Annotated in this window: 92 protein-coding genes and 2 pseudogenes (2 of these 94 only partly in view); 47 read left to right on the top strand and 47 right to left on the bottom strand. The window is 71.4% G+C overall.

Going from position 1 to position 115,343, the window contains the following annotated elements:
• A protein-coding gene (locus tag M2283_RS32295) for an NPCBM/NEW2 domain-containing protein (RefSeq protein ID WP_280879990.1) crosses the window boundary here: on the bottom strand, positions 1–1,422 show its 5' portion. 615 nt of this gene lie to the left of the window's left edge; only the first 1,422 of its 2,037 coding nucleotides appear in the window; its start codon is at positions 1,420–1,422; its stop codon lies off the left edge, out of view.
• A gap of 529 nt (positions 1,423–1,951) precedes the next feature.
• Between M2283_RS32295 and M2283_RS32290 the strand changes: the two genes are divergently transcribed.
• Positions 1,952–2,164, top strand: a complete 213-nt coding sequence (locus M2283_RS32290) for a hypothetical protein (RefSeq protein ID WP_280879989.1) — start codon at positions 1,952–1,954, stop codon at positions 2,162–2,164.
• 150 nt (positions 2,165–2,314) lie between these two features.
• A complete protein-coding gene (locus M2283_RS32285) occupies positions 2,315–3,355 on the top strand; it encodes an NUDIX hydrolase (protein WP_280879988.1) in 1,041 nt (346 codons plus the stop codon).
• Positions 3,356–3,430: 75 nt separating this feature from the next.
• Here the strand turns inward: M2283_RS32285 and M2283_RS32280 are convergent, their stop codons facing one another.
• Positions 3,431–4,786, bottom strand: a complete 1,356-nt coding sequence (locus M2283_RS32280; protein WP_280879987.1) for a dipeptidase — start codon at positions 4,784–4,786, stop codon at positions 3,431–3,433.
• A 134-nt stretch (positions 4,787–4,920) separates the two neighbouring features.
• Here M2283_RS32280 and M2283_RS32275 point away from each other — a divergent pair, with 134 nt between their 5' ends.
• The gene (locus tag M2283_RS32275) at positions 4,921–6,243 is read left to right on the top strand and encodes a geranylgeranyl reductase family protein (RefSeq protein WP_280879986.1); all 1,323 of its coding nucleotides are present in this window, start codon (positions 4,921–4,923) and stop codon (positions 6,241–6,243) included.
• Positions 6,244–6,300: 57 nt separating this feature from the next.
• On the opposite strand, the gene M2283_RS32270 is transcribed toward M2283_RS32275, so the two are convergent.
• On the bottom strand, positions 6,301–6,774 hold the full coding sequence (locus tag M2283_RS32270; RefSeq protein ID WP_280879985.1) for a nitroreductase/quinone reductase family protein: 474 nt from the start codon (positions 6,772–6,774) through the stop codon (positions 6,301–6,303).
• Between the two features lie 168 nt (positions 6,775–6,942).
• Between M2283_RS32270 and M2283_RS32265 the strand changes: the two genes are divergently transcribed.
• From M2283_RS32265 to M2283_RS32255, 3 genes are all read left to right on the top strand, one after another.
• Positions 6,943–7,629, top strand: coding sequence for a TetR/AcrR family transcriptional regulator (locus M2283_RS32265; RefSeq protein WP_280879984.1), 687 nt, complete (start codon positions 6,943–6,945; stop codon positions 7,627–7,629).
• 157 nt (positions 7,630–7,786) lie between these two features.
• Positions 7,787–9,022 (top strand): sensor histidine kinase, encoded by a 1,236-nt coding sequence (locus M2283_RS32260; protein ID WP_280879983.1) that lies wholly within the window; start codon positions 7,787–7,789, stop codon positions 9,020–9,022.
• The gene (locus M2283_RS32255) at positions 9,019–9,684 is read left to right on the top strand and encodes a response regulator transcription factor (protein ID WP_280879982.1); all 666 of its coding nucleotides are present in this window, start codon (positions 9,019–9,021) and stop codon (positions 9,682–9,684) included. The genes M2283_RS32260 and M2283_RS32255 overlap by 4 nt, the downstream gene beginning before the upstream one ends.
• Here M2283_RS32255 and M2283_RS32250 read toward each other — a convergent pair.
• Both M2283_RS32250 and M2283_RS32245 read right to left on the bottom strand, forming a co-directional pair.
• Positions 9,645–9,968 (bottom strand): DUF6332 family protein, encoded by a 324-nt coding sequence (locus tag M2283_RS32250; protein ID WP_280880063.1) that lies wholly within the window; start codon positions 9,966–9,968, stop codon positions 9,645–9,647. The two genes, M2283_RS32255 and M2283_RS32250, sit on opposite strands and share 40 nt — an antisense overlap.
• A 33-nt stretch (positions 9,969–10,001) precedes the next feature.
• Positions 10,002–11,477, bottom strand: a complete 1,476-nt coding sequence (locus tag M2283_RS32245) for an MFS transporter (protein WP_280879980.1) — start codon at positions 11,475–11,477, stop codon at positions 10,002–10,004.
• A gap of 86 nt (positions 11,478–11,563) precedes the next feature.
• Between M2283_RS32245 and M2283_RS32240 the strand changes: the two genes are divergently transcribed.
• Positions 11,564–11,941 (top strand): MarR family winged helix-turn-helix transcriptional regulator, encoded by a 378-nt coding sequence (locus tag M2283_RS32240; RefSeq protein WP_280879979.1) that lies wholly within the window; start codon positions 11,564–11,566, stop codon positions 11,939–11,941.
• 3 nt (positions 11,942–11,944) lie between these two features.
• Here the strand turns inward: M2283_RS32240 and M2283_RS32235 are convergent, their stop codons facing one another.
• The 4 genes from M2283_RS32235 to M2283_RS32220 form a co-directional block, all read right to left on the bottom strand.
• Positions 11,945–12,685, bottom strand: coding sequence for a maleylpyruvate isomerase family mycothiol-dependent enzyme (locus tag M2283_RS32235; RefSeq protein ID WP_280879978.1), 741 nt, complete (start codon positions 12,683–12,685; stop codon positions 11,945–11,947).
• A 136-nt stretch (positions 12,686–12,821) separates the two neighbouring features.
• Positions 12,822–13,991, bottom strand: a complete 1,170-nt coding sequence (locus M2283_RS32230) for an MFS transporter (RefSeq protein ID WP_280879977.1) — start codon at positions 13,989–13,991, stop codon at positions 12,822–12,824.
• A gap of 202 nt (positions 13,992–14,193) precedes the next feature.
• A complete protein-coding gene (locus M2283_RS32225; RefSeq protein ID WP_280879976.1) occupies positions 14,194–14,577 on the bottom strand; it encodes a YybH family protein in 384 nt (127 codons plus the stop codon).
• Between the two features lie 341 nt (positions 14,578–14,918).
• Positions 14,919–16,061, bottom strand: a complete 1,143-nt coding sequence (locus M2283_RS32220) for a peptidoglycan DD-metalloendopeptidase family protein (RefSeq protein ID WP_432423159.1) — start codon at positions 16,059–16,061, stop codon at positions 14,919–14,921.
• A gap of 162 nt (positions 16,062–16,223) precedes the next feature.
• Here M2283_RS32220 and M2283_RS32215 point away from each other — a divergent pair, with 162 nt between their 5' ends.
• Positions 16,224–16,850, top strand: a complete 627-nt coding sequence (locus M2283_RS32215) for a DUF2461 family protein (RefSeq protein ID WP_280879975.1) — start codon at positions 16,224–16,226, stop codon at positions 16,848–16,850.
• Positions 16,851–16,902: 52 nt separating this feature from the next.
• Here the strand turns inward: M2283_RS32215 and M2283_RS32210 are convergent, their stop codons facing one another.
• Positions 16,903–17,706, bottom strand: coding sequence for a DUF427 domain-containing protein (locus M2283_RS32210; protein WP_280879974.1), 804 nt, complete (start codon positions 17,704–17,706; stop codon positions 16,903–16,905).
• A 47-nt stretch (positions 17,707–17,753) separates the two neighbouring features.
• On the opposite strand from M2283_RS32210, the gene M2283_RS32205 reads away from it, so the two are divergent.
• From M2283_RS32205 to M2283_RS32190, 4 genes are all read left to right on the top strand, one after another.
• On the top strand, positions 17,754–18,728 hold the full coding sequence (locus M2283_RS32205; protein ID WP_280879973.1) for a nitronate monooxygenase: 975 nt from the start codon (positions 17,754–17,756) through the stop codon (positions 18,726–18,728).
• Between the two features lie 154 nt (positions 18,729–18,882).
• Positions 18,883–21,363, top strand: a complete 2,481-nt coding sequence (locus M2283_RS32200) for a serine/threonine-protein kinase (RefSeq protein ID WP_280879972.1) — start codon at positions 18,883–18,885, stop codon at positions 21,361–21,363.
• A 5-nt stretch (positions 21,364–21,368) separates the two neighbouring features.
• Entirely contained in the window at positions 21,369–22,493 is a 1,125-nt protein-coding gene (locus M2283_RS32195) for a hypothetical protein (RefSeq protein ID WP_280879971.1), read from the top strand.
• Positions 22,490–23,791 carry an extracellular solute-binding protein gene (locus M2283_RS32190; protein ID WP_280879970.1) on the top strand — a complete coding sequence of 434 codons (1,302 nt, stop codon included), beginning with the start codon at positions 22,490–22,492 and terminating at the stop codon, positions 23,789–23,791. Before M2283_RS32195 ends, M2283_RS32190 begins: the two co-directional genes overlap by 4 nt.
• A gap of 165 nt (positions 23,792–23,956) precedes the next feature.
• Here the strand turns inward: M2283_RS32190 and dmpG are convergent, their stop codons facing one another.
• Genes dmpG through M2283_RS32175 form a run of 3 tightly spaced genes read right to left on the bottom strand, consistent with a single transcriptional unit; the run spans position 23,957 to position 26,870 of the window.
• Positions 23,957–24,970, bottom strand: a complete 1,014-nt coding sequence (gene dmpG, locus M2283_RS32185; protein ID WP_280879969.1) for a 4-hydroxy-2-oxovalerate aldolase — start codon at positions 24,968–24,970, stop codon at positions 23,957–23,959.
• The gene (locus M2283_RS32180; protein ID WP_280879968.1) at positions 24,967–25,965 is read right to left on the bottom strand and encodes an acetaldehyde dehydrogenase (acetylating); all 999 of its coding nucleotides are present in this window, start codon (positions 25,963–25,965) and stop codon (positions 24,967–24,969) included. The genes dmpG and M2283_RS32180 overlap by 4 nt, the downstream gene beginning before the upstream one ends.
• The gene (locus M2283_RS32175) at positions 25,962–26,870 is read right to left on the bottom strand and encodes a 2-keto-4-pentenoate hydratase (protein ID WP_280879967.1); all 909 of its coding nucleotides are present in this window, start codon (positions 26,868–26,870) and stop codon (positions 25,962–25,964) included. Before M2283_RS32175 ends, M2283_RS32180 begins: the two co-directional genes overlap by 4 nt.
• A gap of 107 nt (positions 26,871–26,977) precedes the next feature.
• On the opposite strand from M2283_RS32175, the gene M2283_RS32170 reads away from it, so the two are divergent.
• Both M2283_RS32170 and M2283_RS32165 read left to right on the top strand, forming a co-directional pair.
• Positions 26,978–27,703, top strand: a complete 726-nt coding sequence (locus tag M2283_RS32170) for an IclR family transcriptional regulator (protein WP_280880061.1) — start codon at positions 26,978–26,980, stop codon at positions 27,701–27,703.
• 84 nt (positions 27,704–27,787) lie between these two features.
• The gene (locus tag M2283_RS32165; protein WP_280879966.1) at positions 27,788–28,579 is read left to right on the top strand and encodes a PIG-L deacetylase family protein; all 792 of its coding nucleotides are present in this window, start codon (positions 27,788–27,790) and stop codon (positions 28,577–28,579) included.
• Between the two features lie 10 nt (positions 28,580–28,589).
• Here the strand turns inward: M2283_RS32165 and M2283_RS32160 are convergent, their stop codons facing one another.
• On the bottom strand, positions 28,590–29,003 hold the full coding sequence (locus tag M2283_RS32160) for a VOC family protein (RefSeq protein ID WP_280879965.1): 414 nt from the start codon (positions 29,001–29,003) through the stop codon (positions 28,590–28,592).
• Between the two features lie 254 nt (positions 29,004–29,257).
• Between M2283_RS32160 and M2283_RS32155 the strand changes: the two genes are divergently transcribed.
• Positions 29,258–30,421: a S1 family peptidase gene (locus M2283_RS32155; protein ID WP_280879964.1), complete on the top strand. Its 1,164-nt coding sequence runs from the start codon at positions 29,258–29,260 to the stop codon at positions 30,419–30,421.
• A 68-nt stretch (positions 30,422–30,489) separates the two neighbouring features.
• On the opposite strand, the gene M2283_RS32150 is transcribed toward M2283_RS32155, so the two are convergent.
• Both M2283_RS32150 and M2283_RS32145 read right to left on the bottom strand, forming a co-directional pair.
• Positions 30,490–31,128, bottom strand: coding sequence for a hypothetical protein (locus M2283_RS32150; protein WP_280879963.1), 639 nt, complete (start codon positions 31,126–31,128; stop codon positions 30,490–30,492).
• Between the two features lie 21 nt (positions 31,129–31,149).
• Positions 31,150–31,911 (bottom strand): YqjF family protein, encoded by a 762-nt coding sequence (locus M2283_RS32145; RefSeq protein ID WP_280879962.1) that lies wholly within the window; start codon positions 31,909–31,911, stop codon positions 31,150–31,152.
• Positions 31,912–31,999: 88 nt separating this feature from the next.
• Here M2283_RS32145 and M2283_RS32140 point away from each other — a divergent pair, with 88 nt between their 5' ends.
• Both M2283_RS32140 and M2283_RS32135 read left to right on the top strand, forming a co-directional pair.
• Positions 32,000–32,635, top strand: a complete 636-nt coding sequence (locus M2283_RS32140; RefSeq protein WP_280879961.1) for a DUF6629 family protein — start codon at positions 32,000–32,002, stop codon at positions 32,633–32,635.
• 74 nt (positions 32,636–32,709) lie between these two features.
• Positions 32,710–33,573 (top strand): LLM class flavin-dependent oxidoreductase, encoded by an 864-nt coding sequence (locus M2283_RS32135; RefSeq protein WP_432423158.1) that lies wholly within the window; start codon positions 32,710–32,712, stop codon positions 33,571–33,573.
• Between the two features lie 69 nt (positions 33,574–33,642).
• Here M2283_RS32135 and M2283_RS32130 read toward each other — a convergent pair whose 3' ends face one another.
• Positions 33,643–34,725 carry a LacI family DNA-binding transcriptional regulator gene (locus M2283_RS32130; RefSeq protein WP_280879960.1) on the bottom strand — a complete coding sequence of 361 codons (1,083 nt, stop codon included), beginning with the start codon at positions 34,723–34,725 and terminating at the stop codon, positions 33,643–33,645.
• A 222-nt stretch (positions 34,726–34,947) separates the two neighbouring features.
• Between M2283_RS32130 and M2283_RS32125 the strand changes: the two genes are divergently transcribed.
• Entirely contained in the window at positions 34,948–36,006 is a 1,059-nt protein-coding gene (locus M2283_RS32125) for a glycoside hydrolase family 5 protein (protein ID WP_280879959.1), read from the top strand.
• 61 nt (positions 36,007–36,067) lie between these two features.
• Here M2283_RS32125 and M2283_RS32120 read toward each other — a convergent pair whose 3' ends face one another.
• On the bottom strand, positions 36,068–36,736 hold the full coding sequence (locus tag M2283_RS32120) for a response regulator transcription factor (protein ID WP_280879958.1): 669 nt from the start codon (positions 36,734–36,736) through the stop codon (positions 36,068–36,070).
• Between the two features lie 175 nt (positions 36,737–36,911).
• On the opposite strand from M2283_RS32120, the gene M2283_RS32115 reads away from it, so the two are divergent.
• Positions 36,912–37,412: a hypothetical protein gene (locus M2283_RS32115; RefSeq protein WP_280879957.1), complete on the top strand. Its 501-nt coding sequence runs from the start codon at positions 36,912–36,914 to the stop codon at positions 37,410–37,412.
• Positions 37,413–37,430: 18 nt separating this feature from the next.
• Here the strand turns inward: M2283_RS32115 and M2283_RS32110 are convergent, their stop codons facing one another.
• The 7 genes from M2283_RS32110 to M2283_RS32080 form a co-directional block, all read right to left on the bottom strand.
• On the bottom strand, positions 37,431–38,603 hold the full coding sequence (locus M2283_RS32110; protein ID WP_280879956.1) for an acyl-CoA dehydrogenase family protein: 1,173 nt from the start codon (positions 38,601–38,603) through the stop codon (positions 37,431–37,433).
• 106 nt (positions 38,604–38,709) lie between these two features.
• The gene (locus M2283_RS32105) at positions 38,710–39,744 is read right to left on the bottom strand and encodes an ABC transporter ATP-binding protein (protein WP_280879955.1); all 1,035 of its coding nucleotides are present in this window, start codon (positions 39,742–39,744) and stop codon (positions 38,710–38,712) included.
• On the bottom strand, positions 39,741–40,784 hold the full coding sequence (locus tag M2283_RS32100; RefSeq protein WP_280879954.1) for an ABC transporter ATP-binding protein: 1,044 nt from the start codon (positions 40,782–40,784) through the stop codon (positions 39,741–39,743). The genes M2283_RS32105 and M2283_RS32100 overlap by 4 nt, the downstream gene beginning before the upstream one ends.
• Entirely contained in the window at positions 40,777–41,754 is a 978-nt protein-coding gene (locus M2283_RS32095; protein ID WP_280879953.1) for an ABC transporter permease, read from the bottom strand. The genes M2283_RS32100 and M2283_RS32095 overlap by 8 nt, the downstream gene beginning before the upstream one ends.
• Positions 41,751–42,773 carry an ABC transporter permease gene (locus tag M2283_RS32090; RefSeq protein ID WP_280879952.1) on the bottom strand — a complete coding sequence of 341 codons (1,023 nt, stop codon included), beginning with the start codon at positions 42,771–42,773 and terminating at the stop codon, positions 41,751–41,753. Before M2283_RS32090 ends, M2283_RS32095 begins: the two co-directional genes overlap by 4 nt.
• Positions 42,770–44,494 carry an ABC transporter substrate-binding protein gene (locus M2283_RS32085; protein ID WP_280879951.1) on the bottom strand — a complete coding sequence of 575 codons (1,725 nt, stop codon included), beginning with the start codon at positions 44,492–44,494 and terminating at the stop codon, positions 42,770–42,772. Before M2283_RS32085 ends, M2283_RS32090 begins: the two co-directional genes overlap by 4 nt.
• 23 nt (positions 44,495–44,517) lie before the next feature.
• Positions 44,518–45,414, bottom strand: coding sequence for a proline iminopeptidase-family hydrolase (locus M2283_RS32080; protein WP_280879950.1), 897 nt, complete (start codon positions 45,412–45,414; stop codon positions 44,518–44,520).
• Between the two features lie 315 nt (positions 45,415–45,729).
• On the opposite strand from M2283_RS32080, the gene M2283_RS32075 reads away from it, so the two are divergent.
• On the top strand, positions 45,730–46,446 hold the full coding sequence (locus M2283_RS32075; RefSeq protein WP_280879949.1) for a FadR/GntR family transcriptional regulator: 717 nt from the start codon (positions 45,730–45,732) through the stop codon (positions 46,444–46,446).
• A 16-nt stretch (positions 46,447–46,462) separates the two neighbouring features.
• Here the strand turns inward: M2283_RS32075 and M2283_RS32070 are convergent, their stop codons facing one another.
• Both M2283_RS32070 and M2283_RS32065 read right to left on the bottom strand, forming a co-directional pair.
• Positions 46,463–47,356, bottom strand: a complete 894-nt coding sequence (locus M2283_RS32070; RefSeq protein ID WP_280879948.1) for a hypothetical protein — start codon at positions 47,354–47,356, stop codon at positions 46,463–46,465.
• A gap of 23 nt (positions 47,357–47,379) precedes the next feature.
• Positions 47,380–48,573, bottom strand: coding sequence for a CdaR family transcriptional regulator (locus M2283_RS32065; RefSeq protein ID WP_280879947.1), 1,194 nt, complete (start codon positions 48,571–48,573; stop codon positions 47,380–47,382).
• A 225-nt stretch (positions 48,574–48,798) separates the two neighbouring features.
• Between M2283_RS32065 and M2283_RS32060 the strand changes: the two genes are divergently transcribed.
• Genes M2283_RS32060 through M2283_RS32045 form a run of 4 tightly spaced genes read left to right on the top strand, consistent with a single transcriptional unit; the run spans position 48,799 to position 52,570 of the window.
• Positions 48,799–49,728, top strand: coding sequence for a substrate-binding periplasmic protein (locus M2283_RS32060; RefSeq protein ID WP_280879946.1), 930 nt, complete (start codon positions 48,799–48,801; stop codon positions 49,726–49,728).
• Positions 49,729–49,737: 9 nt separating this feature from the next.
• Positions 49,738–50,493: an amino acid ABC transporter permease gene (locus M2283_RS32055; RefSeq protein WP_280879945.1), complete on the top strand. Its 756-nt coding sequence runs from the start codon at positions 49,738–49,740 to the stop codon at positions 50,491–50,493.
• Positions 50,490–51,284 (top strand): amino acid ABC transporter ATP-binding protein, encoded by a 795-nt coding sequence (locus tag M2283_RS32050; protein ID WP_280879944.1) that lies wholly within the window; start codon positions 50,490–50,492, stop codon positions 51,282–51,284. Before M2283_RS32055 ends, M2283_RS32050 begins: the two co-directional genes overlap by 4 nt.
• Positions 51,281–52,570, top strand: a complete 1,290-nt coding sequence (locus M2283_RS32045) for an NAD(P)/FAD-dependent oxidoreductase (protein WP_280879943.1) — start codon at positions 51,281–51,283, stop codon at positions 52,568–52,570. The genes M2283_RS32050 and M2283_RS32045 overlap by 4 nt, the downstream gene beginning before the upstream one ends.
• A 53-nt stretch (positions 52,571–52,623) precedes the next feature.
• Here the strand turns inward: M2283_RS32045 and M2283_RS32040 are convergent, their stop codons facing one another.
• The 7 genes from M2283_RS32040 to M2283_RS32010 all read right to left on the bottom strand — a co-directional run bounded on the left by M2283_RS32040 (position 52,624) and on the right by M2283_RS32010 (position 59,125).
• On the bottom strand, positions 52,624–53,607 hold the full coding sequence (locus M2283_RS32040; protein ID WP_280879942.1) for a TIGR01777 family oxidoreductase: 984 nt from the start codon (positions 53,605–53,607) through the stop codon (positions 52,624–52,626).
• Between the two features lie 86 nt (positions 53,608–53,693).
• The gene (locus M2283_RS32035) at positions 53,694–54,773 is read right to left on the bottom strand and encodes a glycerophosphodiester phosphodiesterase family protein (RefSeq protein WP_280879941.1); all 1,080 of its coding nucleotides are present in this window, start codon (positions 54,771–54,773) and stop codon (positions 53,694–53,696) included.
• 113 nt (positions 54,774–54,886) lie between these two features.
• On the bottom strand, positions 54,887–55,870 hold the full coding sequence (locus tag M2283_RS32030; protein ID WP_280879940.1) for an ABC transporter substrate-binding protein: 984 nt from the start codon (positions 55,868–55,870) through the stop codon (positions 54,887–54,889).
• A gap of 8 nt (positions 55,871–55,878) precedes the next feature.
• The gene (locus M2283_RS32025) at positions 55,879–56,646 is read right to left on the bottom strand and encodes an ABC transporter ATP-binding protein (protein WP_280879939.1); all 768 of its coding nucleotides are present in this window, start codon (positions 56,644–56,646) and stop codon (positions 55,879–55,881) included.
• A 2-nt stretch (positions 56,647–56,648) separates the two neighbouring features.
• Positions 56,649–56,843, bottom strand: coding sequence for a hypothetical protein (locus M2283_RS51700; RefSeq protein WP_348538940.1), 195 nt, complete (start codon positions 56,841–56,843; stop codon positions 56,649–56,651).
• Between the two features lie 2 nt (positions 56,844–56,845).
• The gene (locus tag M2283_RS32015) at positions 56,846–57,907 is read right to left on the bottom strand and encodes a FecCD family ABC transporter permease (protein ID WP_280880060.1); all 1,062 of its coding nucleotides are present in this window, start codon (positions 57,905–57,907) and stop codon (positions 56,846–56,848) included.
• A gap of 255 nt (positions 57,908–58,162) precedes the next feature.
• Positions 58,163–59,125 (bottom strand): cytochrome c oxidase assembly protein, encoded by a 963-nt coding sequence (locus tag M2283_RS32010; protein WP_280879938.1) that lies wholly within the window; start codon positions 59,123–59,125, stop codon positions 58,163–58,165.
• Between the two features lie 416 nt (positions 59,126–59,541).
• Here M2283_RS32010 and M2283_RS32005 point away from each other — a divergent pair, with 416 nt between their 5' ends.
• Both M2283_RS32005 and M2283_RS32000 read left to right on the top strand, forming a co-directional pair.
• Positions 59,542–60,684, top strand: coding sequence for a GNAT family N-acetyltransferase (locus M2283_RS32005; RefSeq protein ID WP_280880059.1), 1,143 nt, complete (start codon positions 59,542–59,544; stop codon positions 60,682–60,684).
• Between the two features lie 249 nt (positions 60,685–60,933).
• Positions 60,934–61,917 carry an alpha/beta fold hydrolase gene (locus tag M2283_RS32000; protein WP_280879937.1) on the top strand — a complete coding sequence of 328 codons (984 nt, stop codon included), beginning with the start codon at positions 60,934–60,936 and terminating at the stop codon, positions 61,915–61,917.
• Positions 61,918–61,945: 28 nt separating this feature from the next.
• Here the strand turns inward: M2283_RS32000 and M2283_RS31995 are convergent, their stop codons facing one another.
• A complete protein-coding gene (locus M2283_RS31995) occupies positions 61,946–62,725 on the bottom strand; it encodes an SDR family NAD(P)-dependent oxidoreductase (RefSeq protein ID WP_280879936.1) in 780 nt (259 codons plus the stop codon).
• Positions 62,726–62,851: 126 nt separating this feature from the next.
• On the opposite strand from M2283_RS31995, the gene M2283_RS31990 reads away from it, so the two are divergent.
• Entirely contained in the window at positions 62,852–63,667 is an 816-nt protein-coding gene (locus M2283_RS31990; RefSeq protein WP_280879935.1) for an alpha/beta hydrolase, read from the top strand.
• Positions 63,668–63,758: 91 nt separating this feature from the next.
• Here M2283_RS31990 and M2283_RS31985 read toward each other — a convergent pair whose 3' ends face one another.
• Genes M2283_RS31985 through M2283_RS31975 form a run of 3 tightly spaced genes read right to left on the bottom strand, consistent with a single transcriptional unit; the run spans position 63,759 to position 67,525 of the window.
• Positions 63,759–64,814, bottom strand: a complete 1,056-nt coding sequence (locus tag M2283_RS31985; RefSeq protein ID WP_280879934.1) for a FecCD family ABC transporter permease — start codon at positions 64,812–64,814, stop codon at positions 63,759–63,761.
• Between the two features lie 34 nt (positions 64,815–64,848).
• The gene (locus M2283_RS31980; protein WP_280879933.1) at positions 64,849–65,901 is read right to left on the bottom strand and encodes a FecCD family ABC transporter permease; all 1,053 of its coding nucleotides are present in this window, start codon (positions 65,899–65,901) and stop codon (positions 64,849–64,851) included.
• Positions 65,891–67,525: a (2,3-dihydroxybenzoyl)adenylate synthase gene (locus M2283_RS31975; RefSeq protein WP_280879932.1), complete on the bottom strand. Its 1,635-nt coding sequence runs from the start codon at positions 67,523–67,525 to the stop codon at positions 65,891–65,893. The genes M2283_RS31980 and M2283_RS31975 overlap by 11 nt, the downstream gene beginning before the upstream one ends.
• A 161-nt stretch (positions 67,526–67,686) precedes the next feature.
• Here M2283_RS31975 and M2283_RS31970 point away from each other — a divergent pair, with 161 nt between their 5' ends.
• Genes M2283_RS31970 through M2283_RS31930 form a run of 9 tightly spaced genes read left to right on the top strand, consistent with a single transcriptional unit; the run spans position 67,687 to position 91,040 of the window.
• Positions 67,687–69,033 (top strand): salicylate synthase, encoded by a 1,347-nt coding sequence (locus M2283_RS31970; protein WP_280879931.1) that lies wholly within the window; start codon positions 67,687–67,689, stop codon positions 69,031–69,033.
• Between the two features lie 8 nt (positions 69,034–69,041).
• A complete protein-coding gene (gene entS, locus M2283_RS31965) occupies positions 69,042–70,328 on the top strand; it encodes an enterobactin transporter EntS (RefSeq protein ID WP_280879930.1) in 1,287 nt (428 codons plus the stop codon).
• Between the two features lie 14 nt (positions 70,329–70,342).
• Positions 70,343–71,179 (top strand): alpha/beta fold hydrolase, encoded by an 837-nt coding sequence (locus M2283_RS31960; protein WP_280879929.1) that lies wholly within the window; start codon positions 70,343–70,345, stop codon positions 71,177–71,179.
• 32 nt (positions 71,180–71,211) lie between these two features.
• Positions 71,212–71,646 carry an aspartate 1-decarboxylase gene (panD, locus tag M2283_RS31955; RefSeq protein ID WP_280879928.1) on the top strand — a complete coding sequence of 145 codons (435 nt, stop codon included), beginning with the start codon at positions 71,212–71,214 and terminating at the stop codon, positions 71,644–71,646.
• A 3-nt stretch (positions 71,647–71,649) separates the two neighbouring features.
• Positions 71,650–71,868, top strand: coding sequence for an MbtH family protein (locus M2283_RS31950; protein WP_280879927.1), 219 nt, complete (start codon positions 71,650–71,652; stop codon positions 71,866–71,868).
• Positions 71,868–75,059, top strand: a complete 3,192-nt coding sequence (locus M2283_RS31945) for an amino acid adenylation domain-containing protein (RefSeq protein ID WP_280879926.1) — start codon at positions 71,868–71,870, stop codon at positions 75,057–75,059. Before M2283_RS31950 ends, M2283_RS31945 begins: the two co-directional genes overlap by 1 nt.
• The gene (locus M2283_RS31940) at positions 75,056–79,630 is read left to right on the top strand and encodes a non-ribosomal peptide synthetase (protein ID WP_280879925.1); all 4,575 of its coding nucleotides are present in this window, start codon (positions 75,056–75,058) and stop codon (positions 79,628–79,630) included. The genes M2283_RS31945 and M2283_RS31940 overlap by 4 nt, the downstream gene beginning before the upstream one ends.
• On the top strand, positions 79,627–87,519 hold the full coding sequence (locus tag M2283_RS31935) for a non-ribosomal peptide synthetase (protein WP_280879924.1): 7,893 nt from the start codon (positions 79,627–79,629) through the stop codon (positions 87,517–87,519). Before M2283_RS31940 ends, M2283_RS31935 begins: the two co-directional genes overlap by 4 nt.
• 56 nt (positions 87,520–87,575) lie before the next feature.
• Positions 87,576–91,040, top strand: a complete 3,465-nt coding sequence (locus tag M2283_RS31930) for an amino acid adenylation domain-containing protein (protein ID WP_280879923.1) — start codon at positions 87,576–87,578, stop codon at positions 91,038–91,040.
• A 112-nt stretch (positions 91,041–91,152) separates the two neighbouring features.
• Here M2283_RS31930 and M2283_RS31925 read toward each other — a convergent pair whose 3' ends face one another.
• On the bottom strand, positions 91,153–92,172 hold the full coding sequence (locus tag M2283_RS31925; protein WP_280879922.1) for an ABC transporter substrate-binding protein: 1,020 nt from the start codon (positions 92,170–92,172) through the stop codon (positions 91,153–91,155).
• Positions 92,173–92,367: 195 nt separating this feature from the next.
• Complete coding sequence (locus tag M2283_RS31920) at positions 92,368–93,321, bottom strand: methionyl-tRNA formyltransferase (RefSeq protein ID WP_280879921.1); 954 nt, start codon at positions 93,319–93,321, stop codon at positions 92,368–92,370.
• 53 nt (positions 93,322–93,374) lie between these two features.
• Between M2283_RS31920 and M2283_RS31915 the strand changes: the two genes are divergently transcribed.
• A complete protein-coding gene (locus tag M2283_RS31915; protein ID WP_432423157.1) occupies positions 93,375–94,730 on the top strand; it encodes a lysine N(6)-hydroxylase/L-ornithine N(5)-oxygenase family protein in 1,356 nt (451 codons plus the stop codon).
• Between the two features lie 62 nt (positions 94,731–94,792).
• Here the strand turns inward: M2283_RS31915 and M2283_RS31910 are convergent, their stop codons facing one another.
• Positions 94,793–96,655 (bottom strand): isochorismatase family protein, encoded by a 1,863-nt coding sequence (locus tag M2283_RS31910; protein ID WP_280879919.1) that lies wholly within the window; start codon positions 96,653–96,655, stop codon positions 94,793–94,795.
• A gap of 260 nt (positions 96,656–96,915) precedes the next feature.
• Complete coding sequence (locus M2283_RS31905) at positions 96,916–98,433, bottom strand: amidohydrolase (protein ID WP_280879918.1); 1,518 nt, start codon at positions 98,431–98,433, stop codon at positions 96,916–96,918.
• Positions 98,434–98,645: 212 nt separating this feature from the next.
• On the opposite strand from M2283_RS31905, the gene M2283_RS31900 reads away from it, so the two are divergent.
• On the top strand, positions 98,646–100,307 hold the full coding sequence (locus M2283_RS31900) for a carboxylesterase/lipase family protein (protein ID WP_280879917.1): 1,662 nt from the start codon (positions 98,646–98,648) through the stop codon (positions 100,305–100,307).
• A gap of 37 nt (positions 100,308–100,344) precedes the next feature.
• Here M2283_RS31900 and M2283_RS31895 read toward each other — a convergent pair whose 3' ends face one another.
• On the bottom strand, positions 100,345–102,183 hold the full coding sequence (locus M2283_RS31895; RefSeq protein ID WP_280879916.1) for a glycoside hydrolase family 15 protein: 1,839 nt from the start codon (positions 102,181–102,183) through the stop codon (positions 100,345–100,347).
• Between the two features lie 100 nt (positions 102,184–102,283).
• On the bottom strand, positions 102,284–103,063 hold the full coding sequence (locus tag M2283_RS31890; RefSeq protein WP_280879915.1) for a DeoR/GlpR family DNA-binding transcription regulator: 780 nt from the start codon (positions 103,061–103,063) through the stop codon (positions 102,284–102,286).
• A gap of 159 nt (positions 103,064–103,222) precedes the next feature.
• Here M2283_RS31890 and M2283_RS31885 point away from each other — a divergent pair, with 159 nt between their 5' ends.
• From M2283_RS31885 to M2283_RS31870, 4 genes are all read left to right on the top strand, one after another.
• Positions 103,223–104,104 (top strand): SIS domain-containing protein, encoded by an 882-nt coding sequence (locus M2283_RS31885; protein ID WP_280879914.1) that lies wholly within the window; start codon positions 103,223–103,225, stop codon positions 104,102–104,104.
• 34 nt (positions 104,105–104,138) lie between these two features.
• Positions 104,139–104,999: a class II fructose-bisphosphate aldolase gene (locus M2283_RS31880; protein ID WP_280879913.1), complete on the top strand. Its 861-nt coding sequence runs from the start codon at positions 104,139–104,141 to the stop codon at positions 104,997–104,999.
• Between the two features lie 89 nt (positions 105,000–105,088).
• A complete protein-coding gene (locus M2283_RS31875; RefSeq protein ID WP_280879912.1) occupies positions 105,089–105,433 on the top strand; it encodes an LLM class flavin-dependent oxidoreductase in 345 nt (114 codons plus the stop codon).
• Positions 105,434–105,560: 127 nt separating this feature from the next.
• A complete protein-coding gene (locus M2283_RS31870) occupies positions 105,561–106,673 on the top strand; it encodes a helix-turn-helix domain-containing protein (protein WP_280879911.1) in 1,113 nt (370 codons plus the stop codon).
• Between the two features lie 61 nt (positions 106,674–106,734).
• Here the strand turns inward: M2283_RS31870 and M2283_RS31865 are convergent, their stop codons facing one another.
• Genes M2283_RS31865 through M2283_RS31855 form a run of 3 tightly spaced genes read right to left on the bottom strand, consistent with a single transcriptional unit; the run spans position 106,735 to position 109,664 of the window.
• Positions 106,735–107,484 (bottom strand): D-Ala-D-Ala carboxypeptidase family metallohydrolase, encoded by a 750-nt coding sequence (locus tag M2283_RS31865; RefSeq protein ID WP_432423156.1) that lies wholly within the window; start codon positions 107,482–107,484, stop codon positions 106,735–106,737.
• A 36-nt stretch (positions 107,485–107,520) separates the two neighbouring features.
• Entirely contained in the window at positions 107,521–107,937 is a 417-nt protein-coding gene (locus M2283_RS31860) for a hypothetical protein (RefSeq protein ID WP_280879909.1), read from the bottom strand.
• Positions 107,938–107,969: 32 nt separating this feature from the next.
• Entirely contained in the window at positions 107,970–109,664 is a 1,695-nt protein-coding gene (locus M2283_RS31855) for a GH25 family lysozyme (RefSeq protein WP_280879908.1), read from the bottom strand.
• A gap of 255 nt (positions 109,665–109,919) precedes the next feature.
• Between M2283_RS31855 and M2283_RS31850 the strand changes: the two are divergent.
• The 5 genes and pseudogenes from M2283_RS31850 to M2283_RS31830 form a co-directional block, all read left to right on the top strand.
• Positions 109,920–111,114, top strand: a pseudogene (locus M2283_RS31850) (AAA family ATPase).
• A 36-nt stretch (positions 111,115–111,150) separates the two neighbouring features.
• Positions 111,151–111,468, top strand: a pseudogene (locus M2283_RS31845) (CoA transferase); the annotation flags it as partial.
• 58 nt (positions 111,469–111,526) lie between these two features.
• Entirely contained in the window at positions 111,527–112,864 is a 1,338-nt protein-coding gene (locus M2283_RS31840) for a CaiB/BaiF CoA transferase family protein (RefSeq protein WP_280879907.1), read from the top strand.
• Complete coding sequence (locus tag M2283_RS31835; RefSeq protein WP_280879906.1) at positions 112,861–114,381, top strand: AMP-binding protein; 1,521 nt, start codon at positions 112,861–112,863, stop codon at positions 114,379–114,381. Before M2283_RS31840 ends, M2283_RS31835 begins: the two co-directional genes overlap by 4 nt.
• A 267-nt stretch (positions 114,382–114,648) precedes the next feature.
• Positions 114,649–115,343, top strand: partial view of an RNA-guided endonuclease InsQ/TnpB family protein gene (locus tag M2283_RS31830; RefSeq protein WP_280879905.1) — the 5' portion only. The gene runs 499 nt beyond the window's last position; only the first 695 of its 1,194 coding nucleotides appear in the window; its start codon is at positions 114,649–114,651; its stop codon lies off the right edge, out of view.

Genomic DNA, 115,343 nt, shown 5'->3' with positions numbered 1-115,343 from the left:
GGTCGACGACGTCGCCTTGATCTTCCAACCCGCGGGTCCGGACAGTGTCACCGAGACGTGCTCGGCCGCCGTGCGCCCGAGGTCGGTGACCGTGGAGGTCAGCGGGAACTTCTTGCCCGCCTCGATCAACGGGCTGCCGCCCAGGCCGAGTTCGACGGCCGGCGGGTTGGTGGCCCACTTGCGGTCCGCGGAGATCCGCAGCAGGACCGTGCCGTGTGCCGGGACGGTCGCCGCGATCGTGCCCGCGGTGTTGAAGCTCTTGTGCTGCCACAGGTCGCGCTGCGTGTAGGCGTGGGCGCGGGGCAGGCCGACGGCGGCGGCGGTCGTGGCGATGCGCTGGGCGCTGCCCGACTCGTTGAAGAGCGCCACCGTGCGGCTGCCGTCCTTCATCTGCTTGCTGACGACCCAGCGTCCGCCCTCGGAGGAGACGACCGTGCCCTGCTTGCCCAGCGGGTCCTGGTCGACCGCGACGACCTCCTTGTTGTCGAGGATGTCGAAGGTCGCCTGGGACGCCTTGCGCAGGTCCGAGCCGATGAGCAGCGGGGCCGCCATGATCGACCACATCGAGAAGTGCGAGCGGTACTCGGTGTCGGTCATGCCGCCGTTGCCGACCTCCAGCATGTCCGGGTCGTTCCAGTGCCCGGGACCGGCGTACTGCGCGAGCGGCAGGTTCTGCTTGAGGATCGACACCATCGAGCCCCAGTTGTCGCTGATGTCACCGGTCGTGCGCCACAGTTGGCCCACGTCCGCCGCCCACTCCCAGGGCTTGTTCTCGCCCCATTCGCAGAGGCTGTAGACGATGGGCCGCCCGGTCGCCTTCAGCGCGTCGCGCATGGTCGTGTAGCGCAACTTGGCGTCCACGCCCTGGTTGTTGCAGTTGTCGTACTTGAGGTAGTCCACGCCCCAGTCGGCGAACTGCTGGGCGTCGCTGTACTCATGGCCCAACGCACCCGGGAATCCCGCGTCGTTGCACGTCTTCGTGCCCGCGCTGGTGTAGATCCCGAGCTTGAGGCCCTTGGAGTGCACATAGTCGGCGACGGCCTTGATCCCGTGGGGGAAGCGCACCGGATCCGGTACGAGTTTGCCGTCCGCGTCCCTGCTGGGCAGGGCCCAGCAGTCGTCCAGGTTGACGTACTGGTAGCCGGCGTCCTTGAGACCCTTCGCGACGAAGAGGTCCGCGATTCCCTCCACCATGGCCTCGTTGAACTCCGGGCGGCAGTTCGTGGAGTTCCAGTTGTTGAAGCCCATCGGCGGGGTGAGGGCGAGGCCGTCGGCCGGGGCCGGTGCGGCGGGCTCGGTACGGGGCCGGTCGGCGGGTGCCGCCGCCATGGCCGGGGCGGCGAGCCCGGCGGCGCACAGCAGTCCCGCGGTGACAGCTCCGACGACTCTTCGGCGGGTTGTGCGGGTGTAGAGGTGACGCATCGTTGCATTCCTCCGAACGCGCGAAAGATGGGATGACGTCATGTTCGCGTCATCCATGCGCGTTTACGGTAGGACGTGTCTGACTGTGTTGGAAGAGGTGTGGAAGCAGTGGTTTGGTATCCCGTCAGACCCTTGACATCGGTGCCAGGCAGGGGCGGGATCCGTACCGCGCGTTCGGTTGTGTTGGTTGGCGTCCCGTGGAGGGCGTGCGGGGCGTGGTCATCGTTGCGACGAAGTATCCCTACCGAGGGTTCGGTGGGAGATCGGATGACTGAGCGCGTACGGGACCCGGAGGCCGCAGCCCGTGGTGACGGTGCCCGGCGCATCGCCGACGAGACCGAAGGTGGCCGCCAGCGTGCCCGAACCGCGGCGTTGTCGCGGAGCATGTTCGAGTCGACGTGGATGTGTCCGTCGCCCGCGTCCATCCGCCCGCCCCCCGGTCGGCTCGGTCGCCGGTACCAGGATGCCCGCTCGGGGACCGCCGGAACGGGTGCGTGACCCCTGCCCGGTCCACGCAGTTGAACCGGGCATGAAGAAGCGCAGCATGCTCGCCATCGCCTCCCTCGCCACCGGGTTCGTCGTCGCCGCGATCAGCCCGACACACGGGGGCGACCACCAGGTACTGGGCGATCAACAGACACTGGGTGGCCTGAGCGTCGACGACACCCTCGGCACGGTCGCCGGAACGATCAGCAAGGACAGCTTCGCCGACGCCGACAAGGCCCTGGGGGAGAACGGCTGACGTCACGCACGGTCCCCACAGGGCGCCGGTGTCCCCGCTGTGGCGGTGGGCATCGGCGCCCCTCTTCATGCGCTCTCAACTGGGGCTGGTTTTCGTGGCAGGGTGAAACGGGCAAGCCTCAGGGGGCCAATAGAAGAGGGGGAACTGTCCGTGATCGTCTGGATCAACGGGGCGTTCGGTGCCGGGAAGACCGCCACCGCACGGGAACTGATCGACCTGATCCCGAACAGCACGCTCTTCGACCCCGAGGTCATCGGCGGGGCACTGACACACCTGCTGCCGCCCAAGCACCTCGCCGAGGTCGGCGACTTCCAGGACCTGCCGATTTGGCGACGCCTCGTGATCGACACGGCGGCCGCGATGCTCGCCGAACTCGGCGGCACCCTCGTGGTCCCGATGACCCTCCTGCGCCAGGAGTACCGCGACGAGATCTTCGGTGGTCTGGCCGCGCGCCGCATCGCCGTTCGGCATGTCCTCCTGGCTCCGGCGGAAACGATCCTGCGGGAGCGAATAGCCGGGCGGGAGGTCCCACCGGACCTCCCCGACGGAGAGCTGCGACAACGGCAGTGGGCCTACGACCACATCGAGCCGTACCGCGCCGCCCTCGCCTCCTGGCTCACCGCCGACGCCCACCCCGTCGACTCCGGCGCCCTCACCCCGTACCAGACCGCCGTCCGGATCGCGGAGGCCTGCGGGCGTGGTGAGGTGCCGGTCTGCGACATCGTGCAGACGCCCGAGCCCACCGCCGAGACGCTCGCCGCCGGCGTCCTGCTCTTCGACGAACAGGACCGGGTGCTGCTCGTCGACCCCACCTACAAGGCCGGTTGGGAGTTCCCCGGCGGTGTCGTCGAACCCGGCGAGGCTCCTGCCCGCGCCGGCATGCGCGAGGTCACCGAGGAGACCGGCATCCGCCTCGCCGACGTACCGCATCTCCTCGTCGTCGACTGGGAGGCCCCCGCACCGCCCGGCTTCGGCGGACTGCGCCTGCTCTACGACGGCGGGCGCCTGGACTCCACCGAGGCGGCGCGGCTGTTGCTGCCCGGCCCCGAACTGCGCGACTGGCGCTTCGTCACCGAGGAGGAGGCCGCAGAACTGCTCCCGCCGGTCCGCTACGAGCGGCTGCGCTGGGCGCTGCGGGCCCGGGAGCGGGGCGCCGCGATGTACCTGGAGCGCGGTGTGCCCACGCCGTGACGCCGTCCACGGGGACGACCGCAGAAGGGCCCCCGTCCGAGTAGGACGAGGGCCCGCCGCTCTGCGTAGCTGGGATCAACTCGCCGCGTAGTTCCGCAGGAACAGCGCCTCCGTCACCGACAGACGCTCCAACTCCTCAGGCGACACGCTCTCGTTCACCGCGTGGATCTGGGCCTCCGGCTCGCTCAGGCCGATCAGGAGGATCTCCGCGCGCGGGTAGAGCGAGGCCAGGGTGTTGCACAGCGGGATGGAGCCGCCCTGGCCGGCGTACTGCATCTCCTGGCCCGGGTAGGCGACCGCCATCGCCTCGGCCATCGCCGCGTACGCCGGACTGGTCGTGTCGGCGCTGAACGCCTGGCCCTGGCCGGTCTGTTCGGTGCGCACCCGGGCGCCCCACGGCGTGTGCGCCTCCAGGTGGGCCTGCAGCAGCTTGGTCGCCTCGGCCGCGTCCACGCCCGGCGGCACCCGCAGGCTGACCAGCGCACGCGCACTCGCCTGCACGGACGGCGTGGCACCGACGACCGGCGGACAGTCGATGCCGAGGACGGTCACGGCGGGGCGCGCCCAGATGCGGTCGGCGACCGTGCCCGAACCGATCAGCTGTACGCCGTCCAGCACCTTCGCGTCCTGCCGGAACTGCTCCTCCTCGTACTGAAGACCCTCCCAACCGCTCTCGGGGGCAAGCCCGTCGACGGTCGTCGAGCCGTCTTCGGCGCGCAGCGAGTCCAGTACGCGGATCAGGGCGCCCAGCGCGTCGGGGGCGGCGCCGCCGAACTGGCCCGAGTGGAGGTTGCCTTCGAGGGTGTCGATCTGCACGCGTAGCAGGGTCATGCCGCGCAGGGTGGAGGTGACCGTGGGCAGACCGACGCGGAAGTTGCCGGCGTCGCCGATGACGATGGTGTCGGCCGCGAGCAGGTCCGGGTGCTCCTCGGCGTACCGCTCCAGACCGCCGGTGCCCTGCTCCTCCGAGCCCTCGGCGATGAACTTGACGTGGACCGGGACCCCGCCGGCGGCCTTCAGGGCACGCAGCGCGAGCAGGTGCATGATGACCCCGCCCTTGCAGTCGGCCGCGCCGCGCCCGTACCAGCGCCCGTCGCGCTCGGTCAGCTCGAAGGGCGGGGTGGTCCAGGCGGCCTCGTCGAGCGGGGGCTGCACGTCGTAGTGGGCGTAGAGCAGGACCGTCTTCGCGCCCTCGGGGCCGGGCAGACAGCCGTACACCGACTGCGTGCCGTCGGGGGTGTCGAGCAGGGCCACGTCCTGGAAACCCTCGGCGCGCAGGGCGTCGGCGACCCAGTTCGCGGCGCCCTCGCTCTCGCTCCTGGGGAACTGGTCGAAGTCGGCCACCGATTTGAACGCCACCAGTTCGGCGAGTTCCGCCTGGGCCCTCGGCATCAGCGAGGCGACGGTCTCGGCGACCGGATTCGACGACATGGGCACGCTCCTTGTGGGTGCGACGTTGTGCAAGTGAAGTGCTGTGATCCTCCCACAGCGGTCCGCGGCGACGCCCGCCGTAGGATGCGGGAGACAGGTGCGGCAGGCGGCGTGATCGGGAGTAACGGACCATCGTGAGCAGCGAGAACTCTTCGGCGGACGACGGACAGCGGGTGTGGGACGTCGTCGTGGTGGGTGCGGGACCCGCGGGGGCCTCCGCCGCGTACGCGGCCGCGGTGGCGGGGCGGAGCGTGCTGTTGCTGGAGAAGGCTGAGCTGCCCCGGTACAAAACGTGCGGCGGGGGCATCATCGGACCATCCCGCGACTGCCTGCCGCCCGGCTTCGAACTGCCGCTGCGGGACCGCGTGCACGCGGTGACGTTCTCCAACAACGGGCGCTTCACACGCACCCGCCGCTCCAAGCAGATGATGTTCGGGCTGATCAACCGGCCCGAGTTCGACCACCAACTGGTCGAGCACGCGCAGAAGGCGGGCGCCGAACTGCGCACGGGCGCCACCGTCCAACGCGTCGAGCAGCACGGTTCGTCCGTGCCGGACCGGCGCACGGTCGCCGTGGTGCTGCAGGGCGGCGAGACGCTGCTCGCCCGGGCCGTGGTCGGGGCGGACGGCAGCGCCAGCCGCATAGGAGCGCACGTCGGCGTGAAGCTCGACCAGGTGGACCTCGGCCTGGAGGCGGAGATCCCGGTGCCGGAGACCGTCGCCGAGGACTGGAAGGGACGGGTGCTCATCGACTGGGGCCCGATGCCCGGCAGTTACGGCTGGGTGTTCCCCAAGGGCGACACCCTGACGGTGGGCGTGATCTCGGCCCGCGGCGAAGGCGCCGCGACCAAGCGGTACTTGGAGGACTTCATCGCCCGGCTCGGCCTCGCAGGGTTCGAACCGAGCATCTCCTCAGGGCACTTGACGCGTTGCCGGGCCGACGACTCGCCGCTCTCACGCGGGCGGGTGCTGGTGTGCGGGGACGCGGCCGGGCTGCTGGAGCCGTGGACGCGCGAGGGCATCTCGTTCGCGCTGCGCTCAGGGCGCCTCGCGGGGGAGTGGGCCGTGCGGATCGGCGAAGCGCACGACGCGGTGGACGCGCGGCGCCAGGCGCTGAACTACGCGTTCGCGATCAAGGCCGGTCTCGGGGTCGAGATGAGCGTCGGCAAGCGGATGCTGGCCATCTTCGAGCGCCGTCCCGGCCTGTTCCACGCGGCACTCACCGGCTTCCGGCCGGCGTGGAACGCGTTCAGGGAGATCACCCAGGGCTCGACCTCCCTCGCCGAACTCATGCGCTCCCACCCGATGGCCCAGCGCGCCCTGACCGCGCTCGACCGGCGTCCTGTGGAGGCCGGCGCGGTCGACGCGGGCGGAGAGGCGAGTGCGGGTGCGGCGGGAGAGGCCGGTGCGGTCGAAGAGCCGGGAGCGGTCGGCAAGGGAGGCGAGGGCAGCTCCTGACCGTGCGGCGACGTCATCTGCCGACCGTGATGCTGACCGCGCTGCCGAAGAGCGCGGTCACTTCGCGACCGTGATGCGGAAGACGGGGTGGTCCGGTGCGGCCGCGATGATCTCCTCGTCGGTGGACTTCGCGGTGACGCCCTGGAAGTACTGGTTGACCTCCCAGCCCCACTTCTCCAGGTAGGTCCGCAGGATCGGGAGCTTCTCGGTGTCGGGAAGCTCCTGCGCGGTGAACGTGCGGATCTTGCGCCCGACGCGCAGCTCGCCGCCGCCGGCGACCCGCATGTTCCGCACCCACTGCGAGTGGCCGCGGGCCGAGACGATGTACTGCGTGCCCTCGTAGGTGTGCGGGTTGACCGGGATGCGCTGCATCCGGCCGCTCTTGCGACCGCGCACCGACATCTCGGCGGAGCCCATGAGGCTGACTCCGTGCCGGGCCATCCAGCCCAGGACGCTGTTGATGCGGACGGTCAGCGGGCTGCCCTTGAGGTAGTACGGCGCTGACGAGGACGAGGACGAGGACTCGGACATGATGCTCTCCAACCGATGAGAGAGCGTCGCTCACTTTTGTGAGCACTGCTCTCGCTTGCGTTGTCAGTCTGCCTGAGATCGGCGATCCAAAGCAAGAGCAGTGCTCTCTTTTTAGTGCACCGCTCTTGCTTGTGTGCACTGCTCTGTTTTCGTGGCACACTCGCTCGCATGAGCACCGCACACGGGGCCCGTGCCCGGGCCAGGATCGAAGTCACCGCGGCCATCAAGGACGAGGCCCGCAAACAGCTCGCCGCCGAGGGCGCCGCCAAGCTCTCGCTGCGCGCCGTGGCCCGCGAACTCGGCATGGTCTCGTCCGCGCTCTACCGCTACTTCCCCAGCCGCGACGACCTGCTCACCGCCCTCATCATCGACGCGTACGACTCCGTCGGCGAGGCGGCCGAGGCGGCGCGTGACACCGCCGACGCGGCAGGCCCCGTACAGCGCTGGATCGCTGTCTGCGAAGCCGTGCGCGAGTGGGCGTTCGCGCATCCGCACGAGTACGCGCTGATCTACGGTTCGCCGGTCCCCGGATACATCGCCCCCGACACCACGGTCCCGCCGGCCTCCCGGGTCGGCCTGGTCCTGATCGGCATCGTTCGCGACGCCCTCCGGGGCCCCGGCCTGACCATGCCGCCGCTGCCCGCGGAACTGCGCCCCGAGGCCGAGCGGATGGCCGCCGACATCGCCCCCGACCTCCCGCCGGCCGTGGCGACGGCCCTTGTCGCGGCCTGGGCGCAGATGTTCGGGCTGATCGGGTTCGAGCTGTTCGGCCAGTTCCACCGGGTGGTCGAGGACCGGGGGACGTTTTTCCGGCACGGGGCGGGCCGACTGGCCGCGGGAGTGGGCCTGCGGTGAAGGGGGCGGGCCTACGGTGACCGCGCCCTCCGGGGGCCGTCGCTCCCTCCTTGGCCGAAGGTGCCCCGCCACCCGCTGACGTACTTCCCCGGGAGTACGCGTGATCACCACGCCCGGCGGACGCCCGTCGGGCCTGGTGACGTCTAGCGTTGCGGTCATGGAAGAGCAGCGTGTGAGCGGGGGCGGTCCGCCCCAGTGGTGGCGGCACGGGCCGCCGTGGCTGAACCGCTGGAACGAGGAGGAGCGCGGCGCCCGCTGGCCGTGGCGCTCCACCGTGCTGCTCACCGTCTTCGTGCTCATCGGCTCGAACTACGCGGCCCACCAGCAGGTGCACGAGCGGGCCGAGCTCAACGCCTTCGCGCGCGTGCTGCTGATCGTCGGGTCGGGACTGCTGCTGTGGCGTCAGCGGCATCCCGTGGTCGTCGTCTTCGGCACGTCCGCCGCCGCCATGGTCTATCTGGGCGCCGGATTCCCGTACGGGCCGGTCTTCCTCACCGTCGCCCTGGCCTGCTTCAGTGCCGTCGTCGCCGGGTACCGACGGGCCGCCTGGGGCGCGGTCGGGATGCTGTGGGCGGGGCACGTGCTCATGTCCCACTGGCTCTACCGCTGGCTGCCACCGTCCGGAGACTCGGCGGTGGCCTGGGGGCAGGAGATCGTGGTCGCCACCTGGGTGGTGGCGATCGTGGCGGTCGCCGAGCTGGCCCGGACCCGGCGTGAGCAGTGGGCCCGCGATCGCGCCGAGCGGGCGCAGGCGGCGAAGCGCCGGGCCGACGAGGAGCGGCTGAAGATGGCCCGCGAACTGCACGACGTCCTCGCGCACAGCATCTCCGTCATCAACGTCCAGGCGGGCGTCGGCCTGGCCCTGCTCGACAGCGATCCCGAGCAGGCGCGCACGGCGCTCACCACCATCAAGGCGGCGAGCAAGGAGGCGCTCGGCGAGGTCCGCCAGGTGCTCGACACACTCCGCACGCCCGGGGACGTGCCGCGCGCCCCGGCGCCCGGTCTGGACCGGCTGCCCGAGCTGGTCGAGCAGGCCGGCAGCGCGGGTCTGACGGTGGACGTCGAGGGCGAGCCACCCCGGCTCGCGCCGGGCACGGACCTGGCCGCCTTCCGCATCGTCCAGGAGGCGCTCACCAACGTCGTACGCCACTCGGGCTCGCGTCACGCGCGCGTGCGTCTCGCCCACGACAAGCGGGAGCTACGGCTGCGGATCGACGACGACGGGCCCGCGACCGGCGCCGACGCGGGCGGCAGCGGCAACGGACTGGCCGGAATGCGGGAGCGGGCCGCCGCTCTGGGTGGCACGATCGAGGCGGGCCCGCGCCCCGACGGAGGCTTCCGGGTGCTCGCCGTACTGCCGTTGAAGGTGAAGGCCAAGGAGGACGACCGGTGATCCGCGTACTGCTCGCCGACGACCAGTCACTCGTGCGGGCCGGCTTCCGGGCGTTGCTCGACGCACAGCCGGACATCGAGGTGGCGGGGGAGGCCTCCGACGGCGAGGAGGCGGTACGGAAGGTGCGTGAACTGCGCCCCGACGTCGTCCTGATGGACATCCGTATGCCGCTGCTCGACGGACTGGCGGCGACCCGCCGTATCACCGACGACGCTGCTCTCGAAGGCGTCAAGGTCGTCATGCTGACCACCTTCGAGCTCGACGAGTACGTCTTCGAGGCGATCCGCGCGGGCGCCTCCGGCTTCCTGGTGAAGGACACCGAGCCGGAGGAACTCCTGCGCGCGGTACGGGCGGTGGTCGAGGGCGACGCGCTCCTCTCGCCCGGTGTCACGCGCCGTCTGATCGCCGAGTTCGCGGCCCGTTCCAAGGAACCCGCCGTCGCGGACGTGCTCGCTGAACTCACCGAGCGGGAGCGGGAGGTGATGGCCCTGGTCGGGATCGGCCTCTCCAACGACGAGATCGCCCGCCGCCTGGTCGTCAGCCCGCTCACCGCGAAGACCCACGTCAGCCGCACGATGGTCAAGCTGGGCGCCCGGGACCGGGCCCAACTGGTCGTTCTGGCCTACGAGTCGGGGTTGGTGCGCCCGGGCTGGCTGGGCTGAGCCGCCTGCCGGAGGCGGACGAGCACGGTGATCACCCGCACGAAGAACAGCACCGGCACGAGCACCAGCCCCGCGCGCACCAGCACGGTCTCGACGACACGCGGCAGATCGAAGAGCAGCGCCGGACCGGCTACCGCCCCGAAGACGACCGCCGCCGCGAACACCGCGCTGGACAGGGCGTAGCCGATCTCGACGGTCACCGCGTCCCGATCGGCCTGACCGCGCCGTCCCCCGTATTCGGACGTAGGAGTGAGTCTCTCAGCCGTGTGCCCGGCGGGACACAGATCCCGCCGGGCACACACTGCGGAGGCGTCCCCCTAGTCGCGGACCGAAACCCGCTCCGCCTCCTGGGATGTGGACTTGGCGACCACCACGGACTGCTGCCGGCGCCGGGTGCGCAGACCCGGGAGGCTGATCAGCAGGCCCGCCGCGGCGATGCCGGTGACCACGATCAGCCCCGGCCGGTAGCTGTCCAGGACGGCCTGCGGGCCGGCGTTCTCGTCGGCGCCCGCCGTGACCACGGCCGTCACGACGGCCAGGAAGATCGCGCCGCCCACCTGCACCGAGGTGTTGAGCAGCCCGGAGACCATGCCCTGCTCGTGGTCGTCGACGCCGTTGGTGGCCTGGATGTTGAGCGAGGGGAAGATCAGCGCGAAGGCCCCGCCGATCAGCACCATCGACGGCAGGATCAGCGTCGCGTACGTCGGGTCGAGGCTGACACGCAGGAACAGCGCGTATCCGGTGATCATCAATACGAAGCCCGCGACGATCAGCCGCTGAGTGCCGAACCGGTCGACGATCGCGCCCATCTTCGTCGCGGACAGCGCGACGATCGCGCCCGCGGGCAGGAAGGCGAGCGCGGTGTGCAGCGCCGACCAGCCGAGCAGGGACTGCATGTACAGCGTGACCAGGAACTGGAAGCCGACGTACGAGCCGAAGAGCGTCATCGCGCCGAGCTGGGCGCGGAGTTGGGTGCCGGAGCGCAGTACGCCGAGCCGGATCAGCGGACCGGCCGAGCGCCGCTCGATCCGTACGAAGACGGTGAGCATGACGGCGACCGCGAGGAAGGACAGCAGTGTGCGGGCCGAGGCCCAGCCGGACTCCGGTGCCTGGACGACCGTGTAGACGAGCAGCAGCATCGACGCGGTGCCGAGGACGGCGCCGGGGATGTCGTAGCCGTTGTGGTCCTTCTCGCGCTCGCTGCGCGGGAGGAGCTTCAGGCCGGCGAACAGGGCGATCAGGGCGATGGGCGCGGGCAGCAGCATGGTCAGCCGCCAACTGGCCTCGGTGAGCAGGCCGGACAGCACCAGGCCCATCGAGAAGCCGGTGGCCGCGCAGGTGGTGTAGATGGACAGGGCCCGGTTGCGCAGCGGGCCCTCGGGGAAGGTCGTGGTGATGATCGACAGGCCTGCGGGGGCTGTGAAGGCCGCGCTCAGGCCCTTGATGAAGCGGCTGGCGATCAGCAGCGGGCCCGAGTCGACGAGGCCGCCGAGCAGGGAGGCGAGGGCGAAGACGCCGAGGGCGACCAGGAAGACCTGGCGCCGGCCGAGCAGGTCGGCGGTGCGACCGCCGAGCAGGAGCAGACCGCCGTAGCCCAGGATGTAGCCGCTGACGATCCATTGCAGCGTCGAGGTGGACAGGTCGAGGTCGGAACCGATGGACGGCAGGGCCACGCCGACCATGGACACGTCCAGCGCGTCCAGGAACATCGCGGCGCAGAGCACCAGCAGGGTGCCCCAGAGCCGGGGCGTCCAGCGTCCGGCGGACGCGGGGATGGTGAGCGGTGAGGTCATGACCGGAGACACTACATGCACATGCATGGAATGCAAGGGCATTTAATGTACGTGCAACAAACGTGATTCTCTGCTACGGTGCCCGCATGGCGGCCAAGAATGCCGAGCAGGGGCTCGTGGACCAGTGGCGGGACATCCTCGCGCTGCACGCGCGCACCCAGTGCGAACTGGACCGCGTGCTGCACCAACACGGCCTGTGCGCCAGCGACTTCGAGGTGCTGGACGTACTGGCCGGCGATGCCTGCGCCTACCGCGTGCAGGAGATCTCCGAGCGCGTCCATCTGAGCCAGAGCGCCCTGTCGCGGCTGATCGCCCGGCTGGAGAAGGACGAGCTCGTCGAGCGCACCATGTGCCCGGAGGACCGGCGGGGCGTGCGCGTGGGACTCACGGACAAGGGACGCTCACTGCACGGCGAGGTGCTGCCGGTGCAGCGCGCGGTACTGACGCGGATGCTCACCGCCTGAAGGTCAGCTCCAAGTGACGGCCGACTTCTCGCGCCACAGCGAGGCGAGGGCCGCGTCCCCGGTCACGCTCGGGAACGGGCGCCGGTTCCACAACGCCAGATACAACTGCACGGCGGGCCCGGCCAGTTCACAGTCGGCGTCGCCGGTCGCGTCCCGGACGGTCACGGGCGGTTCTTGAGACAGCCGTACGGTCCACACCGCGCCGTCGGCATCCGTCGCGCGCACCCGAAGCACCCGTGGCTCCTCGCTGCGGACCTGGCTCTTGGACCGGGCATGGAAGCCGCGCAGCAACTCGTCGATGCCGTCGGCCGCGAAGCCCGTGGAGATCTCGGTGGGCGTGCCGCCCCGCGCCGACTCGGCGTCGATCCGGTGCACGGTGGTCTCGTGCGCCTGCCGCCGGGCCCAGAAGGCGAGCGGCGACGGCGCCGGCATGAACTGCCAGCACTGGACGTCGGGCGCCGCGGCCGCCAGGGTCTCGACGAGATACCCGTGGCCCTCGCGGAACCAGTCCAGCAGCTCGGCGCCGTCCAGCTCGGGCAGCCCGCCGTCGGGGTGGTAGGCCGTGTGCCCCTCGGCCACGAACGCCGCCGCCCACCGGTGCACCATGCCCGTGTGCCGCACGAGATCCCGAACCTGCCACTCCGGACAGGTCGGCACCTTGGCATCGGTCCCCGCCTGCTCGGCGGCCGCGGCCAGCAGTCGACCCTCCCGGTCCAACTGCGCGACGAAGGCTGTGGTGTCCATGGCGGTGAGTGTGCCGTATCGGGTGTGGTCGAGGGGAGGTGCGGCGGTCCGTACGAGCTTCCACGGCGCCGTCGTCACGGGTCGGCCAGGTGAACGTGGGTCGGGGGGCGGACGGAGGCGCGGGAAGTGATGTTGGTCAGCGCTCTGCCGCACCTCGGGTGGCGAAGCCGATCAGAGCCGCCGTAGCCGCCAGTACCGCAACACTCGTGAGGGCGGCCGGGAGGGAGAACCAGTCGGCCATGAAGCCGATGGCGGGTGGGCCGAGGAGCATGCCGCCGTAGCCGAAGGTGGAGGCGATGGCGACGCCGTCGGGGCCTGCGAGCGTGCCGGCGCGTTCGATGGCGACGGGGAAGAGGTTGGCGAGGCCGAGCCCGGTGATCACGAAGCCGAGGACGGCCGCCCACAGGGAGGGAGCGAGCGCGCCGAGCAGCATGCCGAGGGCGGCGATCGTGCCGCCGGACACGAGAGTGCGGGTCCGGCCCAGGCGTTCGAGCAGCCGGGTGCCGGTGAGTCGGCCGGCGGTCATGGCGAGCGCGAAGCAGGAGTAGCCGAGCGCGGCGGCGCCGGCTGTGGCGTCGAGGTCCTGTTCCAGGTGCAGGGCGCTCCAGTCGGCCAGGGCTCCTTCGCCGAAGGCCGTGCACAGGGCGATGAGGCCGAAGGTGATCACGAGACCGCGGGTGCGCCTGTCGAGGCGGCGGGGTGCGGCCTCCTCCTTCGGTGAGTCCTCGGGGAGTGCCGGTGGCTGGAGGCGCAGCAGGCTGCGGCCGACCACGGCGGTGACGATGAGGCCGATCACGGTGAGGCCGAACAGGTGCTGGGTGGGGGTCAGGGCGCCGGCGACGAGTCCGCCGAGTCCGGCGCCGACCATGCCGCCGAGGCTGAACGCGGCGTGGAAACTGGGCATGATGGGCCGGCGCATGGCCCTGACCAGATCGACGGCCGCGCTGTTGAACGCGACATTTATCCCTCCGTAGGCGGCGCCGAAGATCAGCAGTACGGCGCCGAGGGTGAGCGCGGAGTGGGTGAGTGGGGGGAGTGAGACGCTCAGGGCGAGCAGTACGGCGCAGACGACGGTGACTTGGTGGTTTCCGTAGCGGCGGCAGAGGCGGCCGGTGATCATCATGGTGATGACGGCGCCGGCGGAGACACCGAGGAGGGCGAGGCCGAGGGTGCTGGCCGAGGCGCCGGTCTGTTCCTTGATGGCGGGGATGCGGACGACCCAGCCGGCGAAGATGAAGCCGTCGAGGGCGAAGAACGCGGTGAGGGTGATCCGGAGTCGGGTGAGGTCGCTGCTCTGGCCCGGCACGGCGTTGTGCGATCGGGATTTGTTTATTAGCGGCACAAAATCAGGCTAGGTGGGTCCTGGTGCAGGGGCAAGGGGGGCTGACGGGTGTAGGTGGTATGTCGCCGGGCCGGGAATGCTCGTGACGTGTGCCGTCACGGTTGGGAGGCAAGTGTGATCATGGCGGTGATGGCCGGCGGGGAGAGACGGCCGGCTGTCCGCAGGATCAGGAGCTCAGATGCTCATGCAGCATCCTCCAGCGGTCGTCCCGCCGCACGATGACATTGGTGCCTCTCCCTCGGCCGGAGCGCGGTTCACCGTCGACGACGCCGGTCCAGGCGAACCGATAACGGCACACCGCGACGTCCGCGGTGAGTACGGGCCACTCCAGATCCCGGACCTCGTACACCTCGTCGAGGATCTTCGCGAACGTCTTCTCGATCGCGGACCGGATCTCCTCGATGCCCTGATGCGAGCCGTCCGAGAACCAGTACGTGGCGTCCTCGGCGATGAACGGCACGACCCGTTCGATGTCATGACTGTTGTTGGCCCGCTCGTACTCGCCCATGAGCGACGCGAGTTGGGATTCCAGGGATACCTGATTCGTCACGACGGTCATCATGTCGATGACCTCGCACGACTGTCACCATCGTCATCCCCTCGTCGCCTGGTGGTCAGTGCAACTCGGCCCATGCGGCTACGAGGTCCGGGACGTAGACAGTTGCTTGAACCTCTGTGCACGCGCGTGACATGCGTGCGCGCAAGGTATCCAGGTCCGCCTCCTGGGGGGCAGGAACTACGGGCCGGTGCCGATCAACTGCCGGACTGAGGCCCGCCGTTCAGACGGAGAGGTGCGGCTCTCCTTCGTAGCTTCGTAGCTTCGTGGCTTCGAGGTTTCGTAGCTTCGAGACTTCGAGGGCCCGGCCTGCCGGCCCAGCGCCCCTGACAGCGTCAGTGAGCCGGGCTCAGCCAAGGGACCGGGTCCATGTACTGCCCGTCCAGGAGCACCTCGAAGTGCAGGTGCGGCCCGGTGGACAGGCCGGTGGAGCCGACGAGACCGACCGGGGAACCTGCCGTCACCGACTGGCCCACGGTGACCTGGAGGGCGGACAGATGGCTGTACGTCGTCTCCAGCCGTTTGCCCTCGATCGTGCCGTGGTCGATCACCACGCGGAGACCGTACGCCGTGGTCATGCCCGCGAACTCGACCCGGCCGTCCCGCGCGGCCGACACCTGGGCGCCCTTGGGTGCGCCGAAGTCCACCCCGGTGTGGAGCTTGGTGACGCCGGTGAGCGGGTGCTTGCGCGAGCCGAAGGGGGAGGTGACCGTGAGGGTGGTGACCGGTGGGGACAGGATGGTGGAGGCGTTCTGGCCGCCGGTGTCCTCGGGAGTCCGCCGTACGAGTGCGTCGTACTGCGGACGCCGTCCCTTGACCCCGTCGACGAACGTGCGTGCGCTGCCGGAGACACGGCCCGCCTTCGCCACCGTGTCCGTCCCGACCGCGTACGCGGCGAGGGTCAGGTCCGTGAGGTCGCCGTTGACGGTTCCCTCGGTCCTGAGGGCCGTCACCTTCTTGGCGAGCGAACAGTCCTGCCGGCCGAGGGCCATGATCGCATCCACCGGATCGTGCGGTGAGGAGCGGCCGTTGGCGTCCGCGTCCCGGCCCCAGGTCCGCCACTGGGCGTCCGTGAAGCGGGCGATTCCCTGTTGCGAAAGGCTCGCGGAGTCGTCGCTCCATCCCGAGACCTGATCGATCTGCGCGGCGAGCACGGCTGGCGTGACGACCGTGCAGTCGGCGGTCGCCTTGCGCAGCCAAGGGACGTACGAGGCATCGACGTTGCTGATGTCCGTCGGTGCCGGATCCGAGCCCTGGGACAGCACGGGGGAGAGGCCGTCGGTGAGGGCCAGGTAGCCGGACACCCCGATGAGAGCCACCAGCGCGGGTGCCACGATCAGGAGGAAGGGGCCGGGACCGCGACGGCGCGGACGCTCTCCGTTCGGCGGCTGCGGGGTCCTCAACACCGGCTCGGCATCTGCCCGTTCGGCCGTCTCCACCTCGTGGACGGGTGCCGTGCCCTCCGTCTGCTCGGTCACGTGCCGGGCCTGCTGTACGAGGACATGGCGGACGGCCGGGGTCTCGGCAGGGTGTTCGAGCTCACGCTCGGACGCTAGCGGCTCGCCGGCGGGACGTCACCGGTCGCGAAGGCAGGGACAGAGGGCAGTGGAGTTGCCCCAATGGGCAAGTAGGGTTCGCGCATGGCCGGACGGTTCACAGGGTGGCCCGAGGGGGCCTTCGACGTTTTGCTCCAACTGGAGGGCGAGCCCTCGCAGTCGGTGCGGGAGAAGTGTCGGAAAGAGCGCGAGCAACTGGTGCGGCAGCCGATGATCGCGCTGCTGAACGACCTCGCGGACAGGGACGCCGCATACGACGACTTCTCCGTCTGGCACTACCGGACGAACTCCTGGTGGTGGCAGCACCAAGGGGCCGTGATCCGCCTTGCGCGCAACATCGAGATAGGGCTTCGCTTCGACCTCGACGGACTGCGGATCCAGGGGGCTTGGTGGTACCCCGTTCCCGAACAGATCCGCAAGTTCCGGCAGGCGGTGGCCGTCGACGGCAGTGGCCGTGAACTCACCGCCATCGTCGAGGAGTTGAGGAATCGGGAGTACGAAGTCACCGGTGACCTCATGAAACGGGTCCCCCGTGACTACCCGGCCGACCATCAGCGTGCCGAACTGCTGCGCCATCGCTCGTTGATCGCGGTGCGACCGCTGGGGTGCGACGGCTGGTTGCACACCCTCGAGGCGGTGGATGTGGTGCTGGACGCCGTCGGGGACCTGAGCGAGATGATGTCCTGGCTCGTTCGGCACGTGAAGGTCTGAACCGAGCCTCCCGGTATCCGGTCCCCGGTCTCCCGTCCTTCCAATCTCAGTTCTACGGCAGGTGCTTGCTGAAGTGGGTCACGGGACGCTCCAGGCGTTCGCCGTCCACCGTGATGTCGAGCACCTCGTTGTAGAAGGCGAGCAGTCCCTGGATCGCGCCCACCGCGGGCAGCGGAGCGGCGTAACTCCACACCAGGTTGGGCGGGACGTCGTCCCCTTCTCCGGCCCAGGACCAGTACGCTGCCGTGCCCTTGTAGGGGCAGCCGGTGTGGTGGTCGGTGGGGGTGAGGAGGTCGAGGCGGACGTCCTCGCGGGGGATGTAGTAGCGGGTCGGCAGACCGGTCTCGAAGAGGAGCACCGGGTGGTGCGTGTCGGCGACGACCCTGCCGTCGATCTCGACCTGGACGTGCCGGCTGCTGGCGATCGCGTCCACCCGCTTGTGCGGGTCGCGAGGGTGGATGAAGATCTCCTCTTCCTCCTCGTACCAGTGGTCAAGGCCCTTTCCGGTACGCCGGAACCACTCGAAGGCGATGTGGTCGGCGAGGTCGGCCGCGGGGAACGTCCAGGCGGCGTTCTCCAGCAACTCGCCGTCGACTTCGAGGTCGTAGAAGATCTGCGAGCCGGTGTGGGTGCCGGTCGGCGGGTTCTTCGCGGGGCGGAGCAGGTCCTCGCGCACCTCCGCGCGCGGGAAGGCGTAGAGCGGCACCGGGACCCCGGGCTCCCAGACGAGGACGGGGTGGTGGCTGTCGACGACCGTCACCTTGTCCTTTCGGCCGCGTACCCAGCGTTCACTGGGTTCCCAGAGGAGGCCTTCCGGGGTGTCGTGGAGAGACTCGGCGGTGGTGAGTGCGGTCATGTCCGTTCTCCTTCTCCCTCGGTTCTCTCCGGTCGATGATGACAGGCATGACACTGGCGACCGCGTTCACGAAACTGTTCGGTGTACGGCATCCGATCGCCTCGGCGCCCATGGGCGGGTCGGCCGGCGGGGCGTTGGCCGCCGCCGTCTCGCGCGGCGGCGGGCTGGGGCTGGTCGGCGCAGGGGGCGGCGAACGGGAGTGGCTGGCGCGGGAGTTGCCGGTCGTGGCCGGGGGCGGGCATCCGTGGGGAGTCGGGTTCCTGAACTGGGCGGCCGACGTCGGCGCGGTGGAACAGGCACTGGAGTACGGCCCCGAAGCCGTGGCACTCTCCTTCGGGGACCCGAGCCCCTTCGTCGAGACCATCCGGGCCGCCGGCGCGGCGCTGATCGTGCAGGTCACAGACCTGGAGGAGGCTCGTCGGGCGCTCGATCTGGGGGCCGACGTCATCGTGGCGCAGGGCACGGAAAGCGGTGGGCACGGGGCCCGGCACGGGCGGGCGACGCTGCCGTTCGTGCCGGTGGTGGTGGATCTGGCGGCGCCCGTGCCGGTGCTGGCGGCCGGTGGGATCGCCGACGGCCGTGGCATGGCCGCCGCCCTGGTGCTGGGGGCGGCCGGAGCGCTCATCGGCACCAGGTTCCAGGCCACGGCCGAGGCCCTGGTCGAGCCCGCGAGCGCCGAGGCCATCGTCAAGGGACGCGGGGAGGACACGGAACGCAACCGGGTCCTCGACATCGCCAGGTCATCACCCTGGCCGCACCAGTACACGGCTCGCACCCTCGGCCACCCCTACCTCGACCGCTGGCGGGGCCGGGAAGCCGAACTCGCCGCCGACCCCCGGGCCCGCGACGCCTACCAGGCCGACGTCGCCCGAGGCGACCTGCCGTCCCTGCCGGTGTGGGCCGGCGAGGCCGTCGACCTCGTCAACGACCTGCCACCCGCGGCCGAACTCGTCGCCACGCTCGCCGCCCAGGCCGAGGAGGCTCTTGCCCGAGCGGGAAGGCCTTCAACGGGAGGTGCCTGAAAGGGAGTTCTCGGCCGGGAACGCGCTGGGGCCCGGTGAACCCGGCGACGCCATGATGCGGACACCGTGAATCGGACGTCACGATTGAGACGCCATGATTCACGCGCGGACTGCAAGGAGTCATTCCCGCACCCCGGCCCTATTCTGGGGAGGCATGGAGGGGGCTACGGGCAGGGACGGGTTCGGTGAAGTGCCGGAGTCCGATGGGTCGTTCGGGCCGCTCGTGGTCGCCGGGCAGCCGATGTTCCTGCGGGCCGCACATGTCGAGCTGCCCGAGGAGAACCCGGATCCGACCCTACTGCCCTCGATCACGCTGCTGGAGCGCGCGGTGTCCCGCGGGGTCGATGCGGACGAACTGCCTGTTTCTCCCGGCCAGTTGCTCGCGGGCCAGTATCGACTGATCCGCCCGCTCGGCTACGGCGGGATGGGCGAGGTCTACCTCGCGCTCGACACCAAGGTCGACGACCGCGAGGTCGCCATCAAGATCCTGCACCCCGAACAGGCGGCCTTCGCGGCGGGTGCGCTGGCCCGGGAGCGGCGGGCCCTGGTCGACCTCAGCCATGACGACATCATCCGAGTCTTCAACTACGGGCATCACCCCGAGGTCGGCGACTTCCTCGTCCTCCAGTACGTGGACGGGCTCACGCTGGAGGAGGTGCGGGCGCGGGCACGGCTGAACCCGGACGAGTTCGGCGGGCGCCGCTTCAACGAGTTCGTACTGGCATACGGCGTACGGATCCTGTCCGCGCTCGGACATCTGCACGCCGCCCGGCCCGGCCGGGTCTACGGCGACCTCAAGCCGGGCAACGTCATGCACGACGGCACCGCGACGAAGATCATCGACGTGGGGAGCGTACGGGCGGCGGGGGCGCCGGGGCTGACGACGTACGGGTTCCGCGCCCCGACGGTCGGCCCGGACGGCGGATCCACCGGCCAGGACGACCTGTTCAGCCTGGGCGAGACACTGCGGCGTCTGGCCGGCCTCGGCACGTCACCCCAGGACCTGGCCGTCCTCGGCGACCTGGCCTCGCTGGCTGCCGGTACGGCTGGGGCGGCCGAGGGACTGTCCGGTTCTGCCGCGGTCCTGCCTGTGGGGGAGGTGCAGGGACCGGACCTGGTCTCCACGTCCAAGGCGGCACCGGGCGCCGGCGCGGGTCCCGCCGCCGATGGGACGCCGGGCGCCTGCGACCCGCCCACCGAGAAGTCGCCCCCCGGCACAGGAGATCCCATGGCCTCGGGCACGGCTGTCGCCACCGCCCCGAGCCCCACCACCCCCCGAGGCCTCGGCCTCGTCTCGCTCGCCCGGGTGTTGCACCGCGCGACCCGGGCCGAGCGGGCCGAGCGGTTTGCCGACGCCCGTGAGATGGGTGAGCAACTGCGCGGTGTCTTCCGGGAGTTGCGGTCGCTCAGGACCGGGACGGAGACCTTCGAGCCGTCCCCGCTGTTCCTCCAGTCGCCGTACGCACTCGACGGCGCCCTCGGCTCCGCGCCACCTCTCGCCCGCTGGGCCACGTCCCGGGCGCCGTCGCCCGACGCGCCGCCGACGCCCGCGCAGGCGGCCCAGCGGCTGCCCGTCCCGCGGCCCGACCGCAACGACGACCACCACGCGGAGCTGAGCAGGCTCGGCGAGGCCGACCCGGAGGCGCTGCTGCAGCACACCGGGGTCTGGAGCGACTCCACGGAGGTCCATCTCCTGCGCTGTCGGCTGCGGTTGCGGACGGCGTCGGACGGGCCGGAGGCCGCCGAGCGGGAGTTGCGTGCCGCCGAGGCGTCGGTCGGGCCCGAACGGGCACCGTACGACTGGAGGTTGGACTGGCATCGGGGGCTCGTCGCGCTCGCCCGGGATCAAGTCGCCGTCGCCAGGCGGGACTTCGACCGGGTGTACGCGGCGATTCCCGGCGAGTACGCGCCCAAGCTGGCGCTCGGCTACTGCGCCGAGCACCTGGGGCGATGGCCCGAGGCGTTCACGTTCTACGAGGCCGTGCGGCTGCGTAATCCGTCCCTGGGCGGCGCCGCCTTCGGTGCCGCACGTGCCCGTCTCGCCCTCGGCGGCGAACGTGCGGGGGAGGAGGCCGTACGCGTACTGGACGCCGTCCCGAGGCACTCCCGGCACCGGACCGCGGCCCGTACGGCGGCCGTGCGGATCGCGGTCGAGCACGTACGGACGGTCGAGCGCGCCGACGACGTACCGGCGTTGTTGCGCGAGACTCTGGAGCGCCTCGCCCTGCTGTTCCACGCCCACGGGCTGACCGACGAGGAGGCCCGGGTGCGGATGACCACCGAGGTGTGGGAGACCGTGCGGGACACGCTCGCGCGGGGTGCCCTCGACGCGGCAGGGCTCGCCGCGCTCTCGGCCGGCGCCGACCCACGGCTCGGCCTCCCCGCCGACGGGCCCGGCCTGCGCAAGGACCTCTCCAGGCGCTACGCCACCCTCGCCCACCAGGCCGCCCGCTCCGCCACCCCCGAGGACGCGGCCGTCGCCGAGACCTTGCTGGACCGTGCCTACGAAGTCCGCCCGCTCGCCTTCCGACACCACAGGGACAGCCCATGGCTCGGGAAGAGAGTCGCCGACCGGCTCCGGACCCTCACCTCCGTGGCGTCGCGCGGAGCGCCACCCGACTCGCGCGGGCCGTAGCCGCGGTGGTCGGCGAGCTTGCCCGCCGCGCCTACCGTTACGCCTGGCCGGCGGCCACCGGCCGCCGCAACCGCCCGTATCTGCACGACCGGCTGGTGGCCCTGCCGCTGCTCGCCGTGGTGGTCTTCGGGGCGTTCGGATGGGCGTACGCGGGCGTGCGCGACGATTCCGCCGACATACGGGAGCGGCTGGTGCCCGCGCTGGTCGACCTCGCGGACGCCAGGAACTCGCTGCTGGTCGCGCAGGGCGAGGCCGAACGGAGTCTGGCCGAGGGGCGGGCGGCGGAGCTCGGCGGGCTGAGCGAGCGATACCGGACGCGGGTGGCGCGGGCGACGCAGAGCCTCAACCAGGTCACCCGCAGCGGGGCGTTGACCGTCGCCGAGGAGCAGGAACTGCGGGTGGTCTCCGCGCTGGTCGTGGACTACACCGGCTGGGTCGGTCGGGCGCAGGGCGACGCGGCCGACCCGGTGCTGCGCGCCGCCGAGTTGACCTACGCGCGCAGCATGCTCTGCTCGGCGCCCGTCGCGGCGGACGCCGACGACGCCTATCCGCCGTGCCCGGCCGCGACCGGCTCCAGTGCCACCTCGATCGTCGACCGGGTGTCGGGCCTGGAACGCCAGTTGCGAGAACGGCTCGCGCACCGGGCCGCCTGGGGCGCGGGCGTGCTCGCCGCCGCGGTCGTCGCGGGACTCGCCTTCCTCCTGCTCGCCGCCGGACTGTGGCGGACGGTGTCCTTCCTGCGCCGCCGCTTCCGGATCCGGCTCAGTGTCCCGCTGGTGGCCGCCGCCGTGCCACTGCTCGTTGTACCGCTCCTGACGGCGGACGCGCTGCTCGCCCAGCACGCGCAGGACGCGGCCGTCCCCCTGGCCGACGCGCTCGCCGAGCGGACCTCGCCGCGGATCGAGGTGATCGCGGAAGAGCGGCCCTTCGGAGGCCCGGACCCGCGTGCCATCGAGGTCCTGCGGGCCCGGATCGACGACGGCCTGGCCGACGGGCGCCTCGCCTTCCTGGACGGGGCCGCCCCCTTCGTGTTCCCGGCCGGCCTGGCCGCCGCGGCCCTGATCGTCGGCGCCCTGCACGGCTACCGCCGCGAGTACCTCGTCGTCACCCGCCCGGGAGCCGTCTCGTGAACCGGTCCATGCGCCGCTTCCTCCTCCGCCCGCTGCGTGTCCTTCTCGCGGGCTGTCTGCTCGCCCTCGTCCCCGGCTGCACGTCGAACCCCCGTGACCCGCTGGTCGTGCTCGGCCCGTGGACCGGCAAGGAGGGCGAGGCCTTCGAGGCCGCCCTCGCCGAACTGGACGACGGGACCGGGCGAAGGTACACCTACGAGGGCACCCGCTCGCTGCGTGAGACGCTCGTCTCGCAGTTGGAGGCCGGTGATCCGCCGGACGTGGCGATCCTCAACAGCATCGGCGAACTCACCGAGTACGCACGCCGCGACAAGCTGGTGCCCCTCGCCGAGGAGAGCGCCGAACGTGCCTACGCGCCGTGGTCGCCGACCCTGCTCGTGGACAGCAGGCGCCGTACGTACTGGGTGCCGTTGAAGGTCGACCTGAAGAGCCTGGTGTGGAGCAAGGAGGGCGCATCGAGCGCGGACCCGAAGTGGTGCGTGGGGATGGCCTCGCAGGCCACCTCCGGCTGGCCCGGCACCGACTGGGTCGAGGACATCCTGCTGCACCAGGCGGGCCCCGACGTCTACACCCGGTGGGCCACCGGTCGGCTCGACTGGCGCGCTCCGGCCGTCGAGCGGGCCTGGACGACCTGGGCGCGACTGCTCGGCAAGCGCTCCCCGGCCTCCGTCGAGCATTCCCTGACCACGTCGTTCGAGGGCGCGACCGGCCCCGGCGGACAGCCGCGCGGTCTGCTCGGCTCACCCGGCTTCGACTGCACGCACGAGCACCAGAGCGCCTTCATCCGGTACGTGTACGCAGGCAAGGACGTCCGCGTGGAGCCGTCGGCCCGCTATCTGGACGGGCGGCCCGAGGAGCGGGACACGTTCGAGGTCTCGGGTGACATGGCCGCCGTGTTCAGCGACGACCCGGCGGCCCAGGTACTGGTCGAACGGCTCTCCAGTCCGGCCGGCCGGGAGATCTGGCGGGCGGAGGCGGACCCGGCGGTCCGGCCGCTGTTCCCGGACCCGGCCGGGCTGCCGCCGACCACGTTCACGGACCCGAACGAGCAGGAGATCCACTCCCTGCTGACCTCCGGCGCCCGCACCCTGTGCTTCGACGCCTCCGACGTGATGGCACCCGGACTGCGCGACGCCTTCCACCGGGCCGTGCTGGAGTTTTTCCGGGACCCTTCCCGGCGTCATCTCGCCTCGCTGCTGGGCCAGTTGGAGACAGTACGGGGCGAGGCGAACGGAGAGTCGGGCGGCGACCGCACGTTCCGCCCGCCGGAAGACATCTGCGCGAGCCCTGGGGGATGAGGGCGAAGGGGGATGCGTCAGGCCACCCCCCTTGCGAGTGGACAATTTGATCCGAGGGAGCCCGGACGTCGAACACCGGGCGTTGGGTCCGCCGGTCGTCGACGCCGTCAACGCCCTTCACCGGACGGCCCGTTCGGACTTGGCGACAGAGGCGCCCTGAAGCCCTCAGCCCTCACTCCGCCCCGCCAGATCCAGCGCGATGTCCGTGATCATGTCCTCCTGGCCGCCGACCATTGCGCGTCGGCCGACCTCGACCAGGACCGAGCGGGTGTCGAGGCCGTACCGTGCGGCGGCCGTCTCGGCGTGGCGCAGGAAGCTGGAGTACACGCCGGCGTAGCCGAGGGTGAGGGTCTCGCGGTCCACGCGTACGTCGCGGTCCTGCAGCGGTCGTACGACGTAGTCGGCCGCGTCCATCAACGGGAACAGGTCGCAGCCGTGGTCCCAGCCCATGAGGTCTGCCACCGCTACGAAGGCCTCCAGGGGGCAGTTGCCCGCTCCGGCGCCCTGGCCTGCGAGGGACGCGTCGACGCGGGTGGCGCCCTCCTCGACGGCGACGACCGTGTTGGCCACGCCGAGGGCGAGGTTGTGGTGGGCGTGGATGCCGGTCTCGGTGGCCGGGTCCAACACGTCGCGGTAGGCGCGGAATCGGTCGCGTACGCCGTCCATGGTGAGGCGCCCGCCGGAGTCGGTGACGTAGACGCAGTGGGCGCCGTAGGACTCCATCAGCTTGGCCTGGCGGGCCAGTTCGGCCGGTTCCGCCATGTGGGACATCATCAGGAAACCTGCGACGTCCATGCCCAACTCCCGCGCGGCGGAGATGTGTTGGGCCGAGATGTCGGCCTCGGTGCAGTGGGTGGCGATCCGTACGGAGCGGATGCCCAGCGAGTGGGCCTGCTTGAGGTCGTGCACGGTGCCGATGCCCGGGAGGAGAAGGGTGGTCGGCACGGCCTGGTGCATGGCGCCGACCACCGCCTCGATCCACTCCCAGTCGGTGTGCGCCCCCACGCCGTAGGTGACGCTGGACCCGGACAGGCCGTCGCCGTGGGCGATCTCGATCGCGCCGACGCCGGCCGCGTCCAGGGCGGCGGCGATGGTGCGCGCCTGCTCGACGGTGTAGCGGTGGCGGACGGCGTGCATGCCGTCCCGCAGGGTCACGTCCTGCACGTACAGCCTGGTCACTTGGCCGCCTCCGGGGTGCGGTGCGTCGCCATGCGCTCCGCGGTACGCAGCGCCGCGGACGTCATGATGTCGAGATTGCCGGCGTACGACGGCAGGTAGTGGGCGGCCCCCTCGACCTCCAGGAAGACCGAGACCCGGGCCGCGGGGCCGCGGGTGGCGGCGGGCAGCAGTCCGCGCAGCGGATCGTCGTCGGCTACGTGGTCGAACTGCACCTTCTGCTTGAGTCGGTAACCCGGCACGTACGCCTGCACCCGGCCCACCATCTCCTCCACTGAGGCGGTCACTGCCGCGTCGTCGCAGTCGCCGACCAGGCAGTAGACGGTGTCCCGCATGATCAGCGGCGGTTCCGCGGGGTTGAGCACGATGATCGCCTTGCCGCGGGCCGCGCCGCCCACCTTCTCGATGGCCGAGGCGGTCGTATCGGTGAACTCGTCGATGTTGGCGCGGGTTCCGGGGCCTGCCGAGCGGGACGAGATGGAGGCCACGATCTCGCCGTAGTGGACCGGGGTGACCGCGCGCACGGCGGCGACGATCGGGATCGTGGCCTGGCCGCCGCAGGTGACCATGTTGACGTTCGTGGAGTCCAGGTGCTCGTCCAGGTTGACGGACGGCACGACGTACGGGCCGATCGCGGCCGGCGTCAGGTCCACCACCCGGCGTCCCAGGGCCCGCAGCACCCGGTCGTTGTGGTGGTGGGCGCCCGCCGAGGTGGCGTCGAAGACGATCCCGATGTCTTCGAACTCGTCCAGCCGCACCAAGCCGTCGACGCCCTCGTGCGTGGTGGCGACACCGAAGCGCCGGGCCCGGGCCAGGCCGTCGGAGTCCGGGTCGATGCCGACCATGGCGCCCATCTCCAGGACGTCCGAGATGCGCCGGACCTTGATCATGAGGTCGGTGCCGATGTTGCCGGAGCCGATGACGGCGACCTTGGTGCGGGCCTTTGCGCCGGCCTGCGTGCGGCCCTGTGCGGGGGCCTGGGGGAGGGCGTCGGTCATCGCCGGTCCCCTTCTGAAGAGGCGCCGGTTTCCGAACCAGTATCCGGGCGGACTTCCGAACCGACGTCCGATCCGGCATCCGTGGACGCTTCCGCCGCCGCGAACGCGACCCGCACCGACCCCAGCCCGGAGATATGGGCCTCGAAGGCGTCACCCGGGTTGACGGCCACCATCGGACCGAGCGCGCCGGTGAGCACGACGTCGCCGGCCCGCAGTGGGTCGCCCGCCGCCGCGAGGGTCGACGCGAGCCAGACGGCCGCGTTGAGGGGGCCACCGAGGCAGTCGGCGCCGGTGCCCGTGGAGACCTGCTCGCCGGCGCGAGACAGCGTCATTCGCACCCCGCGCGTGTCGAGCGCGGTCAGCGGCACCGGACTGGTGCCGAGGACGAAGAGGCCGGAGGAGGCGTTGTCGGCGACCGTGTCGACGAGGGTGATGTCCCAGCCGTCGATCCGGCTGTCCACGATCTCCAGCGCGGGCAGCGCGAAGTCGACGGCCCGCAGCACGTCGGCCACCGTGATCCGGGTGTCCGGCAGATCGGCGCCCAGCACGAGCGCGACCTCCGCCTCCACCTTCGGCTGGAGCAGCCGACCGGCGGGTACGGTGCCCCCGTCGGGGACGGCCATGTCGGTCAGCAGCGCGCCGAAGTCCGGCTGGTCCACGCCGAGTTGGCGCTGGACGGCGGGGGAGGTGAGGCCGATCTTGCGGCCGACGACGCGGCTGCCGCGCTGTTCCAGGGTCCGCGCCACGTTGAGACGCTGCACGTCGTAGGCGGCCGCGATGTCTCCGTCGGGCAGCAGGGACCGGACCGCAGGACAGGGCACTCCGGTGCGGGCGGCCTCGGCCAGAGTGTCGGCGGCCTTGACCACCGCGGCGGTCGGCCGGTCGGCGCTGGGGGGTGTCGGCATGCGACCACTCCAAGGGACGTACGAAGGTGTGATGAAGTCCGGTATAGACGTGATCGGGACACAGCGGCAATTATTGTTCCGTGCTACGGAACACGGACCAGGGCAACATGCTGGACAAAGCGGCGGTCATCCTGGACTGCTACCGCCCCGACGGCGGCTCGTACCGTCTGACGGAACTCGCGGAGCTCACCGGCTTCAGCAAGACCACCACGCACCGGCTGGCCGCGGACCTGGTGCGGCTCGGATTCCTTGAGCGGGCCGGGGCGGTCTACCGGCTCGGCGGCAAGCTCTTCGAACTCGGCACGCTCGTGCCCCGCCGCCACGGCCTGCGCGAGACGGCACTGCCCTTCGTGCAGGACCTCTACGAGGCCACGCACGAGACCGTCCACCTCGGTGTCCGCGACGACCACGACGTGATCTACCTGGAGCGCGTCCACGGCCACGACCCGCTGCCCCTCCCGTCCCGGGTCGGCGGCAGGCTCCCCCTGACCTGCACGGGTGTGGGCAAGGCGCTGCTCGCCTTCTCGGGCCCGGAGCTAACCGAGCGGATCCTCGCCGAGCCGCTCCCACGCCTGACCGCGCACTCCGTGACCGACCCGATGCGGCTGCGCACCGCCGTCGAACAGGCACAGGTCGCGGGCCTCGCCTACGAGGAGCAGGAGGCCGCGCTGGGCGTGTGCTGCATCGCCGCCCCGGTCTTCGACGGCGGCGGCATCGCCGTGGCCGCACTCTCGGTCGCCGTGCCACGAGCCCGCTTCAGCCCCGCCCAGCTCGCCCCGGCCGTACGCACCGCCGCGCTCGGACTGTCCAGGGCGCTGCGCCAGGCGCGCTGAGCCGGAATCACGCCCCTAGGGGCAGCGCCAATCGGATATACGCGCCTCTATCGGTACAGCTGCCGGGACCGTCATCATTCGGACATGACGACTCTCGACGACGCGAGCGCATTCGGCGCCGGATCCGCCCTCCCGGTGCTGCCGGAGGACTGGGAACGATGTCTGGCCGTGGCGGCACATCCGGACGACATCGAGTACGGGACGGCGTCCGCCGTGGCCCGGTGGACGGCCCAGGGGAAACGGGTCACGTATCTGCTCGCCACGCGCGGCGAGGCGGGCATCGACGGACTGCACCCGGACCAGGCCGCCCCGCTGCGGGAAGCCGAGGAGCGGGCCGGGGCGCGTGAGGTCGGCGTGGACACGGTGGAGTTCCTCGACCACACCGACGGGATCGTCGAGTACGGCCCCGCGCTGCGCCGTGACATCGTGCGCGCGATCCGCCGGCACCGCCCGGAGGTGGTCGTGTCCGGGGCGTTCAGCGTCCGCATGATCGGCGGAATGACCAACCAGGCCGACCATCGCGTGGTCGGACTCGCCGCGCTGGACGCGGCACGGGACGCCGGCAACCGCTGGATCTTCCCGGAGCTCGCCGAGGAGGGTTTGGAACCCTGGAGCGGAGTCCGCGCGGTGTGCTTCGCCGGCGCCGAGCGGCCCAGTCACGGCGTGGACATCACCGGCGAGCCGCTGGAGCGGGGGATCGCTTCGCTGGCCGCGCACGCCGAGTACACCAAGGGGCTCGGGGCGCAGGGCTTCGAACCCCGGCCCTTCCTGACCTGGGCGGCCGGGATGGCGGGCCCGGCGCTCGGTGTCGAGGCGGCGGTCCTCTTCGACGTACACCAACTCGCCTTCGAGGGGCCGCCGCCCTGGCTGCGGTGACGCTCGGCCGTCAGTCCTGTGCCTGGCCGATGTTGACCATCCACGGGATGCCGAACCGGTCGGTACACATGCCGAACACGTCACCCCACATCTGCTTGTCCAGCGGCACGACCACCGTGCCGTCGGCCGACAGCTTCTCCCAGTAGCCGCGCAGGTCGGCGTCGTCGTCGCCGCTGAGGCTCACCGAGAAGTTGCCGCCGGGGGTGTACTGCATCTCGGGCGGGGTGTCCGCGCCCATGAGGGTGAAGCCGCCGGGCGTCTCCAGCATGCCGTGCATGATCTTGTCGGCGTGAGAGGCGTCCGGCAGGCCGGCCTCCCCGAAGGTGTTCAGCGCCAGCTCGCCGCCGAACACCTCCTGATAGAACTCCAGCGCCTGACGGGCATCGCCGTCGAAGCTGATGTAGGGGTTGAGTCGTGACGTCATGAGTGCCTCCCGATGAGGGGCAGAGGTCAGATGTCCGCACAGTAACGCGGGGTACTGACAACGGCCCGCCGGCCGGGCCCCGAGCCGCGCGGTGCGCCGATCGAGGTGGCTTTCCCTCTCGGTCGAAACTGTCCTCGTGATTGGCATGGACCTGACCGAATATCGCCGCTAAACTCTGCCGCGCACGATTGAGAGCGCTCTCACGCACCCGCTGTTCCACCCCCACCTTGTTGGAACGACGAAGGGCAACTCCCTTGAGACGCAAGCGACTCATGCACGCCGGCCTGGCCGCCCTGCTGATGCTCGGCACCTGGACCGCCGCAGGCACCCTCCCCGCGGTGGCGAACGACGCCGCCGCTTCCCCCACCGACCACCAACCCGCCTCGGCCGGACTGCTGTCGGCCATGCAGCGGGACTTCGGCCTGACCAAGTCCCAGGCCGTGGCCCGCCTGAAGGCCGAGAAGACCGCCACGGACATCGACCCGAAGGCGCGCAAGGCCGCCGGAGCGGCGTACGGCGGCTCCTGGTTCGACGCCACGAGCAACCGGCTCACCGTGGCCGTCACCTCGAACGCCTCCGCCGCCACCCGCCAGGCCGTCCGTGCCACCGGCGCCACGATCCGCACCGTCCGGCACAGCGCTCGAGAACTCGACGCGACCAAGGCACGCATCGACCGGCTGAACGCCCCTGCCGGCGTGAGCAGTTGGCACGTGGATCCGACAGCCGGCACGGTCGTCGTCGAGGTGGTCAAGAGCGACCGTGCTGACAACGATGTCCGGACCTTCCTGTCCCAGGCCCGCCAAACGGGTCCGGTCACCGTCGAGACGGTCGCCTCGGCGCCCGGCACCTTCGCGGCCGGCACGGTCGGCGGCGACCCGTACTACACGGGCAACGTCCGCTGCTCCATAGGGTTCTCGGTGTACGGCGGCTTCGTCACCGCCGGGCACTGCGGTCAGCCCTCCGCCGCCGTCTACGGCTGGGACCGCTCCTACGTCGGCAATTTCCAGGGCTCCTCGTTCCCGGACAACGACTACGCCTGGGTCAACGTGGGCAGCGGCTGGTGGACGGTCCCGGTCGTGCTCGGTTGGGGCACCGTCTCCGACCAGTTGGTGCGTGGCTCGGCGGTGGCGCCCGTCGGCTCCTCCATCTGCCGCTCGGGTTCGACCACCCACTGGCACTGCGGCAACGTGCTGGCCCTGAACGAGACCGTCAACTACAGCCAGGGCGCGGTGCATCAGCTCACCAAGACCAGCGTCTGCGCCGAACCGGGCGACTCCGGTGGGTCGTTCATCAGCGGCGACCAGGCACAGGGCGTCACCTCCGGCGGCTGGGGCAACTGCAGCAGCGGCGGCGAGACCTGGTTCCAGCCCATCAACGAGATCCTCAACCGCTACGGCCTGACCCTGCACACGGCCTGACCGCATCCCTGATCCCGGGGTCTTCGCCGACCGGTGACGGCGAAGGCCCCGGTGCCGTCCGGCCCGAATCAGTTCTGGAACAAGGAAGTGATCAGCCCGTAGACGAGGGGCACGCCGTATGTCAGCGCCCCGACGACCACGATCGCGCCCAGACAGCGCACGGGCCATCGGCCGCCCACCACTTCGGGGAGGCGACCCAGTGGGCCGGGCACGGGCACTCCCTCCCGTATCAAGATCACAAAGGTGAGCGGGGTCACCGTCGTCAGCGTCGCCCAACCCACCACGGGCCGGAACCCGACCTCTTCGAGGCCCATCACCGGCTCGTCACGTACCGAGATCGTGGTGCCGACCCGGTAGTTGCCCAGGATGACCGCGTCGGGGTCCGCCAACTGGCCACCGGGTGACCGGAGTTCACCGCCGCACTCCGTGGACGCCTTCGGAACATGGGTGGCCCGGCACGACTCCACGTGCAGGCGGCCGGGTGTCCCGATCAGTCCGACTGCTCCGGCGAGCATCCACCCCGCGAACACGCCGAGGTACAGGAGGCCGAGGAGGGCTGCCACGGCTGCCATGGCGCGGGTGACCGCTTTCAGCCGTGGCCACGAGTCGGCTGCCGTGCCTTCTTGCGCCGCTTTCCGCTGTGCCGCCCTCGACGCCCACATCTGCTGGTTCTTCTTGGACCTGCGCCTGGCCGCCTTCGACGTCATCGCGTCTCCCTCCGCGTCGCTTCAGGGTGTCGGGATGCCTGCCGGGCGGGCCGGGCGGCCCAGGCGTACCGGGACGCCGGGGGAGTACAGGACGCTGACCGGGGGGTCGACGGGGGCGGGCAGTCCGGCCGCGGTGACGAGGTTCTCTTCGCAGGTGAGGAGTTCGGCGCGGTACAGCGGCCAGCGCGGGTGGTCGTTCGGGAGGAAGGCCAGGGGGTCGGCGCCGCCGAAGAAGGCGTTGTGCATGCCCCAGCGGGCGGTGAGGAAGTGCTCCAACTCCGTTGGTTCCCCGATGCGTTCGCCGGTCCGCACGGTGATGCGGCTGTGCGCGCCGCGTGGGCCGGGCCAGCGGCGGGAGCTGCGGTAGGCGACGGTGTCGCCGTCCGCGCGGACGGTCATCCGCGACCACAGGTACGGCAGCCGGAAGCCGAGGCGGCCCATCACCACCGGGATCAGCCGCGAGGCGTCCATCGAGCGGAACACGACACCGCGCCGCCCGTGCGCGTCCACCGAGTAGAGCCGCACATTGGTCTCCGGGAAGGTCCCGAGGTACGGCACCCCGGGCAGCCGCAGCCAGCCGACCCGGTCCATCCGGAAGGCGACGAGCCCTACGAAGGTCAGCCCGTCGTGTGTGTCCGGAACGGTGCCGGGTGGCAACAGCGGTGCCACGACGTCCGGTTGGACGGCCCAGTGGATGAACGTGAGGTCGAGCCACTGCTGGGTGAGGAGCGGGGCGCCTATGACGGTGGGCGCGTCCGGGGTGACGGGGGCGGGGTTCGGCACGAGGGTCAGGATGGCAGAGGGAGGAGTTGGGTCATAGCGTGGTGGGTGCCCCAGAGGAGGCCGTGACGGTCGAGGTGATGGTGACGCGATGTGCTGGAGTGCGACGGCCGATCTCTGGGCGGGTACCGCCATCGCCTCCGTCGGCGCGGTCTGCGTGGCACGGACCCGTCGTCGCAGGGACGTACCCCTCGCCGCGCTGCCCCTGCTGCTCGGCGCCCACCAGCTGGTCGAGGCCCAGGTCTGGCGCAACGGCGGCGGCACCGGCCCGGCCACCGTCGCCTGGGCCGTCATCGCCCTGCCGCTGCTGGCGGTGTGGGTACCCGTCGCCGTCCTGTGCGCCGCGCCCTCGCACGCCAGACCCCGGCTGATGGTTCCGCTGGCCTCCGGCGTCCTGACCGCTGCCGTGCTGGCCTACAGCCTGGCCACCCGTACCGTGCGCGCCGACATCCGCGGCCACACCGTCGGCTACGTCGTCGGGCTGGAGAACGGGCGCCTGCTCATCGCGAGCTACCTGATCGCCACCGTCGGCGCGCTGCTGCTGGCCGGGGACCGGTGGCTGGTGGGGCTAGGGGTGCTGGTCACCGTGGGTGCGGTGATCTGCTCGGCGCTGTGGCGGACGGAGTTCGTCTCGACCTGGTGCGCGCTCGCGGCGGCGTGCTCCGTGGTGCTGCTCGGCTGGGCGGGCCGTCGCCCGGCCTATCACCCGGCCGGTGTCGGAATCTGACCCACGAGCGGTCGCCGGACCGTCACCTGTGCGCATGATGGGGGCGAAACGAGTTCCTATGACCGGAGGAACAGATGGACATCGGGATCGGCCTTCCGAACACGGTTCCCGGCACCGAACCACAGAATCTGCTCGACTGGGCCCGACAGGCCGAGGGGGCGGGATTCAGCACACTGGGCACCATCGGCAGGCTGGTGTACCAGGGCTACGAGGAACTGATCGCCCTCTCCGCGGCCGCCGCGGTCACCAGCCGGATCCGCCTGACGACGAGCGTGCTGCTCGCGCCGCTGTACGCGAACGCCGCGCTGCTGGCGAAGCAGGCGGCCTCACTCGAACGCATCTCGGGCGGACGCTTCGTCCTGGGCGCGGGGCTCGGCGGGCGTGACGACGACTTCGCGGCCAGCGGCCTGTCCACCAAGGGCAGGGGGCGCCGCTTCGAGGAGCAGATCGAGGAGATGAAGCACATCTGGGCCGGCGAGAAGCGCGGATTCGCCGGCGGGATCGGGCCGACGCCCGTACGCGACGGCGGTCCGGAGCTGATCCTCGGCGGCTCGACCGACATCAGTTTCCGACGGGTGGCCAGGCTGGCCGACGGCTGGATCATGGGCGGCGGCTCGCCCGACATGTTCGCGGAGGCCGCGGCCGGTGTGGACGCCGCCTGGCAGGAGGCCGGACGCCCGGGCAAGCCCCGCAAGCTGTCCCTGGCCTACTTCGGGCTCGGCCCGAACGCCCGCGCCCAGGCGGACGGCTACCTCCTGGACTACTACGGCATCATGGGCGACGTGGCCGCCCAGATCGCCGCGAGCGCCGCGGTGACCCCCGACATGGTCAAGTCGTACGCCGCCGCGTTCGAGGCCAGTGGCTGCGACGAGCTCATCTTCGTCCCCACCGGTTCGGGTCTTGAGCAGATCGAGCTGCTCGCGGCGGCGATCGCCTGACGCTTAGGGGCTGTCGTCTGGATCAGCTCGGCGTCGCGGGCGCTCGGCTCGGCCAGGACACACCGAGCCTCACAGCCGACCTGATCCAAACGACAGCCCCTGGTCCGGCGGAGCCGCCGTGCTCCGCCGGACCAGCAGTCGGGCCGGCACCAGATCCGTGCCGGGGCGGGAGCCGCCGCCGGTGCGGATCTGCTGGAGCGCCTTGCGCACACACCGACGGCCCACCTCGGCGAAGTCCTGGTGGACGGTGGTCAGCGGCGGCACGAAGTACGCGGCGTCCGGGATGTCGTCGAACCCGACCACACTGACGTCGTCCGGCACGGACCGCCCCCGCTCGTGGAAGGCACGCAGCAGACCCAGCGCCATCTGGTCGTTGGACGTGAACACCGCCGTGCAGTCGGCCTGTTCGGCCAGCGCGAGACCGGCCGCGTACCCCGACTCGGCCGACCAGTCACCGTGCAGCGGCGGCGGCACCGGACACCCCGCCTCCTCAAGAGCGGCCCGCCACGCCTCGGTCCGGCGCTGCGCCGAGAAGGACGTCTCCGGCCCGGTCAGATGCCATACGGTGCGGTGGCCCAGGTCGAGCAGGTGGCGTACGGCCGTGCGGGCGCCCTCGCTCTGGTCGGTGTCGACCACGCTGTAGCGGTCGCCGGCGTCCGAGTCCACGACCACGACGTGCACCCCGGGCGGGAGTTGGAAGGACCCGGTACCGGTGTCGAGGAGATGGATCTCCATGATGACGATCACGGCGTCGACGGCCAGCTCGCCCATCCGCGTGAAGGCCCCGAGCACGTTGTCCTGCGTCGGGACGTCGATCGGGATCAGTGTGATCGCGTACCCCTCGGCCGCCGCGTGCGTCGCGATCGCCTCCACGGTACGGCTGTTGCCCGTCGAGGAGAGGCTGAACAGGATCACGCCGATGGTGTTGAACTGGCCGTAACGCAGCGCGCGCGCCGCGCTGTTGGGCCGGTAGCCCAGCTCCCGCATCGCGGCGAGCACCTGCTCCCGGGTCGAACCGACCACCCCGGGCTGGCCGTTGGAGACCCGTGAGACCGTCTGGGACGACACACCCGCGAGCCGGGCCACGTCCGCCATGGACACGCGCTGCTTGCGCCGCCCGCCGGGCACGCCCGAACCACCCCGCTCCACCACGGGTGCCTCCTTCGACCGGTACCGAACCTGCCCGCGTGCACCGGATGTTACGTGTGGGAAACCTTGACGGTCGCCAAGGCGGATGTCACGATTCCGGCGCCGCCGAGGTTACGTAAACATCGCTGCGGCGATCCCGAGTCCGCCATCCGTCCCCCCACTCCCGCCGTCTCTTGCCGCACAACATGTTTACGTAAACATCCGGTCCTCCTGAAAGGCACGTCGATGCGCAAGACCCCTGCCGCGAGCCGCCTCACCCCTCGGCTGCGCGCCGCCTTCGTGGCGCTGGCGATCACCGCGATCAGTGGGGCCACCCTCACGGGCACCCCCGCCTCCGCCACCGCGCCGAGCACCGGTACCACCCAGTTCAAGGGCGTCAACTGGGCTGATCCGCGCGACAACTTCGCCGACGACCTCCTCCAGCTGTCCGGCCTGTCGACCACCGACGGCTACGCGAAGACGTACGCCAAGACGAGCCGGATCATCGCGGCCTTCCGTACGAACCTCGGCGCCAACACCGTGCGGCTGCCGATCAACCCGTACACCGTCAACGGCGCCTACTGGAAGTCGTATCGCGGGGTCGTCGACGCGGCCTCGGCCCAGGGCTTCAAGGTGATCGTGTCCTACTGGGAGGGCACGGGCGCCCAGAAGGACGGTTACATCGACGACGAGACCACCTACTGGCCCATGTGGAACACCGTGGTCAAGGCCTACAAGCACAACCCGCTGGTCTACTTCGAGCCGATGAACGAGCCGCACGGCTACACCGACACCGAATGGGCCGACATCGCCGCCAAGTGGCTGGCGACCTACCCCTCGGTGCCCCGCAACCGCGTCTTCGTCAGCGGCGCCGGCTACAACGACCACGTCACCTCGGTCTGCGCCGACCCGCGCCTGAAGGGGACGTATCTGTCGCTGCACCACTACGGCTTCTGGAAGAGCTACGCCACCTACGACGAGTGGGTGGCCGACCTCAAGGAGCGCATCGGTGACTGCGCGGGGCGTACCGTAGCCGACGAGTTCGGGGCGCCGATGACCACGGGCCTCGACTACAACAAGGCGACTCCGGACGACAACTTCGTCAACTTCATCCAGGCCGTCACGGACACCTTCCGTGAGCTGAAGATGGGTTCGGTCTACTGGCCGGGTCTGCGCACCGACGACACCTACTCCATCCAGACCCTGACCGGCCCGGTCGCCCGCCCGTGGCTGGCCACCACCAACCAGTCGGGTGCCGACCGCCTCGCCTGGGCCTGGGGTCGGGGAAAGCCGGTCAAGCCCTGACACCTCGGTTCACACGGCCGGCCGTGGCGCGCACGTCCGCGGTCGGCCGTCCGGTGTTGCGTCAGGCCGCCGGGCGGACCAGCCCCGACTCGTAGGCGAAGACCACCGCCTGCACGCGGGCCCGGGCGCCGATCTTGGCGAGGATGTGGCTGACGTGGGACTTGACGGTGGTCGGGGCGATGGAGAGGCGTTCGGCGATCTCGGCGTTGGACCAGCCGGAGGCGACGCCCGAGAGGATGACGCGCTCGCGCCCGGTGAGCGTGTCGAGGCCCACCTCGCGGATGGTGCGGGCGGGTTGCCCCTCACGGACGGCGTCGATGAGGGCGCGGGTCAGATCGGGTGTGATCACGGCATCTCCGGCGGCCACCACACGGACGGCCGCGATCAGCTCCTCGACCGTGGCGTCGGGCCGCAGGAATCCGCCGGCACCGGCGCGCAGGGCGGCGTAGGGGTAGGCCTCGCCGTCGGCGGGCGTCAGGACCAGCACGCGCGGTTGGCGCTCGCCGACCCGGCCGGACCGGGTGATACGGCGGATGGCGTCGACGCCGATCGTATGGGAGAAGCGGTCGTCCACCAGGACCACGTCGGGATGGAGCGCGGCACTCTCGCGGACCGCCTCTTCCGCGCTCGTCGCCTCGCCGACGACGGTCAGATCGGGCTCGGCGGCCAGCAGCATGCGCAGGCCGAGTCGCTGCAGTGAGGGTGCGTTGACGATGAGAACGGAGGTCATGGCGTGGCCCTTCGTGAACGAAACGGTATCGTTCCCTTAGGGCTTCAGCGTATCCCCGCAACTATCGAAACGCTAGCGTTTTTCTCCTGTGGTTTTGATCACCGTGCGCCATGGCTGAACGTCCACCGGGACACACCCGTACCTCCTGTCGAACCAACACGGAGCAGGAGGCGCTTTGTTCCAGCATCGAGCGCGAGTAGACGTCGACCGCGTCCCGTCCACGGCCCGCCTGCCACGGGCGGCCGCCCTCGTCGGCGGCCTGGCCCTGCTGCCCCTGGCCGTGGCGTGCAGCGGCGGCGAGGACGACCGCGCCGAGAGCGGGACCGCCAAGGTCTCGGTGACCGCCGCCCCCGAGGCCGGGGTCGTGGCGCCGGCCAAGGTCGAGGTGATCGCGGGGCTGATCGGCTGCAAGCCCAAGATCCGCGTCGACGCGGACGAACTGCGGCAGGGCGTGTGCCACACCAAGAAGGCCGACCAGGTCATCACCACGTTCCCCGAGGAGAAGTACAAGCTCGCCTGGCTCGACGCGGCCAGCGGGTACGGCGGTCAGCACCTCGTCGGCTCGCGATGGGTGGTCAGCGCGCAGCCGGCCAAGCTGAAGGAGTTCCGCACCAAACTGGGCGGAGAGATCCAGCAGTTGCGCGGCATCGGCCCGGCCGCCCCGAGCGCCTCCTGACGCCGACGGCTGCGTGACTCAGAGGAACGGCGTGCCCGGGTCGAGCCCCGACAGGACACGACCGTAGAGCTCCAGGTTGGTGGCCGGATTGACGAAGGAGTGCAGGTTCAGGGCGTACACATCGCGCACGGCCCGCTGCACCGGCACCTCCCGGTGCAGCGAGGACGCCCCGGAGGCCGACGCGATCAGATCGACGGCCTCCTTGCACAGCCGCGCCACATAGCCGCTCTGCGCCCGGATCTTCGCGCGCTCCGCCACGGTGAAGGGCTCCCCGGCCTCGATCCGCGCCACCAACTCGCTCGTCAGCAGTTCGGCGCAGGAGATCTTCATCGCCGCCTCGGCCGCCTGCAGATGCGTGACGGCCGCCTCGTACTGCCGCTCGTGGAAGGTGTACGTGATGCCCCGCCGGTGGATCCGCTCGGCGAAGTCCGTCAGCGCCGCCCGCGCCAGGCCGAGCGAGTTGGGCGCCGTCCACGCGGCGAACAGCAGCAGCACCGGCATCCGGTAGAACGGGTCGTCCGCGTTGGCCTTGGACGGGAACTCGCCGCCCAGTAGGGGGCCGACGCGCAGGATCCGGTGCGGGGGCACGAAGACGTCACGGGCGACGACACTGTTGCTGCCACTGCCGGCCAGCCCGGTCACGTACCAGTCGTCGAGGATCTCCAGTTCGGACATGGGTACGGCGGTCCACAGCACCTCGGGCGGTCCCTCGCCGGACTCGACGCGGGCGGTCAGGAGATGCCAGTCGGCGTCCCGGCAGCCGGTCGCGAAGGCCGAGGTGCCGTTCACGACATGACCGCCGTCCGTCGCGACCGCCGTGGCGTCCGGGATGAGGGTGCCGCCCACCCGTATGTCGGGGCTGGTGAAGATCTCGTCCTGGGCCTCGTCCGGGAAGAGCGCGGCGATGAAGGAGCAGCCGGCCTGGATCAGCGCCATGAACGCCGTCGAACCGCACGCGCCGGCGATCTCGGCGATCACGTCGACCTGAGTGCGTAGCCGGGACTGGTAACCGCCGTACCGCCGGGGGACGTTCATCCGGTAGACCCCGGCCTCCGTGAGCGCCGTGACGACCTCGCCGGTCACCCTCCGGTTCTGCTCGGTGCGCGGCGCCTGTTCGGCCATGAGCGGCCGCAAGGCCCGTACGCGGTCGACGAGTTCCGTATCGGAGTGCGGTGCCGGCGAAAGTGCCATGGACGACCTCCGGGCATGACGGGGCAGCGGGGAACCAACACCGTGGCCCGCATCGGCTATGAGGTCAATGCCTGGGTGAGCAAGGGGAGTTGAGAGGTGTCCGCTGTCAGTCGACGAGGGGGAAGTGGCAGGCGGTGTGGCGGCCCGAGGCGGTGACGGTGAGCCGGGGGCGTTCCTCGGCGCAGCGTTCACGGGCGTAGGGGCAGCGGGTGCGGAAGGGGCAACCCGACGGCTTGTCCACGGGGTTGGGCACCTCGCCGGTCAGCACGATGCGTTCCCGATGCGAGGCGGAGTCGGGTGTGCCGTCGTCGATGTCCGGGACCGCCGACAGCAGGGCCTGGGTGTAGGGGTGGGCGGGGGACTCGTACAGGGCCTCCGTCTCGGCGAGTTCGACGATCTCGCCCAGGTACATGACGGCGATCCGGTCCGAGACGTGCCGGACCACGCCGAGGTCGTGGGCGATGAAGACGTAGGTGAGCGCGAACTCCTCCTGGAGATCGGCGAAGAGGTTGAGCACCTGCGCTTGGATGGACACGTCCAGGGCGGACACCGGTTCGTCGGCGACGATCAGCTTGGGGGAGGTGGCGAGCGCCCGGGCGATGCCGATGCGCTGGCGCTGGCCGCCGGAGAACTCGTGCGGGTAGCGGTCCAGATGCGCCGCCGCCAGTCCTACGACGTCGAAGAGCTCGGCGACCCGTCGGCGCACCGCGCCCGCGTCGCCGTAGCGGTGCACCAGCAGGGGTTCGGCCACGATGTCACCGGCGCGGCGGCGGGGGTTGAGCGAGGCCTGCGGGTCCTGGAAGACCAGCTGCATGCCCGGGCGGACCGGCCGCAGCCGGCGGGCGGAGAGCGTGGTGATGTCCTGCCCGTCGAACTCGACCCGCCCGCCGGTGAGTTCGGTCAGCCGGACCAGGCACCGCCCCAGGGTGGACTTGCCGCAGCCCGACTCGCCGACGATGCCGAGGGTCTCCCCGCCGCGCACCTCCAGCGACACCCCGTCCACGGCGCGCAGCACCTTGCGGGAGCGGCCGAGGGCGTCGCGGCGCAGCGGGTAGTGCTTGGTGACGTCGGTGGCGCGCAGCAGCACATCGCCGAGCGGCGCGGCGCCGCGGGCCGGGGTCGTCATGTCCTGCGCCGTCATGACGCCACCTCCTGGGCCGTACCCGTGCCGCTCGCTTCCGTCCGTGCCGTCACACGCAGGGCCGCCCGATCGTCGGGCGGGAGCCAACAGGCGTCCCGGTGCTCGAAATCGGCGCTGCCCGCGACCAGCGCCGGCAGTTCCTCGCACCGCTCGTGCCGCAGCCGGCAGCGCGGCGCGAAAGCGCACCCCGCCGGCAGGCTGCCCGGCGACACGGGCATGCCCGCGATCGTCGGCAGGCGGCGCAGTCGGGCACCGCCCACCCGGGGCACCGAGTCGAGCAGGCCCCACGTGTACGGGTGCCGTGGGCCGTGGAAGACCGCCCGGCGCGGACCCTCCTCGGCGACCCGGCCGCCGTACATGACCAGGACCCGGTCGGTGATCTCCGAGACCACGCCCATGTCGTGCGTGATCAGCACCACGGCCGAGCCGCGCGCGTTCAACTCCCGCATCAGATCCAAGATCTGGGCCTGCACGGTCACGTCGAGAGCGGTGGTCGGTTCGTCGGCGATCAGCAGGGCCGGGTCGCAGGACAGGGCCATCGCGATGACCGCGCGCTGGCGCATGCCGCCGGAGAACTCGTGCGGATAGGCGTCGGCGCGGGAGGCCGCGTCCGGGATGCCGACGTCCGAGAGCAGCCGTACCGCACGGGCCCGGGCCTCCTTGCGGGACACCTGCTCGTGCGCGCGGATCTGCTCGGCGATCTGCCAGCCGACGGTGTAGACGGGGGTGAGCGCGGTCATCGGGTCCTGGAAGACCATGGCGATCTCCCGGCCCCGTATCGCCCGCATCTCCCGGTCGGGGAGCGTCAGCAAGTCGCGTCCCCGGAAGTGGACTTGGCCCGACACCGTCACGTTCGGGTTGGTCAGCAGGCGCAGCACGGCCAGCATCGACACGCTCTTGCCCGAGCCCGACTCGCCCACCACGCCCAGGACTTCGCCGGGGGCCACCGCGAAGGAGACGCCGTCGACGACCGTGACCGGTCCGGTGCGGGTGCGGAACGACACGCGCAGGTCCCGTACGTCCAGCAGAGGTTCAGGCATGGCGGGCCCTCGGATCGAGTCGCGCGTACAGGATGTCGACGAGTGCGTTGGCGAGGACCACGAAGAACGCCGCATACAGGACCGTCCCCATGATCACGGGCAGGTCAAGGTTCTGCAGGGCGTCGTAGGTGAGCTTGCCGATGCCCGGCAGGCCGAAGACGACCTCGGTGAGCAGCGCGGCGCCGCCCACCAACGCGCCGAAGTCCAGGCCGAACAGCGACACGACGGGGATCAACGAGCAGCGCAGGGCGTGCCGGAGGAGGATCCGGCGCTCGGAGAGGCCCTTGGCGCGGGCGGTGCGGACGTAGTCCTCGCTGAGCGCGCTGATCACCTCGCCGCGCAGCAGCCGGGCGTAGATCCCGGCGTACAGCAGGGCCAGGGTCAGCCAGGGGAAGAGCAGGTGCAGCGCCCACTGGCCGGGGTCCTTGGCCAGGCCGACGTAGCCGGGCGGCGGCACCCAGGAGAACACCGAGTCGTGCAGCTGCTTCTGCGTGATGAGGTTGACGACCTCGCCCAGCCAGTAGGCCGGCAGCGAGACACCGACGACGCCGACCAGCATGATCAGCGGGTCTGCCGCCTTGCCGCGCAGGGTCGCGGCGGCCGTGCCCATGAGGAGGCCGGCCGTCATCCAGATCAGCGCGGCGCCGATGACGAGGGACAGGGTGACGGGCGTCGCCTGCACGATCTGCGGGATGACACGGGAGCCGCGGTTGACGAACGACTCCAGATCGCGGTCGATCAACAGGTGCCGCATCATCAGCAGATAGCGGACGGGCAGCGGGCGGTCCAGGCCGAAGGAGTGCCGGACCTGGGCCAGTGTCGCGGGGTCGGCGTTGCGGCCGGCGATGCGCGCCGCCGGGTCGACTCCCGGGGTGGCGAAGAAGATCAGGAAGACCAGCACACTGATCGCGAACATCACGAGCAGGGCCGAGCCGAAGCGCTTGACGGCGAACTGGAGCACGAGCCTCACACCCCTCCGCGCAGCCGGGCGCCCGGGTCGAGGGCGTCGCGGACGCCGTCGCCCAGGACGTTGAGCGCGGCCGTGGTCAGCGCGATCAGCAGGCCGGGGGCGATGGTCACGGTGGGCCGCGTGTAGAGCAGGCCCAGGCCGTCCTCGATGATCGTGCCCCAACTGGCGTCGGGCGGCTGGACGCCGACGGACAGGAAGGAAAGGGCCGACTCGGTGAGCATGGCCAGGGCCGTCATCAGCGGCACGAAGACGAGCGCCGTCGGGAGCACGTTCGGCAGCACCTCGCGGCGCAGGATGCGCGGGACGGGCGCGCCGGAGCCGATCGCCGCCTGGATGAACTCCTTGTTGCGCAGCACCAGCACCTGACCGCGCAACGGCCGCGCGATGTACGGCACATAGATCGCCGCGATGATCGCGACCGGCAGCCACAGGCTCCCCGCGTCCACGGTCAACGGGCCCAGCCGCAGCCCGTTGGTGAGGAGCACGACCGACAGGCAGATCGCCAGCAGATAGACCGGGAAGGCCCAGATGACGTCCAGCACACGGGAGATGACCGCGTCCACCGCGCCGCCCGCGTACCCGGCGACCACCCCGACCACCGTCCCCAGCGCGCAGCTGATCAGGGCGGCCGTGAAGCCGATGAAGAGACTGGTACGGCCGCCGTACAGCAGGCGTGCCATGACGTCCCGGCCCTGGTTGTCGGCGCCGAGGAAGTAGTGGGCGGGGTCCCAGGTCGGGCCGATGGGTGTGACGCCGAGGCCGAGGCCGGTGCTGCTCGGGGTGAGCACCGGCACGGTCTTGCCGTCCACGACCGTGGTGCCGGAGACATGGGACTGGAACGGGTCGGTGTGGGCGATGTGGGCCGCGTACAGCGGAGCGCACAGACTCGCCACCACGACGACCAGGAGGACGACGGCCGCGGCGAGCGCCGCCCTGTTGCGCAGCAGATCACCGGCGGCCGTCCGCCAGGGGCCCGGCGAGCGCCGGGCCTCCCGCGACCGGGGCAGGGTGTCGGTCACTTGACCCACAGCTGTCCGACCAGCATGTAGAACTGCTTGCTGAACTGGTAGTTGCCGACCCGCTTCGACGTGAAGTCGATCAGCTTCGGGTTGATCAGCGGGACCACCGGGGACTCGGCCATGACGTCCTGATCGATGGCGCTCCACTGCTTGTTCGCGCTCGCCTCGTCGGTCTGCGCGCTCTTCAGCGCGGTCTGCATCTTCGTGTCGATGCCCTTGTCGCAGAACCCGGAGATGTTGATGCTGGAGTCGCTGCCGGGGTGGTAAGAGGCGCAGGACAGCAGCACGTTGAGGAAGTCCGAGGCCGCCGGATAGTCCTGGTACCAGGAGGTCAGCGCCAACTGCACCTTGTTCTTGGTGTTCTGGATGTACGTGAACTGGATGTTCGCCGACAGCGGCTTGAGCGTCGCCTTGTAGCCGAGCTGGGTCAGCAGGCTCTGCAGGTACTGCCCGATCGACTTGTTGACGTCGTCGTCCTGGACGACGATCCCGACCTCCTGCCCCGCCGTACCGGACTTCTTCACCAGCTCCTTGGCCTTGGCGAGGTCCGCGGCCGACCAGGTCTTGCCGCCGCCCTTGGTGTAGTCGCAGGAGTCGACGTGCCCCGGGAAGCCCGGCGGCAGGATCGTGCACGCGGGCGAGGCGAGGTTGGTGCCGCCGTACAGCCGCACCACGGCGGCCCGGTCGACGGCGTAGTTGATCGCCTGACGCGCCAACTTGTTGTTGAACGGTGCCATGTTGACGTTCAGCGTCGCGTACCAGAACGCGGTCAGCGGGTTCACGTGCGCCTGCGAGGCGTACTTGGTGCCGATCTCGTTGAGGCGGTCGGCGGGCGGCGGGTCGAACATCCAGTCCGCCTGGCCGTTCTGGACGGCTGTGACCTCGGACTCGACGGTCTGTCCGAAGGTGTAGTCGATCTCGTCCGGGTAGCCCTCCGGCTCCGCCTGACGCGACCACTCCTTGAAGTGCGGGTTGCGCACCAGCTTCAGCGCGCGGTTCGGGTCGTACGAGGCGGCCATGTACGCGCCGGTCGTCGGCAGCGGCTTGGTGCCGGCGTCCTTCGTCGGCGAGTCCTTCGGCAGGATGCTCGCGTGCGGGACGGCCAGCTTGTACGGGAACTCCGGGTCCGCTGCGGTGAGGTTGACGGTGACGGTGTCGGTCTTCGCGTCGCCGATCACGCCCTTGGGCAGGGTGCAGGAGGCCGGCTTCTTCAGACAGGCGTCGGCGCCGACGATGCCGTTGTAGAAGGTGCCCGCGGTGGGGCTGGAGACCTTGAAGATGCGCTCGAAGGACGCGACCACGTCGTCGGTGGTCAGTGCCTTGCCGTTGGAGAAGGTGATGCCCTTGCGGAGCGTGAAGGTGTACGTCCTGCCGGAGTTGGTCACCTTCGGCATGGCCGTCGCCAGGTCCGGGACGACGGTGAAGGACTCCTGCCCGCCGACCTTCTTGAACGAGAGCAGACCGTCGTACATCGACTGGTACAGCTGCCAGTACTGGAGCGTGTAGTTGACCTGCGGGTCGAGGCTGCCCGCGGCGGCGTGCGCGACCAGTTTCAGGGTGCCGCCCTTGTGCTGCGGCTGGAAGGCGGCGGAGCCGGTGCCGGAGGAGGACGTGGTCGGGCCGGCGGACGAGTCGTCGCCGGAGGACGAACAGGCGGCGACGGTCAGGGTGAGGGCGACGGTGGCGGCGGCGAGCGCGCCTCGTCTCGTGCTGCGGGACATCGCAATGAACTCCCGTCGGGAAGTCAGTCGTTGGAGTCGAGGAAGGCGCCCACGACGCGGAGGTACAGCTCCTCCTCCTCGACGTGCGGCATGTGGCTCGAGTGCTCGAACATGTGCCAGCGCACGTCGGGGATGCGGTCGGCGAAGGGGTGGAGGGTCTCCGGGGTCGCCTCGTCGTAGCGCCCGGACACCAGCAGGGTCGGCGCCTCGATCAGGTGCAGGCGGTCGATGACGGACCAGTCCTTGAGCGTGCCGACGACATGGAACTCGTTGGGCCCGTTCATCGTGTGGTAGACGGTCGGATCGGCGGAGATGTTCTCCCAAGTGGCCTGGACCTCGGGCGGGTTGGGACTCAGGCGGCACACGTGACGTTCGTTGAAGACCTGCTCGGCGGCGAGGTAGTCGGGGTGGTCGGTGGTCCCGGCCGCCTCGTGGGCGAGCAGGGTGTGCTGGACCTCGGGCGGCAGTTCGGCGCGCAGTTCGGCCGCCGCCGCGAGCCACAGCTCCATGGACGCGGGGGAGTTGGCGATGACCAGACCGCGCAGCCCGGGTGGACGGCGTACCGCGTGCTCGGCGGCGAGCATGCCGCCCCAGGACTGGCCGAGGACGTGGTAGGCGTCGGCGATGCCCAACGCCTTGAGCAGGGTGTCCAGTTCGTCGAGGAAGAGCTGGACGGTCCAGAAGTCGGCACCCTTGTCGGGCAGGTGGGTGGAGCGTCCGATGCCGAGCTGGTCGTAGTGCACCACCTGGCGGCCCTGCCCGGCGATGCCCGCGATGCTCAGCGTGTAGTCGTGACCGGCGCCGGGTCCGCCGTGCAGGACCACCAGGGGTGTCCTGTCCGGTTCGCCCGTGATCCGGTACCAGGTGGACCAGCCGTTGAAGTCGACGGTTCCGGTGTGGTTCGGTTCGGGGATCGCCACCGAGATGCCTCCCAGACCGGCCTGGACCGGCCGGGGTCTGACTGAAACGAGATGGATGTGACGGACGGGTGTGACGGATGGGTGAGATAGTCATTGGGTAAAAGGTCAGCGCACAAGACCTTTTAGCGCGGCCGGGACAAGAAGTAACGGCGTGTTTACGTGGCATCCGCCCGTTAACAGAAGCGGCGAACAAGGGGGAGTCAGCTGACATCCGCACCGCAGGCATCCGAACCTCAGCCGTCCGAACCGCAGGACGAGTACGCCCGGGTCCTCGACCGCGTCCTCCTCGGCGGCGCCACCTCGCCGCTGCGCCCGGTGCGCGTGACGTCGGCGGTCGACGAGGTCTCCGACCGGCTGCTCACCGCGATCGCCGTCGGCGACTTCCTGCCGGGCGAACGCCTGCCCGTGGAGCGGGAACTCACCGGCCTGCTGCACGTCAGCCGGCCCACCGTGCGCGAGGCCGTCGCCCGCCTCCAGGCACTCGGCGTCATCGAGATCCGCCGGGGCCGCAACGGCGGCGCGTACGTCCGCGACAGCTGGACCGCGTCCTCCGCCGCCGCGGTCCGCCGTACGCTGCTACCTCGCTGGGAGGAGTTCGAGCAGCTCTTCGACCTGCGCGGACTGGTCGAGGGCATGGTCGCCGCGACGGCCGCCCGGCGCCGCACGACCGAGGACCTGGCACCCATGCGCGAGGCCCTCGCCGCCCACCTGTCCGCGACCACGCCCCGCGAGGAACAGGCCGCCGACAGCGCGTTCCACCAGAGCATCTGCGCCGCCACCCACAACCCGCAGATCGCCTTGCTCAGCCGCGACCTGCTCACCCGGATCAGCCTCGGCTTCCCGATCGAGCCGTGGGGCAAGGGCGAGCGGACCCACTTCCACCGGGCCGGCGCGGACCACACGTCCCTGTACGAGGCCATCGCGGCGGGCGAGCCCGAGCGCGCGCAGGACATCGCCCGCGAGCACTTCATGATCAGCGCCGAGATGATCCGCGACGTACTGGCCCGGGTCCGGGCGGCGGAGCCGTCCTGACCCTGCTCGACAGGACCTACCCGAACGTCACCTCGGCCGTGGCGTGCCGCTCCTCCCGGTGGGTGGCCACGCGCAGCTCGGCACCCTCGCCGGCCGGGGTGCCGCAGGCCGCCAGGTGCTCGCCCCCGAACACCGGCTTGTGGAGCCGGTACGACAGCGCGCGCACCCGCCGGTCCGGCGCCCGGCGGCGGGGGAGTTCGAGCATGAGCAGGGCGAGCAGCGGGCCGTGGACGAGGAGGCCGGGGTAGCCCTCCTCGTCGCGGCAGTACGGGGCGTCGTAGTGGATGCGGTGCGCGTTCGCGGTGAGAGCGCTGAACCGGAAGAGCAGCGCCGGGTCCGGGTGTACGGGCAGTTGCCAGGGGGCGTCGGTGTCGGGGAGGGCCAACTCGTCGAGGACACCCGGGTGTTGGCCCGCGCTACGGCCCGACCGGTACACGCTGTCCTGCTCCTCGACCAGACAGACCCGCCCGCGCTGGCGGAACTCACGGCGCTCGGTGACGAACAGCAGCTCCCCGGTGCGGCCCTGCTTGGCGGTCAGCGCCCCCAGGCTGCTCACGCGCTCGGCCGGTTCGCCCAGGCGCAGCGGCTCGCGGATCTCGCAGCGACCGCCGGCCCACATGCGCTGCCGCTGCGGGATCGGCGGCAGGAAGTGGCCGTCGCGCGGGTGGCCGTCGGGGCCCAACTTGCCCTGCGTCGGCCAGTTCAGGAAGTACAGCCAGTGCCACAGCGGAGGCAGCGGGTCGCCGTTCTTTGCCACGGTGCCGGGCAGGTCCAGGACCGCCGACAGGGCGGCCACCGGACCGAGTGGCAGCGGGTCCTCGTCCGTGACGGGACCCGGGGTCCACGACTCCACGTACGAGCTGAGCGGGGCGGCACCGGACGTCTTCGCCGACTGCTCCTCGGGTTCCATGGTCCTCCAGTCCTCGCAGCCGCTCACCGGTCCCCCTCGCCCCCGCCCGCCAGTTGGTCCGCGAGGCACGCGAGGTACAGCGCCATCGTGGTGCGGTGCTCGCGCAGGGGGCGACCGGTGATCTGCTCGATCTTGTTCATCCGGTAGATCACCGTGTTGCGGTGGATGTGCAGGGCGGCAGAGGCCCGTACGAGATGGAAGCCGCTCTCGCACCAGGCGGTCACCGTGTCGCGCAGCGCCGGCCAGTCCGGCTGGGCGCGCAGCTCGGCCGTGGTGAGTTCTACCAGCCGGCTGCGGGCGGGCTGGCCCACGGCCGCCAGGAGCTGGTGCACCCGCAGATCGGTGATCAGGTGGACGGCGGAACCGCCTGCCAGCCGGGCACCGAGCCGCAGCGCGTCGCAGGCGTCCTGGTAGGAGTCGTGCAGTCCGCCGACCGAGGAGGCCGCCTCGCCGATGCCGGCGCGGGCGCTGAGCCCGTCCTGCGCGGCGATCACGTCGGTGACCCGTCGGCACGCGGCGAGCAGGGCGTCCGTCGGCTGCTGGGCGGGCAGCCGGCTCAGTACGCCGATCCAGCCGGGAGCCGTGGAGGCGACGACGTCCTGCGGGTCGGCGAAGACCTCGCGGACGGTGCGCAGCAGTTCCGAGCGGACCTGCGCCATGTCGTGCGTGGGCGCGCTGCGGCGCCCGGCGGCCGGGTCGGGCACGGTCACCTCGATGGCCACCGCGGCCCGCGGCAGCCGTAGGTCGAAGCCGAGTTCGGCGGCCCGGAACATCAGGAACTCGCCCTCCACGACCTGCGGATCGTAGGAGGCGATGTCGGTGAGCAGCTTCTCCGAGGCCCGCTCGGCGAGCAGCCGGGAGCGGAGCATCACCGACTCGCGCAGCAGGATCTCCGTCTGCCGTTTCACCAGCAGTCCGAAGCGGCGCACCTGGCCGGGCGTACCGGTGATCCCGACCGTGCCCACCGCCCGCCCGCCGGTGACCAGCGGCAGGGTGACGCCCGGCCGCACCCCGCGCAGCAGCCCGGCCTGCGAGGCGCTGTGGGTGGCGGGTTCCTGGGTGCGGACGACGTCCACGGACGCCTCGTGGAAGGTGCCGACGCGGCTGCTGTCGCCGCTGCCGATGACCATGCCCTCCGCATCCGTGATCAGCACGTTGAACCCGATGACGGCCGAGGTGTCCGCGGCGATCTCCTGGGCGAGCGACGGACTCAACAAGGGCGTCTCCTCCCGCCGGGAGTCGGCGCGCGATTGGACGCACCGTACAGGGGAGGGGGTCATTTCGGCCACAACTCTGTACGGAGTGACCGGTGACGTGATCCGGCGCGGTCTCTAGCGTATGGCCCCAATCGAGGTCCCCGCCGAGGGCACAGCGCGGTGAACGGCGGGTCCCATTCAGTACCCGGAAGCGCCCGTGAGCGCCCGGACGGAAGGCCCAAGCCGATGACACGTGCACGCCCCCTCGCGTCCGCATTGCTGGCAGTACTCCTGCTGTCCACCGTCTCCGCCTGCGGTTCCGGCGACGACGCCCCCAAGAACGTGTCCGCGAAGGTCGCCGCCCTGGGCACGCTCACGCCCGGCGTCATCAAGGTGGCCGTCCAGCCGTACGCCCCCTACACCAGCGTCCAGGGCGACAAGATCGTCGGTCTGGACGGCGACATCCTCACCTACGTCGCCAAGAAGCTGGGCCTGCGGATCAAGCCCCAGGTCACCGACTTCGCCGGCATGCTGGCCGGCGTCCAGTCCCGTCGCGTCGACCTCACCGTCGGCGGCGTCGCCTGGTCCGCCGACCGGCAGAAGCAGGGCCTGTTCACCGACCCGCCCTACTACTCGCCGCCCGCGATGGCGGTGCGCGGCGGAAAGACGTACAAGACGGTCGACGACCTCAAGGGCCTGAGCCTCGGCACGGTCGAGGGCTACGTCTGGGTCAAGTCCATCCAGGCCGTGCCCGGCGCGAAGCTGCACGCCTACCCCGACGCCAACGGCGTCTTCGACGACCTCGGCGCCGGCCGCGTCGACGTCGGCTTCCTCGACCCGCTGATCATCATCGCGGCCCAGAAGGAGCGCCCCGACCTGAAGATCAAGACGGAGTACCTGACCCCGCCGACCGCCGGCGAGGTCAGGGCGCAGCCCGCGTACCAGTACTTCCAGCCGTACCAGACCGGCTTCTACCTCCCCAAGAAGGCCACCAGGCTGGAGAAGGCGATCTCCGCGCAGATCGACGCCATGTACACCAACGGCGAGTTGGCGAAGCTCGTCGAGAAGTACGGCGGCGACCCCGAGCAGTTCCTGGAGCCGGCCGCCGATGTCGCCGCCGCGCGGCGCGGAGTGGACCGGCCCGCCACCTGGACGCCGCCGTCCATCGCCAAGTGAGGGGATGACATGTCCGGTCTCTTCCAAGTCCCCTGGTCCGACTACCGTTCCGACCTGCTCGACGCGCTCGGCCGTACCGTCTCCTACACGGTGGTCAGCTTCGTCGGCGCGGTCCTGCTCGGCCTGGCGGTGGCCCTGCTCCGGCTGAACCGGGCCTGGCCCGCGCGCGCCGTCGCCGCCGTCTACACCGAGGTGTTCAAGAACATCCCGCTCCTCGCCATCATCTTCCTGACGTACTTCGGCCTGGCCTCGGCGGGCATCCGGCTCGACGTGTTCACCGCCGGCTGCCTCAGCCTGGTCGTCTTCTACGCCGCCTACCTCTCGGAGATCTTCCGCTCCGCGATCAGCGGCGTCCACACCGGTCAGACGGAGGCCGGCGAGGCGCTGGGCCTGGGCAAAGTGGGCATCTTCGTGCACGTCGTACTGCCGCAGGCGGTCCGGCAGGCGCTGCCCGGCACCAACACGATGCTGGTCGACCTGCTGAAGTCCACCTCCCTGCTGGTCACCGTCTCGGCCGCCGAGCTGATGTCGGAGGGGCGGCTGATCACCTCGGCGACCTTCCGCGCGCTGGAGGTGTATCTCGTCATCTCCGCCCTCTACTTCGCCCTGTGCTACCCGCTCTCCCAGCTCCTCCTGCTGCTGGAGCGCAAAGTGCGGGCGGGCATCCCGCTGTCCCCCCGGCGCCGTCGCCGGGTGCGCGCCGCCCGTGCCCTGCTCGCCGCCGACCTCGACACCCGCACCGACCGCGAGGAGGCGGTCGTATGACCGAGCCCGTCACCACGGAGAAGACCGTCCCGCCGGCCACCACCGAGGCGGTGGTACGCATCGAGGGGCTGCGCAAGTCCTTCGACGGCCGGCTCGTCCTCGACGACGTGGACCTGGAGGTCGACCGCGGCCGCATCGTCAGCGTCATCGGGCAGAGCGGCGGCGGCAAGACGACCCTGATGCGCTGCGTCAATCTGCTGGAGCAGCCCGACCGGGGCACGGTCGAGGTGGCCGGCGAGGTGGTGCACCGTGAGGGCCGCACCGTCTGCCGCGACCTGCCGCGGCTGCGCCGTACCGTCGGCATGGTCTTCCAGAGGTTCAACCTCTTCCCGCATCTGACGGCCGTGGAGAACATCGTCCTGGCCCAGCGCAAGGCGGGCGTCGCCGAACCGGAGGCGCTGGAGCGGGCCGTCGCCCTGCTGCGCCGGGTCGGGGTGGCCCACCGCGGCCTCGCCCTGCCCGACCAGCTCTCCGGCGGTGAGCAGCAACGGGTCGCCATCGCAAGGGCGTTGGCACTCAGGCCAGAGGTGCTGCTCTTCGACGAACCCACCTCGTCCCTGGACCCGGAGGCCACCCGCGAAGTGCTCGGCGTGATGCGGGAACTGGCCGCCGAGGGCATGACGATGCTCCTGGTCACCCATGAACTCCCCTTCGCCCGCGAGGTGTCGGACCACGTCGTGTTCGTCGACGGTGGCCGGATCGTCGAGGAGGGCCGCCCGCAGGACGTCCTCGACCACCCCGCGCAGGCCCGCACCCGGGAGTTCCTCACGGCATACGGATCCGTGTCATGAGGGGCGCGAACGGACTGACCGGCGACGATCCCGTCGTGGTCGTCGGCGGCGGCGTCGTGGGACTGTGCACCGCCTACTACCTGGCCCGGGCGGGTCTGCCGGTCGAGGTCGTCGAGCGGCGCGGCCTGGCCTCCGGGGCCTCGCGGGGCAACGCGGGCTGGGTCTGCCTCAGCCACTCGACGCCCGTCCCCGCCCCCGGAGTGGTGCGCTACGCGCTCCGCTCCCTGGGCCGGCCGGACTCGCCCCTGTATCTACGGCCCCTGCCCGATCCGGCGTTCGTGCGCTGGCTGTGGCGGTTCTGGCGCAGCAGCACACCGGCCGCCTTCCGGCGCGGCTACGCGGCGATCGCCGAACTGAACCGCGACACCTTCGACCTCTTCGACGAGCTGCGCGCGGCCGGCGTCGACACGACCCTGACCCGACCCGGCATGGTGCACGCCTTCCTGTCGGCGACCGAGGCCCGCCATCACCTCGCCGTCCAACGGGAGATGGCGGACGGCCGCTACCCCATGCCGGACGACGTCGTCACGGGCGACGAGGCCCGGCTGCTCGACGACGCGCTCTCGGCGCAGGTACGCGCGGCGTACCTCGTCGAGGGGGAGGGTGTAGTGGATCCGGAGGCCTTCGGCCGCGGGCTCGGCGAAGCGCTCGCCGCCTCGGGGGTGAAGGTCCACGAGAACACCGAGGTCGACGGATTCCGCACGGCCGCTGGACGCGTCACGGCCCTGCGCACCGGCCATGGCGAGATCGCCTGTTCCGCCGTCGTCATCGCGGCGGGCATGCGCTCCGCGGGACTGCTGGGCTCGTTGGGGCGTCCGCTGCCGCTCCAGGCCGGCAAGGGCTACAGCTTCTCGGTCGACCTCGACCCGGCACCCCGGCACACGCTCTACTTCGGCGAACGCCGGGCCGTCGCCTCGCCGATCGCCGGCACCACCCGGATCGCCGGCACGATGGAGTTGAGCGGCAACAACAACCGCCTCGACTGGCGCCGGATCGTGGCCGTCGCGCTCGCCAGCCGGCACTATCTGGGCCGCTGGTTCGACGACCCGGACGACCTGGTCGGCCAGATCCGGGACCCCTGGGTCGGCGGTCGGCCCTTTCTGCCCGACGGACTCCCGGTCGTCGACCGAGTCCCCGGCTACGACAACGCGTTCGCCGCGACTGGACACGGCATGCTCGGCGTCACACTGGGCCCGGTCACCGGCCACCGCCTCAGCGAGTACGTCCGCACCGGACGCCGTCCGGACGACCTCGCGCCGTTCCGATTCGATCGGCGGGGGCAGTGAGGGGTCCTGGTCGGGTTCACCGAGTTGAGGCGCGGCCGTCCCCGGCCGTCGACTCAGTTGAGGAACCGGGCCGTCGAGCGGACGTGGTGCGCGCCCCGGTACCCCCGTACCCGCCGCACGAGATCCTCGGCGGCCGTCGGCCATTCCGGCTGGTCGAAGTCGAAGCCTGCTTCGAGCAGGCGGCCGGGGACGACGCGGCGGCTCTTGAGGAGGAGTTCGGTGTCCGAGCGGAGCGCGAAGGCGCCGAGTTCGGCCATCGTCTTCGTCGCGGGCAGGCCCATCGGGGTACCCCAGGCGGCGCGCAGGTCACGCATGAACTCCCGTTGCGGCAGCGGGTTCGGGGCGGCGAGGTTCACCGGGCCGCTCAAGTCGTCCCGCTCGACGAGGAATTCGACCGCGCGGACGAAGTCGTGGCCGTGGATCCAGGAGACGTACTGCGCGCCGCCCGCGACCGGGCCGCCGAGGCCGAGCCGCACAAGGCGCAGCAGGACGTCGAGGACACCGCCCCGGTCGGGGCTCATCACCATGGCGGAGCGCAGGGCCACCTTGCGGGTGTGCGGGGTGTCGGCACGCTCCAGCTCGCGCTCCCAGTTGCGGGCGATCTCGATGCTGTAGGCCCAGTAGTCGGGGACGTCCGGCTCGGCTCCGCCGATGACGCCGGTCGTCTCGTCGTTGGGTGCGTCGAAGCGGTGGGAGTAGATGGTGGCGGTGCTCATCTGGAGCCAGACGCGGGGCGGCCGGGCGGCGGACGCGATCGCCTCGCCGACGGCTCGGGCGGACCGGACCCGTGAGTCCATCATCGCCTGCATGTTGGCCGGCGTGTAGCGGCAACTGACGCTGCGCCCGGCCAGGTTGATCAGCACGTCGCTGCCGTCGATGGCCTCGGCCCAGGGGCCCTGGTTCACCCCGTCCCACGGGATGTCGCCAGGGCGCCCGGGCCGTCGGCTCAGCACCACGACCTCATGGCCGGCCGCGGCCAGCTCGCGGCGCAGCAGCGTCCCCACCTGCCCGGTGCCACCGGGAATCACGATCTTCATCCAGCTCGCCCCCTCTGTTCTCGGAGCGAGCATACGCCGGTGTTGAACGTGTTCAAAACGATGGGACCGGGACTGCCGCAAGGTTGTCAGTGCCGGGGCTGGTAGGCCTTGGGCAGGCGCAGGCCGCGGTCGGCCATGATCTGCCGGACGCGGTCGGGGTAGTCGGTGATGATGCCGTCGATGCCCATGTCCATGAGTGCCTCGATGGTGGCCGGGTCGTCGCAGGTCCAGGGGATGACCTTCAGGCCCCGGGCGTGGGCCTCGGAGATCATCGTGGGGTCGGGGTAGAAGCGGAAGTCCGGGTCGCCGATCCTGCCGCTCTGCGGGAAGCCGTAGTTCGGGGAGAGCGCCTTGAGGCCCGGGACGGTGGCCGCCGCCTTGACGAAGTCGCCGTCGTAGTCGTCGGCGTCGATGCCGCCCAGCCAGGGAGAGGCGCCGGGCTGCCCGACCTGGAGGAAGTCATAGTTGGTGAGCGCGACCAGGGGCCACCTCGGCGCCAGCCTGTGCATCACCTTCAGCGCGCCCCAGTCGAAGGACTGGATGGTGACCTGGTTCTCGATGCCGGAGTGGTGGATCTCCTCGTAGACGCGGCGCACGAACAGCTCGCGCGGCGCGGTCTGTTCGGGCGAGCCCGCCTCGACCTTCGTCTCGATGTTCAGCTTGACCTGTTTGGCGTGGTAGCTCTTGACCAGGTTCAGGACGTCCTTCAGCTCGACCATCCGGAAGCCCTTGACCACCTCCTGCTGCGGGAATCCCGGCAGTTGCCGGTAGCCGCAGTCCAGGGTCTTGATCTGAGCCAGCGTCAGATCCTTGATGTACTTCCCGACATACGGGTACATCGGGTCGCCGGGTGTGACCGGTGCCGTGTCCTTGCACTTCACCCCGGTGATCTGCCGGTCGTGGTTGACGACGACCTTGCGGTCCTTGGTGATCTGGGTGTCCAGCTCCAGGGTGGACACCCCGAGCCGCATGGCCTTGCCGAACCCCTGCAGCGACTCCTCGGTCGTCAGACCCAGGCCGCCGCGGTGGGCCTGCAGATCGAACAGGGCTCTGTGGGAGGGCGGTTGGGGCGTGTGCGTGGTCGCCGCCGCGTGAGCGGCCGTCGGGAGAGCGAGCACCGGCGCCAGGGCCAGGGTCAGGCCGGCGAGGGCATGTCGTGCGGACATCGAAACCTCACTCGTGTCGGTTCGGGCGAGCAGGAGACGCTAGTAGGGTTACGGGCGTACGCAACAGCCTGGACATGATCCCGCCGTGAATCCTGACGGAACGCGGACCGGTCTCAGCCGCGCAGGTACGCGCCGAGCCGTGCGATCGCCGACGGGTTGCGGGGGCTCTCCACCAGGTCGACGTAGTCGAGGACGAAGATCCGCCGGTGCTTGACGGCGGAGACGTTGCGCAGTGGGGCGTAGGACAGGAGGAACTTCCGTTTCTGTTCGGCGCTGACGTCCCCGTAGTCGCAGATGACGATGACGTCCGGGTCCCGCTCGACGACGCTCTCCCAGCCGACGGTGGTCCAGGAGTCGGGCAGGTCGTGCATGACGTTCTCGCCGCCGGCCGCGCTGATGATCTGGTCCGGGGCGGCGTAGCGGCCGGACGTGAAGGGCTGGTCCTGGCCGCTGTCGTAGAGGAAGACCTTGGGGTGCCTGGCCGGCGCCTTCGTCTTGACCTCGGCGATCTGCTTCTTGAACCCCGCGATGAGGGCGGCGGCCCGCTTCTGCACCCCGAAGAGCTTGCCGAGGTTGGTGAGGTCCTCGTACAGAGCGTCCAGCGGCGGCATGATGCCGCGCGAGGTCTCCGTACGGCCGTTGTGGCACGACTCGGTGAGGGTGTACGTGGGGATGCCGAGCTTCTTGAGGGCGTCCGGGGTGAAGCCGCTGTCCTCGCGGAAACCGTAGTTCCAGCCCGCGAAGACGAGGTCGGCGTGGGCGTCGAGGACGTTCTCCTTGGTGAGTTGGTCCTTGGAGAGCCACTTGACCTTCTGGTAGCCGTCCTTCCAGGGGACGTCGGTGAGGTCGCCCTTGTCGTCGGGCATGGCGAACCCGGCCATGCGGTCCTCCAGACCGAGCGCGAACATCAGCTCGGTGATCCCGACGTCGTTGGTGACCACACGCTCGGGGACCTTGTCGTAGGTCACCTTGCGGCCGCAGTTGGTGAGCGTGACGGCGGTGGACTTCGACTCCGCGTCGGCCTGCGGCTCGACGGTGGCGCCGCAGCCGGTGGCGGTCGCGGCGAGACAGAGGGCGGCGATGAGCAGCTTGCGCATGGGGATCCTTAGGAGGCGGGCGGGAGGAGGTCGAACAGCAGCTGGACCGCGCCCGTCTCCGGGTGTCGTACGGGATGCGCGCGCACCCCGAACACCTCGGCGAGCAGGGCCGGTCGGAGAACCTCGTACGGCGGTCCCGAGGCGACGATCCGGCCGTCGGCCACGACGTACAGCCGATCGCAGTGCGCGGCGGCCAGGTTGAGGTCGTGCAGGGCGGCCAGCGCGGTCAGGCCACTGCGACGGACCAGGGCGAGCACGTCCAACTGGTGGGCGATGTCGAGGTGGTTGGTGGGTTCGTCGAGGACGAGCACCCGAGATTGCTGCGCCAACGCGCGGGCGATCAGGACGCGCTGCTTCTCGCCGCCGGACAGGGCCAGGAAGCCGCGATCGGCGAGATGGGTGACGCCCGTGTGCTCCATGGCCTCGGCGCACACGGCACGATCCCGCGCGGCCGTCCGGTCCCGGTGCGGCAGCCGCCCCATGGCGACCACCTCGGCCACCGTGAAGTCGAACTCCGCCGCCGACTCCTGCGGCAGCGCCGCCAACACCCTTGCGGCGGCCCGGGGTTGCATCCCGTGCACGTCCTCCCCGTCGAGGTGTATCGCCCCGCGGTCCGGCCGCAACGCCCGGTACACGCACCGCAACAGGGTCGACTTCCCGCTGCCGTTGGGACCGACGAGCCCGACGAACGCCCCGCTGTCCACGGCGAGTTCGATGTCGTCCACGAGCCGCGCACCGGCCACCTCGGCCGTCACGCCGGTGATGTCGAGCCGCATGCTCACCGGCCTCCGAACGCGTAGCCGCCGCGTCGCACAAGCAGCGGGAAGGCGGGCGTCCAGGCCGCGGGAGCGATGTCTCCGAGGGGCAATTCGGCCAGCGCGAGCGGGAGTTGAGACAGTTCGGCGGGTGCGAGCGAGAGTCGGGACTGTGCGTCCGCCCGCTCGGCCGTCACGCCGTCGATGTCGAGCCGCATGCTCACCGACCCCCGAACGCGTAGCCGCCGCGTCGCATCAGCAGCAGAAAGGCCGGCACCCCGACCACGGCCGTGATCACTCCGACGGGCAACTCGGCGGGCGCCAGCAGGAGTCGGGACAGTACATCCGCCCAGACCAGGAGTACGGCTCCGACCAGCGGGGCCACCGCCAGCACCCGTCGGTGGTCGGCGCCGACGAGCATCCGTACGACATGCGGGACCATCAGCCCGACGAAGCCGATCGCTCCGCTGACCGCGACCACCGTCCCGGTCACGGCGGCGGTGACGAGGAACAGCTCCCGGCGCAGCCGACCCGGCCGGACCCCGAGCGCTGCGGAGGTCTCGTCGCCCATGGCGAGCGCGTTCAGCGCCTCGGCCCGCCACCGCAGCCACGCCCACCCGGCCGCCACGGTCACCGCGGCGAGCGGCACCTGAACCCAGGTCGCGCCGCCCAGGCTGCCCAGCAGCCACATCATCGCCGACCGGGCCGCCTCGCCCCGGGCCGCGCCGAACACCATCACGGTGGTCACGGCCTCGAAGCCGTACGCCAGCGCCGTCCCGGTCAGGACCAGGCGCAACGGTGTGAGCCCGTGCGGCGACCGGGCCACGGCGTACACCAGCACCATCGCCGCGAGTGCCGAGGCGAACGCCGACGCCGACAGCGCCCAGACCCCGAGCCCGGCGAACGCCCCGAGCAGGATGACCGCGTTGGCGCCGACCGCCGCGCCCGAGGAGATGCCGAGCACGAAGGGATCGGCGAGCGCGTTGCGGACCATGGCCTGCACGGCCACGCCGACGGCCGCGAGCCCCGCCCCGACCACCGCGCCGAGCACGACCCGTGGCAGCCGGATCTCCCAGACGATGGTGTACGCGGCGACGTCGTCCGCGTGCACGGTGCCACCGGTCAGCCCGGCCCAGAGGAAGCGGAACACCGCCGTCCAGCCGATCCCAGCGGCCCCGAGCCTGACCCCGCACACGAGCGAGACGAGGAGGAGCAGCGCCAGGCCCAGAAGGAGGGGTGGCACGGGTATGCGGGTGGGAGTGGGGGTGGGACTTCGGCGCACGGCGGGGTGGTCCTTCACCTGGGGCCACCTGCTGGACATCAAGCAGGAGACGCCCGTACGACCGTGCCGGCCGCGCGGTCCCCTCTCGCAGTCCACGGCGAGCGTTCGACGGGTCGCGCCACCCACAGGCGATCGGGCTCACGCGACAGGTCGTTCTCAGGTGCCGCGCACACCGTTGCGGGTCAGCGCCGGACTCTCACCGGACTTCCCCCGCGGGAGGCTCCGGGAGCGTAGCAAACGCCCCAAAGCGGTCCGTCACCCAGGTCCTTGCTGCCGCAGGCGCCGGGCGACCTCGCTGTCCTCGGTCTCCCACCACGGACGGACCAGATCGGGACCCGCCGGCTGCGGGACCGGCACGAGGTCGGTCTCCAGACGGCGGTCCAGCACGACGTTGCGAGCCCGTTCCGTGCGGGCCCACTGCACGAGGATCGCCAGCAGGAAGGGGAGCGCCACAAGTTCGGCGATGCTGATCATGGCGCCGCCGCCGAGCTGCTGGTCGTGGTGGACGTCCGGCGCCCAGGACGGGGCATGGTGCAGGTACCAGGCGCCGGCGATCAGCGTGCCGTGGGTCATCACGACGACGCCCGGCACGGCGTCCACGATCCCGTCGAGGAAGACCAGCGCGGCCCGGACCGGGTGGGTGCACCAGGCGGGCAGCGCCTCCTCGCCGGTCAGTACCGGCACCACGAACAGACAGCCGGCGAGCAGCAGGTGCAGATACATGAGGTCGTGCAGCGGGCCGTACCGCAGCGCGGTCGCGAAGTACGGCGTGAAGTACACCGTCAGCTCGGTCGCCAACACCAGTGCCGTGCTGACCAGCGGGAAGGTGAGCAGTCGTACGACCCGTCCGGTCATCGCCCGCCGCAGCCGGCCGGCCGGACCCTCCGGCAGCGCCCGCAGCGCCAGTCCCAGCGGGTCGCCCAGGGCCAGTCCGAGCGGCGCGACCAGGTCGAGCAGGACGTTCTGGACGGCGGCCGGCCAGAACAGCACCCGGTCGTAGACGGCGAGGCCGGACATCGTCGCCGCCGTCAGCGTCCCGAGGCCCAGCAGCGCGAAGGCCGCCGTCCGGGCCACGGGCCAGTGCTCGCCCCGGCGCGCGAGCCGCAGCACGCCCGCCGCGTACAGGCCGCCCAGCAGGACGACGAGCAGCAGCGCGGGCACGTCCAGTCGCCAGGAGGAGAGCAGCCGTCCCGCGGTGAGCTCCGGCAGACTCCCCATCACCAGGTCTCTCCTCTTCCACGGCTTCTCTTGCGCGGTTTCTCTTCCGCGGCGCGTCAGATCTCCCGTCCGTGACGCGCCGGACCCGCGCAGACGTTACGCCGCGCTCGCGACCGTACCGATCACAGGTCGGGCGTATCGGGCGACTTCATACCAGGCTCACACCAACTTCCTACGAAGGGCGCCGACTTCCTGTGAAAATCGCCCGGTTCCGGAATTGATCGTGTCGTCCCACTCGCAGTCACCCGCTGTGAGAGGCAGTCTTGACAACGTGCGTACTGTTTCGCGACGTTTGAGCCCTGCCGGGGACCGGGGATCTCGGTCGTCGGCCACGGGGTGAGGGCGGCGCGTACACGGCTGGGGGGCGGGTACACGGCGTGGGCCAGCGGGTAACGGAGAAGCGGCGGGGCGCGGAGATGCGTCACGGGGGGAGCGGATCTGACGTGGACGTGACGATCCAGAGACTCGACGAGTTGAGCGCGTCGCTGCGCGGGGCGTGGCACGAGGCGATGGATGCATCACCTGAGTACTCCAATCCCTTTCTGGCACCGGAGTTCGCGCTCGGGGTCGCCAGACATCGGGGTGCGGTGAGATTGGCCGTTCTGCGGCAGGAGGGGAAGCCGGTCGGCTTCTTCCCGTACGAGAAGGACGCTTTCGGCATCGGCCGGGCCATTGGGCTCGGCCTTTCGGACTGCCAGGCCCTGGTGCACCGGCCCGGGGTCACCTGGGACGCACAGGAGTTGCTGCGGGCCTGTGGGCTGTCCATCTTCGAGTTCGACCATCTCGTCGAGGAGCAGAAGCCCTTCGGCAGCTATGTCACCGGCCGGTTCGCCTCGCCGGTGGTGGATCTGAAGCCCGATGAGAGCGGCTACCCGCAGTGGCTGCGCGGCGCGTATCCAGGGCTGGCCAAGACGACGCTCAAGAAGGAACGTCGCATCGGGCGTGACGTGGGCGAAGTGCGGTTCGTCTTCGACGAGCGCGACCCGGCGATGCTGCGCACGCTCATGCGCTGGAAGTCCGCCCAGTACCGCAGGACCGGACGGATGGACCGGTTCGCGCGGCCGTGGATCGTCGACCTGGTGGACGACCTGTTCCAGGTCCGCGAGGAGCACTTCACCGGTGTGCTGTCGGTGCTGTACGCGGGTGACCGGCCGGTGGCCGCGCACTTCGGACCGAGATCGCGCACGGTGCTGGCGGCCTGGTTCACCGCCTACGACCCCGACCTGCACTACTACTCGCCGGGACTGATGATGCACCTGCGCACGGCCGAGGCGGCGGCCCGGGCCGGGGTGACGATGATGGACCTGGGGCGCGGCGACAAGGAGTACAAGGACTGGCTCAAGACCCGCGAGCTGAGCGTCGGCGAGGGCTTCGCCAGCCGCCCGCACCCGGTGGCGGCGGCCTACCGCGTCTGGCGCAGACCGGTGCGCGGTCTGCGGAACACGGTCAACGCCCATCCCGGTCTCCGCGAACCCGCCGACCGCCTCCTCAAAACGGTCGGCGGCCTGCGCACCTCACGCCGGTCGGCACCCGGCGGAGGAGCGGACCGCACCCCCTGACGGCAGCCGGCACGGCCGGGCGGGCACTCCTGGCCCAGCCCGGCGTCCGTGCCGGCACGCGAGCGGCTCCCTGACGCTGGTCGGCACGGGAGGGCGAGTGCCCCTCGGCGCCTGCCCCGGAGTTTGCCGAATCGGCAACAGACGTCGCCCGTGCCGTGCCGTCCGTCGCATGCTCGTCCTCGAAGCCGCAGACCGCAGGGCTGTCCGGTCCACCCGACCGGACAGTCCCGCGCTCACCCGGGAGGACCCATGCCGCAGCCGACCCCCGCCGACCGCACGCACCGCCTGGTGCCCTCGCCCGCCGGCCGCACCCACCTCGTCGAACAGGGTGACGGCCCGCTGGTCCTGCTCGTCCACGGCTTCCCGGAGTCCTGGTACTCCTGGCGTCACCAACTGCCCGCCTTGGCCGCGGCGGGCTACCGCGCCGCGGCCCTCGACGTCCGCGGCTACGGCCGCTCCTCCAAGCCCGCCGCGGAGTCCGCGTACCGGATGCTCGACCTCGTCGAGGACAACGTCGCGGTGGTGGAAGCCCTCGGTGAGCGGTCCGCCGTGATCGTCGGGCACGACTGGGGCGCGACCATCGCCGCCACCTCCGCGCTGGTACGCCCCGACGTCTTCCGAGCGGTCGGACTGCTGAGCGTCCCCTACACCCCGCCCGGCGGCCCCAAGCCCAGTGAGGTCTTCGCGGGGATGGGCGGCGAGCAGGAGTTCTACGTCTCCTACTTCCAGGAGCCGGGCCGCGCCGAGGCGGAGATCGAGCCCGATGTACGCGGTTGGCTCGCCGGCTTCTACGCCGCCCTGTCGGCCGACACCATGCCCGAACCCGGCGCCCCCGACCCGCACTTCGTCACCCGCGGCGGCACGCTCCGCGACCGTTTCCCGCGAGGGCGCCTGCCGGCTTGGCTCAGCGAGGACGAACTCGACGTCTACGCAGGTGAGTTCGAGCGCAGCGGGCTCACCGGCGCCCTGAACCGCTATCGCAACATGGACCGCGACTGGGCGGACCTGGCCGGCCACCAGGGTGCCCCGATCCGCCAACCCTCCCTGTTCCTGGGCGGTTCGCTCGACGCCTCCACCACCTGGCTGGCCGACGCGATCGAGGCGTACCCGACCACGCTCCCCGGCCTGACCGCCTCCCACCTCCTGGAGGGCAGCGGTCACTTCATTCAGCAGGAGCGGCCCGAGGAGACCAACCGGATCCTGACGGAGTGGCTGGGCGGGCTCGACGCCTGACGTGCAGGGGTGGGTAGGGAGTAGTGGGTTACCAGGTAGGGATGAGGCCGCCGTCGATCCTGATGTCGGCGCCGACGACGTTCCCGGACCGGGGGCCCGCCAGATACAGCACCGCTTCCGCGACCTCGGCGGGCTGGGTGAACCGACCGCTCACCATCGACCGCGCGGCGCCCTCCGCGACCGAGGCCCGGTCGGCGCCGGTCGCCCGGCCGACCGTGGCGGCCACCCCGCTGTCGGACAGCCACAGATCGGTGGCGACCGGCCCGGGACTCACCGTGTTGACCCGGATGCCCCGTCCGCCGACCTCCTTCGACAGGCCCTTGGAGAAGGCGGCGACGGCGGCTTTCGCGACGCTGTAGTCGAGGACCAGGGGGTCGGGCAGGGAGGAGTTGACCGAGGCGACGGTCACGATGCTGCCCTCGCCCCGCGCGAGCATCGCCGGAAGCGCGGCCCGGGTCGTTCGTACGGTCGTCAGGAGGTTGAGCGTGAGGGTGGACATCCAGTCCTCGTCGGAGATGGACAGGAACCCGTCGGGGCGTACCGGGGCGGCGCCGACGTTGTTGACCAGGATGTCGATGCGGTCGCCGGCACGCTCCACCAGCAAGGCGGGACCGTCCGGCGTGCCGAGGTCGACCTCGACCACCTCCACCGCACCCGACTTGGCCAGTTCGGCCAGCTCGTCGGAGGTGTGCCGGGCGCCGGCGACCACCCGCGCTCCCTCGGCGGCCAGCGCCCGTACCACGGCGAGGCCGATGCCCCGGCTGGCTCCGGTGACGACAGCGGTACGACCGTCCAGTTCCTGGACCATGGCCTGCTCCTCGTGGACCTCGGTGAACTTCTGTCAGCGTTCAGGGTGACTCGGGCCATTTCGCCGTCGACGGGAGGAGCATGACAGTCACTCGCACGCACCCCGTGCCGGCGGAAGGACCCCATCATGACTGGCTCTCCCGTTCCCGTGGTCTTCATCCACGGACTCTGGCTGCACGCCTCCTCCTGGGCACCCTGGCAGGAGCTGTTCGAGAGCAAGGGCTACACCACGGTCGCACCCGGCTGGCCCGGCGTCGCGGAGACCGTCGAACTCGCCCGGGCCGAACCCGAGTCCATAGCCGACCACGGCATCGACGACGTCGTCGAGCACTACGCGGCCCTCATCGCCGACCTGCCCCGGCCGCCGATCCTGGTCGGCCACTCCTTCGGCGGCATGATCGCCGAGAAGCTGCTCGGGCAGAACCGCGCGGCGGCCGCGATCGCCATCGACGCGGCCCAGATCAAGGGCGTACTCCCGTTGCCGCTGTCCGCGTTGCGCTCGACCTTCCCGGTGTTCGCCAACCCGGCCAACCGGCACCGCGCGGTGTCGTTGACCGCCGAGCAGTTCCGGTTCGCGTTCGGCAACGCGGTCGAGGCCGGGGAGTCCGCGGCGCTGTACGAGCGCTGGACCATCCCGGCCCCGGGCAAGCCCCTGTTCGAGGCCGCCGCGGCCAACTTCTCCCCGAACTCCCCGGCGAAGGTCGACACCGGCAACGAGTCCCGCGGCCCCCTGCTGCTGATCATGGGCGGTAAGGACCACACGGTCCCCGAGGCCGTCACCAAGTCGACGATGAAGCAGTACCGGCATTCGACGGCCGTGACCGAGATCCTGGAGTTCCCCGACCGCGGCCACTCCCTCACGGTCGACAGCGGCTGGCGCGCGGTCGCGGACACGTGCCTGGAGTGGCTGGGCAAGCAGAAGTTGGGCGCGCTGGACTCCTGAGCGTGGCGGACAGGCCGAGGACTGCGCACGATTAGGGAGGCCGCGCGTGCTCAGGGTGTCTCCTGCACCCTGAGCACGAACGTGCCCAGCCTCAGATCCGCCCCGCCCGCCGCTGTCGTCGCAGCAACAGCCCCAGATACAGCCCGCCGACCACCGCCGTCACCACGCCCACCGGCAACTGGGCCGTCTCGTGGATGCGTTGGGAGGCGAAGTCGGCGGTGACCACGAGGAAGGCGCCGGTGCAGGTGGCGCCCAGGAGGTTGGGGCCGGGGGCGTGGGTGAGGCGGCGGGCCAGTTGGGGTGCGATGAGGGCGACGAAGGGGACCGGCCCCGCGGCGGCCGTCGCCACCGCGCAGGCCGCCGTGGCCAGGACCAGGACCACCAGGCGGGTGTGCTGGACGGGCACGCCGAGACCGCCCGCCACGTCGTCGCCCATCTCCAGGATCCGCAGCCTGCTCGCCGTCAGGGCGACCAGCGGCAGCAGCACGAGGAGGCCGATCGCGGCCGGGCGCACATCCTGCCAACCGCGGCCGTTCAGGCTGCCGTTGAGCCACACCATCGCCTGCGCGGCCTGGGTGAAGCGGGCCTTGGCCAGCAGATAGGCGTTGACGCCCTGGAGCAGCGCGCTGACCCCGATGCCGACCAGCACCAGCCGGTAGCCGTGGATGCCCTGCCGCCAGGCGAGCAGATACACCAGCAGCGCGGTCGCCAGACCGCCGGCCACCGCGCCCACCGCGACCTGCCCGCCGGTGCCGCCGATGACCAGCACGACCAACAGGCCGCCGGTGGCGGAGCCGTAGGTGAAGCCGACGATGTCGGGGCTGCCCAGCGGATTGCGGGTCAGGCTCTGGAACAGCGCCCCGCTCAGCCCGAGCGCCGCGCCGACCAGGATGCCGGTCAGCAGGCGGGGCAGGCGGAGTTCGTTGACGACGAAGTCGGTCCGGCGGCTGCCGTTGCCCAGGAGCGTGCGGATCACGTCGGCCGGGGAGATGGCGAACTCCCCGGTCCCCAGGGCGAGTACGCCCACCGCGAAGGTTGCGGCCAGCACCAGCACGCACACCGTGACCGTGCGGACGTCCACGCGCAGCGACAGCCCGCGCGAGCGACTGCGGACGACGTGTGTGCGGTGGGGGAGGGCCGTGGTCATGAGCGCACCACCCTCCGGTGGGGGAGAGTCGCGGTCATGACGACACCACCCTGCGATGCCGGACCAGCGCGATGAACACCGGCGCGCCGATCACCGCGGTGATCACACCCGCGTCGAGTTCGTCGGGGCGTACGACGACCCGGCCCAGGACGTCCGCGTAGAGCAGGAGCGCCGGGGCCAGCAGCATGGACAGCGGCAGCGTCCAGCGTTGGTCGGTGCCGGCGATCATCCGGGCCATGTGCGGGACGGCGAGGCCGACGAAGACCAGGGGTCCGACGGCCGAGGTGGCGGCCCCGCACAGCAGGGTGACCGCCAACAGGCCTAGGAACCGGGTCCGGTTGAGGTGGGCGCCGAGGGCGCGGGCCGCGTCGTCGCCGAGGGCGAGCGCGTTGAGCGGGCGGACCAAGGAGAGGGCGAGGACCAGGCCCAGCGCCACGAACGGCGTGATGGTCGTCAGCGTCTGGTTGTCGGCGCGGGCGAGTGAACCGACGCTCCAGAACCGGAGTTGGTCCAGGGCCTGGGCGTCGAGCATCATCACGGTCTGGCTCAGGCCGGTGAACACGGCGGCGATCACCGCGCCGCCCAGCGCGAGCCGTTCCGGTGTCGCGCCGCCGCGTCCGCCGGAGGCCAGCGAGTACGCCAGCAGACCGGCGATCACCGCCCCCGCCATGCCGAACCACACCGAGGCCCACAGGCTGGTCAGCCCCAACACCGTGATGGAGAAGACCACTCCGGTGGCCGCGCCCGCGTTGATGCCGAGCAGTCCGGGGTCGGCCAGCGGGTTGCGGGTCAGCGCCTGGATGAGCGCGCCCGCGACGCCCAGTGCGGCTCCGGCGGCGATCCCGGCGAGGGTGCGGGGTACTCGTACGTCCCAGATCACGGAACTCGCGATCGACCCGTCGTCGTGGAGCAGGGCGTGGAAGACCGTGGCCGGCGCGAGTGAGCGCGAGCCGATCGCCAGGCTGAGCACGACCGCCACGAACAGCAGCACCAACGCGCCGACGACAGCGAGCAGTCGGGTCCGGGCCCGACGGCGCGGGGGTTGGTCCGCCTGCTCAAGTGCGGGCGTGGCGACCTTAGTTGCCACCGCCACCCTCCGCACTCAACCGTTCGGCGATCCGGCGGCCGAGCGCCTTCTTGTCGATCTTACCGACCGAGGTACGCGGGAAGACGTCGACCACCTCCACCCGGTCGGGCAGCTTGTACGCGGCGACTCCGCGGTCGGCCAGGAAGGCGGCGAGTTCGCGCTGGGCCGGGGCGGTGGCCTCACCGCGCGGGACCAGGTAGGCGCAGGTGCGTTCGCCCATCGTCGCGTCGGGCATGCCGACCACCGCCGCGTCGTGCACGGCGGGGTGGGCCAGGATGTGGTTCTCCAGCTCCTCGGCGGAGATCTTGTCGCCGCCCCGGTTGATCTGGTCCTTGGCCCGCCCCTCGACGACCAGGTGCCCGCTGGGCAGGACCCGGACCAGGTCGCCGGTGCGGTAGTAGCCGTCGTCGGTGAAGGTGCGGGCGTTGTGCTCGGGCGCCCGGTAGTAGCCGCGCAGGGTGTAGGGGCCGCGGGTGAGCAACTCGCCGGTCTCGCCGGGGAGTACGTCGTGTCCGTCCTCGTCGACGACCCTGATCTCGTCGTCCGGGGAGAGCGGGCGGCCCTGGGTGCCGATGACGAGGTCCGAAGGGTCGTCCAGGCGCGTGTAGTTGAGCAGCCCCTCGGCCATGCCGAAGACCTGCTGCAGGGTGCAGCCCAGGGCGGGTTCGACGTGGGCGGCGGGCTCGGCGCCCAGCTTGGAGCCGCCGACCTGGAGCAGGCTCAGCGAGGACAGGTCGGCCTCCTCCCACTCCACCGCGTCCAGCCACAGCAGGGCGATCGGCGGAACGACGGCGGTCGCGGTCACCTTCTCGCGCTCGATCAGCGCGAACGCGTCGTCCGGGCTGGGCGTGGGGGAGAGGACCACCGTGCCGCCGGCCATCAGCGTGCCGAGCAGGCCCGGGCAGGCCAGCGCGAAGTTGTGCGCGGTCGGCAGGACCACCAGATAGACGGTCGACTCGTCGAAGCCGCAGACCTCCGCGCTCGCCCGGACGTTGTACGCGTAGTCGTCGTGGGTGCGCGGGATGAGCTTCGGCTTGCCGGTGGTGCCGCCGGACAGCAGCAGCACGGCCACGTCACTTGGGTCGGACACGGGCAGCGGCACCGGGTCGCTGTCGAGGTCGTCGAACGCGGTGAACTCCGCTGGATCGCCGGCCACGATGACGTGCTCAAGCGACGGCACCGCCTTGCGCACGGCACGGGCCAGCGCGCGGTGGTCGAAGCCGTCGAGCACGTCGGGGATCGCGTACGCCGTGGCGCCCGCCGTCTCGGCGACGTGCACGATCTCGCTCTCCCGGTGCGCGGGCAGCGTCAGCACCGGCACCGCGCCGGCCCGCAGCAGCGCGAAGAACAGCACCACGAACGCGTCGGTGTTGGGGAGTTGGACGACCACACGGTCGCCGGGACCGATGCCGAGCCGCCGCAGTCCCGCGGCCGTACGGTCGGCGCGCCGGTCGAGATCGGCGTAGGACCACCGCTGACCGTCGGCGTCCACGAGCGCGATCCGCCCGGGCGCGCGCTCGGCCCGGTCCCGCAGCAGCCGGTCCAGTGGCCGGCCCTGCCAGTGACCGGCGTCCCGGTACCTCCGTGCGAACGGTTCCGGCCAGGTCACCCACCCGTCGAGCATGCTCAACTCCCGCCCACTGCCGAGGTCCCACTGTTTAGGAAAGGCTTGCCTAATAAGCGATCACGGTCAAGCCTGAGGCACCTCTGGACGGACGATCGATCCGGGAGCTAGGGTCTTGGCGTAATTAGGTTAGGTTAACCTAAGTCCAGGGAGGTAGCTCGTTGCTGCGTTATCGGAGCGCGGAGACGGAACTGCCGGGTGACCCCCTCCTGTTGACCGCGGCACTGGCGGAGTCGGGCTTGTTCGACCAGTACGTGGTCTACGAACGGGAGGGTGACTTCTGCTTCGCCGGCGGTGTGCTCGGTGAGGTAGCGGTCGCTCGCTCCGGAATCCGCCGCAGATGGCTCGCCGATGAGACCAAGGCCCCACTGGGACCGCACCCACTCCGCCAAGTCAGGGAGAAACTGGCGGAGATGGACATCCAGGACTGGAACGCGTACGGCTGGATGGCCTTCGAGTTCTCCCACCTGCACACCGACCGCCCCGAGCGGGCCGGTGACACCGATCTGCTCCAACTGGTCGTCCCGCACAGCGAAGTGAGGTTCCGTCAGGGCGGCGTGCTGGTGCGCAGCGCGGACCAGGAGACCCTGGACGCCCTGCTGACCCTGCTCGCCGAGCCCGTCGACCGGCCCGCCGTCGAGGCCCGCCCGATCGACGTGGCGGACAGCGCGGGCGGCTACCCGCAGATCGTGGCCCGCGCCATCGAGGAGATCCGCACGTCGAGAGACCTGCAGAAGGTCATCCTCTCCCGCTCGGTCCCCGTGCCCTTCCCGGTCGACTTCGTCGCCACCTATGTGCACGGCCGGTCGCACAACACCCCGGCCCGCTCCTTCCTGGTGAACCTGGGCGGCCGGCGCGTCGCCGGCTTCAGCCCCGAGACCGTCGCCGAGGTGAGCGCGGACGGCGAGGTCGTCACCCAGCCCCTCGCCGGCACCCGGGCCCGCGGGCTCGGCGGAGCGGAGGACGAGCGGCTGCGCGCCGAACTCCTCGCCGATCCGAAGGAGATCTCCGAGCACGTCCTGTCCGTGAAACTCGCGGAGGAGGAGATGGCCACCGTCTGCCGGCCGGGCACCGTCTCGGTGCGCGACCTGCTCAGCGTGCGCCAGCGCGGCAGCGTCCAGCACCTGGGCTCCAGCGTGCACGGACTGCTCGCCGACGACGCCACCGCCTGGGACGTCCTGCGCGCCGTCTTCCCGGCGGTCACCGCCTCGGGCATCCCCAAACTCCCCGCCTACGACTGCATCAGCCGACTGGAGAGCGGCCCCCGCGGCATCTACAGCGGCGCGGTCCTCGCGGCGAGCAGCGACGGGGCGCTGGACGCGGCCCTGGTGCTGCGCAGCCTCTTCGAGGAGGACGGCCGCACCTGGCTGCGGGCCGGCGCCGGCATCCTCGCCGGGTCCACGCCGGAACGGGAGTTGGAGGAGACCTGCGAGAAACTGCGCAGCGTCGCCCCCTACGTCGTCCCCGCCCAGCCGGCGCCGCTCGCCGTTCCGTCACTCCAGGGTTAGGGGCTCGCGTGCGCCTCGGAGAAATGGTCGTCGACGTAGCACCGCTGCGGTCGAGCAGGGACTTCCGGCTGGTGTTCGCCACCCAGGCGATCTCCATGGTGGGCACCCAGCTCACCTCGGTGGCGGCGAGCCTCCAGATCTACGAGCTGACCGGATCCACGGTCCAGGTCGGCCTGATGAGTCTGGTGCTGGGCATGTCCCTGCTGGTCGGCCTGCTCGCGGGCGGTCTGCTCGCCGACCGGGCCGACCGGCGCCGGGTCGTGCTCGTCACCCGGGCCGTGACCGCGGTCGTGGTCACCGGACTCGCGGTGAACGCGGCTCTGCCCGACCCGCACGTGTGGTTCGTCTTCGTGGCGGCCGTCCTGGCCGGCGGCAGCGCCGGCCTCGGCGGCCCCGCGATGATGGCCGCCACACCGAGTCTGGTGCCCAAGAGTCAACTGGCCGCGGCGGGCGCCCTGACCACCCTGACCGCCCAACTGGGCGGCATGGCGGGCCCCTCGCTCGCCGGCCTGATCGCGGCGGGACCGGGCCTGGCCTGGTGCTTCGCGATCGACGCGGCCGTCTACGTCGTAGGACTCGCGCTCCTCGCGCCGCTGCCCGCGATGCCGCCCGAGGGCTCGGGCGAGGCACAGCATCCGCTGAAGGCCATGGCGGAGGGCCTGCACTTCCTGCGCGGAAACCAAGTCGTCGCCGGACTGCTGCTCATCGACGTCTGCGCCATGGTCTTCGCCATGCCGTACGCCCTCTTCCCCGAACTCGGCACCGAGCACTTCGGCGGCGGCCCGTCCACCGTCGGACTGCTCTACACCGCTCCCGCCGTCGGCTCGTTCTGCGGCGCGCTGACCAGTGGCTGGACCGGCCGGATCCATCACACCGGGCGGGCGCTGATCGGCGCGGTCGCGGTGTGGGGCCTGGCGATCACCTGCTTCGGCCTGAGCCCCAACCTGTGGCTCGCGCTGGCCTTCCTGGCCCTGGCGGGCCTCGGTGACACCGCCTCGGAGATCCTGCGCCGGGCGCTGCTCCAGCACTACACGCCGGACCGGCTCCAGGGCCGGGTCGGCAGCCTCTGGCTCGCCCAGGCCACCGCCGGACCCTCCGTGGGCAACCTGGAAGCCGGCCTGGTCGCCCGGGCGTTGGGCTCGTCGGCCGGTGCCGCGGTGGTCGGGGGAGTGGTGTGTCTCGCCGGGGTGGCCACGGTCGCGCTGGCCGTGCCGGGCCTGCGCAAAGCCAGCCTGCAGGGACCGGCCGCCACCGAACCCGCGCCGTCCCCCGAGGTCTCCCCGGCGGCCGACTGACTCAGGAGGGACCCGTGCCGAGCGCGCAGGTCAACGGAATCCGACTCCACTACGACGATGAGGGCCACGGCGACCCCGTGGTCCTGGTGATGGGCCAGGGCGCCCGCGGCCGGTCCTGGCACCTCCATCAGGTGCCCGACCTGGTGGCGGCCGGCCACCGGGTCGTCACCTTCGACAACCGGGGCATCCCGCCGACCGACGAGTGCCCCGAGGGGTTCACGATCGACGACCTGGTGGCCGACACCGCCGGGCTCGTCGAGCACCTCGGCCTCGGCCCGTGCCGCTTCGTCGGCGTCTCCATGGGGGCGTACGTCGTCCAGGAGTTGCTCCTCGCCCGGCCCGAACTGGCCGTCCAGGGCGTCCTGATGGCCACCCGTGGCCGTACGGACGTCCTGCGTGCCGCCATGCGGGAGGCCGAACGCGCCCTGTACGACGGCGAGTCGGAGCTGCCGCCCGTCTACTCGGCCTGGGTGCGGGCCCTGCAGAACCTGTCCCCGGCGACCCTCGACGACGACCGGCGGATCCAGGACTGGCTGGAGCTGTTCGAGTTCTCGCCGCCGGCCTCGGGCCCCGGCGCCCGGGCCCAACTCGACCTGACCGTCCCGCCCGGGCGGCTCGACGCCTACCGCGGAATCACCACGCCCTGCCTGGTCCTCGGCTTCGCCGACGACCTCGTCCTGCCCCCGCACCTCGCCCGCGAGGTCGCCGACGCCATCCCGTCCGCCACCTACCGGGAGATCAAGGACTGCGGCCACTACGGCTACCTGGAGCGCCCGGACGAAGTGAACCGGCTGCTTCTGGAGTTCTTCCGCAGTCGTTCTTCCCCGCCCGCCGATCTTAAATTAGGTTAGCCTCACCTAAGTATCTACTCCAGGGGGCACCGGTGCAGCGCACCCTTCTCAATGGAAAGATCCATCGAGCCACCGTGACGCAGGCCGATCTGCACTACGTGGGATCCCTGACGATCGATCAGGACCTCATGGAAGCCGCCGACATCGTCGAGGGCGAAGTGGTCCAGGTGGTCGACATCGACAACGGCGCCCGGCTCACCACCTACGCCATCACCGGGGAACGCGGCAGCGGCGTCATCGGGATCAACGGGGCCGCCGCCCACCTCGTCCACCCCGGTCACCTCGTGATCATCATGTCCTTCGCCGCGCTCGACGAGCTCGAACGGGCCACCCACGAACCCCGGGTGGTCCACGTCGACAAGGCCAACCGCATCGTCAAACTCGGGGCCGACCCGGCCGAGCCGGTGCCCGGCGCGCCGGACCAGTTCTCCGGCGCCTTCCCCGCCCCGCACCAGGAGAGGAACTGAGCCATGGCCAACCCGTTCGACGACGAGAACGGCGTCTTCCACGTGCTGGTCAACGACGAGGGCCAGTACTCCCTCTGGCCGGACTTCGTGCCCGTCCCGGCCGGCTGGACCGCCGTCCACGGCCCCGACACCAGGGCCACCTGCCTGGAACACATCGAACAGCACTGGACGGACATGCGCCCGCGCAGCCTGGCCGAGGCCATGAGCCGGACCGAGGCCTGATGGCGGCCCGCCCGGGCGTGGAGGACGTACTCCCCCTGTCGCCGATGCAGGAGGGAATGGTCTTCCACGCGCTCTACGACGATCACGCCCAGGACGTCTACACCGGGCAGCTCACCATCCGCCTCGACGGCCCCCTGGACCCCGACCGGATGCGCACCGCCGCCGAGGCGCTGGTCGCCCGGCACGCCAACCTGCGCGCCGCGTTCCGCACCCAGCGCTCCGGCCGCCCGGTGCAGGTGGTCAGGAGCGAGGTACGCGTCCCCTGGGCCATGACCGACGTGTCCGCCCTGCCGGGCCCGGAGCGGGACGCGGCCTTCGACCGGCTCCTGGCGGCGGACCTCGACGAACGCTTCGACCTGGCCCGCCCGCCCCTGCTGCGGTTCCGGCTCGTCGTGTTCGGCGAGCGCGACCACCGACTGGTCGTCTCCTCCCACCACTTGCTCTGGGACGGCTGGTCCGCACCCGTCCTGGTGCGGGAGTTGTTCCAGCTGTACACCTCGGCCGGCGACCCCACCGTGCTGCCCCGCGGCCGGCCCTACCGCGACTACCTGGCCTGGCTCGCCCGCCAGGACCCCGAGGCCGCACGCACGGCATGGGCCGCCGCCCTGGCGGGACTCGACGAACCGTCACTCATCGCACCCGAGGCTCAGGGTGAACCGGCCGGGCTGCCCGAGCGGTACGTCCTGGAACTCCCCGAGCGGGACACCACGGCCCTGACCACCGCCGCCCGCGCCCACGGACTGACCGTCAGCAGCGTGCTCCAAGGTCTGTGGGCCGTTCTGCTCGCGCGCCTGACCGGCCGCACGGACGTGGTCCTGGGTGCCACCGTCTCGGGCCGCGACGCCGACGTGCCCGGCATCGAGTCGATGGTCGGCCTCTTCATCAACACCCTGCCCGTACGCGTCCGGTTGCGCCCCGCGGAGCCGCTCGCCGACCTGCTCCGACGGGTCCAGACCGAGCAGTCCGCCCTGCTGGACCACCGGCACCTCGGCCTCGCCGACATCCAGCGCGCCGCCGGACACACCGTGCTCTTCGACACCCTGCTGGTCTTCGAGAGCTATCCGATCGACGACGACGGCATCGCCCGCGCCCTCGACGGACTGCGCATGACGGACGTCTCCGTCCGCGACGCCACCCACTACCCACTGGCCCTCACCGCGCTGCCAGGACCGGGTCTCACCCTGACGTTCAGCCACCAGCCGAGCGCCCTGGACCACGCCGCGATCGTGCGCGTCGCCGAGCAACTCCTCCAACTGCTCGACGACTTCACCCACCACCCCGAGCGACCTGTCGCCCAGCTCTCCCTGCCGGACCAGGACGAGCAGCCCGCCGCGGACACCGCCCGCCCCCTGACCCACCCCGCGGTCCGCGCCCTCTTCGAGGAACAGGCCGCCCGCACCCCCGACGCACCGGCCGTACTGCACGGCGACACGACCCTCACCTACGCCGAACTCAACGCCCGCGCCGACCGGTTGGCCGCAGCGGTGACCGCTCGCGGAGCCGGCCCCGAGTCCGTGGTCGCCGTCGCGCTGTACCGAGGCCCCGACCTGGTCACCGCACTCCTCGCGGTCCTCAAGGCCGGCGCCGCCTGCATGCCCGTGGACCCGGGCTACCCGGCGGACCGCATCGCCCTGATGCTCGGCGACGCCACGCCCAGGCTGGTCATCTGCGAGCCGAGAACGGCTCAAGAGCTCGGCATCGCCCAGGACTTGGTGTGCACCCCGGACGCGTCGACCGGCGTACGAGGACCGCGTCCGCCGCTGTCGCCCGAGAACCCCGCGTACGTCATCTTCACCTCCGGTTCCTCCGGCCGCCCCAAGGGCGTACTCGGTACCCAGCGCGCGCTCGCCAACCGGCTCGCCTGGGGACGGGAGTTGCAGGAGGACGGCACCCCGGGAGTACGGCTCGCCAAGAGCCCGATCAGCTTCATCGACGGACTGACCGAGCTGCTCGGCGCGTTGGTCATCGGGGACGCCGTGGCGCTCGTCGACGACGACGCGACCGGCGACCCGGCCGCCCTCGCGGCGGTCACGGACCGGAGCCGCGCCACCGTGCTCACCGCCGTCCCCAGTCTCTACTCCACGCTGGTCGAATCCGCCCCGCCGGACAGCTTCGCCTCCGTCCGCACCTGGATCGCCAGCGGCGAACCGCTCTCCGCCGAACTCGCCGAGACCGTCACCCGACGCTGGCCGCAGGCCGGCCTGGTGAACCTGTACGGCTGCTCCGAAGCGGCCGGCGACAGCCTGATGCACGCCTACGACGGCGGCGACGGACCGGTCCCGCTCGGGCAGCCCATCGCCAACACCCGCGCCCACGTCCTCGATCCGTTCCTGCGGCCGGTCCCGGTCGGCGGCACCGGCGAGCTGTACCTCGCCGGAGACGGACTGGCCCGCGGCTACCTGAACCAACCCGGCCGCACCGCCGAGCGCTTCGTCGCCGACCCCTTCGGCCCGCCCGGCAGCCGCCTCTACCGCACCGGCGACCTGGCCCGCCAACGCGCCGACGGCACCGTCGAGTTCCTCGGCCGCGCCGACGACCAGGTCAAGATCAGAGGCTTCCGGGTGGAGCCCGGCGAGATCGAGGCGGCCGCCCGCGCACTTCCGGGAGTGGGCCGGGCCGCGGTCGTGGCGAGGGAGGACGGGCCGGGGGCGCGGCGGTTGGTGGCGTACGTCGTACCGGCGTCCGCCGCTGATCCCGACACCGCTCCCGATGCCCTGGCCCTGCGCCGGGCACTGGCCGAGCGGCTGCCCGCCCACCTCGTACCGTCCGCCGTCGTCCTCCTCGACGCCCTGCCGCTCACCCCCAGCGGCAAACTGGACCGCCGCGCCCTGCCCGCCCCCGACTTCACCGAGGCGAGCACCTTCGAACCGCCGCGCACCGAACCGGAGAAGGTGCTGTGCGGACTCTTCGCCGAGGTGCTCGGCCTCGAACGGGTCGGCGTCCACGACGACTTCTTCGAACTCGGCGGAGACAGCATCGTCTCGGTCCGGCTGGCCGACCGGGCCCGCCGGGCGGGACTCGGACTCTCACCCCGGGACGTGTTCACCCGGCGCACCCCCGCCGGTCTCGCCGAGGCCGTGGGGGACGAATCCGGGTCCCCGCAGGAGGAGTTCACCGCGACCGCCGCACCGCTCGTGTCGCTCAGCTCGACGCAGCTCGACAACGTCAAGGCCAGGTGGAGGAGTCGATGAGCAAGGAGCCCGGGGACGACGGTTCCCTGGTCGAGGACGTCCTGCCGCTGTCCCCGCTCCAGCAGGGACTGCTGTTCCACGCCCTGTTCGACGAGGGCGCCCAGGACGTCTACACCATGCAGACCCTGGTGGAGATCGAGGGACCGCTCCGCCCCGAACTGCTGCGCACCGCCGCCGAGGAGCTCTACGCCCGGCACGCCAACCTGCGCAGCGCCTTCCTCCACGAAGATCTCGACGAACCGGTCCAGGTCGTCCTCAAGCAGGTCGCCGTCGACTGGAAGGAGGCCGGTGCGAGCGGGGAGTCCGAGGTGGCCCTCCTGGCCACCGCCGACGCCACCGCCCGCTTCGACCTCACGGATCCGCCGCTCCTGCGCCTCACCCTGGTCGACCGAGGCGACGACCGCCGACTGCTGATCCTCACCAACCACCACCTCCTGCTGGACGGTTGGTCGATCCCGTTGCTCGTCCGCGAACTTCTCCAGCTCTACGCGGCCCAGCTCGCCCCCGGCCGCGCCGCGCCCTTGCCCGCCGTCCGCCCGTACCGCGACTTCCTTGCCTGGCTGGCCTCCAGGGACCGCGACGCGTCGACGCGCGCCTGGCGGGAGGCCCTCGCCGGGGCCACACCGACGCTGCTCTCATCCGCCACCGCGGGCCTGGTACCGGTCACGCCCGAACTGCACACCCTGCGCCTGTCCGAGGAACTCACCGGCCAGGTCGAGGAGTTGGCGAGGCGCAGGGGCGTCACGGTCAACACCGTGGTGCAGGGGCTGTGGGCCCTGCTGCTGGCCCGGCTGACCGGCCGGGGCGACGTGGTGTTCGGCGCGACCGTCGCCGGGCGACCTGCCGAACTGGCCGGTGCCGAGTCCATGATCGGCCTCTTCATCAACACCGTGCCCGTCCGGGTCGCCGTGCCGCCGGGTGAGGCGGCGGGCGCGTTCCTGCGCCGACTCCAGGACGAGCAGGCCCGGTTGATGGGCCATCAGCACCTGGGCCTCACCGAGATCCAGCGCCTCGCCGGCGCGGGCGACCTCTTCGACACGCTGCTGGTCTTCGAGAACTACCCCATCGACCAGGAGGCGGTGGCCGAGGCCGAGGCGCAGTCCGGCCTGCGGATCGTCGACGTCAAGGGCGCCGGCGCCACGCACTATCCGCTGACCCTGGCCGTGCTCGCCGAGCAACAGCTCGGCGTCGTCTTCGAGTTCCGCCCCGACTGCTACGAGCGCCCGGCGGTCGAGGAACTGGCCGCCCGCTTCGAGCGGCTCCTCCGTACGACCGTCTCGGCGCCCGACACCCCGCTGGCCGCGCTGGACGTCCTCGCGCCCGAGGAGCGGGCCGGGCTGTTGGCGGCGGGCATCGGAGAGCGGCTGCCCGCGCCGTACGCCACCCTGCCGGAGGCGTTGGAGGCGCAGGCCGCCCGTACGCCCGACGCGGTCGCAGTGGTCGGGGCCGGGGAGCGGCTGACCTTCGCCGAGCTGAACTCCCGGGCCAACCGACTCGCCCGGGTTCTGGTCGAGTCGGGGGCGGGGCCGGAGCGGTTCGTCGCATTGGCGCTGCCCCCGACCCCGGACACACTCACTGCCCTCCTCGCGGTGCAGAAGGCCGGTGCGGCCTATCTGCCGCTGGATCCGGCGTGGCCCGGAGAGCGGATCGCCGGGATGCTCGCCGACTCCCGTCCGGTCGCGCTGCTGGCCACCGAGGACACCGTGCCCGACCTGGACGCCCTCGTCGGCGTGCCGCTGCTCCTGCTCGACGACCTCGGTGTCCGGCGGCGCCTCGGCGCCACGGACGACACCGATCTCACCGACGCCGAACGGTCGGCGCCGGTGCACCCCGAACACCCCGCCTACGTCATCTACACCTCCGGCTCCACCGGGCGCCCCAAGGCCGTCGTGATCCCGCAGCGAGCCATCGCCAACCTCTTCGCCGCCCACAACGCGGCCCTGCACACCCCGGCCCGCGCGGCGGTCGGCGGCCGGCCGCTCCGGGTGGGACACGCCTGGCCGACCGCCTTCGACGCGTCCTGGCAGCCGATGCTGTGGATGTTCGCCGGACACGAACTGCACCTCGTACCCGAGGACGTCCGCCGCGACCCCGACGCGCTGCGCGCCTTCCTCGCCGAACACGGCATCGAGTTCATCGAGCTGTCGCCGTCCCTGCTCGCCGAGGTGGTCGCCCAAGGCGGCGACTGGCAGGCCGAGTTGAAGGTGCTCGGCGTCGGCGGCGAGGCCGTACCACCGGACTTGTGGCGCACCCTGCGCGCCACCGAGGGACTGGCCGCCCACAATCTCTACGGCCCCACCGAATGCACCGTCGACTCGGCGAACTGCGACCTCGCGCTCAGCGACCGGCCCGCGATCGGCCGCCCGGTGGCCGGCGGCACCCTGTACGTCCTCGACGGACACCTCAACCCCGTGCCCACCGGAGTCGACGGCGAGCTGTACATCGCCGGCGAGGGCCTGGCCCGCGGCTACCTCGGCCGCCCCGGCGCCACCGCGAGCCGCTTCGTCGCCGACCCGTTCACCGACCGACCGGGCGCCCGCATGTACCGAACCGGCGACATCGCCCGCTGGACCGAGGACGGTCTGGTGGAGTGCCTGGGCCGGATCGACGACCAGGTGAAGATCAGGGGCTACCGGATCGAGCCCGGCGAGATCGAGGTGGTGCTGCTGGGCCACGAGCTGGTGGAGCGGGCCGCGGTCGTCGTCCGGGAGGACACGCCTGGAGTGCGGCGACTGGTGGCGTACGTGGTGCTCACGGACGCGTCGGATACGCCGGTTCTCCCGGAGGCGTCCGATGGTTCCGGCGTTTCGGCCGCCGAAGACACGGCCGAGCTGTTGCGCCGGGACGTGGCCGCCGTACTCCCCGACTACATGGTCCCGTCCGCCTTCGTCACGGTCGACGGCTTCCCGCTCACCCTCAACGGCAAGCTGGACACCGCCGCGCTCCCGGCTCCGACCCGGTCCGCCGGACCCGCGGCGCAGCCGCCGCGCAACCCGGTCGAGGAACGGCTCGCCGCGCTCTTCGCCGACGTGCTCGGGCTGGACACGGTCGGCGTGCACGACAGCTTCTTCGTCCTGGGCGGCGACAGCATCGTGTCGATGCGCCTGGTCTCCCAGGCACGCGCCGCCGGGCTGGGGATCTCTCCGAGGGACGTCTTCGAGCAGCCCACGGTCGCGGGACTCGCCGAGCGTGCCGGTACTGGTGCCGGCCTCCGGCGCCGCACGGCCGACCCGGACGCCGGGACCGGCGAGATCCCGCTCACCCCGATGCTGACGTGGCTCATCGGGCAGGGCGGCCCGTTCCGAGCGCTCAGCCAGGCCCGGTTCCTCCGGACGCCGGCCGGCATGGACCTCGACGGGCTGCACCGCACCGTCCAGACCGTCCTGGACCGGCACGACCTCCTGCGGGCGTCCTTCGCCCAGGCCGACGACGGGACCTGGAGCCTCCGCGCCGCGCCCGCCGGCACGGCCCGCGCCGCCGACTGCGTGCGGCGGATCGACGCCGAGCGCCTCGACCACACGGCTGTCGGGACGCTGGTCCCCGAGGCGTTCGACGAACTGGTCGCCGAACTCGACCCGGCGGCCGGGGCAGTGGCCCGGTTCCTGTGGTTCGACCCCGGAGAGGGCCGCGAGGGACGGCTGTTGGTCGTGCTGCACCACCTGGTCACCGATGCCGCCTCGTGGGGCGTGCTCGTGGCCGAACTCGCCGGCGCGTGGGACGGATCACCGCTCGCGCCACCCGGTACGTCCTTCAAGGAGTGGGCCGAAGCTCTGCGGACGGAGGCACAGTCACCCCGGCGCACGGCCGAACTCCCGCTGTGGCAAGGCATGTTGGACCGACCCGAGCCGTCCCTCGGCTCTGCCGCGCTGGACCCGTCCCTGGACACCAGGGCAACGATCCAGCGGCTGTGGACCACTCTCGGCCCCGGCCTCACCGGCCCGCTGACCGCCGCCCCCGTCCAGGAAGCGCTGCTGACCGCGCTGACGCTCGCGGTCCCGGACTGGCGGCGCGCGCTCGGCCGCCCGGCACCGGACGGGGACACCTCGCTCCTGATCGCCCTGGAGGGCCACGGCCGCGAGGAGCAACTCCTGCCCGACGCCGACCTGTCCGGCACCCTCGGCTGGTTCACCAGCGTCTTCCCCGTCCGACTCGACCCGGGTGATGGACCCGGCCCGGACCAGGTCCGGCGCATCGGCGATCAGCTGGTCGCGCTCCCCGACAAGGGGATCGGATACGGGCTGCTGCACTACCTCAACCCCGACACCGCCGCCTCACTGGCCGAACTCCCGCAGCCCCAGATCGAGTTCAACTACCTGGGCCGGATGACCATGGGCGAGCGCCGGGACAGCGCCGTGTTCACCAGCGCCCCCGAGACCGGCGCCATGGGCAGCGGCGCCGACCCGGGCATGGCGGCCCCGTACCCGCTGGTCGTCGACGCGGTGATCGCCGACGAGGAACTGAGCGTCTGCTGGCAGTGGCCGGAGCGGCTCTTCGCCGAGGCGGAGATCCAGCGGCTGGCCGACGCCTGGGCGACCGCACTCGAACTGCTCCTGAAAGGCGGAGAGCTGTGACGGAGACACCCACAGCCGCCCCCGGCGACCTCGCGGCGCGCAAGCGTGAACTGCTGCGCCGCAGGCTGGAGAACGCCGGTCTGGCCGATGCCCCCGCCCGCTCGGAACGGATCCCGCGCCGCCCCGCCGACGCCGGGAACCTCCCGCTGTCGTACGCCCAGTCCCGGATGTGGCTGCTCCAACAGCTCGACCCGGCCAGCCCCGCCTACAACGTGTGCCTGGCCATCCGGCTGCGCGGCCCGCTCGACGCGAGCGCGCTGCGGACCGCCCTGCAGGGTCTGGTCGACCGGCACGAGGTGCTGCGCACCCGTTACCCGGCGCTGGACGACGGAACGCCGGAGCAGGTGGTCGACGCGCGCCCGGAGGTGGCGTTCGAGACCGCGAACCTGTGGGGGCTGCCCGAGGAGGAGCAGGATCGCAGGGCCGGGGTGCTCGCCCGGGCCGCCTCGGCGACGCCGTTCGACCTCGCCGCCGACCACCCCCTGCGTGCCCTGCTCGTCCGCCGTGCGGAACAGGACCACACCCTCGTTCTGACGGTTCATCACATCGCCTGGGACGGGGGCACGTTCAATGCCCTCTCCCGTGACCTGGGCGCGCTGTACCGGGCGACGGCGACCGGCGAGGCCGCCGACCTCGAACCCCTGCCCGTCCAGTACGCCGACTTCGCGCACTGGCAGCGCGACACCTGGACCGACGAGCGGCTGGCCGAGCACCTCGACCACTGGCGCACGGCACTCGTCCCGCCGCCCGGCCCGCTCGCCCTGCCCACCGACGCCGCCCGCACCGCGCAGCCCACCGCGCACGGCGACCGCCGCTTCCACACCTTCGCGCCCGACGTGACCGAACGGCTCACCGCCTTCGCCCGCAACGCCGGCGCGACCCCCTTCATGGTGCTCCTCGCCGGCCTCGCCGCCCTGCTGCACCGCACCACCGGCGCCACCGACATCCCGGTCGGCTCGGCCGTGATGAGCCGCGACCTCCCCGGCCTGGAAAAGCTGATCGGCAACTTCGGCAACACCCTGGCCCTGCGCGCCGACCTCGACGGCGACCCGGGCTTCGCCGAACTCGTCGAGCGGGTACGCCAGTTGTGCACCGACGGGTACGCCCACCAGGACATGCCGTTCGACCTGCTGGTGGAGCGGCTGCGCCCGGAACGGCACCCGGGCCGCGCCGTCTACTTCGACGTCATGCTCCTCTTCCTGACCCAGGGACTCGAAGGGCCGCGCCTGCCCGGAGTGACGGCCGAGTGGGAGACCGTGCACAACGACACCACCCAGTTCGACCTCTCCCTGGAGGCGTTCCACACCGCCGGCCGCCTGCGCGTCGAGGCCACCTACCGCAGCTCGCTCTTCACCCCGGAGACGGTCGACCGCCTGCTGCGGCAACTGGAGACCCTCCTGGCCGCCGCCCTCAATGAGCCCGAACTCGCCCTCTCCCGGCTGCCTTTGATGACCGAGGCCGAGGAAGCCCAGGTGCTGGCGGACTGGAACGCGACCGAGCATCCCGTCCCCGCCACCACGCTCACGGCCCTCCTCGACCGGCAGGCGCACGCCACCCCGGACGACCTGGCACTGGTCGCAGACGCCGTCGAACTCGACCACGCCGAACTGCACGCTCGCGCCAACCGCCTCGCCCGCCTCCTGATCGCCCAAGGCGTGGGCCCCGAGCGGCTGGTCGGCGTCGCCCTGGACCGCGGCCCGGACCTGGTCGTCGCGCTCCTCGCCGTGCTCAAGGCGGGCGGCGCCTACGTCCCCTTGGACACCGGATACCCCGCCGAGCGACTGGCGTTCATGATCCAGGACGCCATGCCCGCACTTGTGGTCACCTCCGGCGACGCCCTGCCCGCGCACGCGGCACCGACCCTGCGGCTCGACGATCCCGAGGTGCGAGGCCGGCTCGCCGCCTTGGCCCCCGCCCAACTCACCGACGAGGAACGGCTGGAGCCCCTGCGCCCGGCCCACCCCGCCTACGTCATCTACACCTCCGGTTCCACCGGGCGTCCCAAGGGTGCGGTCATCTCGCACGCCGCGATCGTCAACCGGCTGCTGTGGATGCAGGACACGTACGGACTGCGCCCCGAGGACCGGGTGTTGCAGAAGACCCCGGCCAGTTTCGACGTGTCGGTGTGGGAGTTCTTCTGGCCGATGATCACCGGCGCGGCCCTGGTGCTCGCGCGACCCGGCGGCCACCGCGATCCGGCCTACCTGGCCGAGCTGATCCGCGAACAGCGGGTCACCACCGCCCACTTCGTCCCCTCCATGCTGCGCGTCTTCCTCGACGACCCGGCGGCGGAGCGGACGCGCGGCGTGCTGCGCCGGGTGGTCTGCAGCGGCGAAGCCCTCCCGACCGAACTCGCCGACCGCTTCGGCCAACTCCTCGACGGCACCGAACTGCACAACCTCTACGGCCCGACCGAGGCCGCCGTGGACGTCACCGCCTGGCCGTGCGCCGAGGGAACCGGGTCCGCGGCCGGCTCCGTACCGATCGGCCGGCCGGTGTGGAACACCCGCACCCTGGTCCTGGACGCCAGCCTGCGCCCGGTCCCGCCCGGCATCCCCGGCGAGCTGTATCTCGGCGGCGCCCAACTGGCCCGCGGCTACCTCGACCGCCCCGGCCTGACCGCCGGCCGCTTCGTCGCCGACCCCTACGGCCCGCCCGGCGCCCGCCTCTACCGCACCGGCGACCTCGTGCGCTGGTCCTCGCAGGGAGCGCTGGAGTTCCTCGGCCGGGGCGACGACCAGGTCAAGATCCGGGGCTTCCGGGTTGAGCCCGGCGAGATGGAAGCCGCCACCGCCGCACTGCCCGGCGTGTCCCAGGCCGCGGTGACGGTCCGTCAGGACAAGCCCGGGGAGCCGCGATTGGTCGCGTACGTCGTCCCGCGACCGGGCACCCGGCTGGACCCCCTCCAGGTCAGGCAGGATCTCAAGGCGACGCTCCCAGATCAGTCGCTGCCCGCCGCTGTCGTCGTCCTGGACGAGCTGCCGTTGACCCCCAACGGGAAACTCGACCGCGCCGCCCTGCCCGCCCCCGACCTCGCGGCCCTCACCACCGCCACCGCGCCCCGCACCGAGGCGGAGGAGCGACTCTGCGCGCTCCTCGCCGAGTTGCTCGGGCTGCCGGCGGTCGGCGTGCACGACGACTTCTTCGCCCTCGGCGGCCACTCCGTCCTGGCCACCCGACTGATCGCCCGGATCCGGGCCGACCTCGGTGCCGTCGTCCCGCTGCGCGCCGTCTTCGACACCCCGACGGCCGCCGAACTCGCCCCCCTCCTCGGCACCCCGGCCGAGCGCCGCCCCGCGCTGCGCCCCACCCGACGCCCCGACCCGGTCCCCCTGTCCTCCGCCCAGGCCAGGCTCTGGTTCCTGTACCGGCTCGAGGGCCCGAGCCCGACCTACAACATCCACACCGCCATCCACCTGTCCGGTTCGCTCGACCACACCGCGCTCCGGGCCGCGCTGAACGACGTCGTGGCCCGCCACGAGTCCCTGCGCACGGTCTTCCCCGACGACGACGGCACGCCGAGGCAGGTCGTGCTGCCGCCGCAGAACGCGACGGTCCCCTTCACCGTGCAACCCGCCGGCGAGGCGGAACTCGACTCTCTCCTGCGCGAGGCGGCCGCCCACTCCTTCGCGCTGGACGTCGAACTCCCCATCCGTGCAACGCTGTACGCCCTCGCACCCGACGAGCACGTCCTGCTGCTGCTCGTCCACCACATCGCCACCGACGGCTGGTCGGCGGACCCGTTGCTGCGGGACTTGGAGACCGCCTACTCAGCCCGACTGGCTGACACAGAGATCGCACCCAACTGGCCGCCCCTCCCGGTGCAGTACGCCGACTACACGCTCTGGCAGCGGTCGCTCGACGACCAGGACACACAACTGGCCTACTGGCAGCAGGCGTTGGAGGGACTCCCGGAGGAACTCCAGCTGCCCGTCGACCGGCCACGCCCCGTCGTCCCCGGCTATCAGGCAGGCGCCGTCGACTTCACGCTCGACGCCGACGTGCACACGGGCCTGCGGGACCTGGCGGCCGAGACCGGCGGGACCGTCTTCATGGCCCTCCAGTCCGCCCTCGCGGTCCTGCTCGGCCGGCTCGGCGCGGGTGACGACATCCCGCTCGGCACCCCGGTCGCCGGACGCGGTGACGCCGCCCTCGACGACCTCGTGGGCCTCTTCGTCAACACGCTGGTGCTGCGCACCGACCTCTCCGGCGACCCGACGTTCCGCGCGCTTCTCGCCAGGGTGCGCGAGGCCGACGTGGACGCCTACGCCCACCAGGACCTGCCGTTCGAGCAGTTGGTGGACGCACTCGCCCCGACCCGCTCGATGGGCCGCCACCCGCTCTTCCAGGTGATGCTCGCCCATCAGCAAGCCGCCGACGAGGCACGGGACTTCGCCGGTCTGACGCTGCGCGAGCGGCGGGTCGACTTCTACACCGCGAAAACCGACCTCGCCTTCCACCTGTTCGAGCGCGCGGAGGCCGGCGGGATCAGTGGGGCGCTGGTCTTCAGTCGCGATCTCTACGATCCCGACTCGGCGGGGGCGTTGGTGGAACGGTTCGTGCGGCTGGTCGGTGAGTTGGCCCGGCAGCCGGACCGCCCGGTGGGCGAGGCCGACGTACTGACCCCGGACGAGCGGTCGTTGCTGCTGGGGGAGTGGAACGACACCGCGCACCCCATGCCCGCCACCACCCTGACCGCACTGTTCGAGGAGCAGGCGGCGGCGACGCCCCACCTCATGGCCGTGGAGTACGGCACCGAGGACGGACCGTCGCTCACCTACGCAGACCTCAGCGCACGCGCCAACGCCCTTGCCGCGACGCTGGTTTCGCTCGGCGTGGGCCCCGAACATCGGGTCGGTATCCATCTCGAACGCTCGGTGGAGATGGTGGTCGCACTGGTCGCCGTCCTCAAGGCGGGCGGTGCCTTCGTGCCGCTGGAGCCGTCCTGGCCGGCCCGCCGGATCGAGGAGGTGTCCCGCAACGCCGGGCTGACCGCGGTACTGGGGCGCGTCGGCGACACGGCAACTCCCGGTGGCCCGCCTCTGGTCGAGGTCGACCTCAGCGGCTCGGTGCCGGACGCGGCCGCTCCCGACGTCGTCGTCGACCCCGAGGGGCTCGCCTACGTCATCTACACCTCCGGCTCCACCGGCGTACCGAAGGGGGCGATGATCCGTCACCGGGCCATCGCACACCGGCTGTTGTGGCAGCGCGCGCTGCTCGGCTTCGGCACCGACGACGCCGCACTCTTCAAGGCGCCGCTCGGCTTCGACATCTCCATCAACGAGATCTTCCTGCCGCTGGTGCACGGCGGACGCGTGGTGATCGCCGAGCCCGACGGTGAACGGGACGTCGACTATCTGCTGGAGACCGTCGAACGGCACCGGGTGACCTTCACCTACCTGGTCTCCTCGATGCTCGATCTCCTCCTGGAACAGGACGGGTTCGCCCGGCGGGCCTCGTCGCTGAAGCACGTGTGGTGCGGCGGAGAGGTGCTCACGCCCGATCTGTTCGCCCGTTTCCGGGCCGCGAGTTCGGCGATCATGTACCACGGTTACGGACCGGCCGAGGCCACCATCGGCGTCAGTCACGTTGTCTACCGCACGGGTGCGATGCGCAGCGCCGTCTCCATCGGCCGGCCCAACGGCAACACCCGGCTGTACGTGCTCGACGACCGGCTCCGGCCCACCCCGGTCGGTGTCCCCGGCGAGCTGTACGCCGGCGGTGTCTACCTCGGCCGCGGTTATGTCAACGACCCCCGCCGCACCGCCGACCACTGGGTGGCCGACCCCTTCGGCTCGCCCGGCGAACGGCTCTACCGCACCGGTGACCTGGTGCGCTGGCAGCGTGACGGGACCCTGGAGTTCCTCGGCCGGGCCGACAACCAGGTAAAGATCCGCGGTATGCGGGTGGAGTTGGAGGAGATCGAGGCCGTACTGGAGCAGCACCCGGCGGTGCGGCGGGCTGTGGTGGTGATCCGGGAGGACGCGCCGGGCGTCAAGCAACTCGCCGGTTACTGCCTGGCAGTTGGCGACGTGGGTGCCGAAGTGCGCGGCTGGCTGCTGGAGCGGCTGCCCGAGCACATGGTCCCGCGCACGCTCACCGTCCTGGAGGCCTTCCCGCTGCTGCCGTCCGGCAAGGTGAACCGCACCGGTCTGCCCGCCCCCGAGACCACGGCGACCACTGCTACGCGGGCACCCGCGAACGAGCGCGAAGAGCGGCTCACCGAGCTGTTCGCAAGCGTCCTCGGACTTGCGAGCGTCGACGTGGACGACAACTTCTTCGAGCTGGGCGGCGACAGCATCGTCTCCATCCGCCTGGTCACCCTCGCCCGCAAGGCGGGCCTCGCTCTCAGCCCCCGGCAGGTCTTCCAGTCGCCGACGCCGGCCGGCTTGGCCGTGGCGGCAGGAAACGCGCCGCGCCCCGAGTCCGGCCTCGCCGACGAGCCGGTGGGCGAGCTGGACCTCACCCCGGTCATGCACTGGACGGCCGGCCCCGACGGCTCCTACGGCGGCCTCGCCCAGGCGGTCCTGCTGACCACCCCGCCCGACCTCACCGACGAGGCGCTGACCGCCGTACTCCAGGCCGTCGTAGATCGCCACGGCATGCTGCGGGCCCAACTGACGGACGCGCGGCGGCTGGTGGTGCCGCCCGAGGGGACGGTACGGGCCGGAGACCTGCTCACCCGTGCGACCGGCGAAGACCTCGACGCACAGCTCGCCGCGGCAGCCGCCCGCCTCGACCCGTACGCCGGCCGCATGCTGCAAGCCGTCCGGTTCGAGGCGGCCGACGACGGCCCCGGCCGACTGCTCCTCGTCGCCCACCACCTGGTCGTGGACGGCGTGTCCTGGAGGATCATCGGCACCGAGCTGGCCGAGGCCTGGGGGGCGGTCCGTGCCGGGACGGCCCCGCAGCCCCGGCGTACCGGCACCTCCTTCCGCACCTGGAGCACCCTGCTCGCAGAGGAAGCCCGCAGGCCCGAGCGGTTGCGTGAACTGCCATGGTGGACAGAGGCGTTGGAGGGCACGCGTCCTCTGCTGGAGCGCGCGCTCGACCCGGACCGCGACACCGCGCGGACGGTACGGGAGCGGAGTCTCGTCCTCCCCGAGGACATCACCACGTCCCTCCTGACGACCGTCCCCGCCGCCTACCACGCGGCCGTCCCCGACGTACTGCTCACCGCCCTCGCCCTGGCCACGGCGGCCTGGCGGGCGGAGCGCGGGGACCTGACGGGACGATCCCTCCTCGTCGGCGTGGAGGGGCACGGGCGTGAGGAGGACATCGCCGACGGGGTGGATCTGTCGGCCACGGTGGGCTGGTTCACGACCTTCCACCCGGTCGGCATCGACCCTGGCCCGCTCGACCTCGACGACGCGCTCGCCGGGGGTCCCGCCGTGGGCACGGCCCTCAAGCGCGTCAAGGAGCAGCTGCGGGCGGTGCCCGAACACGGCCTCGGCTACGGCCTGTTGCGCCACCTAAACCCCGACACCGCACCGGACCTGGAGAAACTGCCGCAGCCGCAGCTCGTCTTCAACTACCTGGGTCGGTTCAGTGCGGCCAACTCCGCCGAGGTGTCCTGGGAGTTGGCGCCCGAGGCTCCGATGTTGCGCGTCCCGCCGGACGCCGACCGGCCCGTGGCCTTCGGTCTGGAGCTGAACGCGGTCGCCGTCGAGGAGGCGGGCGGCACCCGACTGCACGTCTCCGCCGCCTGGCCCGAGGCCTTCCTGACGGCCGCCGAGTCGGACGCCCTGCTCGCCCTCTGGGAACGCGCCCTGCGCGGTCTCGCACGGCACGCCGACGGCTCGCCCGCCGGTGGGCTCACCCCGTCCGACCTCCCCTTGGTCGAACTCACCCAGGAAGACATCGACGACTTCGAGAACGACGAGTTCTGAGGGACCCCCGAGATGACACCCCAGACACCCGCACAACCCCCGCAGCGGAGGAACCGGTGACCCAGCACCCCCCGACCCCCGACGAGTTGCTCCGCTCGGTCACCGACGCACTGAGCTCGGAGGAGCCGCCGCCCGGTGAGGACGACACCCTCATCGGCTTCGGCCTGGACTCGATCACCCTGATGAAGATCGCCGGCGGCTGGCGCAAGCAGGGCGTCCGGATCGGCTTCTCCGACCTGGCGAAGGAACCGACCCTGCGCGCCTGGCGGTCCCTGCTGGCGGCCGCCGTGCCGGAGCCGGCCGCCCCGCCGACCGCACCGCCGCCGGTCGCGGCCACGGTCCCCGACGAGCCGTTCCCGCTCGCGGTCATGCAGCACGCCTACTGGATCGGCCGAGGCGACGACACCAACCTCGGCTCCGTCGCCGCGCACCTCTACGTCGAGTTCGACGGCGCGCACGTGGACCCGGAACGGCTCGACACCGCCGTAGTGGCCCTCGTGGCGCGGCACGCGATGCTGCGGGCACGCTTCACCGACGACGGTCGGCAGGAGATCCTGCCGCAAGTCACCCGCCCGGTCACGGTCGTTGACGACCTGCGGGCCCTGGACGAGGAGGCCGCTGCCGTCGCGCTGGAAGCGACCCGGCACTCCTCGTCCCACGCTCGGCTGGATGTCGCCGCCGGTGAGGTGTTCCTCGTCCGGCTCTCCCTGCTGCCCGGCGGCCGGACGAGGCTGCATGTCGACGTCGACATGCTCGCCGCGGACGCGCTGAGCTACCGCGTCCTGCTCTCCGACCTCGCCGCGCTGTACGCGAAGCCAGACGCGCCGCTGCCCGTGATCCGTACCAGCTATCCGGAGTACCTCGCCGAGCGCGGGGAGGTGCGGCGGCTGAGCCGTGAGCAGTCGCAGGAATGGTGGCTGAGGCGCGTGCCCGAGCTGCCGACCGCACCCGAACTCCCGCTCGTGCCCGAGGCGGAGCGCACCGATCCCACTCGGGTGACCCGCCGCCACCACTGGCTGCCGCCCGAGGAGAAGCAGCGGCTGACCACGCGGGCCCACCGGCACGGGCTGACCCCCGCCATGGCCGTGGCGACCGCCTTCGCCGAGGTGCTGGCCGCCTGGAGCGGTCAGCCGCGCTTCCTGCTGAACGTGCCGATGTTCGACCGCCGCGGCTCCCACCCCGACGTCGACCTGCTGGTCGGCGACTTCACCAGCTCCGTACTGCTGGACGTCGACCTCGCCGAGCCGACCTCGTTCACCGACCACGCGCGGCGCCTCCAGGACCGTATGCACACCGATGCCGCACACGCCGACTACTCCGGCGTCGAGGTACTGCGGGACCTGTCCCGGCACAACGGCGAACAGGTCCTGGCCCCGGTCGTGTTCACCAGTGCGCTCAATCTGGGGGAGCTGTTCGACTCCGGCGTCACGCACTCCTTCGGGAAGCCGGCCTGGATCATCTCTCAGGGGCCGCAGGTCCTGTTGGACGCCCAGGTGACCGAGGTCGACGGCGGGCTGCTCGTCAACTGGGACGTCCGGGAGGACGCGTTCCCCGCCGGGCTGATCGACGCGATGTTCGCCGCCTTCCACGGTCTTGTCACGCGGCTCGGCACCGACGACACCGTCTGGGAGGAGCCGGTCCCGGCCTTGTTGCCCGCCGGGCAGTCGGCCGTGCGTGCCCTCGCGAACGCGACCGACGGACCGCCCAGCCACCGGCTCCTGCACCAGGGGTTCTTCGAGCGCGCGGCCGAGCAGACCGACGCGCCCGCCCTCCTGTGGGGCAGCGAAAACGCCCTGACGTACGGTGAGTTGGCCGACCGGGCGTTGCGCACCGCCGCCGCTCTGGTCGAGCGCGGCACCAGTCCCGGGGACACGGTCGCGGTCAGCCTGCCCAAGGGGCCCGAGCAGATCGTCGCCGCCCTGGGCGTGCTGGCGGCCGGTGCCGCCTACGTACCGATCGGGGTCGAGCAGCCCGCCGTCCGCCGCGACCGCATCCGTGCGACGGCCGGCTTCCGACTCGCCCTGACCGACGGACGCCCGTTGGAGGGCCTCGTCATCCTCGCGGTCGCCGATGCCCTGTCGACCGAGCCGCTGCCCGAACCGGTGCCGGTGGACGAGGAGCAGGCGGCCTACGTCCTGTTCACCTCGGGCTCGACCGGCGAGCCCAAGGGCGTCGAGGTGCCGCACAGGGCGGCGATGAACACCATTGACGACCTCAACGACCGTTTCTCGGTGGGCCCTTCGGACCGCTGCCTGGCCGTCTCGGCCCTCGACTTCGACCTCTCCGTCTACGACCTGTTCGGGCTGCTGAGCGCGGGCGGGGCCGTGGTGCTGGTCGAGGAGGCCGACCGGCTCGAAGCACAGCAGTGGGCGGAACTCGTACGCACCCACCAGGTCACGCTCCTCAACTGCGCGCCCCCGCTGCTCGACATGCTCCTGCTGGCCACCGGACCCGGTGAACTCGCCGGACTGCGCACGGTGTTGCTCGGCGGCGACTGGGTGGGGACCGATCTGCCCGGGCGGCTCGCCGAGCGGGCGCCGGGTTGCCGGTTCATCGGCCTGGGCGGGACCACGGAGACCGCGATCCACTCCACCGTGTGCGAGGTGACGGGTGCTCAGATCCCCGCGCACTGGCGGGCGGTGCCCTACGGGACGCCGTTGCGCAATGTGCGGTGCCGGGTCGTCGACGCCCAGGGGCGGGACTGCCCGGACTGGGTGCCGGGGGAGTTGTGGATCGGCGGAGCGGGGGTGGCGCTCGGTTATCGGCGCGATCCGGAGCGCACCGCCGAGAAGTTCGCCGAGGTCGACGGCATTCGCTGGTACCGGACCGGTGACCTCGCCCGGTACTGGCCGGACGGCACCCTGGAGTTCCTGGGACGCCGCGACCATCAGGTGAAGCTGCGCGGGTTCCGTGTCGAACTCGGCGAGGTGGAGGCTGCGCTCGCCGGTCACCCCGCGGTTCGGCGTGCGGTGGCCGGGGTGGCGCGGGCGCAGGGCGTCCAGCTCGCCGCCACGGTGGCCGCCGAGGACGTGGCCGAGGACGACCTGCGGGAGTGGGCGCGGACGGTGCTGCCCCCGCACATGGTCCCCGCCCGGATCGTCGTCGTACGAGAGCTGCCCCTCACCTCCAACGGCAAGCTGGACCGGCGGGCGGTGGCGCAACTCTGGGAGTCTGCGGAGGAGTTGGAGCCTCGGGCTCCCGGCACCGCGCTGGAGAACGTGGTCGCCCGGATCTGGGGCGATGTTCTCGGCACCGGGCGGGTCGGCCTCGACGACGGGTTCTTCGCGCTCGGCGGCGACTCGGTGCTCGCCACCGTGATCGTGAGCCGGCTGCGGGAGGCACTGGACACCTCGGAGGTGTCCGTCCGCGCCCTGTTCGCGACCCTCACGGCGGGCGGGATGGCCAAGCGGCTGTCCGCCGAGGAGGAGACGCCCGGACGGCTCGAACAGGTCGCCTCCATCCACCTGGAGATCGAGGGGATGTCGGCGGCGGAGGTCGACTCGGCGCTGCGGGACGCGTGACGGACGGCGCCTGACGGACGGCGCGTGACACACGAGGAAGCGGCGGGGCGCGTGATGCGCCCCGCCGCTTCCTCTGTCCGTGTCGCGGGCTCAACCGGCCCGCTGCGCAGGCCTACTTGTCGAGCTTGGCGAAGCCCGGCTCCAGGTTGTTCAGCGCCCACGGGATGCCCAGCGCGGACGGGCTGCGCAGCTGGCTGATGGTCTCGACGTCGGTGACGAAGTAGTTGTCCTTCTTCAGCGCCGACATGTTCTTCACCAGCGTGCTGGACTCGAACGCCTTCTGCAGGTCCTTCGTCGTGAACGCGATGACCACGAGGTCGGCGTCCAGCTTGTCGAGTTGCTCGAAGGACAGCTCGCCCGTGGGGCTGCCGCTGACCGTCTTGATGTTCTTGATCGACGGGGTCAGACCCAGCCCGAGTTCGCTCATCAGCTTGGCGGCGAAGTCCTCCTCGGAGGCGATGGTGTAGATCTTCGCCGGGGTGTTGCCGATCGACAGGCTGTAGGTCTTGCCGTCGAGGCCGGGGTGGGCCGCCTTCACCTTGGCGACGGCCGCCTCGGTGTCCTTGACGACCTGCTCGGCCTGCGTCTCCTTGCCGACGGCCTTGCCGACCACCTCGACGTGCTGCTGCCAGGTCTGCTGGCCCCAGGCCGTCTCGTAGCCGATGGTCGGGGCCACCGCGGAGAGCTTCTTGTAGTCCTTGTCGAGGGTGAAGTCGGAGGTGGCGAGGATCAGGTCGGGCTGGAGGGCCGCGACCTCCTCGAAGTCGACGCCGTTGACGGTGTCGAGGAGTTTGGTCTTCTTGGTGTCGAGCTTGCCCTTCAGCCACGGGTAGACGCCGTCGGAGGCGAAGGTGTCCTTGGAGACGGCGATCGGGGTGACGCCCAGGGCGTAGAGCGCGTCGATGTCGTCGGTGCCGCCGTTGCCGATCACCAGGACCCGCTTCGGCGCCGAGGAGATCTTCGTGTTCCCGAACTTGTGCTTGATGGTCACCGGGAAGGCGGCTGAGGAGGAGCCTTCGGCCTTCGCCGCGTCCGTCGAGGAGCCGCTGTCGTCGTCCTTGACCGAGCCGCAGGCTGCCAGACCGGCGATCAGGGTGATGCTGAGAAGGGTGGTCCGGAGCGATCTAGACATGGCGGTGCTTCCCTTTTCGCCGGGCGTGGGCAGAGTCATAAGGCCGCCAGTAAAGCAAGGTTAGGCTTGCCTTAGCAATGGATTCAGGCCGTTTGACTTGCCTGACTCGATGTCATATGCCTTCGGGCGCAGGGGTGTTGGGGCATGCGGGGGAGGGCGCCGTCGTACGACGGCGCCCCGCTCGCGGGCGTCGGGTCAGGGGCGTGCCGTGAGGTACCCGCCCATCGTGCGGAAGTAGTCCGTGGCAGCCAACTCCGTGCCGTCCTCGGTGCGTACACGCCGGACGAGCAGCCCGCGGCACTGGCCGTTGTGCGCGTCCGCGCCCGCCACGATGACCACGCCGTCGCCCTCGCGGATGAAGATCCGGCCCGGCGTGCCGCCGTAGAACGCCTCGGACACGCCCGCCGACACGATCCGGACGCGCTGGCCGCGATGGAACGTGTACGCGTTCGGGTACGGGTCGGACTGGGCGCGTATGAGCCGCTCCAGGCGTTCCGCCGGCCAACTCCAGTCGATGCGGCTGTCCTCGGCCGACCGCTTGTGGAAGAAGGTCGCCCGGCTGCGGTCCTGCGGCTGCCACTGGCCCGTGTCCTGGCCGGCCGCGATCAGGTCGAGCGACTCGCGCACGATCGGGCTGATCAGGTCGACGGTGCGGTGGAACAGGTCGGTCGCGGTGTCGGTCGGGCCGACCGCCACCGAGCGCTGCATCAGGATGTCCCCGGCGTCGAGTTCACCGTTCATCCGGTGCGCGGTGACGCCCACCCGGGCCTCGCCGTTGATGAGGGCCCAGATGATCGGCGAGAAGCCGGCGTACGACGGCAGCAGCGAGTCGTGGATGTTGAGCGTGCCGTGCGGTGGCAGGTCGAACAGCTCCGGGGGCAGCCAGGTGCGCCAGTTGTTGGCCACGATGATGTCCGGCGCCGACTCGCGCAGGGCCGCGAGGAGTTCGGAGTCGTCCGGGCGGTTGCGCAGCAGGACAGGGACGTCGTTCTTCTCGGCGAGTTCGGCGACGCTGTCGTCCCAGATCTTCTCGTAGGCGTGGTCGCTCTTGGGGTGGGTGACCACGAGAACGACCTCGTGATCGGAGTCCAGCAAGGCCTGGAGGGTGCGGTGGCCCCAGGTCTGGTAGCCGAACATGGCGACGCGCATGCGGTTCTCCCGTCCAACGGCTCCATTGCAAGGTTAGGCTAACCTTATCTAACATGTGGCTGCCTGAGGGAGGCGATGCCACGGTGAAGTCACCGCTCAAGGGATCTGACACCACCTACGACGTCCTCGGAATCGGTTTTGGACCGTCAAATCTCGCTCTCGCCATAGCGATCGAGGAACACAACGCGGGGCTGCCACCGGAGGAACGGCTCAACGCCCTTTTCCTGGAACGCCAGCCGGGCTTCGGCTGGCACCGGGGGATGTTGATCGACGACGCGACCATGCAGGTGTCGTTTCTCAAGGACCTTGTCACACTGCGTAATCCGACCAGCGACTTCAGCTTCCTGTGCTTCCTGCGGGAGCGCGGCCGGCTGATCGACTTCCTGAACCAGAAGACCCTGTTCCCGCTGCGGGTCGAGTTCCACGAGTACTTCGCGTGGGCCGCGGAGCGGGTACGGCACCTGGTGGCGTACGAGCATGTCGTCGCCGCCGTCGACCCGGTCCGCGACGAGTCGGGCACCGTGACCCACTTCGACGTGGTGTGCCGGGATCCGGAGCGCCCCGGCGAGACGGTGAGCTACCGGGCCCGGGACATCAGCGTGGCGGTCGGCCTGGAACCCCATGTGCCGCCCGGCGTCGAGCTGTCCGAGCGCATCTGGCACAACAGCCAGTTGCTGCCCCGGGTGACCGAACTCGCCGCCGAGGGCACGCCGGTGAACCGTGCCGTCGTGCTGGGCGCGGGGCAGAGCGCGGCCGAGACGGTCGACTACCTGCACCGCTCCTTCCCGGACGCCGAGGTGTGCGCGGTCTTCGCCAAGTACGGCTACACGCCGGCCGACGACAGCCCGTTCGCCAACCGCATCTTCGACCCCGAGGCCGTGGACGTGTACTTCGTCGCGCCCTCCGAGGTGAAGCAGTCGCTCTTCGACTACCACCGCTCGACCAACTACTCCGTGGTCGACATGGAGTTGATCGAGGCCCTGTACGCGACCGCGTACCAGGAGAAGGTCACCGGCCACGAACGGCTGCGCTTCCTCAACGTCTCGCGCATCCGTGACGTGGTGCCCCGGGACGACGGATCGCTCGACATCGCCGTCGAGTTCCTGCCCACCGGCGAACAACAGGTGCTCTCCGCCGACGTGTTGGTGCACGCCACCGGCTACCGCCCGCGCGACCTGACCTCCCTGCTAGGCGAGGCCGCCAAGGTCTGTCTGCGGGATGACGAGGACGCGCTGCGGGTGAGCCGCGACCACCGGGTGGAGACGGCGCAGGGCGTCACCGCGGGGATCTACCTGCAGGGCGGCACCGAGCACACGCACGGCCTGACCTCGACACTGCTGTCGACGACCGCGATCCGTGCGGGGGAGATCCACCGCTCGCTGGTGTCCCGGCGGGTGGCGTCCGTCTGAGCCGACCAGGCGGACCCGGGTAGCGACCCCCGGGCAGCGGCGGGTGGAGCGGAGGCGGCCGGTCAGACCGCCTCCGCCTCCGTCACGGAGTGCTCGGTGCCGAACGCCGCCACCACCCGGTCCGTCGCCGTCACCGCCCCGCACGTGTCCGCCACCCACTCAAGGGCGAACTCATGGCTCCCGGGCGTCATGTCGGCGACCGCGTCGGCCACGACGAACGCCTCCAGATCCTGCGCCCAGGCGTCACCGGCGGTCATCAGGACACCGGCCCGGGCGTACAGCCCGAGGATCACCACCTGGTCGCGCTCCAACTCCCGCAGCCGGCCGTCCAGTCGGGTCCGGGCGAACGCGCTGTACTTCCGGGCGGTCAGGACGGTGTCCCCGGCCAGCGGCTCGACCTGCGGGACGAACGCCTCGCCCGCCGCGCCCGCCGACAGGCCGGCGAGCTTCGCGTACGGGACGGGACCCCGGCCGGAGGCACGCCGGTCGCCGGCCGGCACCGAGTGGATCACGGGCACTCCGGCGGCCCGTGCGCCGTCGACCAACCGGCGTGCGTTAGCGAGGAGTTCGGTGACCGGGGCGGCCTCCCGCTCCAGCGCCCGCACGAACCGGTTCTGCAGGTTGAGGACCAGCAGCGCCGCCCTGGCCGGATCGAGGGTCCAGCCCGTCTGGTCGGCGGGCAGCATCGCGGGGGTCGGCATGACGTAGGGGAACATCGGAGGAGTCATCTCGGTGTGCCCTTCGGAAGTGTGCGGACGGGGCCGTCGGCCGCGCGGCGCCGGGACCAGGCGGGCGGCGCGCCCGACCACGCCCGGACCACCGACGGACACCTCCGGCCCCCGCTCGACGATCAGGTGACCCGTGTCGGTCACCCGCGCGATCGCCCCGGTGCGGTGGAAGCCGTCGGCGGTGAAGAATCCGGCGTCGTGCTCGGGCGAGCGCCAGTAGCCGCGGATCGTGGAGGGGCCGCGGCCGAGCAGATGACCGCTCGTGCCGTCGGGGACCTCACGGCCCGCGTCGTCGACGACCCGCACCTCGTCCGCCGCCGACACCGGACGCCCCCGGCCGGTCAGACACGCCTCCGGTCCGTCGTCCGGCCGGGTCCAGGAGACCAGGCCCTCCGCCGTCCCGAAGACCTGCCGCAACGAGCAGCCGAGCGCGGGCCGCACGCGTCGGGCCGGCCGCTCGTCGAGGGCTCCGCCACTGACCACCAGGGTCTCCAGACCGCTCAGGTCGTACGCGGTGACCCCGGCGGCCTCGGTCCATGCTGCGACGAGGTGCGCGGGCAGCGCGGTGTGGGTGACCCCTTCGGCCGCTACCACGGGGAAGGCCGCGTCCGGATGGGATCCGGGGGCCAGGACCACCCGGCCGCCCGCCCACAGCACCGCCAGCCAGTCGGGCAACCCCGGTACGCCGACGGGCAGTTCGGGAAGCGCGGCGAGATGGACCGTGTCCTCGCCGACGCCCAGGACCATCGCCCTGTCCTCGACCGAGCGCGTCAGCTCCCGGTCACCGAGCGGCACCAGCCGTGGGACGCCCACTCCGTCGCCGGTGAGCTGGAGGAGGGCGAGGTCGTCGGGCCCGGGCGCCTGGGCGGCCGACGTGAACCGGCTCACGGCCCGCGTCACCGACTCGCGCACCCCGGGCGGCACGACGACGGGTACGGCGCCGATCCGCCGCAGCGCGAAGAACTCCTCGAACAGGTCCAGGGAACCCGGGAGTTGGACGACCACCCGGTCGCCGGGCCAGATCCGGCGGGCGGTCAGCTCGGCCGCGCGCCGTCGGACGTGTTCGTCCAGCTGGCGGTAGGTCCAGGCCCGTCTGTCGTCCGTGACCTCGACGAGCGCCACCCGCTCGGGATGCAGCTCCGCGCGCCCGTGGAGCACATCGTCGAGCGTGGTGTGCAGGGATGCGTCGCTGCTCACAGATCGTTTCCCCTCGCGGTCACGGGCCCGGTGCGTACGGGGGCCGTCGGCGCGGGGGTGGCGAGTGGCACGACTCGTCCACGGCACGGCCTCCCGGTCGGGCGTAGAAGATTAGGTTAGCCTCACCTAAGCTTCCTTGTCGCCTTCATTCGGCTTGAACGCTGATCCGGTGTCAGAGGCCTTGGCGGGGGCCGAGGTGCGAGGGGTGGCCCGAGCCGCCACGGACGACAGGCCCGAGCCGTCTCCGGCATCAGGAGACGTCAGCAAGGACCGTGCGTCCACCGCCCCGCCAGCAGCGTCGCGTGCACCGGCATCTCCCGCAGCGTGTCCGTGTCCGCCTCCAGCGGATCCACGTCCACGACCACCAGATCGGCCTCGTCGCCGACCCGGATCAGCGACCGCCCGAGCGCCGACGCGGCCAGCGCCGCCCGCACCGGGACCCGCTGCTCCGGATGCCAGGCGGCCCGCTCGTCGCTCGTCCGGCTGACGGCCGAGGCGATGCCGAGCCACGGGTCGAGCGGCGAGACGGGGGCGTCGGAGCCGAACTCCAGCCGGGCGCCCGACGCCAGCAGGTCGGCGTAGGCGAAGGCCCGCCCGGTGCGTCCCGCCCAGTGCACGTCCGCCACATCGCGGTCGTCGGTGGCGTGCGCGGGCTGCACACTCGCCGTCACCCCCAACTCCGCGAACCGCGGCACATCGGCGGCCGACAGCAACTGGGCGTGCTCGATGCGCCCACGGCAGCGGACCGCCTCGAACGCGTCCAGGGCAAGGGTGTTGGCCCGGTCGCCGATCGCGTGGACGGCCGGCTCGATCCCGTGCGCGGAGGCGCGCCGCATCAGCCGGACCAGTTCGGCGTACGGCGTCTCCTCGATGCCGTACGCCTCCTCGGTGTCCTCCATGCCGGGGTACGGGTCGCAGCACAGCGCGGTCCGCGTGTTGAGGGAGCCGTCGGTGAAGAGCTTGAGGGGGCCGACCTGGACCAGGCCGCCGGTCCCGGGCAGCACGTCACCGGTGCGCAGCCCGCGCTCGATCGCCGCCTCCAGGTGCGCGGGGTAGACGGCGGCCCGTACGCGCACCGGGAGCGGCGAACTCCCGGCGCGGCGGCTCCAGTCGGCGAGATTGTCCGAGAAGTGGAAGTCGATGAAACCCGTGACACCGCGCGCGGCCGCGTCCCGGCAGGCGTCCGCCACCCAGCGGTCGAGCACTTCCTCGGGCACCTCGGGCAGCGCGGTGATCGCCTCGAAGCACTCGTGCTCCCGCAGGACGCCCGTGGGATGGTCGCCGCGCCCGACCAGTGCCAGACAGGGCGAGTTGAGCCAGGCGGCGTGCAGATCGGCGCTGATCAGCGCGACCGGCCGGTCCGGACTCGCCGCGTCGAGCAGCGACTTGTGCGGCACGTCGGGCCACAGCCCGTCCCGGAACCCCTGCCCCAACAGGACGTCCCCGCCGGGCAGTTCGGCCGCGTACGCCCGTACGGCATCCGCCACCGCCCGCGCGGACCCCAGGCCGGCCAGGTCGGCCCGGTGCCGGTTGCCGGCCCACTGCGCGGCATGCACATGGGCGTCCCACAGGCCCGGCAGCACGGTTCGCCCGTCCAGGTCGACCACCGGGCCGTCCCCGAGGTCGCCCTCCGCGATCGCGACGATCCTGCCGTCCTCGATCCGCACACTGCGCAACGGGCCGCCCGCCCCCAGCCGCACCCGCGCGAGCGTCAGGGCGGGCGGCCGGTCGGCGAGCGTGTCCGCAAGGGGGCCGGAGATGCCGTCGAGGCTCGTCATGAGGGCTCCAGTGGTGTGATCACGTGCGGTGGGGCGGGGCCGAGGCTACGCGGCGATGGCCGGACGCCGACAGGCCCGGTCACTGTGAACAATCTCGTCGCACATATTGCTCACAGGATGCCGCCCGATCTACGGTCGCAGAACGCGCCATTCCGCCCCTCACGCCCCTCAAAGCGCACTACCTGCCAGCCCGCACGCAGAGAGCAGGAGCAATGAGAGCGATCACCGTCCTGCGCGGCAGAACCCGCGCCGTCCTGACCACCGTGAGCCTCCTGGGCCTGGGCATCGCGGCCCCCGTAGCGGCCCACTCCACACAGACCGGAACCCACGAACGCCCGGTCTCCACCACCGTACAGACCACCGCCGGCAAGGTCCGCGGCGCCCAACGCACCGGCTACGACGAGTGGTTGGGCATCCCCTACGCGGCCGACGCCGCCGGCGTGAACCGCTGGAAGCCCCCGCAGCCGGTCACCCCGTGGTCCGGCGTGCGCGACGCCGGCGCCTTCAGCGACCGGTGCGCGCAGAACAGCGGCTGGGACCCCGGCTACGAGAAGACGATCACCACCGAGGACTGCCTGGCCCTCAACGTCTATGTCCCGGACGGCGCCCGGGCGAGAACACCCGTCCTGGTCTGGATCCACGGCGGCGGCTTCACCGGGGGCGCGGGCCAGGACACCAACCCGCGCAAGTTCGTCGAGCAGACCGGCGCGATCGTCGTCACCGTCAACTACCGCGTCGGCGTGCTCGGCACCCTCAACCTGCCCCAGCTGCAGGCCGAGAGCAAGGACGGCCCCGGCAACTACGGCCTCCTCGACCAGCAGGCGGCCCTGCGCTGGGTGCACGGCAACATCTCCCGCTTCGGCGGCGACCCGAAGAACGTGACCGTGGCCGGCCAGTCCGCCGGCGCCGGTTCGGTCTGCGACCACCTCGCCTCGCCCACCGCCAAAGGCCTGTTCGCCCGCGCCGGCATCCTCAGCGGCGGCTGCAGCCTTCAGTCCGCGGCCTCCGGCCAGGCACAGAGCGAGGCCTTCGTGAAAGCCGTCGGCTGCGCCGGCACCTCGGACGTCCTCGCCTGTCTGCGCGGCAAGTCGGCCACCGACCTGCTCACCGCCCAGAAACAGGCCGGCGTCGCACCCTCCCTCGGCGGCTCCGCCTTCCCGGTCAACCCCGGCACCGCCGTCCGGACCGGTGCTTTCAACCGCGTACCCGTGATGCTCGGCCAGACCAACAGCGAGCGCGGCCTGTTCACCTTCCAGAACTACGACTACCTCGGTACGCCGATGACGGCCGCGCAGTACGAGGCCGCCGTGCGCTCCGCCTACGGAGCCAACGCCGACAAGGTGCTCGCCGAGTACCCGCTCGGCGCCTACCCGACGCCGGGCCAGGCCTGGACCGCCGTCCAGAACGGCTCCACCTCCTACACCCGCCAACAGCTCATCGCGACGCTGTCGAAGTGGGTGCCCACCTACGCCTACGAGTTCGCCGAGAGCGACACCCCGCACTTCACCTCGATCTTCCTGCTCCAGCAGAAGAGCGAGACGGCGAGGAACTTCCCGTTCGGCGGCGCGATCCACGTCGACGACCTCGGCTACCTCTGGGACTACCTCGGCCAGACCCTGCCCTACGACGACGACCAACTGGAGCTGTCCCACCAGATGATCACCTACTGGGGCCGCTTCGCCGCCTCCGGTGATCCCAACGGCGCCCGTACACCCGCCTGGCCCAAGTACCGGGCCAAGACGGGGGAGTTGATGTCACTGGTCGCCTGCGACACCGCACCGGCGAGCGACCGGCCCCCGGCGGCCTGCTCCAAGGTCTCCCGGGACTTCGGCAAGGAGCACAACCTCGGCTTCTGGGCGGGCCTGCCGTCCTGACCGGCATCCCGCCCCGACCGCCGAACCGACCGGGTCCTCAGCCGAGGGCCCGGTCCAGGTTGAACGCAGCGCTGATCAGCGCGAGATGCGTGAACGCCTGCGGGAAGTTGCCCTGTTGCTCACCGGTCTGGCTGATCTCCTCGGCGTACAGGCCCAGATGGTTGGCGTACGTGAGCATCTTCTCGAAGGCGAGGCGTGCCTCGTCGATCCGGCCGGCGTGGACCATGGCCTCGACGTACCAGAACGAGCATATGGAGAAGGTGCCTTCGTCGCCGCGCAGCCCGTCGGGGCTGGCCAGCGGGTCGTAGCGGTAGACCAGGGAGTCCGAGACCAGGTCGTGGGTGAGGGCGTCCAGCGTGGACAGCCACTTGGGGTCCGTGGGCGCGATGAACTTCGTCAGCGGCATCATCAGGACGGACGCGTCCAGCACCTCGCTGCCCTCGTACTGCACGAAGGCCTGGCGGGACTCGGACCAGCCCTTGCTCATGATCCGCCGGTAGATCGCGTCCCGGCAGTCGCGCCAGCGCAGCAGATCTGCGGGCAGGCCGCGGCGGTTGGCCATGCGGATGGCCCGCTCGATCGCCACCCAGCACATCAGCCGCGAGTACAGGAAGTTCTTGCGGCCGCCGCGGGTCTCCCAGATGCCCTCGTCGGGCTGGTCCCAGTTGTCGCACACCCAGTCCACCAGCGCGCACACGTCGTCCCACTGGGCGCTGGAGACGGGCTTGGCCCACTTGTCGTAGAGGTAGATCGAGTCGATGAGCGCGCCGTAGATGTCCAGCTGGAGCTGCTCGGCGGCGGCGTTGCCGACCCGGACCGGCGCGGAGCCCAGATGCCCTTCCAGGTGGTCGAGTTCGAGCTCGGGCAGGTCGGTGCGGCCGTCGATGCCGTACATGATCTGCAGCGGTCCTGACGGCTTGCCGTCGCCCGGGGAGATGTGCCGGGTCACGAACTTCATGAACGCCTCGGCCTCGCCGGTGAATCCGAGCCGCAGCAGCGCGTAGACACAGAAGGCGGCGTCGCGCACCCACACGTACCGGTAGTCCCAGTTGCGCTCGCCGCCGACCTGCTCGGGCAGGCTCGTCGTCGGGGCGGCCACGATCGCGCCGGTGGGCGCGTAGGTGAGGAGCTTCAGGGTGAGGGCGGAGCGGTGCACCATCTCCCGCCAGCGGCCCCGGTACTTGGAGGCGGACAACCAGCGCCGCCAGTAGTCCACCGTCGTGGCGAACTGTGCCTCGGCCTCCGCCTTCGCGCACCGGCGCGGCTCGACGTCGCGGCCGACCTGGTCCAGCGCGAAGACGGCCTCCTCGCCCTCGGCGAGTTTGAAGTCGGCCCGTGCGTCCAGTCCGTCGGCCTCCAGCGGCACGGTCGCGGTCAGCGCGAGCGAGATCTCGTCGGTGTCGAAGACGGCCGCCTCGCCGGCCATCCGCACGGTGTGCGGGCGGGAGCCGTAGTCGAAGCGCGGGGCGACCCGGGCGCGAAACGGGATGGAGCCGCGTACGCACACGACCCGCCGGATCAGACGATGCCGATCGGCGTCGACGTCGTCGCCGTCGATCGGCATGAAGTCCTGCACCTCACCGACACCCTCCTCGGTGAAGAAGCGGGTGATCAGGACATTGGTGTCGGGGAAGTAGAACTGCTTCGTCTTCGCCGGCACGGCCGCCGCCAGCTCGAAGGAGCCGCCGCGCTCCGCGTCCAGGATCGCCGCGAAGACGCTCGGCGCGTCGAAGGCCGGGCAGCAGTACCAGTCGATGGTGCCGTCGGTCCCGACCAGGGCCACACTGCGCAGATCACCGATCAGCCCGTGTTCGGCGATCGGCAGATAGCGGCGATCGCCCCCGGGATTGTCCTGGTCGTTCTCCGTCGCGCCCATCGCCGCCTCCCTGGCCCCCGACCCGCAGTGCGCTCTCAGCCTAGGTGGAAACGGTCTTGCGGGCGCGAGGATCGAGGTGGCCGGAAGAGACTGTGGCCAGTCACACGACCAGGACGTCGATACCGGCCTCCTCGAACCGCCGTACCGTGTCCGCGCTCGCCGCCGCGTCCGTGACGAGCGTGTCCACCGCCTCGGCCGCGCAGATCCGGGCGAACGCCCGCCGCCCCAGCTTGCTGGAGTCGGCGGCGACGACCACGCGCTCGGCGCGCTCGCACAGCATCCGGTTGATCGCGGCCTCCGCCTCGTCGTGCGCGGCGGCGCCGCGCGTGACGTCGAAGGCGACCACACCGAGCACCGCCACGTCGAGGGTGATCTGCCCGAGCACCCCGTCGGCGAGCGGCCCGATCAACTCGTACGACTGCGGGCGGGCGACCCCGCCGGTCACCACGATCTTGAACTGGGGGCGCACGGCAAGCTCGTTGGCGATGTTGAGCGCGTTGGTGACGACGGTCAGCGCGGGGGAGCCGGAGCCGAGATCGCCGCGCACGGCCAGGGCGCGCGCCACCTCGGTGGTCGTCGTCCCGCCGGTCAGGCCGACGGCCTCGCCGGGTACGACGAGATCCGCGACGGCCTTCGCGATGCGCTGCTTCTCGGAGGCGTGCCGGGCGGTCTTGTAGCGCAGCGGCAGTTCGTACGACACCCCGTGCACGACCGCGCCGCCACGGGTGCGGACCAGCATCTGCTGCTCGGCGAGCCGGTCGAAGTCGCGCCGGATCGTCGCGGCCGAGACCTCCAGCTCGACGGCCACCTCCTCGACGTCCAGCCGGCCCCGCTCGACGAGCAGCTCCAGCAGCGTCTTCCAGCGGGCGTCGCGCGACATCCGGCCCCTCCGTTTTCTGGCCTGTTCCTCAACCTGTTCCCCGGCCGGTGGCCGATCTTCCGGCGACCCTAGCGCACCTGGAGTGCGCTCGAATGCTTGATTGTGCTCGAAATCTGGCTATATCTTGCAAGAACAGTCATATCTGGGGAGGGGTAGGGCATGACCCACGTCGAGGACGAGCTGACCAGCCAGCCCGGGTGCTGGACCCGGGCCGCAGCGGATGCGCCCCGGTACCGCGCGGTGCTGCCGGCGCCGGGGGAGCGGGTCGCGATCGTCGGCTGCGGCACCTCGTACTTCATGGCGCAGGCCGTCGCCGCCCTGCGCGAGGGCGCGGGCCAGGGCGAGACCGACGCCTTCGCCGCCTCCGAGTACCCGCACGGGCGCTCGTACGACCGTGTCGTCGCCCTCACCCGATCGGGCACGACCACCGAAGTCCTGGAACTCCTGGGCGAGTTGACGGGCCGCACCCGCACCACCGCGATCACCGCCGACCCGCACACACCGGTCATGACGACCGCCGACGACGTCGTGGTCCTCGACTTCGCGGACGAACGCTCCGTCGTGCAGACCCGGTTCGCGACCACCGCGCTGACCCTGCTCCGCGCCCACCTCGGCCTGCACCCCGACACCGCCGTCGCCGACGCACGCACCGCGCTGGAGACACCGCTGCCCGACGGGCTGCTCGCCTGCACGCAGTTCACCTTCCTGGGCCGCGGCTGGACGGTGGGCCTCGCCAACGAGGCCGGACTGAAGATGCGCGAGGCCTCCCTCGCCTGGACCGAGGCCTACCCCGCGATGGAGTACCGGCACGGCCCCATCAGCATCACCACCCAAGGCACCGCGACCTGGATGCTCGGTGAAGCGCCCGAGGGACTCGCCGAACAGGTCCGCGCCACCGGCGGGTTGTGGGTCGCCGGCGGCCTCGACCCGCTCGCCGAACTGGTCCGCGCCCAGCGTCTCGCGGTCGCCGTCGCCGCGGCCAGGGGCCTCGATCCGGACAGCCCGCGCCACCTCACCCGCTCGGTGATCCTCGCCCCCTGACCCGGCCCTCGGAAAGGATCGGAAAGGAGAAGCCGTGCCCCTCGTCACCACCGGCGAACTGGTCACCCGCGCCACCGCCGCACACTCCGCCGTCCCCGCCTTCAACATCATCACGCTGGAACACGTCGAGGCCGTCATCGCCGGCGCCGAGGCCGCGCGGGCGCCCGTCGTCCTCCAAGTCAGCGAGAACGCCGTCAAGTTCCGCTACGGTCGCCTCCTCCCGCTCGCCCGCGCGGCCGTCGCCGCCGCCGAACGCGCCTCCGTACCCGTCGCGTTGCACCTCGACCACGTCCAGAGCGACGACCTGCTGCGCCAGGCGGTGACCGCCGGCTTCAGCTCGGTGATGTACGACGCGGCCCGACTGCCCTACCTCGACAACCTCGCCGCGACCCGGGCCGCCGCCGACTGGGCGCACTCCCAAGGGCTGTGGATCGAGGCCGAGTTGGGTCAGGTCGGCGGCAAGACCGGCGAACCCCCGCTGGACGCCCACGCGCCCGGCGCCCGTACCGATCCCGTGGAGGCGGGGGCCTTTGTCGCCGACTCCGGCGTGGACGCCCTCGCCGTCGCCGTCGGCAGCACGCACGCGATGACCACCCGCACCGCGACCCTCGACCACGCCCTGATCAAACGCCTCTCCGCCGCCCTGGACGTCCCCCTCGTCCTGCACGGCTCCTCCGGGGTGCCGGACGACGAACTCACCGCCGCGGTTGCGGGCGGCATCGCCAAGGTCAACGTCGGCACCGCCCTCAACCTCGCCATGACCGGCGCCATCCGCGACTTCCTCGCCGCCCACCCCGAGGCGGTCGACTCGCGCAAGTACCTGAGCGTGGGCCGGGAGGCGATGGCGGAGGCGGCCCGACGGATCATCCAGGTGCTGGGCGGGACATCGGCGTAGTCACGGCCATGGTCGGGGCCCTGCCGAGCGGATCGCTCAGCGGACCGATGGCGTTTGGCGGCTGCTCGGTCGTCCCTAGGGTCCTGTCCATGAGCGTTCCTGGCGACACGAGCACGGACAACGGCCCGCTGCGTATCGGGGTGCGGATCCCACCGTGCGACCGGGCCGACCGGGTGGCGCGGACCGTCCGGCGGGCCGAGGAGCTCGGGTTCGATCAAGTGTGGTTCCCCGACTCGCAGTTGCTGTGGCGGGACGTGTTCACCACACTGACCGCCGCGGCCCTGAGCACCGAGCGGATCAGCCTCGGCACCGCCGTCACCAACCTGGCGACCCGGCACCCGCAACGACGGGTTGGCGGAGGCCGCCGAGCGGCTGCGGACCGGGGAGGCGATCGGCAAGGTGGTGCTGGACCTGGGGTGATGTCTTCGTGCTGACTCGTTGTCAAATACTGTCAACAGAAAGGCTGTTGGTGGTCGCGTTACGGCACTGAAAGGACGCACACACTCCCTTCACGAGGTGTAGCTTCTACCCGTCAGTAGAGGCTTGAGCAAGGGGGGTTGCGTGGTTGCCTCTCCGCATGCCGAAAAGTTCGCCGCCCACCTTCGGATGCTGAAGGACCGCAGCCGCCGGGGCTACGACCGCCTCGGCAAGGAGGCGGGCGTCAGCGGTTCCAGTCTGCATCGGTACTGCTCCGGACTCAGCGTCCCCGCGGACTATCGGGTGGTGCACGCCTTCGCCAAGGTGTGCGGCGCCAGCGCGGAGGAACTTCGCGAACTCCACCGGCTGTGGGCGCTGGCGGACACCGACCGGGACGCACCGGCCGTGCCGGTCAAGGACGACCCGGAACCGGAACCGGACGAACCTGCTGCGCCCTTGCAGGCGAGTCCCGGGCCCGACGAGCCTGCGGCCGGGCCCGCCCAGGCGAGCCCGAGCCCCGGACCGGACGATGTCACCCCGCCGGAGATCGCCCCCGACGAGACCGGCAAGCCGCGACGGTCCCGGGTGCCCGAGAAATGGTCCTCCCGGTGGGCGGTACTGGCCGCCGTGGTCGCGGTGGTGCTGGTGGCCGGCTTCGTGTGGATGCCCGACAGCGGCACCGGCGTTACCCCACCCGCGGCCGGCGACAGGCTGCTGTACTCCCGCGCGTGCAAGTCCGTGACCATGGGGCAGCACGACGAGTGCGTGCGCGAGGTCCAGACCCTGTTGGCGCGGGCCAAGGGCAAGCTCGCCATCGACGGGGATTTCGGGCCGGAGACCCTGCGCCGGCTGACCGCGTTCCAGGTGCTGGCGGGATTGCCGGCCACCAGCGTGGCGGACGACGCCACCAAGAAGGCGCTCTACGAGCAGAAGGTGAGCATGACGACCTGGTCGCCGGCCGAGGTGGCGAAGCGGGTCCGTGAGGTGTTCGTCGAGGATCCCGACACCGCCGTGGCCATCGCCCGCTGCGCCTCGTTCCTCGACCCGCTGTGGGTGCTGCCCAACACCAACGGCAGCCGCAACTGGGGCGTGTTCCAGATCTCCGACGCCCGCCTGCGGGAGCTCGACGGCACGCCGCTGCGGGCGTTCGACCCGGAGTGGAACATCAAGGCGGCCCACCGGCTGTGGAGCGCCCGGCACGACTTCCACGACTGGCCCTCCTGCGAGGCGGCGTTGAAGGAGAAGGCGAAGAGCTGACGTCCGGAGCTCCGGGTACCGCCGAGGCGGTACCCGGAGCTCCGCTCCCCCGAAAGCGGCGTCAGACCGTGCCGCTCTCCCACCACCAGTCGCGGCCGAGGTCGGCCCGGCTGTCGACGTGCTGGTGGTCGACTGTGTACCTCTCAAGGCCGGAGAACCCGCAGGTCTCCGCCTTCTGGTAGACGGTCTTGGTGGCCACGCCGGGTACGTCCAGGTCGGCCGCGGTGCCGTACAGGTGCATGCTGTCGCTGGCCCCGCCGATGTCGGCGTTGTGCGCGATGCTCCGGAAGCCGGAGTTGACCGTGATCGGCTTGTCGCCCAGCTTCTTGCGCAGCGCCTCCAGCTTGTACATGCAGCGGCGGACGTTCTCCTTCACCTGCGCCGCGCTCACCTTGCCGCCGTTGAAGTTGCCCGCCGCCTGGTCCTCGAACTCGGACCAGTTGAAGTGGAGCGTGGAACCGTCCGACTGCTCCAGCGCGTTGAGCTTCGCCTGGGTGTTGGGCCCGACGCTGGCGTCGGCGGTGAGACCGTACGCCGTCTGGAACCGCTTCACGGCCGCGGCCGTACCGGGGCCGAAGTCCCCGTCGACGCCGACCCGGCTGTGGCTGGCGCTGTCCGCCGCCCAGCCCGCGATCCTGATCTGCAGCTCGGTCACGTCGGCGCCGGTGGCGCCCTCGTTCAGGGTGCGCGACCACGAATAGGCCTGTGCGACACCCGAGAAGAGCAGCTGCCCGAACGCGACGCCGGCACCGGCGGCGAGCGTGCCACGCAGCATGGTCCGGCGGTTCATGGGACTGAAGGAGGTCATCATCGTCCTTTCGGAGAACGGTGGTGGGGGGAGAGGAGATCAGTAGGCGATCTGGAACGTCACGTTCTGCGCGTCGGTGTCATAGGCGTGCACGCGCAGGACGAAGTGGGTGCCGTCCTTGACGTCGGTGGCGACGGTTCCCCACTCGGTACCGTGCGTGGTGTAGGCGTCGCCGTTGTTGCATTTGGTGGTGTGGTCGACGAACACCACACAGGCGTCCAGGTACACCCCCGGGATGTCCGTGATGAGCCGCATGTTGATGTCGCTGCACCGCGAGGACGTGGTGTAGGTGCCGTACTCCTTGGCGGCCGCCTGGTAGTGGTACGTCAGGGTCTTGGCGCCGCCGTAGCAGCTGACCGCGGCGGCCGAGGAGTGTGCGGAGGCGGGGACGGCGCCCGCTGCCAGCAGTGCGGCCGTGGCGAAGAGAGCCGAGGCGAACGCCTTGCTCCGGACCATGGTGGTCTCCGTTCGTTGAGGGGGCGGGGCGGTCAGAAGGCGATCTGCACGACGGCGTCGTCGCCCTCCAGGGGCACGCCGTTGGGCACCGTGAACTTGGTGCCGTCCAGGACGTCGGTGGCGATGGTCGTCCAGCTCCGGCCGACCTTCGTCCAGCGGTTGCAGGTGCCGGTCTTCGCGAACTTCACGCAGACGTTCAGGTAGTCCGCGGTGCCGCTGATGACGCGCATGTTGATGTCGATGCAACGGCTGGTGGTCCAGTAAGGGCCGAAGTCGAGTACGTCCCCGTAGCGGACCGTGACTGCTCCGCCGTAGCAACTCGTCGCGGCGGCAGTCGCGTTGGTGGCCGAGGCGGGCGCCGGAGCGGTGAGACCGGAGGTGCGGTTGGCCAGCCGGTCCAGGTCGGCCTGGGTGCCGTTGAACACGTCCCCGGTCGCAGGAGCGTGGATGCCCGGGAAGAGCGCGGCGTCGGTGTACTGCCACATCGCCCAGGTCGTCGAGCCGTTCGGCACCGGCGGCGAGGTGATCGACTGGCGGTAGTCCGCGAGTTGCAGCGGATACCGGGCGAACGCGGTGGTCGAACCCATGCAGTCGTCCAGGAAGGACTTCTGGGTGTAGATGATCGGCGTGCGGCCGAAGGCCGTCTCCACCTTGTCGAGCCAGGCCTTGGCGTCGGTCACCGTGCCGTAGGTGGGGCAGCGCCCACTGCCGTCGTCCATGCGTTCCAGGTCGAAGATCGGCGGCAGGTCGCCCGCGCGCTGCCCGGTGTAGCCGGTGGCCCGCACCGCGGCGATGAACCGGTCGGCCTGCGCGGGACCCGTGTCGGCCGCCGTGCCCGTGTAGAAGTGGTACGGCGCGACGGCCAGCCCCGCGGACCTGGCCGCGGCGAGGTCGGTGGCGAGGTATTCGTCGGTGACGTTCAGGCCCCGGGTGGCCTTGACCGTCGCGAACTCGACGCCCGAGGCCTTCACGGCCTTCCAGTCGATCGGCGCGCCACCGGGGTGCTGGTACTTGGCGGTGTCGAGGCCGTCGATCGGGTAGCCGGCGGGGCGCGGTGGCGTGCAGTACGTGTTACGGCTGGACCAGTCCACCAACTTCGCCCAGGTGTTGGGGCCCACGACGCCGTCGGCACTGAGGTTGGCGCAGTGCTGGAGCTCGATGACGCGGGACTGGGTCCCGCCCCCGAAGTCGCCGTCGATCGTCAGCGGCGCGTAGTGGAACGGCTCCATGGCCAGGTTCAGCCGGCACTGGAGCTCCTCGACCTCGGTGCCCTTCGCACCCTGTTGCAGCGTCGGCCGCGTGTCGGTGTGGCCGCACACGGTCGTCTGCGCGGTGCTCGACGTGCCCTGGGTGGCGCAGGTGTGCGGCTGTGCGGCCCAGGTGTTGAGCGCCGCCCAGGTCTGCGGGCCGAGCACACCGTCCACGCCCAGCCCGGCACACCTCTGGAAGTCCTTGACGCGCGCCGCCGACGCCGGCCCGAACGAGCCGTCCGCCGCGATCGGCGTGTACTTGCTCGGCTTCGTCGCCAGATTGAGCTGACACTGCGCCTCGACCGCCGCGTCCCCCGTCGATCCCTGCTGCAGCGTGGGCTGTGCGCTCGTATGCCCGCAGACGGCGACCGCGGCGGTGGCTGCGGACTGCGCAGCCTGCACCACCGTGGGCCCGTACAGGGGCAGGACCACTGCCACGGCGAGGGTCAGACCCCGCAGAAGCGTCCTTTGTCCCATCTGGTGTTCCCCCTCTGATGAGTCGCCGGAAGACCCGGCAGGCTCATGCTGGCGCGGCTGCCCCGAAGGCCGGATCCTCCGGCCCCCGGTTGGGACGCCGGGACGGTCCCACGCCTGTGACCTGTGGGGACGGACCATCGCTGGGACGCACGCGGGATACGGGGGGCGGGAGGTGTACCCGGTCTCCGCGCTATCTTGCTCGGGCAATGGGCTGTCTCGTCGGCCCGACACGACGTCACGGTCTGGGAGTTGGCTATGGGGGCATCGGACTCGCAGGACACGGCCGAGAGGTTACGGGCGATCAGCGGCGAGCTGGCGGACCGTTTCTACGAGCGGGCCGACGCAGTGCGCACGCTGATCGTGACGCTGCTGGCCGGGCAGCACTCCCTGGTGCTCGGCCCACCCGGCACGGCGAAGTCCGAGTTGGCCCGAGAACTCACGGGCCGGGTCGAGGGGGCGGCGTACTGGGAGATCCTCCTGTCGAAGTTCACCGCGCCGACGCGGATGTTCGGCCCCATCGACGTCGCCGCGCTGGCCCGAGGTGAGTACCGTCAGGTCTACGACCGCCACGACCGCGCACATCGCGTTCATCGACGAGATCTTCAAGTGCTCCACGGCGGCCCTGAACGAGACCCTGGGCTACCTCAACGAGCGGATCTACCACCCCGAGAGCGGCGGCGAACCCATCCGCTGCCCGCTGATCGGGGCCATCACGGCGAGCAACGAACTGCCCAGCGGCGAGGACACGGCCGCGATCTACGACCGCCTGCTGGTGCGGATCGAGGTCGGATACCTCGCCGACCCCTCGAACTTCGCCGCGCTGGTCCGCTCCGCCGTCAGCCGCCCGGCGGCACCGACCCGGACCACCGTCGAACTGGCCGCGTTGCGGCACGCCGTGACCGAAGCCGTCCCCGCCGTGGACGTCCCCGACGCGATCGTGGACGCGGTGTGCACGCTACGAGCCGCCCTGCGCCGCAGGGAACTCATCGCCTCCGACCGCCGCTGGCGGCAGTCGGTGGGCCTGCTCCAGGCGTCCGCGTACCTCGACGGCCGCCCCGCGGTCGCCGAGACCGACCTGTCGGTGCTGACCCACGTGCTGTGGGACTCCCCGGCCCAACGTCCGACGGTCGAGCGCGAGGTGCTGCACCTGGTCAACCCCGACGCCAAGGAGGCACTCGAACTGGCCGACACCATCGAGGAGTTGGAGGCCCAGCTCGACGCCATGGCCGGGCAGTCCCGGGAGGCGCTGAGCGAGTGGGTCATCAAGAAGGCCCACAACCAGCTCGCGACGGCGGGCAAGCGACTGGAGAAACTCCGCGAGGAGGCGGCGACCGCCGGCCGCTCCACCGCCGCCATCGACCGCGTCACCGGCCGTCAGCGAGCCGTGCGCGCCCGTGTCCTCACCGAGGCACTCGGTATGGACGCGAGCATGGTGCAGGCGCAGCTCTGAACACTGAGGGAAGGGACAAGGGGGACAGGGCCATGAGTGAGACACCGGGCACGCTCGACGAACTGGCCCGCCGGGAAGCGGTCGGTCGTCCCCGCCTCGCCCGAGGAGTTGCGCGCTCTCCTCACCACCGCCGACGTGCTGCTCGACGGGAGCCCGAGCGGCGCCGAGGCGATCGTGGCAGGGCTCGACGACCTCGTACACGTCCGCGTCACCCCCCTCGGGCTGCTCGGCCCCCGTACCGACTGGCAGGGCACCGACCTCGTGATCGCCGCGCTGGGCGGCATGCTCGCGCAGGTCGGCGACCCCGACGGCCCGCCGCTGCGACTCCCGGAGCACCAGGCCGAGCAGCTCGCCGGCGTCAACGCGGCCATCGCCGCCCTGCTCGGCCTCCGCGCCCGGCGCACCGGCCCGGGTGCAGGAACTGGACGTACCCGCTCCGGGCGCGGACCAGGATGTGGTCCGCGAACGCTCTCCGAGGTCTTCCGCCGCGACCAGCACACCAGCCCCCGCACGCACCGCCCCGGTCGGGCAGGCCCCCACAGCTCCCGCCCTCCAAGGCATCCGCGTCCTGGACCTCACCTGGGTCCTCGCCGGCCCGTACTGCACCAAGATCCTCGCCGACCACGGCGCCGACGTGATCAAGGTCGAGTCGTCCGGGCGCCCCGACCCCACCCGCTTCGCCCCCTTCATGCACCTCTCCCGCGGCCCCCACACGGACCCGAACACCAACGGCTACTTCAACGAGGTCAACCGCAACAAACGCAGCATCGCCCTCGACACCCGAACCGACGAAAGCGTCGCCGTCCTCCGCGAACTCATCGCCCACTCCGACGTCCTCGTGGAGAACTTCAGCTCCACGGTCACGAGGAAACTCGGCCTGGGCTATGAGGAGTTGTCCCGGATCAACCCGGACCTCGTGTACGTCAGCATGTCGGGCATGGGGCACACCGGACCGCGCAACGGCTGGGTGTCGTACGCCGACACGGTCTCGGCCAGCGCGGGCCTGACCGGACTGACCGGCTGGGGACCGGACGACGTGGTCGGGGTGATCTACGGACACGGCGACATCGTCGCGGGCCTCCAGGCCGCCCTCGCCACGGTAGCCGTGCTGGAACACCGTGCCGTCACCGGACGCGGGCAGCACGTCGACCTCTCCCAACTGGAGGCGATCGCCGCCCACATGGGCACCAGCCTCCTCGGCGGACCCGCAGTGAAGCCGAGCGGCAACACCCACCCGAGCTGGAGCCCGCAGGGCGTCTACCGCTGCCTCGGCGCCGACCGCTGGCTGGCCATCAGCGTGCGCGACGACACCGAGTGGGCGGCGCTGTGCGAGGTGATCGGCCGCCCCGAACTCGCCACCGACGAACGGACCCGTACGGCCGAGACGCGCAGACATGCGACGCACCTGGTCGATGCCGTGCTTGGGGAGTGGACCCGCACGCTGCCCGCCGACGCGGCCGCCGAGTCCTTCCAGGCACACGGCGTTCCGGCCGGAGCCGTGCAGGACGGACGCGAACTCGTCGAGCACGACCCGCAGTTGAGGGCCCGCAGCTTCTACGTGCGCAAGGAGCACCCCGTCGCGGGAGCCTTCCTCCACGAGGGCGTCCCGATCCGCCTCACCCGCACGCCCGGCGGGATCCGCGAGGCCGCGCCCATGCTCGGCGCCGACACCGACGCCGTACTGAGCGAGGTGGCGGGGTTCTCGACGGAGCGCATCCAGCGGCTCCGGGAGGCCGGAGTCCTGCGGTGATCGACACCATCCCCGGCCTCCTCGACGCGGCGGCCGGAGAGTTCGGCGAACGGACCTTCCTGCGGGTGGGGAAGGTGACACGGACGTACGCGGAGACCCGTACGGCCGCTGCCACGATGGCCGGAGCGCTCGCCGGGCGGGGCTGCCGACCGGGCGACCGCGTCGCCGTCATGGCCGACAACCGGATCGAGGTCGTCGACCTCATCCTCGGGTGTGCCTGGCTGGGGGCGGTGCTGGTCCCGCTCAACACCGGTCTGCGGGGCGCCGGGCTCCGGGAGGTGCTGCGGGGGGCGGAACCGCAATTCCTGCTGGCGGAAGAGGAGGTGGTTGAACGGGTCGTGGCGGCTGGATTCCAGGGAGAGTTGTGGGTCGTCGGCGGGGACGACGTCCCGGCGCCGGGCGTGAGCCACGCCCGGCCGGCGGCCCAAGTACGCCCGGACGACACCGCCTTCGTCCTGTTCACCTCGGGCACCACGGGAACGGCGCGAGGCGTGCGCTGCCCGCACGCCCAGACCGTCTGGTGGGGGCGCAACGTCGCGGACTCGCTCCGCCTCACCTCCGACGACGTGCTGTACACCTGCCTGCCGCTCTTCCACACCAACGCCCTCAACACCCTGGCGCACGCCATGGCCGTGGGGGCGAGCTGCGTGATCGGCGAGCGGTTCTCCGCCGCGCGTCACTGGGAGCGGGTGGCCGAGGCCGGTGCCACGGTCGTCTACTTGCTGGGCGCGATGGTGCCCATGCTGGTCGCCCAGCCCCCGAGCCCCGCCGACCGCGCGCACCGGGCCTGGCGCGGGCTCTCCCCGGCCACCCCCGGCACCGCGTGGGAGCCCTTCCGTGACCGGTTCGGGGTGACTCTCGTCGACGGCTTCGGCTCCACGGAGACGAACCTCGTCATCGGGTCGACGCCCGAGGACCAGCGGCCCGGTTACCTCGGCACCGTGCGCGAAGGCTTCGCCGCGCGCGTGGTCGACGACGGCCTTCACCCGGTCCCGGACGGGTTCCCCGGCGAGCTGGTGGTCCGTAGCACTCGCGAACTCGCCTTCTCCACCGGCTACTTGGGGGAGCCCCGGCCGGCCCCCGATGCGTGGCGGCGGACAGGTGACCGGGTGATCCGCGAGCCCGACGGATGGTTCCGTTTCGTCGACCGGATCAAGGACGTCATCCGTCGGCGCGGCGAGAACGTCTCCTCGCAGGAGGTGGAGTCGGCCGTCCGCTCGCACCCGGCGGTCGCCGACGCGGCGGCCTTCCCGGTGCCCTCTGAGCTGGCCGAGGACGAGGTGATGGTCGCGGTCGTCCCCGGGCCCGGCCACTTGCTGGACCCCCGGGACCTTGCACGGCATTGCGCCGGCGAGCTGCCCGCCTTCGCGGTGCCCCGGTACATCGACGCCGTCCTGGAGCTGCCGCTCACCGCTACCGGCAAGGTCCGCAAGGCGGTCCTTCGGGAGCGCGGGGTCACCGCCACCACCTGGGACCGCGAGGCCTCCGACCCGGGGCCGCGGTCGCTGCCGGTCTGAGGGCCTGAACGGGCGGTCGCCACCCGTTCGGACGCCGAAGAGTGTCGGGGTCCCCCGAAGCACCGGCAGCGTGGAGGGACATGCCCCTCCGAGTGACAGGAGTTCTTCATCGGGGCTCTCCTTTGTGGATACCCCCGGCTTCAGCCGGGGGAGGAAACGAAGCTCCTGCGAAGCAGGGCAGGAAAGCCGGTCCGCCCGGGCGGACCGGCGTGCGCCATCCACCGGCCGACAACTGTCGATCACACGGAATCCGATAAGGTGTGAGGCATGGCGCGGCAGGTCAAGCGGGCGTTCAAGTACCGCTTTTACCCCACAGGCGAGCAGGCGGCGGAGTTGTCGCGCACGTTCGGCTGCGTGCGTCTCGTCTACAACAAGGCGCTGGAGGAACGCACGCGGGCTTGGTACGGCGAGCAGCGCCGTCTGTCCTACGTGCAGTCGTCGGCCGCTCTGACGCAGTGGAAGAAGACCGGGGAGCTGGCCTTCCTGACGGAGGTGTCCTCGGTTCCGCTGCAGCAGGCGCTGCGCCATCTGCAGACGGCGTTCGGGAACTTCTTCGCCCAGCGCGCGCAGTACCCGCGCTACAAGTCCCGCAAGAAATCCCGCGCGTCGGCCGAGTACACCCGCTCCGCCTTCACGTGGCGCGAGGGACGGCTGACGCTGGCCAGGATGGCCGGTGCGCTGGACATCCGCTGGTCGCGTCCACTGCCCCAGGGCCAGGAGCCGACCACGGCGACCGTCTCCCGCGACAGTGCGGGACGCTGGTTTGTGTCCCTGCTGTGCCAGGACACCATCGCCCCGGCCACCGCCACCACAGCGGCCGTCGGCCTGGACGCCGGGATCACCTCCCTGGTGACGCTGTCCACCGGTGAGAAGGTCACCAACCCCCGGCACGAGCGGCGTGACCGCGCCAGGCTGGCCAGGGCGCAGCGTGAACTGTCGCGGAAGGCCAAGGGCTCGGCGAA

The organism is Streptomyces pseudovenezuelae (genome assembly GCF_029892565.1).
GTDB lineage: Bacteria > Actinomycetota > Actinomycetes > Streptomycetales > Streptomycetaceae > Streptomyces > Streptomyces pseudovenezuelae_A.
Note: the sequence above shows the minus strand (reverse complement) of the source record. Positions and strands in the feature narration are given on the sequence as shown.

Bases quoted from the DNA above. Each gene is read 5' to 3' on its own strand.
- M2283_RS32125 (WP_280879959.1), top strand. From the start codon at position 34,948: ATGCGCAAGACCCCTGCCGCGAGCCGCCTCACCCCTCGGCTGCGCGCC.
- M2283_RS32050 (WP_280879944.1), top strand. From the start codon at position 50,490: ATGACCGAGCCCGTCACCACGGAGAAGACCGTCCCGCCGGCCACCACC.
- M2283_RS32270 (WP_280879985.1), bottom strand. From the start codon at position 6,774: ATGTCCGAGTCCTCGTCCTCGTCCTCGTCAGCGCCGTACTACCTCAAG.
- M2283_RS31945 (WP_280879926.1), top strand. From the start codon at position 71,868: ATGGCGGCCCGCCCGGGCGTGGAGGACGTACTCCCCCTGTCGCCGATG.
- M2283_RS31855 (WP_280879908.1), bottom strand. From the start codon at position 109,664: ATGGGACAAAGGACGCTTCTGCGGGGTCTGACCCTCGCCGTGGCAGTG.
- M2283_RS32070 (WP_280879948.1), bottom strand. From the start codon at position 47,356: ATGGAACCCGAGGAGCAGTCGGCGAAGACGTCCGGTGCCGCCCCGCTC.
- M2283_RS32120 (WP_280879958.1), bottom strand. From the start codon at position 36,736: ATGACCTCCGTTCTCATCGTCAACGCACCCTCACTGCAGCGACTCGGC.
- M2283_RS32245 (WP_280879980.1), bottom strand. From the start codon at position 11,477: ATGACCTCACCGCTCACCATCCCCGCGTCCGCCGGACGCTGGACGCCC.
- M2283_RS32025 (WP_280879939.1), bottom strand. From the start codon at position 56,646: ATGCGGCTCGACATCACCGGCGTGACGGCCGAGGTGGCCGGTGCGCGG.
- M2283_RS32175 (WP_280879967.1), bottom strand. From the start codon at position 26,870: ATGCCGACACCCCCCAGCGCCGACCGGCCGACCGCCGCGGTGGTCAAG.
- M2283_RS32040 (WP_280879942.1), bottom strand. From the start codon at position 53,607: ATGAAGATCGTGATTCCCGGTGGCACCGGGCAGGTGGGGACGCTGCTG.
- M2283_RS31990 (WP_280879935.1), top strand. From the start codon at position 62,852: ATGACTGGCTCTCCCGTTCCCGTGGTCTTCATCCACGGACTCTGGCTG.
- M2283_RS32045 (WP_280879943.1), top strand. From the start codon at position 51,281: ATGAGGGGCGCGAACGGACTGACCGGCGACGATCCCGTCGTGGTCGTC.
- M2283_RS32105 (WP_280879955.1), bottom strand. From the start codon at position 39,744: ATGACGGCGCAGGACATGACGACCCCGGCCCGCGGCGCCGCGCCGCTC.
- M2283_RS51700 (WP_348538940.1), bottom strand. From the start codon at position 56,843: ATGCGGCTCGACATCGACGGCGTGACGGCCGAGCGGGCGGACGCACAG.
- M2283_RS32290 (WP_280879989.1), top strand. From the start codon at position 1,952: ATGAAGAAGCGCAGCATGCTCGCCATCGCCTCCCTCGCCACCGGGTTC.
- M2283_RS31900 (WP_280879917.1), top strand. From the start codon at position 98,646: ATGAGAGCGATCACCGTCCTGCGCGGCAGAACCCGCGCCGTCCTGACC.
- M2283_RS32135 (WP_432423158.1), top strand. From the start codon at position 32,710: ATGGACATCGGGATCGGCCTTCCGAACACGGTTCCCGGCACCGAACCA.
- M2283_RS31915 (WP_432423157.1), top strand. From the start codon at position 93,375: ATGTGGCTGCCTGAGGGAGGCGATGCCACGGTGAAGTCACCGCTCAAG.
- M2283_RS32000 (WP_280879937.1), top strand. From the start codon at position 60,934: ATGCCGCAGCCGACCCCCGCCGACCGCACGCACCGCCTGGTGCCCTCG.
- M2283_RS32110 (WP_280879956.1), bottom strand. From the start codon at position 38,603: ATGGCACTTTCGCCGGCACCGCACTCCGATACGGAACTCGTCGACCGC.
- M2283_RS32030 (WP_280879940.1), bottom strand. From the start codon at position 55,870: ATGCGCAAGCTGCTCATCGCCGCCCTCTGTCTCGCCGCGACCGCCACC.
- M2283_RS31940 (WP_280879925.1), top strand. From the start codon at position 75,056: ATGAGCAAGGAGCCCGGGGACGACGGTTCCCTGGTCGAGGACGTCCTG.
- M2283_RS31985 (WP_280879934.1), bottom strand. From the start codon at position 64,814: ATGACCACGGCCCTCCCCCACCGCACACACGTCGTCCGCAGTCGCTCG.
- M2283_RS32035 (WP_280879941.1), bottom strand. From the start codon at position 54,773: ATGTCCGCACGACATGCCCTCGCCGGCCTGACCCTGGCCCTGGCGCCG.
- M2283_RS32205 (WP_280879973.1), top strand. From the start codon at position 17,754: ATGACACTGGCGACCGCGTTCACGAAACTGTTCGGTGTACGGCATCCG.
- M2283_RS31925 (WP_280879922.1), bottom strand. From the start codon at position 92,172: ATGTCTAGATCGCTCCGGACCACCCTTCTCAGCATCACCCTGATCGCC.
- M2283_RS32100 (WP_280879954.1), bottom strand. From the start codon at position 40,784: ATGCCTGAACCTCTGCTGGACGTACGGGACCTGCGCGTGTCGTTCCGC.
- M2283_RS32180 (WP_280879968.1), bottom strand. From the start codon at position 25,965: ATGACCGACGCCCTCCCCCAGGCCCCCGCACAGGGCCGCACGCAGGCC.
- M2283_RS32160 (WP_280879965.1), bottom strand. From the start codon at position 29,003: ATGACGTCACGACTCAACCCCTACATCAGCTTCGACGGCGATGCCCGT.
- M2283_RS32215 (WP_280879975.1), top strand. From the start codon at position 16,224: ATGGCCGGACGGTTCACAGGGTGGCCCGAGGGGGCCTTCGACGTTTTG.
- M2283_RS32200 (WP_280879972.1), top strand. From the start codon at position 18,883: ATGGAGGGGGCTACGGGCAGGGACGGGTTCGGTGAAGTGCCGGAGTCC.
- M2283_RS32085 (WP_280879951.1), bottom strand. From the start codon at position 44,494: ATGTCCCGCAGCACGAGACGAGGCGCGCTCGCCGCCGCCACCGTCGCC.
- M2283_RS32005 (WP_280880059.1), top strand. From the start codon at position 59,542: ATGCGTCACGGGGGGAGCGGATCTGACGTGGACGTGACGATCCAGAGA.
- M2283_RS31975 (WP_280879932.1), bottom strand. From the start codon at position 67,525: ATGCTCGACGGGTGGGTGACCTGGCCGGAACCGTTCGCACGGAGGTAC.
- M2283_RS31995 (WP_280879936.1), bottom strand. From the start codon at position 62,725: ATGGTCCAGGAACTGGACGGTCGTACCGCTGTCGTCACCGGAGCCAGC.
- M2283_RS32265 (WP_280879984.1), top strand. From the start codon at position 6,943: ATGAGCACCGCACACGGGGCCCGTGCCCGGGCCAGGATCGAAGTCACC.
- M2283_RS31950 (WP_280879927.1), top strand. From the start codon at position 71,650: ATGGCCAACCCGTTCGACGACGAGAACGGCGTCTTCCACGTGCTGGTC.
- M2283_RS32165 (WP_280879966.1), top strand. From the start codon at position 27,788: ATGACGACTCTCGACGACGCGAGCGCATTCGGCGCCGGATCCGCCCTC.
- M2283_RS31860 (WP_280879909.1), bottom strand. From the start codon at position 107,937: ATGGTCCGGAGCAAGGCGTTCGCCTCGGCTCTCTTCGCCACGGCCGCA.
- M2283_RS32260 (WP_280879983.1), top strand. From the start codon at position 7,787: ATGGAAGAGCAGCGTGTGAGCGGGGGCGGTCCGCCCCAGTGGTGGCGG.
- M2283_RS32140 (WP_280879961.1), top strand. From the start codon at position 32,000: ATGTGCTGGAGTGCGACGGCCGATCTCTGGGCGGGTACCGCCATCGCC.
- M2283_RS31875 (WP_280879912.1), top strand. From the start codon at position 105,089: ATGAGCGTTCCTGGCGACACGAGCACGGACAACGGCCCGCTGCGTATC.
- M2283_RS32170 (WP_280880061.1), top strand. From the start codon at position 26,978: ATGCTGGACAAAGCGGCGGTCATCCTGGACTGCTACCGCCCCGACGGC.
- M2283_RS31895 (WP_280879916.1), bottom strand. From the start codon at position 102,183: ATGGGCGCGACGGAGAACGACCAGGACAATCCCGGGGGCGATCGCCGC.
- M2283_RS32150 (WP_280879963.1), bottom strand. From the start codon at position 31,128: ATGACGTCGAAGGCGGCCAGGCGCAGGTCCAAGAAGAACCAGCAGATG.
- M2283_RS31890 (WP_280879915.1), bottom strand. From the start codon at position 103,063: ATGTCGCGCGACGCCCGCTGGAAGACGCTGCTGGAGCTGCTCGTCGAG.
- M2283_RS31920 (WP_280879921.1), bottom strand. From the start codon at position 93,321: ATGCGCGTCGCCATGTTCGGCTACCAGACCTGGGGCCACCGCACCCTC.
- M2283_RS32210 (WP_280879974.1), bottom strand. From the start codon at position 17,706: ATGACCGCACTCACCACCGCCGAGTCTCTCCACGACACCCCGGAAGGC.
- M2283_RS32060 (WP_280879946.1), top strand. From the start codon at position 48,799: ATGACACGTGCACGCCCCCTCGCGTCCGCATTGCTGGCAGTACTCCTG.
- M2283_RS31885 (WP_280879914.1), top strand. From the start codon at position 103,223: ATGACCCACGTCGAGGACGAGCTGACCAGCCAGCCCGGGTGCTGGACC.
- M2283_RS31865 (WP_432423156.1), bottom strand. From the start codon at position 107,484: ATGATGACCTCCTTCAGTCCCATGAACCGCCGGACCATGCTGCGTGGC.
- M2283_RS32055 (WP_280879945.1), top strand. From the start codon at position 49,738: ATGTCCGGTCTCTTCCAAGTCCCCTGGTCCGACTACCGTTCCGACCTG.
- M2283_RS31905 (WP_280879918.1), bottom strand. From the start codon at position 98,433: ATGACGAGCCTCGACGGCATCTCCGGCCCCCTTGCGGACACGCTCGCC.
- M2283_RS32235 (WP_280879978.1), bottom strand. From the start codon at position 12,685: ATGGACACCACAGCCTTCGTCGCGCAGTTGGACCGGGAGGGTCGACTG.
- M2283_RS32010 (WP_280879938.1), bottom strand. From the start codon at position 59,125: ATGGGGAGTCTGCCGGAGCTCACCGCGGGACGGCTGCTCTCCTCCTGG.
- M2283_RS32280 (WP_280879987.1), bottom strand. From the start codon at position 4,786: ATGTCGTCGAATCCGGTCGCCGAGACCGTCGCCTCGCTGATGCCGAGG.
- M2283_RS32240 (WP_280879979.1), top strand. From the start codon at position 11,564: ATGGCGGCCAAGAATGCCGAGCAGGGGCTCGTGGACCAGTGGCGGGAC.